This is a genomic window from Agrobacterium sp. SORGH_AS_0745, assembly GCF_030818995.1.
GTDB lineage: Bacteria > Pseudomonadota > Alphaproteobacteria > Rhizobiales > Rhizobiaceae > Agrobacterium > Agrobacterium tumefaciens.
In genome coordinates this window covers 665,001-780,343 of record NZ_JAUTBI010000001.1, presented here as the reverse complement: position 1 = coordinate 780,343, position 115,343 = coordinate 665,001, and the positions used below count along the sequence as shown (strand labels likewise).

General features: G+C 58.9%; 98 protein-coding genes, 1 tRNA gene and 4 pseudogenes (1 of these 103 only partly in view). 56 read left to right on the top strand and 47 right to left on the bottom strand.

Going from position 1 to position 115,343, the window contains the following annotated elements; translation table 11 throughout:
• The 11 genes from QE432_RS03460 to QE432_RS03410 form a co-directional block, all read right to left on the bottom strand.
• On the bottom strand, positions 1-350 hold the start of the coding sequence (locus QE432_RS03460) for a DUF2332 domain-containing protein (RefSeq protein ID WP_111802032.1). The gene continues 691 nt to the left of window position 1, outside the view; only the first 350 of its 1,041 coding nucleotides appear in the window; the start codon lies at positions 348-350; the stop codon falls past the left edge of the window.
• Between the two features lie 28 nt (positions 351-378).
• Positions 379-1,101, bottom strand: coding sequence for a transporter substrate-binding domain-containing protein (locus QE432_RS03455; protein ID WP_081308790.1), 723 nt, complete (start codon positions 1,099-1,101; stop codon positions 379-381).
• A gap of 36 nt (positions 1,102-1,137) precedes the next feature.
• Positions 1,138-1,626, bottom strand: coding sequence for a MaoC family dehydratase (locus QE432_RS03450; protein ID WP_004431798.1), 489 nt, complete (start codon positions 1,624-1,626; stop codon positions 1,138-1,140).
• A 54-nt stretch (positions 1,627-1,680) separates the two neighbouring features.
• On the bottom strand, positions 1,681-3,636 hold the full coding sequence (gene glgX / locus QE432_RS03445) for a glycogen debranching protein GlgX (protein WP_065658715.1): 1,956 nt from the start codon (positions 3,634-3,636) through the stop codon (positions 1,681-1,683).
• Positions 3,637-3,769: 133 nt separating this feature from the next.
• Entirely contained in the window at positions 3,770-5,398 is a 1,629-nt protein-coding gene (locus tag QE432_RS03440) for an alpha-D-glucose phosphate-specific phosphoglucomutase (RefSeq protein ID WP_004431805.1), read from the bottom strand.
• Between the two features lie 4 nt (positions 5,399-5,402).
• Entirely contained in the window at positions 5,403-6,845 is a 1,443-nt protein-coding gene (gene glgA / locus QE432_RS03435) for a glycogen synthase GlgA (protein ID WP_065663242.1), read from the bottom strand.
• Between the two features lie 5 nt (positions 6,846-6,850).
• Positions 6,851-8,113 carry a glucose-1-phosphate adenylyltransferase gene (gene glgC, locus QE432_RS03430; RefSeq protein WP_004431809.1) on the bottom strand — a complete coding sequence of 421 codons (1,263 nt, stop codon included), beginning with the start codon at positions 8,111-8,113 and terminating at the stop codon, positions 6,851-6,853.
• Between the two features lie 22 nt (positions 8,114-8,135).
• Positions 8,136-10,343, bottom strand: a complete 2,208-nt coding sequence (gene glgB, locus QE432_RS03425; RefSeq protein WP_019566535.1) for a 1,4-alpha-glucan branching protein GlgB — start codon at positions 10,341-10,343, stop codon at positions 8,136-8,138.
• Positions 10,343-12,805 carry a glycogen/starch/alpha-glucan phosphorylase gene (locus QE432_RS03420; RefSeq protein WP_004431815.1) on the bottom strand — a complete coding sequence of 821 codons (2,463 nt, stop codon included), beginning with the start codon at positions 12,803-12,805 and terminating at the stop codon, positions 10,343-10,345. The genes glgB and QE432_RS03420 overlap by 1 nt, the downstream gene beginning before the upstream one ends.
• A 442-nt stretch (positions 12,806-13,247) precedes the next feature.
• Positions 13,248-14,018, bottom strand: a complete 771-nt coding sequence (locus tag QE432_RS03415) for a class II glutamine amidotransferase (protein WP_111802031.1) — start codon at positions 14,016-14,018, stop codon at positions 13,248-13,250.
• Positions 14,019-14,732: an aspartate/glutamate racemase family protein gene (locus QE432_RS03410; protein ID WP_065663244.1), complete on the bottom strand. Its 714-nt coding sequence runs from the start codon at positions 14,730-14,732 to the stop codon at positions 14,019-14,021.
• Positions 14,733-14,900: 168 nt separating this feature from the next.
• On the opposite strand from QE432_RS03410, the gene QE432_RS03405 reads away from it, so the two are divergent.
• Entirely contained in the window at positions 14,901-15,362 is a 462-nt protein-coding gene (locus tag QE432_RS03405) for an Lrp/AsnC family transcriptional regulator (RefSeq protein ID WP_003498392.1), read from the top strand.
• A gap of 20 nt (positions 15,363-15,382) precedes the next feature.
• Here QE432_RS03405 and QE432_RS03400 read toward each other — a convergent pair whose 3' ends face one another.
• The 3 genes from QE432_RS03400 to QE432_RS03390 all read right to left on the bottom strand — a co-directional run bounded on the left by QE432_RS03400 (position 15,383) and on the right by QE432_RS03390 (position 18,231).
• Complete coding sequence (locus QE432_RS03400) at positions 15,383-16,366, bottom strand: aldose 1-epimerase (protein ID WP_013762077.1); 984 nt, start codon at positions 16,364-16,366, stop codon at positions 15,383-15,385.
• 172 nt (positions 16,367-16,538) lie between these two features.
• Entirely contained in the window at positions 16,539-17,432 is an 894-nt protein-coding gene (locus QE432_RS03395) for an NAD(P)-dependent oxidoreductase (RefSeq protein WP_013762078.1), read from the bottom strand.
• 43 nt (positions 17,433-17,475) lie between these two features.
• On the bottom strand, positions 17,476-18,231 hold the full coding sequence (locus QE432_RS03390; RefSeq protein WP_025595224.1) for an SDR family oxidoreductase: 756 nt from the start codon (positions 18,229-18,231) through the stop codon (positions 17,476-17,478).
• Positions 18,232-18,451: 220 nt separating this feature from the next.
• Between QE432_RS03390 and QE432_RS03385 the strand changes: the two genes are divergently transcribed.
• The 7 genes from QE432_RS03385 to cydX all read left to right on the top strand — a co-directional run bounded on the left by QE432_RS03385 (position 18,452) and on the right by cydX (position 26,800).
• Positions 18,452-19,483: an L-idonate 5-dehydrogenase gene (locus QE432_RS03385; RefSeq protein ID WP_004431840.1), complete on the top strand. Its 1,032-nt coding sequence runs from the start codon at positions 18,452-18,454 to the stop codon at positions 19,481-19,483.
• A 290-nt stretch (positions 19,484-19,773) separates the two neighbouring features.
• A complete protein-coding gene (locus QE432_RS03380; RefSeq protein ID WP_111802072.1) occupies positions 19,774-20,349 on the top strand; it encodes a GbsR/MarR family transcriptional regulator in 576 nt (191 codons plus the stop codon).
• Positions 20,350-20,366: 17 nt separating this feature from the next.
• The gene (gene cydD, locus QE432_RS03375; protein WP_306623933.1) at positions 20,367-22,151 is read left to right on the top strand and encodes a thiol reductant ABC exporter subunit CydD; all 1,785 of its coding nucleotides are present in this window, start codon (positions 20,367-20,369) and stop codon (positions 22,149-22,151) included.
• Positions 22,148-23,839 (top strand): thiol reductant ABC exporter subunit CydC, encoded by a 1,692-nt coding sequence (gene cydC / locus QE432_RS03370; protein ID WP_111802029.1) that lies wholly within the window; start codon positions 22,148-22,150, stop codon positions 23,837-23,839. The genes cydD and cydC overlap by 4 nt, the downstream gene beginning before the upstream one ends.
• A gap of 69 nt (positions 23,840-23,908) precedes the next feature.
• Complete coding sequence (locus tag QE432_RS03365; RefSeq protein WP_013762083.1) at positions 23,909-25,486, top strand: cytochrome ubiquinol oxidase subunit I; 1,578 nt, start codon at positions 23,909-23,911, stop codon at positions 25,484-25,486.
• A 6-nt stretch (positions 25,487-25,492) separates the two neighbouring features.
• Entirely contained in the window at positions 25,493-26,650 is a 1,158-nt protein-coding gene (cydB, locus tag QE432_RS03360) for a cytochrome d ubiquinol oxidase subunit II (protein WP_111802028.1), read from the top strand.
• 27 nt (positions 26,651-26,677) lie between these two features.
• Entirely contained in the window at positions 26,678-26,800 is a 123-nt protein-coding gene (gene cydX / locus QE432_RS03355) for a cytochrome bd-I oxidase subunit CydX (protein WP_003498405.1), read from the top strand.
• Between the two features lie 89 nt (positions 26,801-26,889).
• Here the strand turns inward: cydX and QE432_RS03350 are convergent, their stop codons facing one another.
• The 7 genes from QE432_RS03350 to QE432_RS03320 form a co-directional block, all read right to left on the bottom strand.
• Positions 26,890-27,078, bottom strand: a complete 189-nt coding sequence (locus QE432_RS03350) for a hypothetical protein (RefSeq protein ID WP_038494645.1) — start codon at positions 27,076-27,078, stop codon at positions 26,890-26,892.
• Positions 27,079-27,100: 22 nt separating this feature from the next.
• The gene (locus QE432_RS03345) at positions 27,101-27,520 is read right to left on the bottom strand and encodes a DUF3597 domain-containing protein (RefSeq protein ID WP_004431862.1); all 420 of its coding nucleotides are present in this window, start codon (positions 27,518-27,520) and stop codon (positions 27,101-27,103) included.
• Positions 27,521-27,532: 12 nt separating this feature from the next.
• Positions 27,533-27,784, bottom strand: a complete 252-nt coding sequence (locus QE432_RS03340) for a GlsB/YeaQ/YmgE family stress response membrane protein (RefSeq protein WP_004431872.1) — start codon at positions 27,782-27,784, stop codon at positions 27,533-27,535.
• Between the two features lie 135 nt (positions 27,785-27,919).
• A complete protein-coding gene (gene nadC, locus QE432_RS03335) occupies positions 27,920-28,777 on the bottom strand; it encodes a carboxylating nicotinate-nucleotide diphosphorylase (RefSeq protein ID WP_111802027.1) in 858 nt (285 codons plus the stop codon).
• Between the two features lies 1 nt (position 28,778).
• Complete coding sequence (locus tag QE432_RS03330; RefSeq protein ID WP_111802026.1) at positions 28,779-30,344, bottom strand: L-aspartate oxidase; 1,566 nt, start codon at positions 30,342-30,344, stop codon at positions 28,779-28,781.
• Positions 30,341-31,312 (bottom strand): quinolinate synthase NadA, encoded by a 972-nt coding sequence (gene nadA, locus QE432_RS03325; protein WP_013762087.1) that lies wholly within the window; start codon positions 31,310-31,312, stop codon positions 30,341-30,343. Before nadA ends, QE432_RS03330 begins: the two co-directional genes overlap by 4 nt.
• Before the next feature lie 69 nt (positions 31,313-31,381).
• Positions 31,382-32,284 carry an NUDIX hydrolase gene (locus QE432_RS03320; protein ID WP_306623359.1) on the bottom strand — a complete coding sequence of 301 codons (903 nt, stop codon included), beginning with the start codon at positions 32,282-32,284 and terminating at the stop codon, positions 31,382-31,384.
• Between the two features lie 208 nt (positions 32,285-32,492).
• Here QE432_RS03320 and QE432_RS03315 point away from each other — a divergent pair, with 208 nt between their 5' ends.
• The gene (locus tag QE432_RS03315) at positions 32,493-32,867 is read left to right on the top strand and encodes a PAS domain-containing protein (RefSeq protein ID WP_004431894.1); all 375 of its coding nucleotides are present in this window, start codon (positions 32,493-32,495) and stop codon (positions 32,865-32,867) included.
• Positions 32,868-32,938: 71 nt separating this feature from the next.
• Positions 32,939-33,439 carry a hypothetical protein gene (locus QE432_RS03310; RefSeq protein ID WP_025595216.1) on the top strand — a complete coding sequence of 167 codons (501 nt, stop codon included), beginning with the start codon at positions 32,939-32,941 and terminating at the stop codon, positions 33,437-33,439.
• A 71-nt stretch (positions 33,440-33,510) separates the two neighbouring features.
• On the opposite strand, the gene QE432_RS03305 is transcribed toward QE432_RS03310, so the two are convergent.
• Positions 33,511-33,586 (bottom strand) — tRNA-Ala (locus tag QE432_RS03305).
• Between the two features lie 152 nt (positions 33,587-33,738).
• Complete coding sequence (locus tag QE432_RS03300; protein WP_004431900.1) at positions 33,739-34,128, bottom strand: TIGR02300 family protein; 390 nt, start codon at positions 34,126-34,128, stop codon at positions 33,739-33,741.
• Between the two features lie 198 nt (positions 34,129-34,326).
• Here QE432_RS03300 and cmk point away from each other — a divergent pair, with 198 nt between their 5' ends.
• A complete protein-coding gene (gene cmk / locus QE432_RS03295) occupies positions 34,327-35,007 on the top strand; it encodes a (d)CMP kinase (RefSeq protein ID WP_004431904.1) in 681 nt (226 codons plus the stop codon).
• Positions 35,008-35,156: 149 nt separating this feature from the next.
• Positions 35,157-36,857 carry a 30S ribosomal protein S1 gene (rpsA, locus tag QE432_RS03290; protein WP_004431908.1) on the top strand — a complete coding sequence of 567 codons (1,701 nt, stop codon included), beginning with the start codon at positions 35,157-35,159 and terminating at the stop codon, positions 36,855-36,857.
• Positions 36,858-36,957: 100 nt separating this feature from the next.
• Here the strand turns inward: rpsA and QE432_RS03285 are convergent, their stop codons facing one another.
• The 4 genes and pseudogenes from QE432_RS03285 to QE432_RS03270 form a co-directional block, all read right to left on the bottom strand.
• Positions 36,958-38,514 carry a hypothetical protein gene (locus QE432_RS03285; protein WP_035199937.1) on the bottom strand — a complete coding sequence of 519 codons (1,557 nt, stop codon included), beginning with the start codon at positions 38,512-38,514 and terminating at the stop codon, positions 36,958-36,960.
• 259 nt (positions 38,515-38,773) lie between these two features.
• Positions 38,774-39,082 carry a hypothetical protein gene (locus tag QE432_RS03280; RefSeq protein WP_004431913.1) on the bottom strand — a complete coding sequence of 103 codons (309 nt, stop codon included), beginning with the start codon at positions 39,080-39,082 and terminating at the stop codon, positions 38,774-38,776.
• A 50-nt stretch (positions 39,083-39,132) separates the two neighbouring features.
• Positions 39,133-40,366, bottom strand: a pseudogene (locus QE432_RS03275) (hypothetical protein).
• A gap of 82 nt (positions 40,367-40,448) precedes the next feature.
• Positions 40,449-41,075, bottom strand: a complete 627-nt coding sequence (locus QE432_RS03270; RefSeq protein WP_004431923.1) for a ribonuclease D — start codon at positions 41,073-41,075, stop codon at positions 40,449-40,451.
• A gap of 182 nt (positions 41,076-41,257) precedes the next feature.
• On the opposite strand from QE432_RS03270, the gene QE432_RS03265 reads away from it, so the two are divergent.
• The 8 genes and pseudogenes from QE432_RS03265 (at position 41,258) to QE432_RS03230 (ending at position 49,754) form a co-directional block, all read left to right on the top strand.
• On the top strand, positions 41,258-41,872 hold the full coding sequence (locus QE432_RS03265) for a nucleoside 2-deoxyribosyltransferase (protein ID WP_025595211.1): 615 nt from the start codon (positions 41,258-41,260) through the stop codon (positions 41,870-41,872).
• A complete protein-coding gene (locus tag QE432_RS03260) occupies positions 41,869-42,618 on the top strand; it encodes an SDR family oxidoreductase (RefSeq protein ID WP_004431929.1) in 750 nt (249 codons plus the stop codon). The genes QE432_RS03265 and QE432_RS03260 overlap by 4 nt, the downstream gene beginning before the upstream one ends.
• A 555-nt stretch (positions 42,619-43,173) precedes the next feature.
• Positions 43,174-44,361, top strand: coding sequence for a M24 family metallopeptidase (locus QE432_RS03255; protein ID WP_038494675.1), 1,188 nt, complete (start codon positions 43,174-43,176; stop codon positions 44,359-44,361).
• Between the two features lie 120 nt (positions 44,362-44,481).
• The gene (locus QE432_RS03250) at positions 44,482-46,086 is read left to right on the top strand and encodes an ABC transporter substrate-binding protein (RefSeq protein WP_004431933.1); all 1,605 of its coding nucleotides are present in this window, start codon (positions 44,482-44,484) and stop codon (positions 46,084-46,086) included.
• Positions 46,087-46,149: 63 nt separating this feature from the next.
• Positions 46,150-47,158: pseudogene (locus QE432_RS03245) on the top strand (ABC transporter permease subunit).
• Complete coding sequence (locus tag QE432_RS03240) at positions 47,155-48,069, top strand: ABC transporter permease subunit (RefSeq protein WP_004431940.1); 915 nt, start codon at positions 47,155-47,157, stop codon at positions 48,067-48,069. The pseudogene QE432_RS03245 and the gene QE432_RS03240 overlap by 4 nt, the downstream one beginning before the upstream one ends.
• Positions 48,070-48,072: 3 nt before the next feature.
• Positions 48,073-48,912: an ABC transporter ATP-binding protein gene (locus QE432_RS03235; RefSeq protein WP_004431942.1), complete on the top strand. Its 840-nt coding sequence runs from the start codon at positions 48,073-48,075 to the stop codon at positions 48,910-48,912.
• The gene (locus QE432_RS03230) at positions 48,909-49,754 is read left to right on the top strand and encodes an ATP-binding cassette domain-containing protein (protein WP_004431943.1); all 846 of its coding nucleotides are present in this window, start codon (positions 48,909-48,911) and stop codon (positions 49,752-49,754) included. The genes QE432_RS03235 and QE432_RS03230 overlap by 4 nt, the downstream gene beginning before the upstream one ends.
• Positions 49,755-49,842: 88 nt before the next feature.
• Here the strand turns inward: QE432_RS03230 and QE432_RS03225 are convergent, their stop codons facing one another.
• Positions 49,843-50,517 carry a GntR family transcriptional regulator gene (locus tag QE432_RS03225; RefSeq protein ID WP_004431944.1) on the bottom strand — a complete coding sequence of 225 codons (675 nt, stop codon included), beginning with the start codon at positions 50,515-50,517 and terminating at the stop codon, positions 49,843-49,845.
• A gap of 283 nt (positions 50,518-50,800) precedes the next feature.
• Here QE432_RS03225 and QE432_RS03220 point away from each other — a divergent pair, with 283 nt between their 5' ends.
• A complete protein-coding gene (locus QE432_RS03220) occupies positions 50,801-51,919 on the top strand; it encodes a mandelate racemase/muconate lactonizing enzyme family protein (RefSeq protein WP_004431946.1) in 1,119 nt (372 codons plus the stop codon).
• Positions 51,920-52,064: 145 nt separating this feature from the next.
• On the opposite strand, the gene QE432_RS03215 is transcribed toward QE432_RS03220, so the two are convergent.
• Together QE432_RS03215 and QE432_RS03210 are read right to left on the bottom strand one after the other, a co-directional pair.
• Positions 52,065-53,087 carry an LLM class flavin-dependent oxidoreductase gene (locus QE432_RS03215; protein ID WP_004431948.1) on the bottom strand — a complete coding sequence of 341 codons (1,023 nt, stop codon included), beginning with the start codon at positions 53,085-53,087 and terminating at the stop codon, positions 52,065-52,067.
• Positions 53,088-53,221: 134 nt separating this feature from the next.
• Positions 53,222-54,152, bottom strand: a pseudogene (locus QE432_RS03210) (LysR family transcriptional regulator).
• A gap of 220 nt (positions 54,153-54,372) precedes the next feature.
• Between QE432_RS03210 and QE432_RS03205 the strand changes: the two are divergent.
• The 13 genes from QE432_RS03205 (at position 54,373) to QE432_RS03145 (ending at position 68,636) form a co-directional block, all read left to right on the top strand.
• On the top strand, positions 54,373-55,581 hold the full coding sequence (locus QE432_RS03205; RefSeq protein WP_004431951.1) for an ABC transporter substrate-binding protein: 1,209 nt from the start codon (positions 54,373-54,375) through the stop codon (positions 55,579-55,581).
• A 14-nt stretch (positions 55,582-55,595) separates the two neighbouring features.
• A complete protein-coding gene (locus tag QE432_RS03200) occupies positions 55,596-56,381 on the top strand; it encodes an ABC transporter ATP-binding protein (protein WP_025595206.1) in 786 nt (261 codons plus the stop codon).
• A 1-nt stretch (position 56,382) separates the two neighbouring features.
• Positions 56,383-57,084, top strand: coding sequence for an ABC transporter ATP-binding protein (locus QE432_RS03195; RefSeq protein ID WP_004431956.1), 702 nt, complete (start codon positions 56,383-56,385; stop codon positions 57,082-57,084).
• A 2-nt stretch (positions 57,085-57,086) separates the two neighbouring features.
• On the top strand, positions 57,087-57,974 hold the full coding sequence (locus tag QE432_RS03190; RefSeq protein WP_004431959.1) for a branched-chain amino acid ABC transporter permease: 888 nt from the start codon (positions 57,087-57,089) through the stop codon (positions 57,972-57,974).
• A gap of 1 nt (position 57,975) precedes the next feature.
• Positions 57,976-58,983 (top strand): branched-chain amino acid ABC transporter permease, encoded by a 1,008-nt coding sequence (locus QE432_RS03185; protein WP_004431962.1) that lies wholly within the window; start codon positions 57,976-57,978, stop codon positions 58,981-58,983.
• 73 nt (positions 58,984-59,056) lie between these two features.
• On the top strand, positions 59,057-60,652 hold the full coding sequence (locus QE432_RS03180; protein WP_004431964.1) for a GMC family oxidoreductase: 1,596 nt from the start codon (positions 59,057-59,059) through the stop codon (positions 60,650-60,652).
• A gap of 13 nt (positions 60,653-60,665) precedes the next feature.
• Complete coding sequence (mmsB, locus tag QE432_RS03175) at positions 60,666-61,550, top strand: 3-hydroxyisobutyrate dehydrogenase (protein WP_025595203.1); 885 nt, start codon at positions 60,666-60,668, stop codon at positions 61,548-61,550.
• Positions 61,547-63,502: an acetoacetate--CoA ligase gene (locus QE432_RS03170; RefSeq protein ID WP_306623353.1), complete on the top strand. Its 1,956-nt coding sequence runs from the start codon at positions 61,547-61,549 to the stop codon at positions 63,500-63,502. Before mmsB ends, QE432_RS03170 begins: the two co-directional genes overlap by 4 nt.
• A gap of 4 nt (positions 63,503-63,506) precedes the next feature.
• Complete coding sequence (locus QE432_RS03165) at positions 63,507-64,292, top strand: 3-hydroxybutyrate dehydrogenase (protein WP_306623931.1); 786 nt, start codon at positions 63,507-63,509, stop codon at positions 64,290-64,292.
• A gap of 117 nt (positions 64,293-64,409) precedes the next feature.
• Complete coding sequence (locus QE432_RS03160; protein ID WP_050923926.1) at positions 64,410-65,453, top strand: helix-turn-helix domain-containing protein; 1,044 nt, start codon at positions 64,410-64,412, stop codon at positions 65,451-65,453.
• A gap of 155 nt (positions 65,454-65,608) precedes the next feature.
• Positions 65,609-65,893 (top strand): hypothetical protein, encoded by a 285-nt coding sequence (locus QE432_RS03155; protein ID WP_004431978.1) that lies wholly within the window; start codon positions 65,609-65,611, stop codon positions 65,891-65,893.
• Positions 65,894-65,964: 71 nt separating this feature from the next.
• On the top strand, positions 65,965-66,195 hold the full coding sequence (locus QE432_RS03150) for a hypothetical protein (protein WP_004431981.1): 231 nt from the start codon (positions 65,965-65,967) through the stop codon (positions 66,193-66,195).
• A gap of 104 nt (positions 66,196-66,299) precedes the next feature.
• Positions 66,300-68,636 carry a glucose/quinate/shikimate family membrane-bound PQQ-dependent dehydrogenase gene (locus tag QE432_RS03145; protein ID WP_019566511.1) on the top strand — a complete coding sequence of 779 codons (2,337 nt, stop codon included), beginning with the start codon at positions 66,300-66,302 and terminating at the stop codon, positions 68,634-68,636.
• Positions 68,637-68,716: 80 nt separating this feature from the next.
• On the opposite strand, the gene QE432_RS03140 is transcribed toward QE432_RS03145, so the two are convergent.
• The 4 genes from QE432_RS03140 to QE432_RS03125 all read right to left on the bottom strand — a co-directional run bounded on the left by QE432_RS03140 (position 68,717) and on the right by QE432_RS03125 (position 71,545).
• Positions 68,717-69,217 carry a YciE/YciF ferroxidase family protein gene (locus QE432_RS03140; RefSeq protein ID WP_004431986.1) on the bottom strand — a complete coding sequence of 167 codons (501 nt, stop codon included), beginning with the start codon at positions 69,215-69,217 and terminating at the stop codon, positions 68,717-68,719.
• Positions 69,218-69,366: 149 nt separating this feature from the next.
• Positions 69,367-70,593, bottom strand: coding sequence for an NAD(P)/FAD-dependent oxidoreductase (locus QE432_RS03135; RefSeq protein WP_306623351.1), 1,227 nt, complete (start codon positions 70,591-70,593; stop codon positions 69,367-69,369).
• Between the two features lie 146 nt (positions 70,594-70,739).
• Complete coding sequence (locus QE432_RS03130; RefSeq protein WP_004431989.1) at positions 70,740-71,300, bottom strand: type 1 glutamine amidotransferase domain-containing protein; 561 nt, start codon at positions 71,298-71,300, stop codon at positions 70,740-70,742.
• Positions 71,301-71,317: 17 nt separating this feature from the next.
• Positions 71,318-71,545 (bottom strand): hypothetical protein, encoded by a 228-nt coding sequence (locus QE432_RS03125; RefSeq protein ID WP_004431991.1) that lies wholly within the window; start codon positions 71,543-71,545, stop codon positions 71,318-71,320.
• A gap of 44 nt (positions 71,546-71,589) precedes the next feature.
• Between QE432_RS03125 and QE432_RS03120 the strand changes: the two genes are divergently transcribed.
• The 4 genes from QE432_RS03120 to QE432_RS03105 are packed head-to-tail and all read left to right on the top strand — an operon-like array spanning position 71,590 to position 75,602.
• Positions 71,590-71,853: a hypothetical protein gene (locus QE432_RS03120; RefSeq protein WP_075807788.1), complete on the top strand. Its 264-nt coding sequence runs from the start codon at positions 71,590-71,592 to the stop codon at positions 71,851-71,853.
• On the top strand, positions 71,834-72,664 hold the full coding sequence (locus tag QE432_RS03115) for an N-formylglutamate amidohydrolase (protein WP_004432005.1): 831 nt from the start codon (positions 71,834-71,836) through the stop codon (positions 72,662-72,664). Before QE432_RS03120 ends, QE432_RS03115 begins: the two co-directional genes overlap by 20 nt.
• Positions 72,661-74,538, top strand: a complete 1,878-nt coding sequence (locus QE432_RS03110; RefSeq protein ID WP_306623349.1) for a flavohemoglobin expression-modulating QEGLA motif protein — start codon at positions 72,661-72,663, stop codon at positions 74,536-74,538. Before QE432_RS03115 ends, QE432_RS03110 begins: the two co-directional genes overlap by 4 nt.
• Before the next feature lie 17 nt (positions 74,539-74,555).
• Positions 74,556-75,602, top strand: coding sequence for a glutathione synthase (locus QE432_RS03105; RefSeq protein ID WP_004432010.1), 1,047 nt, complete (start codon positions 74,556-74,558; stop codon positions 75,600-75,602).
• A gap of 1 nt (position 75,603) precedes the next feature.
• On the opposite strand, the gene QE432_RS03100 is transcribed toward QE432_RS03105, so the two are convergent.
• Together QE432_RS03100 and QE432_RS03095 are read right to left on the bottom strand one after the other, a co-directional pair.
• Positions 75,604-76,626, bottom strand: coding sequence for an NAD-dependent epimerase (locus QE432_RS03100; RefSeq protein WP_004432021.1), 1,023 nt, complete (start codon positions 76,624-76,626; stop codon positions 75,604-75,606).
• Positions 76,627-76,712: 86 nt separating this feature from the next.
• A complete protein-coding gene (locus QE432_RS03095) occupies positions 76,713-78,044 on the bottom strand; it encodes a UDP-glucose dehydrogenase family protein (protein ID WP_035252640.1) in 1,332 nt (443 codons plus the stop codon).
• 376 nt (positions 78,045-78,420) lie between these two features.
• Here QE432_RS03095 and QE432_RS03090 point away from each other — a divergent pair, with 376 nt between their 5' ends.
• Positions 78,421-79,308, top strand: a complete 888-nt coding sequence (locus QE432_RS03090) for a DMT family transporter (protein WP_004432025.1) — start codon at positions 78,421-78,423, stop codon at positions 79,306-79,308.
• A 105-nt stretch (positions 79,309-79,413) separates the two neighbouring features.
• A pseudogene (locus tag QE432_RS03085) lies at positions 79,414-80,395 on the top strand (glutathione S-transferase family protein).
• Between the two features lie 4 nt (positions 80,396-80,399).
• Here QE432_RS03085 and QE432_RS03080 read toward each other — a convergent pair.
• The gene (locus QE432_RS03080) at positions 80,400-81,302 is read right to left on the bottom strand and encodes a LysR family transcriptional regulator (RefSeq protein WP_004432029.1); all 903 of its coding nucleotides are present in this window, start codon (positions 81,300-81,302) and stop codon (positions 80,400-80,402) included.
• A gap of 215 nt (positions 81,303-81,517) precedes the next feature.
• On the opposite strand from QE432_RS03080, the gene amaB reads away from it, so the two are divergent.
• From amaB to QE432_RS03060, 4 genes are all read left to right on the top strand, one after another.
• Positions 81,518-83,047, top strand: a complete 1,530-nt coding sequence (gene amaB / locus QE432_RS03075) for an L-piperidine-6-carboxylate dehydrogenase (RefSeq protein ID WP_013762124.1) — start codon at positions 81,518-81,520, stop codon at positions 83,045-83,047.
• Between the two features lie 258 nt (positions 83,048-83,305).
• Positions 83,306-84,259: an aliphatic sulfonate ABC transporter substrate-binding protein gene (locus QE432_RS03070; RefSeq protein WP_004432036.1), complete on the top strand. Its 954-nt coding sequence runs from the start codon at positions 83,306-83,308 to the stop codon at positions 84,257-84,259.
• Between the two features lie 23 nt (positions 84,260-84,282).
• The gene (locus QE432_RS03065) at positions 84,283-85,062 is read left to right on the top strand and encodes an ABC transporter permease subunit (RefSeq protein ID WP_004432039.1); all 780 of its coding nucleotides are present in this window, start codon (positions 84,283-84,285) and stop codon (positions 85,060-85,062) included.
• Between the two features lie 8 nt (positions 85,063-85,070).
• Positions 85,071-85,898: an ABC transporter ATP-binding protein gene (locus tag QE432_RS03060; protein ID WP_004432043.1), complete on the top strand. Its 828-nt coding sequence runs from the start codon at positions 85,071-85,073 to the stop codon at positions 85,896-85,898.
• Positions 85,899-85,941: 43 nt separating this feature from the next.
• On the opposite strand, the gene putA is transcribed toward QE432_RS03060, so the two are convergent.
• Positions 85,942-89,628 (bottom strand): trifunctional transcriptional regulator/proline dehydrogenase/L-glutamate gamma-semialdehyde dehydrogenase, encoded by a 3,687-nt coding sequence (gene putA, locus QE432_RS03055; protein WP_004432057.1) that lies wholly within the window; start codon positions 89,626-89,628, stop codon positions 85,942-85,944.
• A 175-nt stretch (positions 89,629-89,803) separates the two neighbouring features.
• Between putA and QE432_RS03050 the strand changes: the two genes are divergently transcribed.
• Complete coding sequence (locus QE432_RS03050) at positions 89,804-90,274, top strand: Lrp/AsnC ligand binding domain-containing protein (protein WP_004432060.1); 471 nt, start codon at positions 89,804-89,806, stop codon at positions 90,272-90,274.
• A gap of 66 nt (positions 90,275-90,340) precedes the next feature.
• Here the strand turns inward: QE432_RS03050 and QE432_RS03045 are convergent, their stop codons facing one another.
• On the bottom strand, positions 90,341-90,907 hold the full coding sequence (locus QE432_RS03045) for an RNA polymerase sigma factor (protein ID WP_004432061.1): 567 nt from the start codon (positions 90,905-90,907) through the stop codon (positions 90,341-90,343).
• Positions 90,907-91,113: a NepR family anti-sigma factor gene (locus tag QE432_RS03040; protein ID WP_004432062.1), complete on the bottom strand. Its 207-nt coding sequence runs from the start codon at positions 91,111-91,113 to the stop codon at positions 90,907-90,909. Before QE432_RS03040 ends, QE432_RS03045 begins: the two co-directional genes overlap by 1 nt.
• A gap of 137 nt (positions 91,114-91,250) precedes the next feature.
• Here QE432_RS03040 and QE432_RS03035 point away from each other — a divergent pair, with 137 nt between their 5' ends.
• Positions 91,251-92,045, top strand: a complete 795-nt coding sequence (locus QE432_RS03035; RefSeq protein ID WP_004432063.1) for a response regulator — start codon at positions 91,251-91,253, stop codon at positions 92,043-92,045.
• Between the two features lie 95 nt (positions 92,046-92,140).
• Positions 92,141-93,130, top strand: coding sequence for a sensor histidine kinase (locus tag QE432_RS03030; protein ID WP_035252645.1), 990 nt, complete (start codon positions 92,141-92,143; stop codon positions 93,128-93,130).
• 299 nt (positions 93,131-93,429) lie between these two features.
• Here the strand turns inward: QE432_RS03030 and QE432_RS03025 are convergent, their stop codons facing one another.
• Positions 93,430-95,154, bottom strand: coding sequence for a sensor histidine kinase (locus QE432_RS03025; protein ID WP_004432069.1), 1,725 nt, complete (start codon positions 95,152-95,154; stop codon positions 93,430-93,432).
• Positions 95,155-95,392: 238 nt separating this feature from the next.
• Here QE432_RS03025 and QE432_RS03020 point away from each other — a divergent pair, with 238 nt between their 5' ends.
• A complete protein-coding gene (locus QE432_RS03020) occupies positions 95,393-95,968 on the top strand; it encodes a PRC-barrel domain-containing protein (RefSeq protein ID WP_004432071.1) in 576 nt (191 codons plus the stop codon).
• A gap of 100 nt (positions 95,969-96,068) precedes the next feature.
• On the opposite strand, the gene galE is transcribed toward QE432_RS03020, so the two are convergent.
• From galE to QE432_RS03000, 4 genes are all read right to left on the bottom strand, one after another.
• Positions 96,069-97,052 (bottom strand): UDP-glucose 4-epimerase GalE, encoded by a 984-nt coding sequence (gene galE, locus QE432_RS03015; protein ID WP_004432073.1) that lies wholly within the window; start codon positions 97,050-97,052, stop codon positions 96,069-96,071.
• A 198-nt stretch (positions 97,053-97,250) separates the two neighbouring features.
• A complete protein-coding gene (locus QE432_RS03010) occupies positions 97,251-97,688 on the bottom strand; it encodes a hypothetical protein (RefSeq protein ID WP_004432075.1) in 438 nt (145 codons plus the stop codon).
• A 9-nt stretch (positions 97,689-97,697) separates the two neighbouring features.
• Positions 97,698-98,042, bottom strand: a complete 345-nt coding sequence (locus tag QE432_RS03005; protein ID WP_004432077.1) for a DUF883 family protein — start codon at positions 98,040-98,042, stop codon at positions 97,698-97,700.
• A 67-nt stretch (positions 98,043-98,109) separates the two neighbouring features.
• Positions 98,110-98,343: a hypothetical protein gene (locus QE432_RS03000; protein ID WP_004432079.1), complete on the bottom strand. Its 234-nt coding sequence runs from the start codon at positions 98,341-98,343 to the stop codon at positions 98,110-98,112.
• On the opposite strand from QE432_RS03000, the gene nspC reads away from it, so the two are divergent.
• Both nspC and QE432_RS02990 read left to right on the top strand, forming a co-directional pair.
• The gene (gene nspC, locus QE432_RS02995; protein WP_004432082.1) at positions 98,342-99,439 is read left to right on the top strand and encodes a carboxynorspermidine decarboxylase; all 1,098 of its coding nucleotides are present in this window, start codon (positions 98,342-98,344) and stop codon (positions 99,437-99,439) included. The genes QE432_RS03000 and nspC overlap by 2 nt on opposite strands.
• Before the next feature lie 59 nt (positions 99,440-99,498).
• Positions 99,499-100,737, top strand: coding sequence for a saccharopine dehydrogenase family protein (locus tag QE432_RS02990; protein WP_004432085.1), 1,239 nt, complete (start codon positions 99,499-99,501; stop codon positions 100,735-100,737).
• Between the two features lie 121 nt (positions 100,738-100,858).
• Here the strand turns inward: QE432_RS02990 and QE432_RS02985 are convergent, their stop codons facing one another.
• Positions 100,859-102,706, bottom strand: coding sequence for a DEAD/DEAH box helicase (locus QE432_RS02985; protein ID WP_004432087.1), 1,848 nt, complete (start codon positions 102,704-102,706; stop codon positions 100,859-100,861).
• Between the two features lie 390 nt (positions 102,707-103,096).
• Here QE432_RS02985 and QE432_RS02980 point away from each other — a divergent pair, with 390 nt between their 5' ends.
• The 6 genes from QE432_RS02980 (at position 103,097) to clpB (ending at position 112,993) form a co-directional block, all read left to right on the top strand.
• A complete protein-coding gene (locus QE432_RS02980; RefSeq protein ID WP_004432098.1) occupies positions 103,097-104,374 on the top strand; it encodes an aspartate kinase in 1,278 nt (425 codons plus the stop codon).
• A 176-nt stretch (positions 104,375-104,550) separates the two neighbouring features.
• Positions 104,551-106,818: a phosphoenolpyruvate--protein phosphotransferase gene (gene ptsP, locus QE432_RS02975; RefSeq protein WP_004432101.1), complete on the top strand. Its 2,268-nt coding sequence runs from the start codon at positions 104,551-104,553 to the stop codon at positions 106,816-106,818.
• Positions 106,819-106,846: 28 nt separating this feature from the next.
• Positions 106,847-107,929 carry a peptide chain release factor 1 gene (gene prfA, locus QE432_RS02970; RefSeq protein WP_013762139.1) on the top strand — a complete coding sequence of 361 codons (1,083 nt, stop codon included), beginning with the start codon at positions 106,847-106,849 and terminating at the stop codon, positions 107,927-107,929.
• The gene (gene prmC, locus QE432_RS02965; protein ID WP_111802419.1) at positions 107,926-108,795 is read left to right on the top strand and encodes a peptide chain release factor N(5)-glutamine methyltransferase; all 870 of its coding nucleotides are present in this window, start codon (positions 107,926-107,928) and stop codon (positions 108,793-108,795) included. The genes prfA and prmC overlap by 4 nt, the downstream gene beginning before the upstream one ends.
• 395 nt (positions 108,796-109,190) lie before the next feature.
• Positions 109,191-109,997 carry a DUF4167 domain-containing protein gene (locus tag QE432_RS02960; RefSeq protein ID WP_004432110.1) on the top strand — a complete coding sequence of 269 codons (807 nt, stop codon included), beginning with the start codon at positions 109,191-109,193 and terminating at the stop codon, positions 109,995-109,997.
• A gap of 371 nt (positions 109,998-110,368) precedes the next feature.
• Positions 110,369-112,993 carry an ATP-dependent chaperone ClpB gene (clpB, locus tag QE432_RS02955; protein WP_065702986.1) on the top strand — a complete coding sequence of 875 codons (2,625 nt, stop codon included), beginning with the start codon at positions 110,369-110,371 and terminating at the stop codon, positions 112,991-112,993.
• A 68-nt stretch (positions 112,994-113,061) separates the two neighbouring features.
• Here clpB and QE432_RS02950 read toward each other — a convergent pair whose 3' ends face one another.
• Entirely contained in the window at positions 113,062-115,008 is a 1,947-nt protein-coding gene (locus QE432_RS02950; protein ID WP_013762143.1) for a M23 family metallopeptidase, read from the bottom strand.
• Positions 115,009-115,343: the final 335 nt, after the last annotated feature.

Below are 115,343 nucleotides of genomic sequence, written 5' to 3'. Positions count from 1 at the left end.
TTGGTCTGCGGCGGCGATTTCAGTCTTTCGAGGATGAAGCCCGAATGGAAGCGCAAGGCACTTGCGCAAGCCTGCCAGAGCGCATTCTCGTCTTCGGGTGCTATATCGACAAGAGGAGCGATCTTGTCCTCGATGACAAGCGCATGCAGGGCACCGGCAAGCCGCAGTGGGACGGAATCGCCGGACGGGCCGACATTGCCAGGCCAGGACAAAATCATCTCGCCAACGTCCGTCTGGCGATCCAGCCGCGCCGCCACCGCGCGGCAAAGCCGTGCGGTAAAGGGCGAACCGAGGCTGTCGCAGGCTCTTGCCTGTGCGAGAAACGCGTCTCTTACGGCTTCATCATGCATTGGGCCGTCTCCTTTGCGCAGTCCGGCGTTACTTTGCCAGACTGGCCTCGCCGTTGACGAGGGCTTGATCATCAAAACCAAAATTGCGCATCAGCACACGGTGCTCGTCTGATCCGATATAACAAAGAAGCGCCGCATCGACCGCGCTCTGGAGTTCCCGGTCGGATTGGCGGAAAGCAAATGCGCCTGAGGCTGCTGGTCTCTCTTTCGGTAAAACAGAGACAACTTCCAAATCGAGCTCTGGATTTTGCTGCATAAAACCGAGATGGGCCATGGCCACGCTGGCATAGGCGTCGGCACGCCCATCCAATACGGCCTGAGCGGCCTCGTCGTAGGTCTCGCAAATGAGAATGCGGTCATCGGGCACGCCCGCTTCCATAATTGCGCGATGTTGGATCTGATCACGGATCGCGACCAGCGTACATTCCGGATTTTTTGCTGCCGATGCGTATCCGTCCAGATCTCTGAGGTTGCCCTTCCTCACCAACAGTCCATCAGGCAACGCCCAGATGGGATGGCTGAACGTCACGATCTTTCTGCGTTCAGCGGTATCGAAGAGGCCAGTAGTCATATCCCAAAGGTTTTCGTTCAGCCCAGGCAACAATTGCGAGAATTCGGTTTCGATGAATTCAATGTCATGAATACCGATCATGGCTAGAATGACTCGCGCCAACTCCACATCGCACCCGGTCACATCGCCGCATTCGTTCCTGTAGTTGAACGGAGGTTCTATCAAATATGCGAATCTCACAGACACTCCGATCTCAAATTGGGATTTACTTCGCCATCAGGCGTCTTGCGGCCTGTCCTCGGGGTTGAACTGGGTGATGGTTGTCCAGCGGGCAGTGAGCGCCGGTTTTTTCTCGTTTTCTATCTCCACCGTCACATCATAGGTCGTCACCAGCATGGCGGCGCCGCGAAACCGCGCCTCGGCCAAAGTGAAACGGCCACGCACCCGTGCTCCGCTTTTGACCGGCGTGACGAAGCGGACGGCGTCAAAGCCGTAGTTGATGCCCATGGTCGTTTCGCGAATGCGGGGCAGGGCATCGTAATTCAGAGCCGAAAGCAGCGAGAGCGTCAGGAACCCATGCGCGATAGTGCCGCCAAAGGGGCTTTCCGCCTTGGCGCGTTCCGGGTCGGTGTGGATGAACTGTTCGTCCAGCGTCGCTTTTGCGAAGGCGTCGATCATTGTCTGGTCGACGGTGATCCAGTCGGAAACGCCCAGCTCCGTGCCGACGAAATTTTTCATTTCCGCCAGCGCTATTTCCTTTGCCATGTTACCTCTTCTCGATTGCCTTTCGGAACTTATAAAGGTGCCGGGGCCAAGCGATCAACCGCGCAGATAAAACACTACCGAGCGGGCAGGGAGGAAGGCCGGATTGCCGAAATCCGTGCCGATCGCTTGCCAGTCGTCGCCCGGCAGGGTGAAGGGCACGATCTCATGGCTGCGGTTGATGAGCACGGCAAGCTCCGCGTCGTTTTCGGTCTCGTGGTCCGGCGTGGCAAGCACCATGGCGAAAGCCGGCATGTCCGGCCTTTCCCATTCCGCGACCGTCATCGGTTCTCCGCCGGGGGCAAGCCATGTCACATCGCCGTTGCCGGAGAAAAACTCGGTTTGCGAAAACACGCCGAAGCGTTTGCGAAGTGCTGCAAGAAATGCCGTGTGGTCAGTCAGCTCCTGGGAGAGCGACGACCAGTCGACCCACGTTATCTCGTTGTCCTGGCAATAGGCATTGTTATTGCCATGTTGGCTGCGGCCACCCTCATCGCCGGCGGTCAGCATCAACGTGCCGCGACTGACGAAGAGCGTGGAAAGCAGCGCTTTTACATCCGCGTGGCGCGCGGCCACGACGGCAGGATCGTCCGTCAATCCCTCCAAACCATTGTTCCAGGAATGATTTTCATTATGCCCGTCGCGATTGTTCTCGCCGTTTTTCTCATTGTGCTTGTGTTCGTGGCTGACGAGATCAAACAGGGTAAAACCGTCATGGGCGGCAAGGAAATTGACGCTGCGGCTTTTCGAACGTCCACGGCGGGAAAAGATCGGCGAAGAGCCGGAAAGCGCATTGGCCAGCGCCCCGGTCGTTCCCGCATCGCCGCGCCAGAACCGGCGCATGTCGTCGCGGGCGCGGTCGTTCCATTCCAGAAAGCTCTCCGGAAAATTGCCGAGCTGATAGCCGCCGGGGCCGATATCCCATGGTTCGGCGATCAGCACGCGGTCGTATAGTACCGGGTCAGAGTGCATGGCGGCAAGCGTTTCGCTGGCCATGTCGAAGCCACTAGCCGTTCGTCCCAATATGGGCGCGAGATCGAAACGGAAGCCATCGATACCGGCATTGAGAACGAAATGCCTCAGGGAATCGATAATGAGCTGGCGCACATAGGGATGATCGCAGGCCACAGTGTTGCCGGTGCCGGTGTCATTGACCAGCACGCCTGGCTTTCCTTCCGGGTGACGGAAAGCGGTGAGATTGTCCAGTCCGCGCAAAGACAGGATGGAGCCTTCGCTGTCGCTTTCACCCGTATGGTTGAAAACCAGATCGAGAATGACGCCGATGCCTTGCGCGTGCAGGGCTGCAACCGTGTCGCGCAGCTCCCGCACTCCGCCGGGGCAGAGGCGCGGATCGAGCGCCATGAAGCCGACGGGATTGTATCCCCATGCATTGGAAAGGCCAAGCGGCGGCAGGTGGCGCTCGTCGATCCAGGCGGTGATCGGCATCAGCTCCACCGCATCGACACCGATTTTTTTCAAATGCGCAATAATGGCAGGATGAGCCAGCGCTGCCACCGTGCCTCTCAGCTCTTCCGGCACGGCAGGATGCAATTTGGTGAAGGATTTAACCGCGAGTTCGTAAATCAGCCCGCCTTCGGCAAAGCGTGGCGGCTGGCGCCTGACCTGCTCATATTGCGACAGGATCGCCTTCGGCATGATCGCGCCCGTGTCTTCGCCATAGGCCAAAAGCGCGGCATCATGCCGGAATGGCCGGTCTATCTCCGTGGCATAGGGGTCGAGCAGCAGTTTTGCGGGGTCGAACCACAGGCCATGTTCGGGGGCATAAATGCCGTCGGCGCGGTAGCCATATCGCGCACCGGGGCCGGTCTCGGCAACTGTCAGCCGGTGAATGTCATTCTCATCGCGCCTCATTGGCAAACGCGCCGTCTCTTTTTCGCCCGTCGCATCAAAAAGGCAAAGGTCGATTTGTGAGGCGTGCCGGGAATAGACCGCAAATTCCGTTCCGTTTTCCGTCTGGGTTACGCCTTTGGGGAAAACGGCTGGTTTCTGCATGGTCTCTCTCTCCGGAAGATGATGATATCGAGTCTGGCGGGGAGGTTAGTCAGTAACCTCAGGCGGCCTCATGGCCGCCTGCCAAGTTTTTCGCTATGCCCGTTGCCGGAAACGGTGCGTGCAATGCAAAACCTTACGTGATGACGGTCGGTTCGTTGCGGCCGGTATGGGCCTTGATGCCGGCGATCGTATCGGCAACGGAAATAAGGTCGGCAAGCGCCGCCTGCGTTTCGATGCCGTGACGGGCCGCATCCGGCTCATAGCGCTCGACGTAAAGTCTGAGCGTTGCGCCCGCAGTGCCCGTGCCGGAAAGGCGCAGCACGATGCGCGAACCACCTTCGAACAGGATGCGGATACCCTGGTTCTTGCTGACGGACTGGTCGACCGGGTCGAGATAGGCGAAATCATCAGCAGCTGCGACCTTAAGATTGCCGTAGCTGGTGCCAGGAAGTGTTGCGAGTTTTTCGCGCAGGATGGCCACCAGAGTGTTTGCGGCGTCCGAATCCACTTCCTCATAATCGTGGCGGGAATAATAGTTGCGCCCATATTCGGCCCAGTGCTTGGTAACGATGTCCTTCACGCTTTCCTTGCGGGCGGCGACAATGTTCAGCCAGTAGAGCACGGCCCACAGGCCATCCTTTTCGCGCACGTGGTTGGAGCCGGTGCCGAAGCTTTCCTCACCGCAGATTGTAACCTTGCCGGCATCCATGAGATTGCCGAAAAATTTCCAGCCGGTTGGCGTCTCGTACATGCCAAGCCCAAGTTTTTCTGCGACGCGGTCGGCTGCGGCACTTGTCGGCATGGAACGGGCGATGCCGGAAATGCCGGCGGCATAACCGGGCGCGAGCCGCGCATTGGCGGCGATGATCGCCAGGCTGTCGGACGGGGTGACAAACATGCCCTTGCCGACCACCATGTTGCGGTCGCCGTCGCCATCCGACGCCGCGCCGAAATCGGGACCTTCCGGGCTCATGACATCGTCATAAAGCTCCTTGGCGTGCACCAGGTTGGGGTCGGGATGGTGGCCGCCGAAATCGGGCAGCGGCGTTGCGTTGCGGACCGAGCCCTTCGGCGCGCCGAGACGCTTTTCGATGATTTCCACCGCATAGGGGCCGGTGACGGCACTCATGGAATCGACGACAACCTTGAAGCCGCCGGCAATCAGGGCGCGAATGGCGGCAAAATCGAACAGTTCTTCCATCAAAGCGGCATAATCGGCGACCGGATCGATGACGTCGACCGTCAGTTCATCCACCTTGAAGCTGCCCACCTTGTCGAGATCGACGTCTGCAGCGTCGGAAATCTTGTAGCTGTCGATGACCTTCGAGCGGGCATAGATCGCGTCGGTGATCTTTTCAGGCGCAGGGCCGCCATTGCCGATATTGTATTTGATGCCGAAATCTTCGGTCGGGCCACCAGGATTATGGCTGGCGGAAAGCACGATGCCGCCGAAGGCTTTGTATTTGCGGATGATATTGGAGGCGGCGGGGGTTGAGAGAATGCCGCCCTGACCGACCAGCACCTTGCCGAAACCGGCGGCGGCCGCCATCTTGATCGCCTTCTGGATGACTTCGCGGTTGTAATAACGGCCATCGCCGCCAATCACCAGCGTCTGGCCCTGAAAGCCCTCAAGCGAGTCGAAGATCGACTGGATGAAGTTTTCGGCATAATTTTCCTGGGCGAAGACGGGCACCTTCTTGCGCAGGCCGGATGTGCCCGGCTTCTGATCCTGAAAGGGTGTCGTCTGAACGGTCTTGATCATTGTTTCAATGGCCTCTCGAAATAAGCTGGCTGTAAAGCGCGGCATAGAGCGCAGCGCTTTTTTCCCAGGAAACATCGGATTTCATTCCGAGTTTCTGCATTTGTGTCCAAAGTTTCGGGTCGTGATAATAACGCACGGTCCGGCGGATCGCCTGTTTCAGACCGTCGAGCGTGACGGGTGAGAATTGTACACCGGTCGCCGATTTATTGGCGATGGCGGCATGGTTGGCGTCGATCACCGTATCGGCAAGGCCGCCGGTTCGGGCAACCACGGGAACGCAGCCATAACGCAGCGCGTAAAGCTGGGTAAGGCCGCAGGGCTCGAAGCGCGAGGGGATGATGATCGCATCGCAACCCGCCTGCATCAGATGCGACAGCGGCTCATTATAACCGATGGCGACACCGACGCGGCCATGGTGGCGGGATGCCGCCGCCAGTAGCGCGCCTTCCAATGCCACATCGCCGGCGCCCAGCACGACCAGACGGCCGCCGAGGGAAACGATCTCGTCCACGGCTTCCGCCATGAGATCAATGCCCTTCTGCCAGGTCAGCCGGGAGATGACGCAGAAAAGCGGGCTGTCATCCTGGTCGATGCGGAAATGTTCTGCGACGGCCTTCTTGTTCAGCGCGCGGTTCTTGAGATTGGTGACGGAATAGTTGTCGTGGATCAGATGGTCGGTGGCCGGGTTCCAGACATCGGCGTCAATGCCGTTGACGATACCGTGCAGCACATGGGCGCGGCTGCCGATCACCCCTTGCAGCCCCATGCCGAATTCCGCGGTCAGGATTTCTTCCGCATAGGATGGGCTGACCGTGCTGAGCGCGGTTGCCGTCTGCAAGCCGCCCTTGAGGAAGCTGACATCGTTATAATATTCGATGCCTTCCATGCCGAAGGCGTGGGCGGGCAATTCGAGCTTGCTGAAGATATTGGCCCCGAACTGACCCTGAAAAGCAATGTTATGGATGGTGAGAAGGCTCGGAATCTCTGGCGTTTCGGCATAACGCATATAGACCGGGGTCATTGCTGCCTGCCAGTCATGGGCGTGCACCATATCCGGCCGCCAGCCGGGAAGCACACCGGCGCCGATTCGTGCCGCTGCCAGCGAGAGCGCCGCAAAGCGCTTCCAGTTATCAGGATAATCCTTGCCGGTCTGGCCGAGATAGGGGCCGCCGGAACGCTCGTAATAGGCGGGCGCGTCAAGGATCAGAAGGTCTAGCCCCTCATGTTGGACTTCGAGCAGATCAGCCTTTTCGCCAAGCAGATCGGTGAACTCAAAACATTTGACGGGGTCCGTCACGGCGGCTTTCACCGCCGGATATCCGGGTATCAATGTGCGCGTTCTCACACCATAGGCTTCGAGCGCGATGGGGAGGGCACCGGTAACGTCGGCGAGCCCTCCGGTCTTGATCAGGGGATAAATTTCGGATGAAACCGAAAGGACATTCATGGGCTCTACAGGTCCAGCTTGTCGATCATCGATTGGGTGATAAGGCAAATGCCGTTTTCCGTGCGCCGGAAACGTTTGGCATCCAGTTCAGGGTCTTCTCCTACAATCAGTCCTTCCGGAATGACCACTCCATGGTCGATGACGACGTTGCTGAGCTGGGCGTGGCGCCCGATCTTTACACTCGGCAGTACTACGGCATTCTCAAGGCGGGAGTATGAATTGGCGCGCACGCCTGTGAACAGAAGGCTACGGTTGAGGGCGGCGCCGGAAATGATGCAATCGCCTGACACGACCGACGACACGGCAGAACCGCGGCGGTCCTCATCGTCATGCACGAATTTCGCCGGCGGAGTGATTTCCGCATAGGTCCAGATCGGCCAGGACTTGTCATAGATATCGAGGTCAGGCACCACATCCGTCAGGTCGATATTGGCCTGCCAATAGGCATCGATGGTTCCGACATCGCGCCAGTACGGTCCGTGCTCGAAATCCGAACGCACGCAGGAGTCCGCAAAACGGTGCGCGACGGCTTTGCCGTGCTGGACAATGTAGGGAATGATGTCCTTGCCGAAGTCGCGGCTGGAGGTGGGGTCGGCGGCATCGCGACGCAGCGCTTCCATCAGGAATTTCGTGTGGAAGACGTAGATCCCCATCGAGGCAAGCGCGAAATTCTCGTTGCCGGGAATGCCGGGCGGATCGGCCGGCTTTTCGATGAAGTCGATGATCTCGTCTTTTTCGTTCACATGCATCACGCCGAAGCCCGACGCTTCCTTGCGTGGCACTTCAAGGCAACCGATCGTTACATCCGCGCCGGAATCGACATGCTGTTGCAGCATGTATTCGTAGTCCATCTTGTAAATATGGTCGCCGGCCAGAATGACCATATATTCGGGCGCATAGGGCTCGATAATGTCGATGTTCTGGTAAACGGCGTCGGCGGTGCCTTCGTACCATTGCGTTTCGGACACGCGCTGCGAGGCCGGCAGAATGTCGAAGCTTTCGTTACGCTCTGGACGGAAGAAGTCCCAGCCGCGTTGCAGGTGGCGGATGAGGGAGTGAGCCTTGTATTGCGTGGCTACGCCAATGCGGCGAATGCCGGAATTCAGCGCGTTCGAAAGTGCAAAATCGATAATGCGGGCCTTACCGCCAAAATAAACCGCTGGTTTTGCCCGGCGGTCTGTCAATTCCTTCAAACGGCTTCCTCTACCGCCCGCGAGAACATAGGCCATTGCATCACGCGCCAGGGGCTGAACTCTTTTTTCCGACATGGTTGTCCTCCCGTTCTGTCTGTCAGTTTTCCGGTTCGAGCATGATCGTTGCCAAGGGCGGCAGGACGAGCATCGCCCCGATTTCCCCACCGGCATTGACCGCCTGAACGCGTCCGCCATTTCCCTTGCCGCTGCCGCCATAAATTTCGGCATCGGTGTTGAGAATCTCCCGCCACCGCCCCGCAACAGGAAGCGGCACATAATAGTTTTCCCGGTAGACCGGGGTCAGATTGCAGATAACCGCAACCGGTTTTTCGCCGGGCGCCGAGCGCAGCCAGGCGAAGACCGAGTTTTCGTGATCATCGACCACCAGCCACTGGAAACCTTCGGGTTCGCAGTCACGGGCGTGCAGAGCGGCTTTCGAACGGTAGGTGAGGTTGAGATCGCGCACGAGGCGGCGCATACCCTCATGCATCGGATATTGGCGAAGGTTCCAGTCGAGCGATCCCTTTTCGCTCCATTCGCTCCACTGGGCGAACTCCTGCCCCATGAACAGCAGCTTCTTGCCGGGATAACCCCACATGAAGCCGTAATAGGACCGGAGATTGGCAAATTTCTGCCAGTCGTCGCCCGACATCTTGGCGATCAACGATCCCTTGCCGTGCACTACTTCGTCATGGGAAAGCGGCAGCACGAAATTTTCGGTGAAGGCATAAAGCAGCCCGAATGTCAGTTCCTGATGGTGGAACTTGCGGTGCACCGGCTCACGCGAGAAATAGCTCAGCGTGTCGTGCATGAAACCCATATTCCATTTGAAGCCGAAACCGAGGCCGCCCTCGTGAACCGGCTGCGACACTTTCGGCCAGGAGGTGGATTCTTCAGCAATGGTCATGACGCCCGGATGGGTGCCGTAGACGAGCGAGTTCATCTTCTGCAGGAAGCGGACGGATTCCAGGTTCTCGCGCCCGCCATATTCGTTGGGGATCCACTCGCCTTCCTTGCGGGAATAATCGAGATAGAGCATCGAGGCGACGGCATCGACGCGCAATCCATCGAGATGGAATTTTTCGGCCCAATAAAGAGCGTTGTTGACGAGGTAGGACAATACCTCGATACGCCCGAAATTGTAGATGGCCGTGTTCCAGTCGGGATGAAAACCCTGACGCGGGTCGGCATGTTCGTAAAGCGCTGTCCCGTCAAACAGGCCCAGGCCGTGCTCGTCGGTTGGAAAATGCGCAGGAACCCAGTCGAGGATCACGCCGATGCCGACCTTGTGGGCGCCGTTGACGAAGCGGGCGAAACCTTCCGGATCGCCGAAACGGGCGGTCGGGGCATAAAGCCCGGTCGTCTGGTAACCCCAGGACGGATCGTAGGGATGTTCGGTGATCGGCAGAAACTCGATATGGGTGAAGCCCATATCCGTGCAATAGGGAATGAGCTGGGTGGCCATTTCATCCCAGCTGAGGAAGGTGCCGTCCTCGCGACGCCGCCAGGAACCGGCGTGCACCTCGTAAATGCTGATCGGCTGCCGGCGCTGGTCCACTTGCGCCCAATGTTCCCGGTGGGCCTGATCTTCCCATTTCTGCGCCAGTTCTGGTGCGGTGACGGAGGCGTTCTTCGGCCGCAGTTCACCACGCCGTGCATAGGGGTCGGCCTTCAGCGGCAGAAGCTCGCCGTTTGCGCCGAGAATCTCGAATTTATAGGCGCAGCCGGCATAGACGTCAGGTGCGAAAATTTCCCAGATGCCGGTATCCTTGCGGAAGCGCATCACATGCCGTCGACCATCCCAATTGTTGAAATCGCCGACGACGGAGACGCGCCGCGCATTGGGAGCCCAGACGGCGAAGTGGAAACCTTCGACCCCTTCAAGCTTGAGCGGATGAGCGCCCATCTTGTCGAACAGTCGCAGATGCGATCCCTCGCGGACGAAATAATCGTCCATCGGTCCAAGAACCGGACCAAAGCTGTAGGGGTCGGTCACTGCCCATTCCGCATCGTCGCGACAGGCGCGATAACGCACCGGCTGACGCGAGGTGAGATCGACCGGGCCTTCGAAGAAACCCTCCGGATCGAGCTGCTTCAGTTCGCCGACGAAAGATCCGTCCAGTGTGAGGACAGATACTTCTTCAGCCCCCGGAATGAAACACCGTGCAGAAAAACCTCCCGGCGTTTCGTGAACGCCGAGAAGTGCAAAGGGGTTGGAATGCAAACCGCTCTTGATCGCCTCGATTTCAGCCTTCGTGATTTCGCCAGTCTTTTTCTCTTCGGCCGAATTGAGCGGTTTTTTCATCAGGCTCTCCAGATATCGGCGGCGTACTGCCGGATCGTCCTGTCGGACGAGAACCAGCCCATACGCGCCGTGTTACGGACTGTTTTCGCATACCAGCTTTCCGGATCGCTCCAGATCGCATCCACCTTGCGCTGCGCTTCGGCGTAGGCGTCGAAGTCGGCCGCGACCATGAACCAGTCGCTGTTGTAAATGCCGTCGATCAGCCCGGCGAAGCGGGAGCGGTCGTCGGGTGAGAATACGCCAGAGGCGATAGATGACAGCGCCTGCGACAGTTCCACCGACTGTTCAATAATCGCGCGGGGGTTGTGGCCCTCGGCGCGCGCCTTCGACACCTCTTCCGCCGTCATGCCGAAGATGACGATGTTATCCTCGCCGACATGTTCGAGCATTTCGACGTTCGCACCATCCAGCGTACCGATGGTGAGCGCGCCGTTCAGCGCAAACTTCATGTTGCCGGTGCCCGAGGCTTCCATGCCAGCCGTCGAGATCTGTTCGGACAGATCGGCGGCCGGAACCATGATTTCCGCAAGCGAGACGTTGTAGTTCGGAATAAACACCACTTTCAGAAGCCCGCGCACGGCCGGATCGTTGTTGATGACCCGGGCAATATCGTTGGCAAGTTTTATGATCAGCTTCGCGTTGTGATAACTCGGCGCTGCCTTGCCTGCGAAGAACTTAACGCGCGGTACCCAATCCAGTTCCGGGTGAGAACGGATCTGGTCGTAAAGCGCCACCGTTTCGATAAGGTTCAGAAGCTGGCGCTTATATTCATGGATGCGCTTGATCTGGATGTCGAACATGGCCGAGGGATCGACACGGATGCCCATGCGTTGCGCCACCGTATTGGCAAGCCGCACCTTGTTCAGACGCTTCACTTCGGCAAATTTTTCGCGGAAACCGGCATCGTCGGCGAAGCGGTCGAGCGCTGTCAGCTTTTCCGCATCGTCGAGGAAATCGTCGCCGATCGCTTCCCGGATCAATCCGGTCAGGCCGGGGTTGCACTGCATCAGCCAGCGGCGCGGGGTGATGCCGTTGGTCTTGTTGTTGATGCGCTCGGGATAAAGGCTGTGCAGGTCGGCAAAGACCGTTTCCTTCATCAGTTCGGTATGAAGTGCCGAGACACCGTTGATGGAATGCGAGCCGATGAAGGCGAGATTGCCCATGCGCACGCGCCGCTCACCGTTTTCGTCGATCAGCGAGATGGACCGGATCTGCTGATCCGGCATCTTCTTTTCCTTGCGGGCGTAGACCAGCGTATTGGCATTGATCGCATAGACGATCTGCATGTGCCTCGGCAAAAGCCGCTCGAGCAGCGGGACGGGCCAGCTTTCCAGCGCTTCGGGCAAAAGCGTGTGGTTGGTGTAGGAGAAGGTGCCCTGCGTGATCTTCCAGGCTTCGTCGAATTCAAGGCCGTGGACATCGCATAGCAGGCGCATCATTTCGCAGATGGAAATGGCCGGATGCGTGTCGTTGAGCTGGATCGAAACCTTGTCGGGCAGCGAGGTGAAATCCGGATATTGCTGCAGGTGACGGCGCAGAATGTCCTGCAGGGAGGCGGAGGAGAAGAAGAACTCCTGCCGCAAACGCAATTCCTGGCCGGCCGGGGTCGCATCGGCAGGGTAGAGAACGCGCGTCAGGCTTTCGGCCTTGTTGCTTTCCCGCAGCGCGCCAATGTGGTCGCCGGCATTGAAGGCGGCAAGCAGAATGGGATCGATAGGCTGCGCCGACCATAGGCGCAAGGTGTTGACGCGGGTGCCGCGCCAGCCGACGACAGGCGTGTCGTAAGCCATGGCAATGACGCGTTCGGCAGGTTTCCAGACGAAGCGCTGCGGCTCCTCATATCCACCGATGGTTTCCACCGATCCGCCAAAGCCGATTTCATACGAGCTTTCGCGGCGTTCGAATTCCCAGGGATTGCCGTGCGCCAGCCAGGTCTCCGGCAATTCCACCTGCCATCCGTCCGCCATCTGCTGGCGGAAAAGGCCGTGCACATAACGGATGCCGTAGCCATAGGCGGGAATATCGACGGTTGCCATCGATTCCATGAAACAGGCAGCGAGACGGCCAAGGCCGCCATTGCCAAGTGCCGCATCCGGTTCAAGTCCCGCAATGACATCGAGATCGACGCCGAGCGAAGAAAGCGCGTCCCTGATTTCGTGCATCAGCCCGATATTGGAGATCGCATCGCGCATCAGGCGACCGATCAGAAACTCGAGCGACAGGTAATAAACGCGCTTGGAATTGTTGGCATAGGCCTTGCGGGTGGAGGCCATCCACTTGTCGATGATGCGGTCACGGACGACGAGAATGGTCGCGGTCAGCCAGTCATGCGGCTTGGCAACTTTTACGTCCTTGCCGATACGGTAGGTGAGGCGCTCGATGATTTCCGCTGCCATGATTTCCGGGTTGGAACTGCGCGGGGCGGGACGGGGAAGATCGGCGGCGTTTAGATTATTGATCATTGGTCGGTCAGCACCTTGGTGGGAGGAGAGGGTCTGATGAGGTCGATCCGGTTTGCCTTTACTGATGCCAGTTTATGCATCGATATGGAGGCGTGGCAACAGCATTTTTTGTGGAAATTTGAACAGCTTAGGGTAATGAAAAATAACACTTTTTCTTCAGCGTCCCGAGGATCGCCAAAGGCATTGCCTGCCCATTGTCCGTCATTCATGAACGGGTTTGCATGGTCGTTGCGATGCAGGGCATCGTTCAAGAAAGGGAGAGGGGCTGCAACACTTCTGAAATGGTTCACCGGTCCTGAAATCTGTTTCGGTCTATCGGATCACACACTAGCCTTCGCGGCGGAGATAATTCAATGAAAATAAACACGACGCTGCCGCAGCCGCGCCCACCGGTGGCGGCCAAACTGAAAAAAATGGCCTCGGTCGTCATGAAATGCGACGTTTACGGCAGGGAAAAAGGTTCAGTGGTCATACCGCCGGCGCGGATCGTCACCCGGGTATTTGGCGGCACCGCACACCACGGGGTGCAATCGAAGGAAAAGGGTTCCGAGCTTAGCGCGATGCCCTCTTCAAGCCCGCGCCAGTAAAGCGTTGGCGGCTTGTCGTCGCTTGACCAGCGGAAGGCGTGCAGGCAATCGCCATCCATCAGCACGGCGCTGAACCGCAACGCGGAAGAAACACCCGCCGCGATCATCTTTTCCAGGCAGAGGCGCAGCGCGGTGGAAATGGCCCGAACTGGGTCCGCATCAAGGTCGTGGCCGGCGGCAATCAGGAAGATGGCTTCGCTGTCGCCGGTGCCGCGCCGGGCGGAATAAATATCATCGGGTATGAGGGAATCAATGTCGCGCCTGATCTGCTCGTAGCCGCCGATCTGGCCGTTATGCATGAAGAGATATTGACCATGCGCAAAGGGGTGGCAATTGGCACGGGATACTTCGCCTGATGTGGCGGAGCGGACGTGGGCCATGAACATGCCCGAGCGAAGCTGGTGGCAAAGGGCGGCCAGATTGGCGTCGGACCAGGCGGGTCTGGTGTCGCGAAAAACGCCGGGCGTTCCGCGCTCGCCATACCAGCCAAGACCGCAACCGTCGCCATTGACGACGGTTTTAGCTTCCCTTGCGGCCATGGACTGGCTGACCAGCGACGCTTCCGGCTCGATCAGAAGACTGTCGAGCCAGACCGGTTTACCGGAATAGGCAAAAAGGCGGCACATTCATGCAGCTCTGTTCAGGGCCTTGTTTCCGAGCGCGAAGCCGACAGCGGCCTGGGCGTGAATGGCGGTCGAATCGTAGCCCGGCAAAGGCAGGGCATCGGGATCGATCAGCAGGGAAATTTCGGTGCAGCCGAGAATGACGGAATCGACGCCGAGCGCACGCGCTTTCTCGATGACCGACATGTAGCGCTCGCGCGAGCACGACTTGATCTCGCCCTGGCACAATTCGCCAAAAATGATGTCGTGGATGGCGGCCCTGTCATCCGCATCGGGCACGACCACATCGACGCCGTGGCGGCGCATGCGGTCGGTGTAGAAGCCATGTTCCATCGTGTAGCGCGTGGCGAGCAGAAGCGGCTTGCGGCGTCCATCCGCCTTCAATGCGGTGGCAGTTTCATCAATGATGTCGATGAGAGTGACGCCCGACATTTTTTCAACGGTTTCCGCAACGAGGTGCATGGTGTTGGTGCAGATCAGCACACAATCGGCACCCGCATTGGCAAGACGCGCACCCGCAGCGCCCAAAAGCGCGCCGGCCTCATCCCAGCGGTCAGCCTTCTGAAGGGCGACAACCTCGGAAAAATCGAGCGAATGCATGACGATATCGGCCGATACGAGCCCACCGCGGCTGTCACGAACGGCCTCGTTGATCATGCGATAATAGGTTGCGGTGGATTCCCAGCTCATGCCGCCGATCAGACCGATCCGTTTCATAGGCGTTCCCTTATAAAAGTTTGATTGATGACAAGAATGCCATTGCCGCGATGAAAACGGCATGCGTTTTTTCAGGGATTTAGAAGGCAGATTGCAAATTCTGGGCGTGCATTATGCTCAGTTCGCAAATTTCTTGCGTCACTACGTTAACCGGTGCATTCTGAAACAATGATTGACGACCGTGACCGCCGAATCCTTGCGATTCTCCAGGAGAATGCAGAAACACCTCTCGCCGATATCGCGGATGAGGTGTCGTTATCGCTTTCCGCCTGTTCCCGCCGTATCACGCGTCTGCGTGCGGAAGGATATGTGACCGGCACGATGGCGCTGCTCGACCGGCGGAAAATCAACCTGCCGACCACGGTTTTCCTGCTCGTGAGAACCGGCCTGCATGCGGAGGACTGGCTGGACCGGTTCCATGCCGCCGTCAGCACCATACCGGAGATCGTCGAGGTGCACCGGCTGACCGGCAATTTCGATTATATTCTGAAACTCGTGCTTCCAAATGTCGAATATTACGACACCATCTACAAACAGATCCTCCGGCGGGTCGAGCTTTACGACATGTCCGCCTATATCTCCATGGAGACGGTGAAGCTGTCGTCTTCACTCCCGACGACGCATATCTGATCGCAATATTTGGTCTTTTTTCAGCGCTCGGCTTCAAAACGGAAACCAAAGCGGAAACTTCGGGTCTCGCCCGGTTGAAGGGTGATGTCCGCTTCAAGTTGCGGCTGGTTGAAAGCGTTTGTCGGTGTTTCCACAGGTTCGAGCGCGATGGATTTTCGCCTGTCGCGGGCAAGCGTATCGCCGGTAAAGACATGCATGTGGCCGCGCTCCTGCCAAACGGTCAGGCTCGAACCATCGTTCCGGTTTTCGATCCTAGTCTCGTAAAGCCCGTTTGCGGATGGGATCAGATCGGTAAAGCAGACATCCAGCACATGGCCTGCGAGCGGCGCGGCAGAAAGAAACGCTGCATCGTCCCGTTTGAGAATGCCCGTCTCACTGTCGGTGAGTGGTATCAAATTCTCGTCCGTTTCGATCGCTGTTCGCGACGGTAGGGTGAGAAGGAGATCGTCGATGGAGGATATGCCGGGCAGACGGAAATAGGGATGCCAGCCGGCCGCAAAGGGCAAAGGCCGGTCGTCGCCATTGATGCCGCGTATATCGATGGTAACCGCATGGCCGGCAAACCGGTATTCCACCTCGATGGCGAGATGGTAGGGATAGCCCTTGAATTCGGCCGGCAATATCTCGGCACGAAAGACGATAATGTGCGCGTCGTTTTCCTCGAAAGATCGGTCGAGGGCGAAGGGCAGGGCACGGGCAAATCCGTGGAAGACGAGGTCCTCGTGGGCAAGCACCGGCTCGATACGGTGCATCTCCCCGCCAAATTTAAATTGGCCCTGAGGAATGCGATTGGTGAAGGGGGCGAGAATGCCGTTTCTCACGCCGTTCTGCGACTGCAATTCCTGAAGCGACGAATAGCCGTCGACAAGGTTTTTTGCATTGCCATCGGCAAGTCGTGGCCGCCAGCTCAGAAGGGTCGCGCCCTCATAAGCGATCTCGGCGCTGAAGCCGTTTCCGGAAACGGTCAGGCTGGCAATCCCCGTGCCTGTTGCGGAAGTGGTCATCGGGAAATTGTCCTTCATGCAAGCGTCTGCGGCCGTCGGGCCGATTGCGCCGCCGATTCGCCCGATCATCTTCGCTGCGGAGACATTTCGCAATGGCCATGACGGTGGCACACCTTAATGACCTCGCGTCAGCTCGGCCTCTAAGGTTTTATTGCCCTGGCCATGGCGCAAATCATTCCGTGAAGGTGCGTTTCGCGCCGGTGAAAAATTCCATTAGGGCGGCCTGATCCTCGCCGCCAAGTCCCGCCGCTGTCAGCATGCGGTGCACCTCGGCGCAAACCGCCGTCAGCGGCATGGCCGTGTTGGTGCGTCGAGCCAGATCCTGCGCGCCGTTCAGGTCCTTGACCATATTGTCGATGCGGCCAGTGCGGCGGTAATCCTTCGCCACGTAACGTGGCATATATTCCTGAAGGATTGCGCTGTCGGCGCGGCCGCCTTTCAGCGCCTGCGGAATTTTGGCGGCATCGACGCCGGCATCCAGCGCAAGCTGCGTTGCTTCCGCTACGGCAAGGAAGTTCAGCCCGCAAAGAACCTGATTGATGAGCTTCGTCGTCTGGCCTGCGCCGCTTGGACCCATATGGGTGTAGTTGCTGGCCACGTGCCGCAGCACGCGATGGGCATCGGCCACATCCTTTTCGGTGCCGCCGGCCATCAGGGTCAGTTGCCCGACGAGTGCCTTCGGCGCGCCGCCGGAAAGCGGGCTGTCCACCCAGCGCAGCCCCTTTTCAGCCGCATCCGCCGCCAGTTCTTTTGTCGCTTCCGGATCGATGGAGGACATGTCGATGATCAGCGTGCCGGGCCTGGCCCCCGCCGCCACGCCATCTTTGCCGAAAACGGCGGCGCGGACGATTTTCGGCGAATTGAGGCTGAGGATCACGACATCGGAGAGCGAAGCCGCTTGCGCCGCCGTCTCGGCGCTATGCGCACCAAGGCTGGTCAAAGCCGCCACCTTTTCCGCGTCCAGATCGAAAACCGTCAGGTGATTGCCGGTCTCGATCAGCCGCGTACCGATCGCGCCGCCCATCGCGCCAGCGCCAATGAGGGCGATTTTGTTCTTCTCGGTCATGGTGCTCACGGTCTCCTCCCAAAGCGTCGTGGTTACGGCTTCTTCAAAGCGAGGCGGTAATGCCGCCGTCGACGTAAAGAATATGTCCGTTCACGAAAGACGAGGCATCGGACGACAGGAAAATGCAGGCGCCGACAAGCTCTTCGACCTTGCCCCAGCGGCCGGCGGGCGTGCGTTTTTCAAGCCATGCTGAAAACGTCTCGTCTGCCACCAGGGCCGCGTTGAGCGGCGTGTCGAAATAGCCCGGCGCAATGGCGTTGCACTGCAGGCCATATTTCGCCCAGTCCGTCGCCATGCCCTTCGTCAGATTGCCGACGGCGCCCTTGGTGGCGGTGTACGGCGCGATACCGGGGCGGGCAAGAGCGGTCTGGACGCTGGCGATGTTGATGATCTTGCCACGTCCACGGCTGATCATATGACGCGCGACGGCTTGCCCTGCGTGGAACACCGAGGCGATGTTTGTCTGCAACAGGCGCTCGAAGGCGTCCGCCGGAAAATCCTCCAGCGGTGTGCGGTGCTGCATGCCGGCATTGTTGACCAGAATATCGATGGGGCCGACTTCCGCCTCGAAACCGTCGATGGCCTTGCGCACCGCATCATGATCGGTGGCATCGAAGGCGAGCGTCTTGGCACCCTTGATTCCTGCGGCGGCTGCTTTCAGCTTTGCCTCGTCGCGGCCGTTCAGCACCACTTCGGCTCCCGCCTCCACCAGGCCCTGCGCCAGCGCAAAACCGATGCCCTGCGACGAGCCGGTGATCAGGGCGCGGCGGCCGGAAAGATCGAACAAATTAAGGCCCACTGTTTCCTCCAGTCTCTCGACATTGCTTTCATGCCGGTTTATGTTATCGATAACATTCATCCCTTTCAGACGTGGATGTCAAGGCTTAAACGCCTGTTTCCGGTACGCAACATGCGCGCGGGGAGGCTGCAGGGCGGCGGAGACGCGGCCGGCGGCAATGATTGGGATAGGGATTATTTTGTTGCGCCGTTTAAGGCGCGATATCGAACGGGAGATATTTATGAGAGCGATTGTCGCCCACGGGGCAAAGGATGTGCGCATCGAGGAGCGGCCGGAGGAGGCGCCGGGGGCAGGAGAAGTGCGTCTTCGTCTGGCTCGGGGCGGGATTTGCGGCAGCGATCTTCACTATTACAATCACGGCGGTTTCGGCGCGGTACGGCTTCGCGAACCAATGGTGCTGGGACATGAGGTCTCCGCCATTGTTGAGGAGCTGGGCGAGGGCGTCGAGGGGCTGAAGGTTGGCGGTCTGGTCGCGGTTTCGCCGTCCCGTCCGTGCAGGACCTGCCGCTTTTGCCAGGAAGGCCTGCACAATCAGTGCCTCAACATGCGCTTTTATGGCAGCGCCATGCCGTTTCCGCATATTCAGGGCGCTTTCCGCGAGGTTCTCATCGCGGATGCCCTGCAATGCGTTCCGGCCGACGGTTTGAGTGCCGGTGAGGCAGCTATGGCGGAACCGCTGGCGGTAACGCTGCATGCCACCCGCCGCGCCGGCGATTTGCTCGGAAAACGCGTGCTCGTCACCGGCTGCGGCCCCATCGGCATTCTCTCCATCCTGTCTGCCCGCCGTGCCGGTGCCGCTGAAATCGTCGCGACCGATCTTTCGGACTTCACGCTTGCCAAGGCGCGGGAAGCGGGCGCGGACCGCGTCATAAACAGCAAGGATGAGCCTGATGCGCTGGCGGCGTACGGCGCGAACAAGGGAACCTTCGACGTTCTCTATGAATGCTCCGGTGCCGCCGTTGCACTGGCGGGCGGGATTACGGCGTTGCGTCCGCGCGGCATCATCGTCCAGCTTGGCCTTGGTGGCGATATGAGCCTGCCGATGATGGCGATTACTGCCAAGGAACTCGATCTGCGCGGCTCTTTCCGGTTCCACGAGGAATTCGCGACGGGCGTCGAACTGATGCGCAAAGGCCTGATCGACGTCAAGCCGTTCATCACCCAGACGGTGGACCTCGATGACGCCATCTCGGCCTTCGAATTTGCCTCCGACCGCAGCCGCGCCATGAAGGTGCAGATCGCTTTTTCGTAAGCGCCTGTTGCGCACGCCGGTTTGTCGACGTCTTGATCGGCGGTGGATTAATCCCCGCCGATTTTTCACGCGCGCGCTTCCATCTACAACATGACGTCTTTGATGTTATCGATATCATTTCGTGCGTCGCGGGCCGGGAAAGTGTGCCAAAGGGCGCAGCCCTGATCCCCGGCAGACGCGGCCTCTTCTGATTTGCACATATTGACGCAGGTCAAAAAGGTGATTTGCCGCTTGCCATTTTTTGCTTTATCGAAATTTCAGAAATTACTGAAAATACAGGAAGCAAAGAAATGCCCACCAATCTTTCTCCGCTCGTTCAGTCCTTCGTGCTGCATTTCGGCGAGATGGGCAGCCGCTGGGGCATCAACCGCACGGTCGGCCAAGTCTATGCATTGCTTTACATTTCACCGCAGCCGCTCTGCGCCGACGACATTGTCGAGGCGCTTGGCATTTCCCGTTCCAATGTGTCGATGAGCCTGAAGGAGCTTCAGGCGTGGAACCTTGCAATTCTCAAGCATTTCCCCGGCGACCGGCGCGATTTTTTCACGACGCCGGAGGATGTGTGGCAAATTCTGCGCACCCTTGCCGAAGAGCGCAAGAAGCGCGAGATCGACCCGACACTCAGCGTGCTTCGTGAAATCCTGATGGAGAAGCCGGAAAACGAAGAGGAGCGGCATGCGCAGAAGCGCATCGATGAGATGAAAACGCTGATCGAGCAGCTCACCGGCTGGTATGACGATGTGAAGAAGCTGGAGACGGAGCGGTTGGCTTCGCTTCTGGCACTCGGCTCGAAGGTCACGAAGCTTCTGGAGGCCAAGGACAAGATCGTCTCTCTTGCCAGACCCCGTACCAAGAAGGACAGGTGAGGAGATCGTCCGTGAGCATGTCCGCAGAAATCCGGCAATCCGCCAATGGCGATGATGCAGACTGTCCAGTTCCAGCGGCGGTCTCTCCCGACAAGGCACGGCGGCGCTTCTTCGGTAAATCCGCCAATGACAAGGGTGTCGGTACGGCGGAACTCGCGAAGGCACCCGCGGTAGGAAGATCGGTCGCCCTGCTGCATGTCCTGCCGGCTCTGCTCTGGTTGCCCCAGGCGGGTTTGCTTGCATTTTCGGTCGGAAACATTGCCGACGGTGCGCCGATGACGGCAATCCTGCCGGCGGCCGTGGCTGTTCTCGTTCTCGGTCTCATCAAGGCATGGCTGGAAAAAGTTGCCGCGAGACTGTCGTTTCGCGCCGCGCGTGCCGCCCTTTCGCGGCGGCGGCTGCAAGCGCTTCATGCCGTTGCGGAGGTGTCGCCGCTTGATCTGGCGCGCACGGCCTCCGGCGAGGCGGCAAGCGTCATCGCGGAGGCAGCCGAAGCGCTGGTACCTTATCTCTCCAGGTTCCAGCCTGCGCGGATGAAAGCTACCATTGTCCCCTTGGTTTTCGTGCTGGCAATCCTGCCATTTACCTGGATTGCGGCGCTTGTTCTGCTGCTTTCCATGCCCACTATCCCGCTTTTCATGGCGCTGATCGGCTGGCAGGCGAAGGCTGCCAGTGAAAAGCAGCTGGCCGAGACCGGCAACATGAATGCTTTCCTGCTCGATCGCCTGCGCGGCCTGGAAACGATCCGCGCACTGGAAGCCGTTGATCTGACCGCTGGACGCCTGCGGACGGACGCAGAGAACCTCAAGAAGCGGACGATGGCTGTCCTGCGGATCGCCTTTCTGTCCTCGGCGGTGCTGGAGCTTTTCGCTGCCCTCGGCGTTGCCATGACAGCCGTTTATATCGGTTTCCATCTGCTCGGTTTTCTCGATTTCGGCGCGTGGGGCGAGAAGCTGACACTTGCCGAGGGGCTGTTCATCCTGCTTCTGGCGCCTGCCTTTTTCGAACCGCTGCGGGAGTTGTCCGCCGTCTGGCACGACCGCGCAGCCGGCGAGGCGGCGCTGGGCGCGCTCGACACATTGACGCGGGCTGGCAAAGCCATCGTGGGTGAGGGTAAGGAGGTCGCAATGGCCCCTTTTCCAACGCCCGGTCTGGTGGAGTTGGCTAATCTCTCCTTCGCCTATCCGAATGCTCCGCCTGTCATTCGGAATCTAAATCTTACGGTCCAGTCAGGCGAGACAGTTGCGATTCTTGGGCCTTCCGGCTGTGGTAAATCCACTGTACTCTCCTTGATTGCCGGCTTGGCCGAGGCTGACGGCGGTACAATAGGGATCGGGGGCGTAACGCTTGGTCATGCGACGGCCGATGGACTGCGCAAGACAATCGGCTGGGTCAGCCAGAAGCCGTTCTTTTTTGCCGGTTCCCTGAAGGCGAATATTCGCTTTGGCCGCGCCGGTGTCAGCGAAGGCATGGTCGATGAGACGCTGCGCTACACCGGGCTGGATGCATTGTCGAAAGCACGCCGGCATCTGCCTATAGGAGACGGCGGCTACGGTATTTCGGGCGGGGAGGCGGTGCGCCTCGCCATTGCGCGTGCTTTCGCCGATCCGGCGACGCAGCTTGTGCTGGTCGATGAACCGACAGCGCATCTTGACCGGGAGACGGCTGCGCTTGTCACCGAAAACCTGCTGCAACTCGCAAAAGGCAGGACATTGATCGTCGCAACCCATGATCCTGTGCTCGCCGCGCGCATGGACAGGGTCGTGAATATGACGACGATCCATTCGAGGGGGCAGTCATGATCGCGCGTTTTGCCATATTGAAACCTGTCATTTCCCTGTTCTGGTCGGCACGTCGCGGCATGCTGCTCGTTGGCGCGGTTCTGGCAGCAACCACGGTGCTGGCGGGTATAGGCCTTCTCGGCGTTTCCGGCTGGTTCATTACTGCGACCGCGATTGCCGGTCTGGTCCCTGCGACGGCCTATGCTTTCGACGTCTTTGCGCCATCGGCGGCCATCCGTCTGCTGGCGTTGTCACGCACCGCTGCCCGTTATGGCGAACGCATGACCACCCATGAGGCGACGCTGTCCGTGCTTGCAGCGCTTCGCGAAAAGCTGTTTCGTGGCTTTGCCGCACCGCAGGCGGCGAAACATCTGGAGGCGAGGCCCGCCCGCCTGCTGAACCGGCTGACTGCGGATATCGACGCGCTGGATTCGCTTTATCTGCGCGTGCTGGTACCCGCCGCCGTCGCAATCCTCGCCGCAATCGCAACAGGCATCGGTCTTGCCCTCCTCAATCCGCTTGCGGGCGTTCTGGCGGCCCTCTTCCTCATTGCGGCGGGTCTTGGCATTTCAGTGCGCTCGGCGTTGACGGCGGAAAAATTTGCGCGTCGCCGGGCAATCGGGCTTGAAGCGCTTCGTGCCCGCACGGCGGACTTGGTCAACGGGCAGGTGGAATTGCTCACGACTGCCCGTCTCTCCGCGCAGGTTGCGGCGATCGAACGGGCCGACAATTATCTGCTCGCTTGCGATGACCGCTTGAACCGGATCGAAACCAATGCCGGTTTTTCATTCGGCATCTCAGCGGCGGTTCTTTTGAGTGCGGCTCTCCTCGGCATGGCCTGGCTTGCGGAGCAGGACGTTGTGACCGCGCCGACTGCCGCCCTCGGCCTGCTTGTCTGTTTCGCCGCGCTGGAGCCCTTCACGGCGCTGCGCCGTGGTGCAATGGAACTCGGGCGCACGCTTTTTTCGGCAAGACGCATTGCGCCGCGTCTTTCCGCTGAAGCAGCCGCCAACTGTCCACGCGTGCCTGCCATGGGCCTGGTGGCTGAGCTTGATGGTGTGCGGCTGGAGCGGGATGGGAACGAAAATCCTGTCCTGACGAATATCAACCTTGCAATCGCCGCCGGAGAGACGATTGCGATTATCGGCCCGAGCGGTGCGGGCAAGACCAGCCTCATCCAGTTTCTGGCTGGTGAAGTGCAACCGGCGGCGGGCAGGGTCAGCGCTTTGCCTTGCTCGCTCATGACGCAGAGAAGTCAGCTTTTCCGAGACAGCATCGCTGATAATCTGAGGCTGGCAAAACCTGCCGCGACCGAGCGTGAACTGTGGGATGCACTGCAATCGGCAGGCCTTGGCGAGCATGTCAAAACCCTCGCCGCAGGGCTGGATACGAGACTTGGCGAGGCGGGGCAGGGTCTCTCCGGCGGTCAGTCACGACGGCTCGCCCTTGCCCGTTTCCTTCTACGCGACAAACCACTCTGGCTTCTAGACGAGGTGACGGAAGGGCTGGACGGCGAAACCGCCCGTGACGTGCTCGGCCGGTTGTTTGCAAGGGCGGAAGGCAAGACTGTCGTGATGATAACCCACAATCGCCGTGAGGCGGAATTTGCCGATCGCATCATCGTGCTGAGAGAGGGGCGCCAACTTGATCAATGTCAAAGCGGCACCCCGGAATACGACGTAATGCTGCAAACATTGCGTCCGGACTGAGTGATTTTTTCAGGGCCGGCGCCGTTTCGTAACAGAAGGCCGGCCTTTCCTGAAAGGTGGGGTAAAAACATGGAACTCGACATCGTGGCGCTATCGCGCCTGCAATTCGCTGTTACCGCTTTATATCACTTTCTATTCGTTCCCCTGACGATCGGACTGTCCGTGGTGATCGCCATCATGGAAACGGTCTATGTCATGACCGGCCGCACCATCTGGCGGCAGATGACGAAATTCTGGGGTACATTGTTCGGCATCAACTTCGTGCTTGGTGTTTCCACCGGCATCGTCATGGAATTCCAGTTCGGCATGAACTGGAGTTATTACAGCCACTATGTCGGCGATATCTTCGGTGCGCCGCTAGCGATCGAAGGGATGATGGCTTTCTTTCTGGAAGCCACCTTTGTCGGTCTGTTCTTTTTCGGCTGGGACAAGCTGTCCAAGCTCGGCCATCTCATCGCAACATGGTGCGTGGCGATCGGCTCGAACTTCTCGGCGTTGTGGATATTGATCGCCAATGGCTGGATGCAGAACCCGACGGGATCGGCCTTCAACCCCCAGACCATGCGCATGGAGGTGACGGATTTCTTCGCGGTGCTGATGAACCCGGTCGCCCAGGCGAAGTTCGTGCACACGGTTTCTGCGGGTTATGTCACTGCCTCCATCTTCGTGCTCGGCGTTTCCGCCTGGTACGTGCTGAAAGGCCGCCATGTCGATCTCGCCAAGCGGTCTATGACGGTTGCAGCTTCTTTCGGCCTGGCTGCTGCACTGTCGGTCGTCGTGCTGGGTGATGAAAGCGGTTATCTTTCGACCGAGCACCAGAAGATGAAGCTCGCCTCGATCGAAGCCATGTGGGAAACGGAACCGGCACCCGCCCCCTTTACCGCCATCGGGTTTCCTGATCAGGAAGCCCGGGAGACGCATTTCGCCGTGAAAATTCCGTGGGTGATGGGCCTTATCGGCACGCGCTCGCTGGACACGGAAATCCCCGGTATCAACGATCTGGTGGAACTCGCAAAGACCCGCATCCGCGATGGCATCAAGGCCTATGATGCGCTGATGCAGATACGTGCCACCGGCAAGGGCGCGGAACTGCCCGAAGAGGTGCGTGGCACCTTTGCGGAACTCGGCCACGAGCTTGGTTACGCCCTGTTGCTGAAGCGTTATGTCGACGATCCGCGCCAGGCGACGGAGGAGCAGATTGCCAAGGCCGCCGCCGATACCATCCCGCATGTGCCGACGCTGTTCTGGGCGTTCCGCATCATGGTCGGTCTTGGCATGTTCTTCATCCTGTTGACGGCGACCTTCTTTTATCTCTCGGCACGGCGCCGGCTGGATCACTATCCGTTCTTGCTGAAGGTGGCCGTCTTCGCCATTCCGCTGCCGTGGATTGCTGCGGAAATGGGCTGGGTGGTCGCGGAATTCGGCCGTCAGCCATGGATCATCGAAGGCGTGCTGCCGACGGCCGCCGCCGTCTCCAGCCTCAGCGCTTCAACGGTTCTGATTACGCTTCTCTGCTTCATCGCCATCTATACGGTGCTGTTCATCGTCGAAATGGGGCTGATGCTGAAGGCGATCCGCAAAGGGCCGGATCCGGATCACGAGCCGGAAGCGCCGCTCGTTCCTGAAAAACTCGTCGCTGCGGAGTAAACGATCATGATATTGCATCAACTCATCGACTACGAAGTCCTCCGCGTCATCTGGTGGCTGCTGCTTGGCGTGGTGCTGATCGGTTTTGCCGTGACCGGCGGTTTCGATCTTGGCACGGGCGCGCTGCTGCCTTTCGTTGCGAAAACGGATCTCGAGCGGCGTGTCGTCATCAATTCCATCGGCCCGGTATGGGAAGGCAATCAGGTCTGGCTCATCCTTGGCGGCGGCGCCATCTTCGCCGCGTGGCCGCCGCTTTATGCGGTGTCTTTTTCAGGTTTTTACCTGGCGATGTTCGCCACCCTGTTTGCACTGATCCTGCGGCCGGTGGGGTTCAAATACCGCTCCAAGCGCGAGAGTACGACATGGCGCAGTACCTGGGATTGGGCGCTGTTTGTCGGTGGCTTTGTTCCCGCCCTGATTTTCGGTGTGGCGATCGGCAATGTGCTGCAGGGCGTACCCTTCCGCTTCAACGATGACCTCAGGATTTTTTACGACGGCACGACTTTGTTCGAGCTTCTCAACCCTTACGCAATCCTTTGCGGCCTCGTTTCCGTTTGCATGCTGGTGATGCATGGTGCGGCCTGGCTGGTGCTGAAGACCGAAGGGCCGGTCGCTGCGCGTGCCCGCAGTTTCGGCAGTGTTGCAGCACTTGCCACCACAGGTCTCTTTGCGCTTGGTGGCGTATTGTTGTGGCTCGGTATCGACGGGTATCGCTTCACCTCGGAAGTTGTGACCGACGGTCCGTCCAATCCGTTGTCAAAGACGGTCGAGGTCGCAAGCGGCGTCTGGTTTGCGAATTACGCGGCCCATCCATGGATGATGCTGGCACCGGCGCTCGGTCTTGCCTTCCCGCTCGTCGCCTTCCTGTTGTTAAGGGGCGGGCGTGAGGTGCTGGCGCTGCTTTCCAGTTCGCTTGCGATATTCGGCATCATCTCGACGGTCGGTCTGACGATGTTTCCCTTCATCCTGCCCTCTTCGATCGATCCGAAATCGAGCCTGACGGTCTGGGACGCATCGTCGAGCCATATGACGCTATTCATCATGCTGGTCGTCGCCCTCATCTTCATCCCTATCATCGTCGCTTACACCTCATGGGTCTATCGCGTGCTGTGGGGCAAGGTGGATGAAAAGGCGATCCGTGAAGACAGCGGCCACGCTTATTAATATCGAACAAATACAAGGAGATCGAACATGTGGTATTTCGCCTGGCTGCTCGGCCTGCCTCTCGCCGCCATTTTCGCCGTCATGAACGCCATGTGGTATGAGCTGATGGAAGAAAACGCCAGAAAGGCCGAGGCCAAGCCGGAAAAATAACGCTTCGGGGCACGGGGCAAAAAAAAGGGCGGCGTCCAATCTGGATGCCGCCCTTCTTGTAGAAATCGCCGCGATTGACACGCGCGGTTTCAGTGGATCGCGATGCCGCGCTTGTCCGCTTCTTCCTTGATGATGTCTTCGACCAGCGCTCTCTTGAGATTTGGGTTTCCCAGAAGATAGTCGTCGGCAATCTCGAAAATCGATTTCGGATTCTCGGTCCTGTGCAGGGTGTCGAGGTCCTGGCCGATCTGCTCTCGCAAGTCTGAATAGTCGTCCATCGCGGTTCTCCCGGTCACTGGTTCAATGCAGAAGTTCTGCCGGAACCTTGCCGCCGTTTTCAGACAGCTTCTTGATGACAGCCTTGTGCAGCCAGATGTTCATTGTGGCTGAGTCCGAGGTATCACCGGTATAGCCGAGTTCGCTTGCCAGTTCCTTGCGAGCGGTTAGGCTGCTGTCCAGATCGAGCGCTTTCAGAAGATCGACGATCGAATGTTTCCAGTCGAGTTTCTGCCCGTTCTGCTTGACCGCCGCGTCCAGAATGGATGCGACATCGACGCTGCCGGTGGATGCCGGAGCAGCGGCTGTCGGTGCGGGTGCTGCTGGCTGAGCCGGAGCGGCCGGACTTGCGCCTGTCGTAGGCGCGCCAGCTGGCGCCGAAGTCTGCGGTGCAGCCTCTGCCTTGCCAAAAATCGCGTTCTTGATCTTGTCGAAAAAGCTCATTGTGTCCTCCCTCTATCGGCGAAATGCGCGCCCGATGGCAATGAGAATGCATGCGCCGATGAAACCGGCGATAAGGTATCCAATCCAGCCTCCGAGCGAAATGCCCACAAGCCCAAGCAGGAAATTGGCGACGATGGCGCCAACGATGCCGAGAATTATGTTCATGAAAAGACCCATGTTGCTTTTCATGAACTGTTCGGCAAGCCAACCGGCTACGCCGCCGATGATGATTGCTGCAATCCAGCCGATTTGTGCGTCTTCCATAACAGGCCTTTCCTTTGTGAGAGAGGTCCGCAGGCATATGGACAGGCTTTTGCGCGCACTGATCCCCCCGCCTCTTGACCCCAGGCAGGGAATTAACGGCCAATCGAGGATTTTGTTCCGGTCTCCTTGCTTTCGTCAGCTTTGGCTTTGAAAGTCCAGCCCGATATCCAGAACCGGCGCGCTGTGGGTCAGCCAGCCGACGGAGATGAGATCGATGCCGGTTGCTGCAATGGCTGCTGCGGTTTGAGGCGTGATGCGTCCGGAGGCCTCGGTGATGGCGCGTCCGGCGACGATCTGCACCGCGTCGCGCAGCTGTTCCGGCGGCATGTTGTCGAGTAGAACCGCATCGACCCCTTCCTCCATCGCTTCGCGCAATTGCAAGAGCGTATCCACCTCGACCTCGATCTTGACCAGATGTCCGACACCCGCCTTGGCGCTGCGGATAGCGTCACGCACGCCGCCGGCTACGGCGATGTGGTTGTCCTTGATGAGTACAGCATCATAAAGGGCAAAACGGTGGTTCATGCCGCCACCGGCGCGCACGGCATATTTTTCCAGCGCCCTGAGGCCCGGCGTCGTTTTGCGGGTGCAGGCAACCGAGGCTCTGGTGCCGGAGATGGCGGCAGCAATTGTGGCGGTGACGGACGCGATGCCTGAGAGATGGCCGAGAAAATTAAGGGCGGTGCGCTCCGCCGTCAAAAGACCGCGCGAGGGACCCTCGATCGTCGCGATAATATCGCCCGGAGCGACCGCCGCGCCATCCTGCACCTGCCGCCTCATCACGATTGTCGGGTCCACCAACTGGAAAGCCAGTTCTGCGGCATCAAGACCTGCGATGACACCCGGTTCACGCGCCGCCATGACGACGACTGAGCGATGATCAGCGGGGATGACTGCGGCGGACGTGATGTCGCCCGCCAGACCCAGGTCTTCCAGCAGGGCGTTGCGGACAAGCGGCTCCACGATAATGCGTGGCAGAGGGGTGAGGGTCATGTCAGGCGCTCCGCGCAATGCTGGAAGAAAAAAGATTGGACGATAAGAGGTCATGGGCAATGGCGATGACATCGGACAGGCAAAGCCTGCGCCTTGTGGCGGTCGCGTCCTTTTCCGGGAAGTCGTTACGGAAATGGGCCCCGCGCGATTCTCTTCGCAAGGCGGCGAAGACGGCGATTGCGAGCCCGACGATGGCGGGATCGGATGCCGGGCCGCTCTGTTCGGCCAGTGGGAGAAGTTCGCTGATCGCGCTGATCAACCCCGCTTCATGTCTGGCGATGCCGAGATGGCGGGAGACGATGGGCCGGACGACTGACGGGTCTGCTGCCGAAAGAACAGGCGTTGCGAATGGCGTGACAGCTGTCACCCGTTTTGACGCCGGTCGGGCGGCAATATCTTTTGCCGCACGCATGCCCATGGCAGCCGCCTCCAGCAGGGAGTTGCTGGCCAGCCGGTTAGCCCCGTGAAGACCGGTGCAGGCGGTTTCGCCCGCAACCCATAGGCCCGGCACGGAACTACGGCCATTACCATCCGTGGCGACGCCGCCCATGTGGTAGTGAACGGCGGGACGGACGGGCACGAGTTCGCGGGCGGGGTCTATACCAGCCTCGCGGCATAGCAGGTCGATTGACGGGAAACGCGCCGAAAAACCGCTGCCGATCGCCTTGCGGGCATCGAGAAAGACTTTGCCGCCGCGCAGGATTTCCCGGTCGATGGCGCGGGCGACAATATCGCGGGAGGCAAGTTCTGCACCCGGAACGGTCGCCATGAAACGTTCGCCGCTTTCATTGAGAAGAACGGCACCTTCGCCCCGCACTGCCTCGCTGACCAGAGCCAGCGGCCGCCGGGGAGAGGAAAGCGCCGTTGGGTGGAACTGGACGAATTCCATATCAGTGAGGATGGCTCCGGCGCGCGCGGCGAGCATGATCCCCTGTCCGAAATTGCCGGTGGGATTGGTGGTGGCCTCATACAGCCCGCCGAGGCCACCGGTCGCAAGAATGACGTTTGTGGCCGGCAGAACAAAGCTGCCCTTTTGCCCGGCGCAGATGAGACCGGCTATGGCCCCGCCTTCTGTCAGCAGCCGGCGCACCTCCGCACCTTCCAGGACTGCGATGGACGGCGTGTTGAGAACGGCGGCTGCAAGAGCCCTCACAATGGCCGCACCCGAGCCGTCACCTTCGGCATGCAGGATGCGCCGGCGGCCATGGGCGGCTTCCAGCCCGAAAACGAGCCTGCCTTGTGCATCGCGATCGAAACGAACTCCGGCTCGTTCCAGGGCATCGATGACTGCGGGGGCGGTGGAGACGATATCTGCTGCCATAGCCGCGTCACAGAGGCCGTCGCCTGCGGCGAGCGTATCGGCAAGATGCAGTGCAGTGCTGTCGTCAGCGCCAAGGCTTGCAGCAATGCCGCCCTGCGCCCAGGCGCTGGACGTTTCGCCACCGAGCGCGCCGCGGGTCAGAAGCAGGACCGGTTGCGGTGCGAGCGTCAATGCTGCCATCAGGCCGGCAATACCGCTGCCGACGATGACCGTCCTGCCCGCATATTGCGACAGAGCGTCACTCATACCGCCAGCATCCTCTCCACCGCGCGGCGGGCGGCGACCGCAACAGCCGGATCGATTGTCACCTCGTGGCGGTTTTCTTCAAGCGCTGTGCGGATATTGCCGAGCGTGATGCGCTTCATGTGCGGGCAGAGGTTGCAGGGGCGGATGAATTCGACATCGGGATGATGCACGGCGACATTGTCGCTCATCGAGCATTCCGTCAAAAGCACCACGCGGGCCGGTCTTTCCCGGCCGACATAATCCGACATGACAGCGGTCGAGCCGGAAAAATCTGCGGCCTCAACGACATCGGGCGGACATTCGGGATGCGCGAGAACGGTGATGCCGGGATGGCTTTCGCGCAATTCCCTGATGTCGTCGGCGGTGAAAAGCTCATGCACCTCGCAATGGCCGCGCCATGCGATGAGTTCGACATTGGTCTCCCGCGCTACATTCTTCGCCAGATATTCGTCCGGCAGCATCAGCACGCGCGGCACGCCGAGCGATTCCACCACCTGGCGGGCATTGCCGGAGGTGCAGCATATGTCGGAAGCCGCCTTCACCGCCGCCGAGGTATTCACGTAGGTGACGACAGGAACGCCGGGATAGGCCTTGCGCAGAAGTGCGATGTCTTCGGGCGTGATAGAATCGGCGAGCGAGCAGCCGGCGGCCATATCCGGAATAAGCACGGTTTTTCCCGGATTGAGCAGCTTTGCTGTCTCAGCCATGAAATGCACGCCGGCGAGAACGATCACATCCGCTTCTACTTCCATTGCCTTGCGCGCAAGGGCGAGGCTATCGCCAACGATATCGGCAACGCCGTGGAAGATTTCCGGCGTCTGGTAATTATGGGCGAGGATGACGGCGTTGCGCCTGCGCTTCAGATCGAGGATCGCCTCCACATCATCCTGAAAACCCATCCATTCCGCCTTGGGAATGACGCGGCTGACCCGGTCGTAAAGGCTTGCGGCAGATATCTGTTCGTTCACGGCACTCTCCCATTTATACTCTATTTGAGTATATCTACGGCAAAGAGATATTCTCATTGTGAGCATATGTCAATTGCGGGAGAGCGGCAGTTTGGTTCCGGAAAGGGCGCGTTCATCCATAACGGTCTGGCGGAATCGGAAGAGCTTTGCAGGGCGTCCGCCGGTTTCGGTCGCCATGTCGCCAGTTTCTTCCACCAGCTGCTGCTGTTCTATCAGCCGGCGGAAGTTCTGCTTGTGCAGCGTCAGACCGGCGAGCGCCTCCACCGCGCGCTGCAATTGCAGCAGGGTGAAAGCGTCGGCCATCAGTTCGAAAACTACAGGCCGGTATTTGATCTTAGCCCGGAGGCGCGCGATGCCGGTGGCAAGAATGCGGCGGTGATCGGCAAACATCGGTCTGCCGAAATTGATCCGAGGCTCACTCTGGGCTTCTTCGACCAGTCCGGCCTCATAGAGCAATTCGTAGCGCTGAAGTGTCAGTTCCTCGTTCCAGCCGCCGCCATCAAGGCCGAAGGTGAAGTCGGCGCGTAAATGGCGCTGGCCTTTGCAGGCAGGGTCGGAATCCGCCCAGCAGCGCAGCTTCTCGATGATTGTGTCCAGAACCGCCGGCCGGCCCTGCCGATGGTCTTCCCAAGGAAAATACTCGTACCAGCCATGCCAGATAGGGCGGCCATTGCCGGGCGGCTCCTGTTCGCGAACCAGCCCGAGATAACCGATCGATATGGTTCTTCCGCCAAGAATGTCATTGTTGCGGTCCCGGTCGGCGAAGGTGTAGAGTTGTTCGAGATAGCCGACGGGATGATGTGTCTGTTCGTGTATCCACTCTCTCAACCCGCTCTGAAGCGTCCTGTGTCCGAATTCAAACGGCCCTGATGGAAGTGCCGCGCCCGCCCGCACGGTCATTACCCGCGGCTCGTCCGTGGTGATGGCGGTGACGACGGCGATGAGTTCGGCGTGGGCAAGCCCTATGGTCACGGCGGCTCCTCTGGTAGATGGCGTCGGTATCGACCTTCTTTGGCACAGGAATGCCTGTTCGCCAACAAGCGGGCGGGGAAACGCGGATGCCGCCGCGCATGTAAAACTTTACGTAGCGATCAGACAAAAGAATAAGTGCTTGTGGTTAGTCGCGTATCGTCCTTTATGTTAAGACCCGCGTCAAAAGCATCCATAATGTAGAAGGCCGATGTTAGAGGATATATATCTCGAAGAAACACTTGTGGGTTATTACACCTGGAACGTGGGACAGAATCTGGTTTATCTGGATGCTGTGGCGGCTCGCCTGCGCGAATTTTCCGAAGAGAAAGCCGCCCGCGGCATTCCCGTGGAGGATTTCATAGATCAGATCGAAAGCGGCTCGCGCGCGCGCGTGGCCAAGGCGGTTTACAACTCGCTGACGAACGGCGTGTTCTATGATCAGCAATACCGCATCGAACTCAAATCCGGCGATTTTCGCTGGCTGCGGACAACGGGCAGGGTTATCCTTGATGGTGACCGCATTCCAATCATGGCGATGGGCACGGTGCGAGACATCACCTCGCGCAAGATTTTATTGATGTAATATTTATCGCGTTCGGTCTGTCTTGAAAAACGCCGATCTATTTCTTGTCGATTGTTTTGATGTGCGGTGACATGGTTCGGCAGGTTTTCATTTTGCTGTTTCAGATCGTGCTGGTCACGGGGCTTGGTATAGCCGGCATCCGCATCGCCTCGCTCATGAATGGCGAGGCGGCATATCCAGCGACTGGCCTCTCCGCAAACACGGAAACGCTGTGGACGACCTCTCCGGTCAGGGTCGATCCCCGCCATCAGAATTATGAGCGTATTCCGACCCCGCCCGATCCATACCCCCTGAAAATATATGCGGATCAGCGCCTGCGCGTTGCGTCCAACAATCGCTTCACCTTCAAAGGACAGGAGTTCCGCCTCGCCGGCGTGGAAGACATCGACCGCAACCGGGTTTGCGCCGGACCTGACGGCCGCCGTTATGCCTGCGGCCTGAACGCCTTCAAGGCGCTGGAGAACCGCCTGCGCGGCAAATATCTGGAATGCCGGGTGCTGGAAGAAGGCGGCGGCGTTCCGTCGGTGGAATGTCGGATCAACGGGCAGGATGTGCGGGCGCTCTTGCAATAGTCAACGCGAAGAACAGACAATGCCGCACGAACGCCCGTGCTGGACGATAGAAATTTGTATTTTAGAAGGTTTGGTGGAGCTAAGCGGGATCGAACCGCTGACCTCTTGCATGCCATGCAAGCGCTCTCCCAGCTGAGCTATAGCCCCATAAGGGTTCCGGCATTTCGTCCGGTTCCGGGAACCGAAGCGGCTGTTGTTCCGTTCGGTGGCGGCTTACTACTTCGGCTAATCGAAGAGTGCAAGCACAAAAAACAGCCCGGCTTCATTTTTTTGTCGCCGGGCTGGTTTATCCAATAAGATCAAGCTTCTTCGTCGTCGCCCGGTACGCCGATGATGCCGGACATGTCGTCGTCATCGTCGTCTTCGTCGGCTTCAAGGAAGGTGTCGTCGTCGTCGCCGATTTCCACGTCGTCGTCATCGTCGCCCAGGTCCGGGATATCGTCGCCGCTGTTGTCGCCGTCGGCGTCTTCCAGCGATACGAGTTCGACTTCCGTGTTTTCGGCATCGACTTCCGCGACTTCTTCTTCTTCAGCCTGCTCGAGCTTTGCCTGAGCGGTGCTTTCTTCAAAGAAAGAGAGCGGCCAGGACTTGCCGCTATAGGGAGAAACGACCGGGTCGCGGTTCAGATCGTAGAACTTCTTGCCGGTATCGGGGTCTGTGCGCTTGGTACCAAGGTCCGCTTTTGCCACTGTCTAAGCCTCAAATTGTCGAATGAGTTTCGGTGTGTACGCCGTAAAACCGGCATAGACGGTAAAATTTCTAGCCGGTCCCCTTAATCGTTGCGGTCTTTCGTGTCAAAGACAAACTTTGGAGGCCGCCCTCCCATGATGCGACTTGTATGTCAGGCTGCTCATAAAGATTGGAGGCCGACGCACTCTACTGTATTAATGATGGACGCACAGGCAGAAAGCTTCATGACCTTTACGATTGCCATAGATGGGCCAGCTGCGGCGGGCAAAGGGACCTTGTCACGCAAGATTGCGGAGACCTATGGTTTCCATCATCTCGACACCGGGCTGACCTACAGAGCCACGGCCAAGGCACTTCTTGACGCCGGCCTGTCGCTCGATGACGAGAAAGTCGCTGAAAAGGTGGCGCTGCAACTCGACCTTGCCGGCCTCGACCGCGCGGTGCTTTCAAGGCACGATATCGGCGAGGCGGCGTCCAGGATTGCGGTGATGACGCCGGTGAGGCGCGCGCTCGTGACAGCGCAGCAGCGGTTTGCGGCAAAGGAACCGGGCACGGTTCTGGATGGCCGCGACATCGGCACGGTGGTGTGCCCTGATGCGCCGGTGAAACTCTACGTCACCGCTTCGCCGGACGTGCGGGCGCGCAGGCGTTATGATGAAATTGTCGCCAACGGCAGCGTTGCAGACTACGACGCCATTTTCGCCGAGGTGAAGAAACGCGACGAGCGCGACATGGGCCGAGCCGACAGCCCGTTGAAACCGGCTGAAGACGCGCACTTGCTAGATACGTCGGAAATGAGTATAGAGGCGGCGTTTCAGGCCGCGCGGATGATTATCGACGCCGCCCTGAAGAAACAGGTTTTTCGCGGAACCGCTTGAATCGGTCCGCGTTTAGTCCGGAATTGCCTGAAGACATGTCCTTGCGCCGGGAAGCCTTTTGAAAAGGCGGGCATGGGTTCGGGTATCAACAACGCTAGCCCACCGGCGCTTTTGTATTCGCTCTCGCGCGGATGCAATCAGGAGATTTCATGTCAGTATCTACCCCCACGCGCGAAGATTTCGCAGCGCTTCTCGAAGAATCCTTTGCCTCTAACGATCTTGCCGAAGGCTATGTTGCCAAGGGTATCGTGACGGCAATCGAGAAGGACGTTGCCATCGTCGACGTTGGCCTCAAGGTTGAAGGCCGCGTACCGTTGAAGGAATTCGGCGCGAAGTCCAAGGACGGCACGCTGAAGGTCGGCGACGAAGTCGAAGTTTACGTCGAGCGCATCGAAAACGCACTCGGCGAAGCCGTTCTGTCGCGCGAGAAGGCTCGCCGCGAAGAAAGCTGGGTCAAGCTCGAAGCCAAGTTCGAAGCTGGCGAGCGCGTCGAAGGCGTTATCTTCAACCAGGTCAAGGGTGGTTTCACCGTCGATCTGGACGGCGCCGTTGCCTTCCTTCCGCGTTCGCAGGTCGACATCCGTCCGATCCGCGACGTTACCCCGCTGATGCACAACCCGCAGCCCTTCGAAATCCTCAAGATGGACAAGCGTCGCGGCAACATCGTTGTCTCGCGCCGCACGGTTCTCGAAGAGTCCCGCGCCGAGCAGCGTTCTGAAATCGTTCAGAACCTCGAAGAAGGCCAGGTTGTTGACGGCGTCGTCAAGAACATCACCGATTACGGTGCGTTCGTTGACCTCGGCGGCATCGACGGCCTGCTGCACGTTACCGACATGGCATGGCGCCGCGTCAACCATCCTTCGGAAATCCTCAACATTGGCCAGCAGGTCAAGGTTCAGATCATCCGCATCAACCAGGAAACCCACCGTATCTCGCTCGGCATGAAGCAGCTCGAGTCCGATCCGTGGGATGGCATCTCCGCCAAGTACCCGGTTGGCAAGAAGATCTCCGGTACGGTCACGAACATCACCGACTACGGTGCATTCGTAGAGCTGGAGCCGGGCATCGAAGGCCTGATCCACATTTCCGAAATGTCCTGGACCAAGAAGAACGTACATCCCGGCAAGATCCTGTCCACGAGCCAGGAAGTTGACGTTGTCGTTCTCGAAGTCGATCCGTCCAAGCGCCGTATCTCGCTCGGCCTCAAGCAGACGCTGGAAAACCCGTGGCAGGCATTTGCCTTCAGCCATCCGGCCGGCACTGAAGTCGAAGGCGAAGTCAAGAACAAGACCGAATTCGGCCTGTTCATCGGCCTCGAAGGCGATGTCGACGGCATGGTTCACCTGTCGGATCTCGACTGGAACCGTCCGGGCGAACAGGTCATCGAAGAGTTCAACAAGGGTGACGTGGTCAAGGCCGTCGTTCTCGATGTTGACGTCGAGAAGGAACGCATCTCGCTCGGCATCAAGCAGCTCGGCAAGGATGCTGTCGGTGAAGCCGCAACGTCCGGCGACCTGCGCAAGAACGCAGTCGTTTCGTGCGAAGTCATCGCCGTTAACGACGGTGGCGTGGAAGTGAAGCTCGTCAACCACGAGGACATCACCTCCTTCATCCGCCGCAACGACCTCGCACGCGATCGTGACGATCAGCGTCCGGAGCGTTTCGCAGTTGGCCAGGTTTTCGACGCTCGCGTCGTCAACTTCTCGAAGAAGGACCGCAAGGTCATGCTTTCGATCAAGGCTCTGGAAATCGCTGAAGAGAAGGAAGCCGTCGCACAGTTCGGTTCGTCCGACTCTGGCGCTTCGCTCGGCGACATCCTCGGTGCGGCTCTGAAGAACCGCAGCGAATAATCGCTAGAGATCGTTTGATATAAAGAACCCGCCGGAATTTTCCGGCGGGTTTTTTGTTGGCTACAGTGTTCGTGGCACAGGCCAATGGGCGGCGCGGAATTCAGTGCATGCCACTCATCTTGAGGTAATAATTTTCCGCACTGTCGTCGAAAGCCGCTGTCCGCGGATTTTCCCCATCCCCAATCTCGTCATTGGCGGCCACCCGCTCTTCCATCTCGTCTTGACCGTCGGGATTTTCGCCCTCCGCCTCGCCATTCGCTTCATCCTCGGAAAATGGACCACGGCCGCGATGCGGCGTTTCCGATTCGTGGTCCTCTTCCGCCGGTGGGTATGCGACGAGCGGTAACGGCGTGCCGTCTTTTGCCAGAGCTGCAGCGATCAGCGATTGCGAGGCCGTTTGTTCCAGCATCGCCATTCTTGCTTCCGGGTCGAGAGCGGCGCGGGGCATGGGCTGGGCTTCTGGCCGGTTGGTAATCGTCTCCGTTTCCTCCCCGGTCGGGTGGATGGGCGCTGCGAGGGCAGTTTTTTCGGCAGGCTGCTCTTCGAGTGGTTGCGGTACGGCGCCCGGTGGCGTGGCGGAAAGCTGGGCAGCGGTGGTGGCCTTGGCGGGAAGTTTGCCGGCCACTGCAGCAAGGAGCAGGTTTTCCATATCCTTGGCGCCAGCCGTGGACTGTCCGGATGGCGGGTTCAAGGTAGTGCGGATTTCCCTCGGCTCCAGCTTCATCGTGTCCCGATGCTGAAGTGCAGGGCGCATCTCGGCGTTCTCAGCCCGTGGCGGATTTGCCGGGCGGGCATCTGTCGAAGCTTCTTTTGTTGTGCTGCCCGTTTGCGGCTGAGGCGAGCGTACGGTGCTTTCGGCGGCTTTCCCTTCCGGTTTTGCCGAATCGTGCGGAGAGTCGGACATGTCGGCAGGTGGGGCGGGAAGATTGGCCTGCGGGCCTTGCGGCGCTGCCTGCGCCGCAACCATGGCTTTTATTGCGGCGGCGCTTTGGGCAAGCGGGCCGATGAGCATAGGCAACAGCCGGCCGGGCGCGGCGGCGGTTGCCGGTTGTGCTGTTGTTGTGGTGGTCGTTGCCGGGTTTGGGCGGCCGTCAGCACTCTGGCTCGGGCCGTTCTGCTGTCTCGCTTGCACTGGCTGCGCGGTCACCGGATTGGCCGAATTGTTCTGCTGATAAGAGGACACCACCGCCTTCGCCGCAAGATCCGTTCCCTTGTAGCGGGAAAGTTCGATCAGCAGCGCAAGCCTTGCGGCATCCGGCCCGGTTGGCTGTTTCAGGATTTCTGCGAGCATCGAAAGGCTCAACCCCTGCAGGACTTTGCTGACCTGTTGTTCCAGCGCCAGGCGCTGCGGTGCGGGCAGGGCGCGCAGCGCATCCGTCAGACGCATCACATAGGTTTGAATGGCTTCGCCGTCGCGCCTTGGGAGGTTCATCAGCTTGCCAAGCGCCTCCGCCAGAACGGCGGTGCTGCGGGAAAGCTGATATTCGCTGGCGAGAGAGGTGACTGCGGCTTTGGCGAAAAGACTGCTGCCATTGTCGGGAGCAAGATTGCTTGCCTGCGGCTGCACGGCCTCCTTCGGCTCCCCGCGCTGCGTCTGCGAGGCTGCGGCTCCATAGGCGGCATCGGCTGCCGGAATTTTCGGTACAGGCGGTAACATGCTGCGCTCCGTTCCTATCGATTACCGCCGCTGGCTGCGAAAGGGCCAGTCCCTGGCTCTCTGATCCGCATTTGGCCTATGTTGAAAGATTGCCGCGCCGGTGATGTACAGGTGTCATCTCGCCCGCTCATGCGGGAGCGCCGTGTGCGTCGCTGGCAGGAATGCCAGCTCTTCGCGATGCACACAGAATCATCAACCCTGAGTCTGGGCCGTAGATATTAAGAATTCGCTAACCATAAAAATCGTGTCGATATGGCAATCAGGGAGAGACGCTGATGAACATGCGGTAAAGCCCGTTATCGTCGGAATTGACCGATGAAATATGGTCCGGTTCGCTATCCGCTGCCTCAAAGGCTTCCGGTGGCATCGCGTCGAGCCAGCTTGCCTTGGGAAAACCTCTCTCGGGGCGATTTTCCACGGGGGCGATGAGGTTGTCTTCCTCGCTTGCGGCAACGAAATTGTCGTCATTCGGCGCCAGCGGCGGAGCGGCGATGGAGAGCAGCGCTTGCGCCGCATTTGGTTCGGCATCGAGGCCGGCGCTGCCGGATATGCCGGAAATTTGAGACATGTTTGAACTCACATCATGTTTCGCTCAAGTGACTATCGGTAGCGGCGAGATCATGCCGCCTTCTTCTTCAGCAGTGCATAAATTCCATTGTCGTCTATCGAGATCGGCAAAATGGCGCTGCGGGCGTTATCGACGACTGCCTGAACATCAAGCAGTTTTTCGGCGTCGTCTTTCTGATCGGCTTCCGTCTTGGTTGCGGCGTCTGTCTCTGCGGGTTCGTTGTCATTTTCAGCCTGGGCCGTTTCGCTTGATGGCGTTGCCGCGAGCACGGAGATAAGGGCGATTTCCGATGAAATATCGACCGGGCCTTGCCCGTCAGTGCCTTGCGCTTTTTCTTCGGCGGCAGCGTCTATGTGTTCCTTCACGACGTCCTGAAGTTTTTGCACATCCTCCAGCTTGCCCTGTGCGTCTCGGGTCTGGATATCCTCTTCCCGCTCCGCCGCAACTTCGGCATCGTTGATTTCGCCCATGCGGTTTTTGCCGCGTTCGGCCTGCAATTCTTCCTTGGTTTTCGGATCGGCAACGTCTTCCAGGCGCTGGATGACCTTCATGGTTTCCCGTGTCATGAATTGGGTGCCCTGCGCCTGATCGTTCAGCGCATTCTTCACGGCGCGTGCCGCATCGCCAAATGGGTTTGCGATTGCGGCGATCATCTGCTGCGCGGAAATACCAAGTTCCTTGAGGCCAGTCGATTCTTCGAGATCATTGACATTTTTGGGTGCGGTGGCGCGCACTGCCAATGATTGCTTTCGACATCTGCACGCCGAAATCTTCTTCCTTGCCGCTCAGGCCGGCATTTTGGGCAATGCGTGCGGCAAGTGCTGCCATGGGCGCGGTCTTGGCAGTTACGCCGTTATTCAGGACTTCCACGACCTGCGCTTCCGAAACGCCGAAGGATTTCAGCGAAATCGTCGTGGCTTTTCCTGCCGCATCGGTTTTTTCAAAGCCGTCGGTCAGGGTCAGCGCGTCCTGAAGCCTTTGTGCGAAAGCGGCGTTCGATTCATTGTTTTCCTGGGTGATGCCAAGCGCAGACGAGAAACGGGAGACAAGCGAGGCGAAGGCATCGCCATCAGGCTTCATGGCGCCGAACAGATAGGCGCTTATCTTTTCATTGGCAACGCGATGGCTTTGGTCCGGCTGCGGCTGGGTCTTTATCGTCTCGTCTTTTTTGGTACCGTTCGCTTTTTCCTGCTCTTCGCGATGGCGTTCCTCAATGGTTTCCACCATCGACCGCATGAGGTCGCTGACTGCAATGCTTGCCGTCTGCTGCAACGGTGTAATCATCTGGAAGTCCCCGGCCACCCAAAGTTGCGGCCGAGAATAGGCAGTTTCGGTAAATCAGTCCTTAAACGAAGCGTGAAACCGCTCAGCTATGGGCGAAGATATCCGTTTCGTCCCAGCCCAGAAGATCGAGCTTGGCACGGGTCGGCAGAAACGCGAAACAGGCATCGGCATGATCGAGGCGACCATCACGCACGAGGCGGTGTGTCAGCTTGTCGCGCAGCGCATGCAAATGCAGCACATCGGATGCAGCATATTCGAGCTGTGCGGGTGACAGTTTTTCTGCTGCCCAGTCGGACGATTGCTGCGCCTTGGAGATGTCGACCTCAAGCATTTCCTTCAGATTGTCCTTCAGCCCGTGCCGGTCGGTATAGGTGCGGGTCAGGCGGGAGGCGATCTTGGTGCAGAAAACCGGCGTCGTCGTCACACCGAACGTGTGGAACAGAACGGCGATATCGAAACGGCCATAGTGAAAAATCTTCTGCCGGGCAGGGTCTGCAAGCATATGGGTGAGGTTTGGAGCCTCCTTCTGGCCGGCGGCGATGCGGATGACATCCGCCGTACCGTCTCCAGGAGAAAGCTGAACGACACAGAGACGGTCGCGGCGTGGCACCAGCCCCAGTGTTTCCGTATCGATTGCGATGGCGCCAAGGTAGCGTGCGGCATCTGCGGCGGAAATATCGCCTTCGTGATAACGGATGGTTGCTGCCATTGTCTTGCTCCGGGAATGTCCAGTTCGTTGCTCCGGCTATAACGGAAAGACAGGTTTGACGATACCGTTTTGTAGGTCGCTCCGACGCGCCTTGGCGCATGTCCCCTTGGTACTTGCGTTTGCGAAAGTCTCCGGGTTAGGTTTGCGGAAATCCTGTTTCTCCAAATTGTATGAAATTTCCTATGACAAAGAAAATCTATCTCGCCGGGCCGGAGGTCTTCCTCCCGAATGCCCGTGAAATGCTCGACCTCAAGGCCTCGCTTGCACGCGAGGCCGGGTTTACGCCGCTTTCGCCGGGCGATTTGGAAATTCCGCCCGCGGACACGAAAATCGGCCACGGCTGCAACATCAATGCCATAGACGAGCGGATGATGCTGGAAGCGGATGCGGTCATCGCCAATCTCACGCCGTTTCGCGGCATCGCCGCCGATACGGGAACGAGCTACGAACTGGGGTTCATGTGCGCGCTGGGCAAGCCGGTTTTCGCCTACACCAATGTCGCGGCCAATCACTTCACCCGCATCAAGGCGCAATATAACGGTGTTGCCGCAATCGATGAAACAGGGCGCTATCGCGGCCCGGACGGTTTGTCGATCGAGAATTTCGACATGGTCGACAATCTCATGCTGCACGGCGGAATTTTGCGGCGTGGCGGCGTCGTCATCGTTGGCAACGCGACGGCAGAGGCCCTTTATACGGATCTCGAGGCGTATAAGCGCTGTCTGGCGGCCGCCGCTGAAAAATTACTGACACAGACTGATCCCGACAGAACGAATTTACTGGAGACATCATCATGAGCGGTACCATCCTCATCACCGGCGCCACGTCCGGCTTCGGACAGGCCACGGCGCGGCGCTTCGTCAAGGAAGGCTGGAAGGTCATTGGCACAGGTCGGCGGGCGGAACGGCTGGAGGCCCTGGCGCAAGAACTCGGCTCCGCCTTTCACGGCGCTGCCTTCGATGTTACCGACGAAGATGCCACTAAAAAGGCACTTGCGGCTTTGCCGGAAGGTTTCCGGGACATCGATATTCTCGTCAACAATGCGGGGCTTGCGCTCGGCACCGCACCTGCACCGCAGGTGCCGCTGAAAGACTGGCAGACCATGGTGAACACCAACATCACCGGTCTTTTGAACATCACCCACCATCTTTTGCCCACGTTGATCGACCGCAAGGGCATTGTCATCAACCTTTCCTCGGTAGCTGCGCACTGGCCCTATGCGGGCGGCAATGTCTATGCCGGAACGAAAGCCTTCCTGCGGCAATTCTCGCTAGGTCTGCGCTCCGACCTGCATGGCAAGGGCGTGCGCGTCACCTCGATCGAACCGGGCATGTGCGAAACGGAATTCACGCTTGTTCGCACCGGCGGCAATCAGGATGCCTCGGACAATCTTTACAAGGGCGTCAATCCGATCACGGCCGAGGATATCGCCAATACGATCCATTGGGTCGCCTCGCAGCCCAAACATATCAACATCAACAGCCTCGAACTCATGCCGGTCAACCAGTCCTTTGCCGGTTTTCAAGTGCATCGGGAAAGTTGATTTCCAACGTCTTCTGCGGGAGTGCTAAAAAACAAAGCAGGAATTTTCGAGCTATGCAAAAATGCAATGCTGCATTGCGAGGCTTGCTCTGTTAAAAATCGCGGATACCGCTATATTCAAAACATCGAAGCGACGCACTCCTCCTCCCAGTGTCGCTCGATGCGGATCGGTGGTACTCCTCCTCCCAATCACCGATCAAGTTTGAAGCCTGCCGCACCTCCTCCCGCGGCAGGCTTTTTCCTTTTCTGGGCTTCTTTTTCCAATGCATCTTGCGGTGAGGTTTCTGCGCGCCGTCTGCGCCCGGATGACCGATACCCCGCTTTTCCCCTTAAGTTTTCGGGGGATTTCTGATTTTCCCGTCAAGGCGATGATTGTCGAAATCGGGCGCGTGTCGATCACGATTTCGTTATGTCTAGATGAATATGCACAGTTTTGTGGCGGTGCATCGTCCTGGCCCATTGCTTAGGCCCCGGCCTGTGTTTAAGCATTGGCAAAAGAACGCTTGGGAGTTGCCGACACGCTTGTGTCTGTGCGCCTGAAAGCGGCGGGGAGAGAATGGCAGACTTTCAAGAGGCGCTGAAGCGGTTTCAGCCGATCGCGGTTTCATCGATCGCTGAAGACGAGCTCGGGTTGCGGTTGCGCGGCCTGCAAGCGCAGCTAATCCAGCAAAATATCAAGGCGGTCTGGCTCGATGCATCATCGTCGCTGACCTATTATACTGGCCTGTCGCTTGGTCTTTCGGAGCGCATTCACGGCGCCCTGGTGCCGGCAGAAGGCAAGCCGGTCTATGTCAGTCCGGCATTTGAGGAGCCGAAACTACGGACGATGATCCGTATCGAGGGCGAAGTTGCCGTCTGGGAAGAGGATGAAAGTCCTTTTGACCTGATGGCAAAGCGCATCGAAGCGCTCGGCTGTCCCGGCCACCTTGTCGCGATCGATCCTGCCACTCCTTTCGTTTTCGCATCGGCCCTGATGCAGCGTCTGGAAGGCCGCATCATTTCCGCCCAGCCGATGATTGTCGCACAGCGGCAGGTCAAATCCGCAGCCGAGATTGCCATCATCCAGGCGGCGATGGATGCGAGCTACGGCGTGCAGAAGGCCGTGTTCGAGGGGCTGCGTCCCGGCATATCCACCACGGAAGTGGCTGACTTCGTTAACGCCGCACATGTTGCGCTTGGCATGAAGCCGCTTTTCGTGGCGGTTCAGTTCGGCGAGGCGACGGCTTATCCGCATGGCGTGCCCTATGCGCAGACGCTTGTTGACGGCGACATGGTGCTGGTCGATCTCGGCGGCATCCTTCATGGCTATCGTTCGGATATCACCCGCACCTATGTGTTCGGCCAGCCGACGGAACGGCAGCGTTTTCTCTGGAACGCCGAGCGGGACGCGCAGGCTGCTGCCTTTGACGCGGCCCGGGTCGGTGCTGCCTGCTCGGACGTGGACAAGGCCGCGCGCGACAGCCTGAAGGCGGCCGGTTTTGGGCCGGATTATCAGGTTCCGGGTCTACCGCATCGCACCGGCCATGGGCTTGGGCTGGATATTCACGAAGAACCCTATATCGTTGCAGGAAATGCCACGGCACTTCAGCCGGGAATGTGCTTTTCCATCGAGCCGATGCTGTGCGTTTATGGGGAATGCGGCGTCCGTCTCGAGGATATAGCTTATATGACGGAGGCGGGACCACGCTGGTTCTGCCCGCCGGAAAAGAACCTCGACCGGCTGTTCCAGCCGGTCGCCGGGTAATTGGTCGGGAGGCACAGGACCGAACGGCGACACGGGGCTCCGCGTCGTCGCTGACCAGGACAGGTAGGCCCCTTAAAACGGGGTCGCATAAACTCAGAAAAAGAGGGAAAGGACCACCAGATGAAAACGCTGACCCGCAGTTTGCTTATAGCCTCTGCGCTTGCGATGGCTTCCGCCGTGCCCGCCATGGCGAAGACCTTCGTTTATTGCTCCGAGGCATCTCCGGAAGGCTTCGATCCTTCGCCTTACACCGCCGGCGGCACCTTCGATGCCTCCGCGCATCCGGTCTACAACCGTCTGACCGAGTTCAAGAAGGGCACGACCGAAGTTGAGCCAGGCCTTGCCGAAAAGTGGGAAGTTTCGAGCGATGGCCTCGAATACACGTTCCACCTGCGCAAGGGCGTAAAGTGGCACTCCAACGAGAAGTTCACGCCAAGCCGCGATTTCAACGCCGATGATGTGATCTTCAGCTACAACCGCCAGGGTGACACAAAGAACCCGTGGAACCAGTATATCGCAGGCATCACCTACGAATATTACAACTCCATGGAAATGCCGTCGCTGATCAAGGAAATCGTCAAGGTTGACGATTACACCGTGAAGTTCGTGCTGACCCGTCCTGAAGCTCCGTTCCTTGCCAATATCGCGATGCCTTTCGCTTCGATCGTTTCGAAGGAATATGCTGATACGCTTGATAAGGCCGGCACCAAGGAAGACTTCAACAACCTGCCGATCGGCACCGGCCCGTTCAAGTTCGTCGCCTATCAGAAGGACGCGGTCATCCGCTACCAGAAGAACGCCGACTACTGGGGCGAAGCTCCGAAGATCGACGATCTGATCTTCGCGATCACGCCGGACGCTGCCGTTCGTCTGCAGAAGCTGAAGGCTGGCGAATGCCACCTTATGCCTTATCCGGCCCCGGCCGACCTCGCCACCATTCGTGCCGATTCCAACCTCAAGCTCGATGAACAGCCGGGCCTGAACGTTGCCTACTTCGCCTACAACACCACTGTTGCACCTTTCGACAAGCCGGAAGTCCGCAAGGCGCTGAACATGGCGATGAACAAGCAGGCCATCATCGACGCCGTATTCCAGGGTGCCGGCACGGTTGCCAAGAACCCGATCCCGCCGACGATGTGGTCCTACAACGACAGCATCAAGGACGATCCTTACGATCCGGAAGCTGCCAAGAAGGCTCTCGAAGCCGCTGGCGTCAAGGATCTGACGATGAAGATCTGGGCGATGCCGGTTCAGCGTCCATACATGCCGAATGCCCGCCGCACCGCCGAGCTGATCCAGTCGGATTTCGCGAAGGTTGGCGTCAAGGCCGAGATCGTCTCCTTCGAATGGGGTGAATACCTCAAGAAGTCGACTGAAGTGAACCGCGACGGTGCCGTCATCCTCGGCTGGACCGGCGACAACGGTGACCCTGATAACTTCATGGGCGTTCTGCTTTCCTGCGCTGCAACCGGCGAAGGCGGTGCAAACCGTGCTCAGTGGTGCAATAAGGAGTTCTCCGAACTGCTTTCCAAGGCAAAGCAGACCACTGACGTTGCCGAGCGCACAAAGCTTTATGAGCAGGCGCAGGTGATCTTCAAGGAACAGGCTCCGTGGGCGACGCTTGCGCACTCCACGCAGTTCGTTCCGATGTCCGCCAAGGTTTCCGGCTTCACCATGAGCCCGCTTGGCGACTTCACCTTCGAATCCGTCGATATCGCTGAGTAATCCCAAACAACAGGACGCGCGGAAGAACTCAGGTTCTTTCGCGCGTCTTTTCAGGAAAAAACCATGATCCGGTTCATTTTCGGCAAACTTCTCTATCTCGTTCCGACATTTCTCGGGATTACCATCGTTGCCTTTGCCTTCGTTCGCGTCCTGCCGGGCGATCCCGTGCTGTTGATGGCGGGTGAGCGCGGCATTTCGCCCGAGCGGCATGCACAACTTGCCGAACAGCTCGGCTTCAGCCAGCCTATCTGGCAGCAATATCTCCATTTTCTGGGGCGGCTGCTTCAGGGTGATCTCGGCAATTCGCTGGTCACCAAGAAACCCGTTCTGACCGAGTTCCTGGCGCTCTTTCCCGCGACAGTCGAGCTTGGCCTCGTCGCCATCATCCTCGCCACACTGATCGGTGTGCCGGTCGGCGTCATCGCCGCCATCCGCCGTGGCTCGTGGTTCGACCAGATCTCCATGACGACGGCGCTGGTTGGCTTCTCCATGCCTATCTTCTGGTGGGGCCTGCTGCTCATCATCATGTTCTCCGGCATCCTGCAATGGACACCGGTGTCGGGCCGTATCTCGTTGATGTATTTCTTCCCTTCCGTCACCGGTTTCATGCTGATCGACAGCCTGATTTCAGGGCAGAAGGGTGCTTTCGCTTCGGCTCTGTCACATCTCATCCTGCCTTCGGTGGTGCTTGCCACCATCCCGCTTGCAGTTATTGCCCGCCAGACACGGTCGGCAAATGCTCGAAGTCCTCGGTGAGGATTATGTGCGGACAGCGCGTGCAAAGGGCATGTCGCCGTCCCGTGTCGTCGGCGTTCACGCATTGCGCAACGCCATGATCCCGGTCATCACCACCATCGGCCTGCAGATCGGTGTGCTGATGGCGGGTGCAATCCTGACCGAAACCATCTTCTCCTGGCCGGGCATCGGCAAGTGGATGATCGATTCCATCTCGCGCCGCGACTATCCGGTCGTGCAGAGCGGCCTGCTTCTGATCGCGGGTCTGGTGATGATCGTCAACCTGCTTGTCGATCTCACCTATGGCCTCATCAATCCAAGGATCCGTCACAAATGAGCGATGTGACCACAGCTCCCGGCGTCAGGCTTTCCGACGCCGCCATCCGCCGCCGGATGATCGCCGATTTCTGGTTCTACTTCCGCCAGAACCGTGGCGCCGTCGTCGGCCTTGCCGTCTTCCTTCTTCTGGTTCTGATCGCGGTTTTCGCAGCCGTGATTGCCCCGCATGACCCGACCCAGCAATATAGAGACGCGTTGCTCGTCCCGCCGGTCTGGCAGGATGGAGGCCGTACCGCATTCCTGCTCGGCACCGACGCTGTCGGCCGCGACATGCTGTCCCGACTGATCTATGGCGCGCAATATTCGCTGTTCATCGGCGTCGTCGTTGTTTCCATCGCCCTTGTCGGCGGCATTGTCATCGGTCTCGTCGCCGGCTTCTTCGGCGGCTGGGTGGACACTGTCATCATGCGCGTGATGGACGTCATCCTGGCGTTTCCATCGCTGCTTCTGGCACTGGTGCTGGTTGCGATCCTGGGTCCGGGGTTGACCAACGCCATGATCGCGATTGCCATCGTCTATCAGCCGCATTTCGCGCGTCTGACGCGTGCAGCTGTCATGAGCGAGCTTCGGCGTGAATATGTCACCGCCGCCCGTGTGGCGGGTGCCGGCAATTTCCGGCTGATGTTCAAGACGATTTTGCCGAACTGCCTTGCACCTTTGATCGTGCAGGCGACGCTCTCCTTCTCATCTGCCGTTCTCGATGCGGCGGCTCTCGGCTTCCTCGGCATGGGCGCGCAGCCGCCCGCATCCGAATGGGGCACGATGCTGGCCGAAGCCCGCGAGTTCATCCTGCGCGCCTGGTGGGTCGTTACCCTTCCCGGCCTGACGATTCTCGTATCGGTGCTCGCCATCAACCTGATGGGTGACGGGCTGCGCGATGCGCTCGATCCCAAACTGAAGCGGAGCTAAGCGATGAGCCTGCTGAAAATCAAGAACCTCACCGTCAAGTTCGCCACCGCCACCGGCGCGTTCACGGCCGTCAACGGCATCGACGTCTCCGTGGACAAGCATGAGGTGCTGGCCATCGTCGGCGAGTCCGGTTCCGGCAAGTCGGTATCCATGCTCGCCGTCATGGGGCTTTTGCCCGATACGGCGACGATCACCGCCGACGAGATGATCTTCGATGGTATAAACCTGCTGGCCATGTCGCCGCAGGAGCGCCGCAAGCTGATCGGCCGTGAGATCACCATGATCTTCCAGGAGCCAGTTGCGTCGCTCAACCCGTCCTTTACGGTCGGTTTCCAGATCGAGGAGGTGCTGCGCCTCAATCTCGGCATGGGCCGGTCTGCGGCGCGTGCACGCGCACTGGAGCTGTTCCGGTCCGTCGGTATTCCCGATCCGGAAACCAAGCTCAATGCCTATCCGCACCAGATGTCCGGCGGTCAATGCCAGCGTGTGATGATCGCCATCGCCATCGCTTCCAAACCGCGTCTCTTGATCGCCGACGAGCCGACCACCGCGCTCGACGTGACGATCCAGAAACAGATCCTCGATCTGTTGATGGATCTGCAGGAAGAATACGGCATGGCGCTGATCCTCATCACCCATGACATGGGTGTCGTGGCCGAAACAGCAGACCGCGTGGTCGTGCAATATAAGGGCCGCAAGATGGAGGAAGCGGATGTGCTGAGCCTGTTTGAGGCCCCGCAACATCCCTATACCAAGGCATTGCTTTCCGCGCTGCCGGAACATGCGACCGGCGACCGCCTGCCCACGGTTTCCGACTTCTTCGGCAAGGAGGGCGTTCAATGAGCATCGTTGTCGAAGGCAAGGGCATTACCCGCCATTATCACGTTCCGGGCGGCCTGTTCGGCGGAGCAAAGACCGTGCAGGCGCTGAAAGGCATCGATTTTGCCGTCGAGCGCGGCAAGACGCTCGCCATCGTCGGCGAGTCCGGTTCCGGCAAATCGACGCTTGCGCGCATCATCGCGCTGATCGACCCGGCATCCGGTGGCGAGCTGAAGATCGACGGCCAGCCGGTCGATATCGCAAAGCGCCGTCCCGGCACGGACATGCGCTCCAAGGTGCAGATGGTGTTCCAGAACCCCTATGGTAGCCTCAATCCGCGCCAGAAGGTTGGCGACGTGTTGATGGAGCCGCTTGTCATCAACACCAAAATGCCGGCGTCCGAGCGTCGTGAGCGGGCTGAAGCCATGCTCGTGAAGGTTGGACTGGGTCCCGAACACTTCAACCGATATCCGCACATGTTTTCTGGCGGCCAACGGCAGCGCATCGCGATTGCGCGGGCGCTGATGCTCAACCCCGCACTTCTGGTGCTGGACGAGCCTGTCTCGGCACTCGATCTTTCAGTGCAGGCGCAGGTGCTAAACCTGCTGAGAGATCTCCAGGAAGAGTTCGAGCTGACCTACGTCTTCGTCAGCCACGACCTTTCCGTCGTTCGCTATATCGCCGATGACGTCATGGTTATCTCGAAGGGTGTAGCCGTGGAGCAGGGCACGCGCGAGGAACTATTTGCCGATCCGAAGCACGCCTATACACGCCAGCTTTTTGCCGCCACTCCGGTAACGGATGTAGACGCCATCCGCGCCCGCGTGGAGCGCCGCAAGGCGGCACGGCAGGCTGCGACTGCTTGAGATCGACGATTGACCGATGAATAAGTGGAACAGGCCGGATTTCCGGCCTGTTGTTTTTTCAGGACTTCAAAAGATTGCGGGGGTACGCTCAGGCGCCGGCCTCTCTCAGCAGACGCACCTGCCGCAGCGTATTCTGCCGGCTACGCTCCAGATGGCGCCATAGGGCGTCGATAATCTGGGCCTTGCTGCGGGCGGCTATGGCGTCGGCAATGTTCTGGTGTTCCTCGACAGAGCGGGCGTAGTCGCCAAGGATCGATACGAAAACCGTGTGGGTCTGGTCGAGAATGCGCCCATGCGTGCCGGAAATGACCGGAATGCGCGCGGCCGAAACAAGGGCCGTGTGGAAGCTGCGATCGTGAAACAGCGCTTTGGAGAGATCGTCCAGCGTCGCGCTCGTGGCAAATTCACGGTGTTTCGCAAGGCTTTCCAGAAGCTGCGCATGCAAGGCTTCGTCCAGCTGCCCGGCATCGAAGGCCACTTCCACAGCGCCTTTTTCCAGCAGCATTCTGGCGGCGTAGAGTTCTTCCACATCCTCCACGGTAAAATCGCGCACCACCATGCCGCGCCTTGAGGAATTGACCACCAGCCCGTCTGCCTCGAGTTTCAGGCATGCTTCCTTGACCGGCGTGGGGCTGATGCCGAGATCGGCGGCAAGTTCGTTGGGCAACAGCCGTTCGCCGCCGCGCAATCTGCCGCTGACGATGCGCGCCCGCAGTTCCTGATGCGCTTGGTCGGCGAGCGTGACTTTGATCAGTGTGTTCATGGCAACACCATCACCTAACCGCGAGTGACAGGCAATGACAGAATATAAAAAATAAAAAATTTTTTATTTTACAATGGTCGATTTTGCTTTAGCTGTATCCGTCATCGGAAGCTGGCTGCTGGAGGAGGGTGGCCGGGCAATCCCCTGAGGCTTCATCTCCTGCGGTCATTGATCGCGGGGCCGTGGCGACATTCCACTGGTTGATCGGTAGAGCTTCGATCAGAACGGAACTTCCGTTTATTCCTCCCCAAAGGCTGCTCAAGCGTCGAGGAATTGACCGATCATGAAAATAACCGCTGTCGAACCTTTCATCCTGCATCTGCCGCTGACATCGGAATCCATTTCCGATTCCACCCACAGCATCACCCATTGGGGCGTCGTCGGCGCAAAAATTACGACGAGTGACGGCCTTGAGGGATACGGCTTCACCGGCACCCATGCGCATCTGCCGTCCGACCGGTTGATCACATCCTGCATCAGCGATTGCTATGCGCCTCTGCTGATCGGCGAGGATGCATCCGAACATTCGCGGCTGTGGACAAAACTTGCCCGTTATCCGTCCCTGCAATGGGTCGGCCGCGCGGGCATCACCCATCTGGCGCTGGCTGCGGTCGATGTGGCGCTCTGGGATCTGAAGGCGAAGAAGGCGGGCGTTCCACTCTGGCAATACCTCGGCGGCGCGCACACCACAGGGGTCGAAGCTTACAATACCGATATAGGCTGGCTTTCCTTCAATCTCGAAAATCTGCTGGCGGGCAGCGCCAGGGCAGTTGAAGAGGAAGGTTTTACCCGCCTGAAAATCAAGGTCGGGCACGATGATCCGAATATTGATATCGGACGCCTCGCGGCGGTGCGCAAGCGTCTCGGCTCCGCGATACGCATCGCTATCGATGGCAACGGCAAGTGGGATCTGCCGACATGCCAGCGCTTCTGCGCGGCGGCAAAGGATCTGGATATCTATTGGTTCGAAGAACCGCTCTGGTACGACGATGTGACCAGCCACGCGCGGCTGGCACGCAACACATCCATTCCCATCGCTCTCGGAGAGCAGCTTTATACGGTGGATGCGTTCCGGTCATTCATCGACGCGGGCGCTGTTGCCTATGTCCAGCCGGATGTAACCCGGCTTGGCGGCATCACCGAATATATCCAGGTCGCTGACCTCGCGCTCGCCAATCGCCTGCCTGTCGTTCCGCATGCCGGTGAGATGAGTCAGGTGCATGTGCATCTGAGTTACTGGCATCCGGCATCGACCATCCTCGAATATATTCCGTGGATCAAGGACCATTTCGAAGAGCCGATCCATGTTCGCGATGGTGTTTACAAGCGCCCGGAGCATCCCGGCGCCAGCACCACGCCTTTGGCCGAAAGCATCGCCCGCTACGGCAAAGCGGTGAAATGAAACAGAGGCGTTCAGCCCGGATTGCATCCGGCCACGGGGCTTCGGCGTCGTCAAAGGAATCGTGCGCTATCGAAGACTTGATCGCACCGTCACCCAGAATCTAATCCGGGGTGACGGTGTGGGCTTGATGCAGGTTTTGCCAGACTTAGCGCCAGCCGAGTGCAGGAGCCACCTGTTTGAGGATCGTCTCGATAACATGGGCGTTGTAGTCGACGCCCAGCTGGTTCGGCACGGTCAGCAACAGTGTGTCGGCCTCGGCGATAGCTTCGTCGGCTTTTAGCTGCTCGATCAATGCTTCCGGTTCGGCGGCGTAGCTGCGCCCGAAGATCGCGCGCGTCTTGTCGTCGATGTAACCGATCTTGTCGTCACCCTCGCTGCCGTAACCGAAATAGGATCGGTCGCGATCGCTGACGAGAGCGAAGATGCTGCGGCTGACAGACACGCGAGGCTCGCGGGCGTGTCCAGCCTCTTTCCATGCGGCGCGGTAAGCACGGATCTGTTCGGCCTGCTGCACATGGAAGGGTTCGCCGGTCTCATCCGTTTTCAGGGTGGAGCTTTGAAGGTTCATGCCAAGCTTTGCCGCCCAAACCGCCGTCGCATTGGAGCTGGAACCCCACCAGATGCGCTCGCGCAACCCTTCGGAGTGCGGCTCCAGCCGCAGCAGGCCGGGCGGGTTGGGAAACATCGGCCGAGGGTTCGGCTCGGCGAAACCTTCGCCCTTCAGAAGCTCGAGGAAGACTTCGGTGTGCTGGCGCGCCATGTCCTCCTCGGTCTGGCCCTCGGCAGGGCGGTAGCCGAAATAGCGCCAGCCGTCGATCACCTGTTCGGGAGAACCGCGACTGATGCCGAGTTGCAGGCGTCCGCCGGCGATGAGATCGGCTGAACTCGCATCCTCCACCATGTAAAAGGGGTTCTCATAACGCATGTCGATGACGCCGGTGCCGATCTCGATACTTTTCGTTCTTGCGCCAACGGCGGCAAGCAGCGGAAAAGGTGATCCCAACTGGCGGGCGAAGTGGTGGACACGGAAATAAGCGCCGTCGGCGCCGAGTTCTTCCGCAGCAACGGCCAGGTCTATCGATTGCAGCAGGGTGTCTGCAGCAGAGCGGGTCTGCGACTGGGGCGAGGGCGTCCAGTGTCCGAAGGATAGAAATCCGATCTTTTTCATGATGACCTTCCAAATGTTTAGGATGCAGCTGACTTGAGCCGGCATCGTTGTTGTCAGTCATATAGGCTGCAGTGCGGATTCTCCAATCCGCCACGCGTAGACACGGTGTCGCCGAAATGTGAACGACGGTTGTTTCAGGCGATCGTCTTGCGGTCGAGGATGAAGAGATTTTGGTGGGCGCGCGCCGTCGTGAGAATGAAATCCATCAGCGAGCGCACGCGCGGCACATTGGCAAGGTCCTGATGGCTTGTCAGCCAGTAACCCCGCCGCAGTTCCACTTCACCTGCCAGCACCATCTGCAGGTCCGGAAAGCGTGCGGCGATGAAGTTGGGCAATATGCAAAGGCCACGTCCGCTCAGCGTTGCAGTCAACTGCGCAAAAATGCTTGATGACTGGAAGTTGGGTCGGAGGCCGGGCATCACGTCGCGCATGTAATCGAGGCCCGGCGAGAAGATCAGATCCTGCACGTAACCGATAAAGAAATGATCGGGCAAATCTTCGCGCCGCGTGATTTTCGGGTGGCTGGCAAGATAGGAACGCGATGCGTAGATATGCAGCGTGTAATCGACGATCTGTTCGTTGATGTAGGGGCCTGCTTTCGGCGGATCGAGTGTGACCGCCACATCCGCTTCTTTCTTCGACAATGCCATGATCTGCTGGATCGTAACCATCTCCACCATGATGTGCGGATGGGTGACGGCGAAGTCTTTCAGCCTTTCCACGAAGAAAAAGTTGGGAAAAACCTTCAGGCGCACTGAGCCTGACCACGCCGCGCAGCAGGCTGCCGCTTTCGGAAATATCCGATTGCAATCTTTCCGCTTCCGCCTCGATGCGCTCGACGGTATCGACCAGGCGCCGCCCGACCGTCGTCAGTTCGTAACCACGTGGATTTCGCTCGAACAGCTTGGTTTTAAGCGAGAATTCCAGCCGGTCGATGTGGCGGGAGACGGTGGCGTGGCTGGTGCGCAGGCTACGCGCTGCCGATGAAAGTTGTCCGGTGCGGGCCACCGCCAGAAAATATTGCAGGTCGTCCCAGGTAAAAGGCGTGGCCAATTCGGTCTCCATTGCGAGGTCTGTTCAAAAATGAACAGTTCCTGTTCGCAATTTGATGATGCCCCGCTCTTGTGTCAACGGCCGAATTCGAGAAGTCTACATAGGGAGGCGCTGCTTTGAGGAGGGTGGCGCGACCGTTGTGATGCAACACCGTGGGACGATCGCCATGCGCCTTCGTTCACCGTTGCACAGACCTATCTGAGGCTCGCAATCATCTCTGGGAGGAGAAGTCATGCGCAAGAGTATCGTTTTATCCACGGCCATGGCACTGGCGGCAGGCACCGCCGCTTACGCTGCCGAGATTTCGGACGCCAAGGTCAAGATCGGCATCTTGAACGACCAGTCGGGCGTCTACGCCAATTTTGGCGGCAAATACTCTTATGAGGCCGCGAAGATGGCGGTCGAGGATTTTGGCGGCAAGGTGCTGGGCGCGCCGGTGGAAGTGGTAACGGCTGACCACCAGAACAAGGCGGATGTCGCCTCCAACATCGCCCGGCAGTGGTACGACACCGAACAGGTCGATTCGATCATGGAACTGACCTCTTCCTCGGTCGGCCTTGCCGTGCAGGCTCTCTCGAAGGACAAAAAGAAGATCACCATCAACACGGGCGCTGCGACCACGGAACTGACGGGCAAGCAGTGCAGCCCCTATGGTTTCCACTGGGCCTACGACACCTATTCGCTGGCAGTCGGCACCGGCGGTGCGCTGGTGAAACAGGGCGGCGACAGCTGGTTCTTTCTGACTGCGGATTACGCCTTCGGTTATTCGCTGGAAGAAAACACGTCCAACTTCGTCAAGGCCAATGGCGGCAAGGTGCTGGGTTCCGTGCGCCATCCGCTGGCCTCTACGGATTATTCCTCCTTCCTGTTGCAGGCGCAGTCATCAGGCGCGAAGGTCATCGGCCTTGCCAATGCCGGTCTCGACACCTCCAACGCCATCAAGCAGGCCGCTGAATTCGGTATCGTTGCGGGCGGGCAGCGGCTGGCGGCCCTTCTCTTTACGCTTGCCGAAGTGCACGGCCTCGGTCTCGAAGCGGCTCAGGGCCTGACGCTGACGGAAGGGTTCTATTGGGACCGCGACGATGAATCGCGCAAATTCGGCGAACGGTTCAAGGAACGCACCGGCGCCATGCCGAACATGGTCCACGCTGGTACCTATTCCGCCGTGCTGCATTACCTGAAGGCCATCGATAAGGCCGGCACCGACGATGCTGACGCCGTGGCAAAGGCCATGAAGGAAATGCCTGTCAACGACGTCTTCTCGAAGGATGGCCATGTGGCCGCCAATGGCCGCATGATCCACGACATGTATCTGATGGAAGTGAAGAAGCCGGATGAGAGCAAGCAGCCGTGGGACTACTACAAGGTGCTTGCCACGATCCCCGGCAAGGAAGCCTTCATGGACCCCGCAAAAAGCGGTTGCCCGCTGGTAACGCAGTAAAAAGGGGGAACTTCATGATGATCGCTCCCGCCCCTGCCGGTCAGGCGGAACCCCGCGTCGTGCTTTCGGCGCGCGGTCTCTCCAAGACCTTCGGCGCATTCGCGGCCGTGAAAAACGTCGATCTCGACGTCCATCATGCCCGCGTGCATGCACTTATTGGTCCGAACGGCGCCGGCAAAACCACGGTCTTCAACCTGTTGACCAAGTTTCTCCAGCCGACAGGCGGGGCGATCACCTTCATGGGAACGGATATAACAAAGACGCCGCCGGACAAGGTGGCGCGGCTCGGTCTCGTCAGGTCTTTCCAGATATCGGCGGTGTTTCCGCATCTGACGGTTCTTGAGAACGTTCGGGTGGCGTTGCAGCGGCCGAATAACCTTTCAACGCAATTCTGGCTGCCGCTCTCTTCACTCGACAGGCTCAATGCACGTGCCGAGGAGTTGATCGCAACGGTTGGCCTGACACGGGAAAAAAATGCACTTGCGGCCGATCTTTCCTACGGTCGCAAGCGCGTTCTTGAAATCGCCACGACGCTTGCGCTCGACCCGAAGGTATTGCTTCTCGATGAGCCGATGGCGGGCATGGGGGGCGAGGATGTCGCGCATGTCGCCGATCTCATCCGCGAAGTGGCCAAAACGCGCGCGGTGCTGATGGTCGAACACAATCTGAAGGTCGTGGCGGATATCTGCCATCAGGTCACGGTGCTGCAGCGGGGCGAAATTCTGGCGGAAGGCGATTACGCCACCGTATCCGCCGATCCGCGCGTGCGTACGGCCTATATGGGCACGGAGGAGGCGTGATATGGCGGCAATGCTCGAAGTCTCCAACCTGAAATCCTGGTACGGCGAAAGCCAGGCGCTGCACGGTGTCGATCTGACCGTCGGCGAAGGCGAAACCATCACCATTCTCGGGCGCAATGGGGTTGGCAAGACCACGACGCTGCGCACCATCATGGGCATCATCCGCAACCGCAAGGGCGTGATCAAGCTCGGCGGCAAGGATCTGATGCCGGTGCCGTTGCATCGCACGGCGAAATACGGCCTCGGTTTCGTGCCGGAAGAGCGCGGCATCTTCGCGACACTGAGCGTCGAGGAAAATCTGAAACTGCCGCCCGTCGTCGCATCCGGCGGCATGACGCTCGATGAAATCTACGAGCTGTTTCCCAATCTTTACGAACGCCGGGCGAGCCCCGGCACCAAGCTTTCCGGCGGCGAACAGCAGATGCTGGCCATGGCGCGCATCCTGCGCACAGGGGTCAAGGTTCTCCTGCTCGATGAGCCGACCGAAGGGCTTGCGCCTGTAATCGTGCAGCGCATCGGTGAGGTGCTGAAGACCTTGAAAAGTCGTGGCATGACAGTGGTTCTGGTCGAGCAGAATTTCCGCTTCGCCAGCCGCATCGCAGATCGTTTCTACCTGATGGATCATGGCCAGATGGTCAGCAATTTTCCGGTGGGCGAGCTTTCCGGCCGCATGGGCGAACTCAATAAAGTGCTGGGGGTTTAACGATGACCATGCTCTTCGGCGTTCCGCTTCAGGCCCTGCTCGGGCAATTGCTGATCGGCCTCATCAACGGGTCGTTTTATGCGCTCCTGTCGCTCGGCCTTGCCGTCATTTTCGGCCTCCTGCGCGTCATCAATTTCGCCCATGGCGCCCAATATATGCTTGGCGCTTTCGTCGCCTTTCTCGGCCTGCAATATTTCGGCATCAGCTTCTGGTGGGCACTGGTGGTGACGCCGCTTGTCGTTGCACTTTTCGGCGCGATCATCGAGCGCCTGCTACTGTCGCGGCTTTACGATCTCGATCCGCTGTATGGGCTGCTCTTCACCTTCGGCCTGGCGCTGGTGGTGGAAGGCACGTTCCGCTGGCTGTATGGTGCGGCGGGTCAACCTTATTCGGTTCCGCGCGAGCTTGCCGGCGGCACCAATCTCGGCTTCATGTTCCTGCCGAACTACCGCGCTTTCGTTGTCGTCATCTCGCTTGTCGCCTGCATCGCCACCTGGGCGTTGATCGAAAAAACGCGGCTCGGCTCCTATCTGCGGGCGGCGACGGAAAATCCGACACTGGTGCAGGCCTTCGGTATCAACGTGCCTGTGCTCCTGACGCTGACCTACGCGCTGGGTGCGGGCCTTGCCGGCTTCACCGGCGTGCTGGCCGCGCCGATCTATCAGGTCTCACCGCTGATGGGCACCAACCTCATCATCGTCGTCTTCGCCGTCGTCGTGGTCGGCGGCATGGGGTCGATCATGGGCGCCATCGTCACCGGCTACATGCTGGGTATCGCTGAAGGCCTGACCAAGGTGTTCTACCCGGAAGCGTCCAACATCGTCATCTTCGTCATCATGGCCTTTGTGCTGCTCATCCGCCCCGCCGGACTTTTCGGAAAGGACGCCTGATATGTCCAAAGCCACTCACAACCCGACAGCCGGCGCGATGCCGCAGGCCGAGGTTTCCGCAACCGCTGGAACCATCAAGACCGTGATGATACTGGCAGGATTGGCCGTGCTGATCGCTGCACCGATGTTCGTTTATCCGATCTTTCTGATGAAGCTGCTTTGCTTCGCGCTGTTTGCCTGCGCCTTCAATCTGCTGATCGGTTACACCGGGCTGCTTTCCTTCGGCCATGCGGCATTTTTCGGCGGCGCTGCCTATTTCACCGCCTATTCGGTGAAGGAATGGGGCGTCACGCCCGAGATCGGCCTCCTCATCGGCATGGCGGGTGCCGCCCTTCTTGGCCTCGTCATCGGCTTTTTCGCCATTCGCCGGCAGGGCATCTATTTCGCCATGATCACGCTTGCCTTGTCGCAGATGTTTTATTTTTTCTGCCTTCAAGCACCCTTCACCCATGGTGAGGACGGATTGCAGGGCGTACCGCGTGGACACCTCTTCGGCCTTCTCGATCTCAACGCGCCGCTGAACATTTACTACACGGTGCTGGCCGCCTTCGTGCTGGCACTTCTCGTCATCTGGCGTTTCGTCAACTCGCCCTTCGGCATGATCCTGAAATCCATCCGCGAAAACGAGCAGCGCGCCATTTCTCTTGGATACAGCGTGCAGCGTTACAAGCTTGGTGCTTTCGTCATGTCGGCGGCGCTTGCCGGTCTTGCGGGCGGCCTGAAGGCGCTGGTGTTCCAGTTCGCAACCTTGACCGATGTGGCCTGGCAGATGTCGGGCGAGGTTATCCTGATGACCCTGCTCGGCGGCATTGGCACCATGATCGGCCCGATCTTCGGTGCGGGGCTTGTCGTCGCGCTGCAGAACTATCTCGCGACATCCGATTTCCCGGTCACCATCATCACCGGCCTCGTTTTCATGGCCTGCGTTCTGGTGTTCCGGCGCGGTCTGATCGGTGAATTTTACGCTTCGCGGCTCGGGCGAAAACTGGGTTTTCAGCACCGGGGATAAGAATTTTTTGAAACAGGGGGAAGGCTCCTCCGCGTCCGGGGCGACGCGGCAAGGGCGCCCCATGGAGAATAGCATGGCGGAATTTGACTATATCGTCATCGGAGCGGGAAGTGCGGGATGCGTTCTCGCCAACCGCCTCTCGAAAGACCCGAACAATCGCGTCCTGCTGCTGGAAGCGGGTGGCAACGATAATTATCATTGGATCCATATTCCGGTCGGTTATCTCTATTGCATCAACAATCCGCGCACCGACTGGTGTTTCAAGACGGCGGAAGAACCTGGGCTTAACGGAAGGTCGTTGATCTATCCTCGCGGCAAGGTTCTCGGCGGCTGCTCCTCCATCAACGGCATGATCTATATGCGCGGTCAGGCCCGCGACTACGATGTCTGGCGTCAACTCGGCTGCGAGGGTTGGGGATGGGATGATATCCTGCCCTATTTCCTGAAGTCGGAGGATTTTTATCGCGGCAAGGGCGACATGCATTCCACCGGCGGCGAATGGCGGGTGGAGAAGGCGCGCGTGCGCTGGGATGTGCTTGATGCCTTTCAGCAGGCGGCGGGTGAGGCCGGCATTCCTGCGACCGAAGATTTCAACCGGGGCGACAATGAAGGCGCCGGTTATTTCGATGTGAACCAGCGGTCGGGCTGGCGCTGGAACACGGCCAAGGCCTTTTTGAAACCGGCGCTTGGCCGCCGGAATTTGACAGTCATGACCAAGGCCCATGTCAAGCGTCTCATCGTCGAAGAGGGCCTGGTCACAGGCGTCGAGTTTCACCACGACGGCGTCTTGAAAAAGATGCGTGCACGGCGCGAAACGGTGCTTTCGGCAGGTGCAGTCGGTTCACCACACATTCTGGAGCTTTCCGGCGTTGGCCGCGGCGACGTGTTGCAGGCCGCCGGTATCGACACAGTGACGGAAGTTCAAGGTGTGGGCGAGAACCTGCAGGATCATCTGCAATTGCGCATGGTCTATAAGGTTTCAGGCGTCCTGACGCTGAATGAGAGGGCCTCCACGCTGTTCGGAAAGGCAAGGATCGGCCTCGAATATGCTTTGACCCGCTCCGGGCCGATGTCGATGGCGCCGAGCCAGCTTGGTGTCTTCACCCGTTCCTCTCCGGAAAAGGAGACGGCGGATCTGGAATATCATGTCCAGCCGGTGTCACTCGACAAGTTTGGTGATCCGGTTCACACTTTTCCGGCCATTACGGCAAGTGTCTGCAATCTGCGGCCCGAAAGCCGAGGCTCAGTGCATGTGAAAGGACCGGATTTCGCCATGCAGCCGGAAATCCGACCGAATTATCTGTCGACGGAAGGCGACCGCCGGGTAGCCATCGATTCCATGCGGCTGACGCGCCGCATCGTCAACCAGCCCGCCTTTTCGCGGTTCAAACCGCAGGAATACCGGCCCGGCCCCACTTTTGAGAATGACGACGATCTGGCCCGCGCTGCGGGCGATATCGGCACGACCATATTCCACCCCGTCGGCACCCTGCGCATGGGCTCCGATGCCGAAAGTGTTGTCGATACGCGGCTGAAATTCCGCAAGCTTGCAGGGCTGCGTGTGGCGGACGCCTCCATCATGCCGAGGATCACGTCCGGAAATACCAATTCGCCAACGATCATGATTGCCGAAAAGGCTGCCGACATGATCCTTGCGGATAATCGCTAAGAGGAGCGTTCCCATGAAGACCGTCGCTTTTATCGGACTTGGCCATATGGGCCTGCCGATGGCCGCCAATCTCGTCAAGGCCGGTTATGCCGTCAGGGGTTTCGACCTTTCCGAGGCATGCCGCGCGGCGGCGAGGGAGGCCGGAATTCCCGTCGCTTTTGATTCTGCAGAAGCCATTGATGCGGCAGAAGTGATCGTAACCATGCTGCCGAAGGGGGAACATGTTGTTTCGGTATATGGCGATCTGGTGCAGAAAATAGCTGCCGGAACGCTTCTCATCGATTGCTCGACGGTGGATATGGACAGCGCCCTGAAGGCACACGAGCTTGCCGCTTCCGCCGGTTGCCCCTCCGTCGACGCGCCTGTATCTGGCGGTACGGGCGGTGCCAGTGCCGGCACCTTGACCTTCATGTGTGGCGGAGAGGCTGAGGCTTTCTCGGCGGCCAAGCCGGTGCTGGAAGCCATGGGCAAGAAGATCGTCCATTGCGGCAAGGGCGGCAACGGCCAGGCGGCCAAGATCTGTAACAACATGATCCTCGGCATTTCCATGATTGCGGTTTCCGAGGCCTTCGTGCTGGGCGAAAAACTCGGCCTTTCGCATCAGGCGCTGTTCGATGTCGCCTCCACCTCATCGGGTCAATGCTGGTCGCTCACCACCTATTGCCCGGTGCCGGGACCAGTGCGGACATCACCGGCGAACAATGATTATCAACCGGGTTTCGCTGCGGCGCTGATGCTGAAGGATTTGCTACTCTCGCAGGCGGCCGCGAGTGGAGCCGGCGTTGCCACTCCACTCGGCGCCGCAGCATCGACGCTTTATGAGAACTTCGTGGGTGAGGGCGGTGGCGCGCGTGATTTTTCCGCAATCGTCGAAATGCTACGCGGAGGCGAGGCATGATGGACGCCACGCCGTCGGATATTCTGTGGGTACCGCCAATGGAAAGGCTGGAGCACTCGGCGCTTTTTGCCTTTGCCACAAGGACCTCATCGCTGCATGGGCTTTCGGCTGATGATTATTCCGGCCTGCTGCGCTGGTCCATTGAGGCACCGGATGCCTTTTACAATGCCCTGTGGGACGAGCTGGGGATCATCGGCACGCGCGGCGAAAGGGCCTTCAAGCCTGGCGCGACCATGCGGGAAGCCGAGTTTTATCCCGGCGCGAGGCTCAATTATGCCGAAAACCTGCTGCGCGATGCCGATAAACGGTTGGCGATCATCGCCCATCGAGATGATGGCACGCGGCGTGAAATCAGCCGCAGGCAGCTTTATGCGGATGTCTCCCTCATGGTGCAGGCGCTTGTCCACGCAGGCGTGAAGGAAGGCGATCGTATCGGCGCTATCGTCACCCACGATATCGAGGCGATCGTCGGTTATCTGGCAACGAGCGCCATCGGAGCCATCTGGTCGTCCTGTTCACCGGATTTCGGCCCGGCGGGAGCGTCCGACCGGCTCTCGCAGATCGATCCGAAAATCCTCATCGCCGTGCCGGAATACGGTTATGCCGGCAAGCGGATCGATGTCGGACCGACCATCCGCGCGGTGGTGGAAAGCGCTGCACCTCAAAAGATAGTGCTGATTGGTGACGTTGTTCCCGCCAGCCTTTCCGATCTCGGCTGCGTGACGTTGAATGATTTCGTTTCGCCCTTTGAGCCGGGTGAAATCGCGTTCAACCGGCTGCCGGTCAAGGCGCCGCTGGCGATCCTTTATTCCTCCGGCACCACCGGCAAGCCGAAATGCATCACCCATTCCGGCGGTGGCCTGCTTCTTCAGCATATGAAGGAGCAGAAGCTGCAATGCGATATCAGGCAAGGCGAACGTTTCTTCTATTTCACCACCTGCGGCTGGATGATGTGGAACTGGCAGGTGTCCGGCCTGGCGCTTGGCGCCACCCTCGTCACCTATGATGGCAATCCGGGTTATCCGTCGCCCGCGCGGCTGATCGATCTCATTGACGCCGAACGGATCGCGACCTTCGGAACATCGGCCAAATTTATCGACGCATGCCTGAAGGCAGGGTTGAAACCGCGCGAAACCCATGACCTTTCATCCCTTCGGACAATCCTTTCCACCGGCTCGCCGCTCATCCCGCAATCCTTCGATTATATCTATCGCGACTGGAAGGCCGATCTGCATCTCGCCTCCATTTCCGGCGGCACGGATATATGCGCCTGTTTCCTTGGCGGCAATCCGCTGCAACCTGTTCACCGTGGGGAGCTGCAGGGCGCGATGCTCGGTATGGATGTCGATACCCTGGACGACGAAGGCCATCCCGTTCGCGGCGTGGCTGGTGAGCTCGTCTGCCGCAATGCCCATCTTTCCATACCGGTCAAATTCTGGGGCGATGAGGACGGTTCTCGTTATCAGGCTGCCTATTTCGATCGCTTCCCGGGCATCTGGGCGCATGGCGATTTTGCCGAAATGCGTGCCACCGGCGGATATGTCATCCACGGGCGCTCGGATACGACGCTCAATCCCGGTGGGGTTCGCATCGGTACGGCGGAAATCTACCGTCAGGTGGAAGCAGTGCCGGAGGTCGAGGAAGCGATTGCCGTGGGTCAGGACATTGACGGTGACCAGCGGGTTATCCTCTTCGTGCGCCTTAAAGAGGGTGCAGCGCTGACGGAGGACCTCGAAAAGACCATCCGTACCCGCATCCGCTCGGGTGCTACGCCACGGCATGTTCCGGCAAGGATCATTGCCGTCACGGCCATTCCCCGTACGCGCTCGGGCAAGATTTCCGAAATCGCAGTTCGCGACACCATTCATGGCAGGCCGGTGAAAAACACCGACGCGCTCGCCAATCCCGAAGCGCTCGAGCTTTTCCGCAACCTGCCGCAACTGAAGGATTAGGATGATGGAGGATCAACCGAAAACCGTTCTGGTCACCGGCTCCACCAGCGGCATTGGCCTTGCCATCGCCAAACGTTTTGCCGAGGCGGGATTTCTCGTCGCCGTCCACGGCATAGAAACCGTGGAGGCGGCGACGCAGGCACTGGAGGCGGTTGCGAAGGTGGCGCGGCACCGGCCGGTCTATTTTTCTGCCAACCTCGCCAATTATGACGAGAGTGCACATCTGCCGGAAACCGTCATTGCCGAATTCGGTCACATTGACGTGCTCGTCAACAATGCCGGTATTCAGAAGGTCGCGCCGATCGACGAATTCGATTTCGCCGATTTCTCCCATATTGTCGCGATCTCCCTCGACAGCGCTTTTCATACGATCCGTGCAGCCCTGCCGGGCATGAAGGAAAGGGGTTGGGGGCGCATCGTCAATATTGCTTCCGCGCACGGGTTGCGCGCCTCACCCTTCAAGGGTCCCTATGTGGCGACGAAACATGCCGTGGTGGGCCTGACGAAAAGCGTGGCGCTGGAAGTGGCCGAACTTGGCATTACCTGCAACGCCATCTGCCCCGGTTACGTCTGGACGCCACTCGTCGCGTCGCAGGTTGCCGATCAGGCGCGCCTGCATGGCATGGGCGAGGATGAGGTGGTGAAGAAGGTGATGCTTGCGCCGCAGCCGACGCGACGTTTCGTGCAGCCGGAGGAAGTGGCGGAGATGGCGCTTTACCTCACCGGCGATATGGCGCGCTCCATCACCGGCACCACCATTTCCATCGATGGCGGCTGGACCGCTAAATAATTTTCGCGCATCCGGCTCAAGCGAACCATCTGCCGTCCTTCCGGTATTGTGAGGCGATTTCAATACTGTATAGTTTTGCGTGCGGCGGGGTCAGCGCCGTTTTCACGGAACAGCGGTATTATGAACACAGGGTTTTCGGAAGCTCCGTTAGCGCGCTCGCGTTTCGATACACGCCATGTGCCGAAGCGCGACGCCATGGCGCTGTGGCGGGATTCGATCAACGTGCTTTTTGATGCCCGCCTGCGCAGATCGCAGGATGACGGTTTTTTTGCTAGTGTCGATGCCGCCTTCATCGGCAATGTCGCGCTTGGCCGCACCCAGTCCTCGGCGCAGGATTTCGACCGCTCGCGCCACAAGATTGCCCGGGACGGGATGGACGGCTTTCTCCTGCAATTTTACGCCAGCGGCCAAAGCATGTCGCGGCGCGGAGCGGGCGAGACTGCCGGCCCGGGCGATCTCTACATCATTGACATGGCGCAGCCGCTGGCCACAGCCACAACCGATCACGATCATCTGAGCCTTGTCGTGCCGCGCCGGCTGCTGGAAGGCAGGCTCATCGGTTCCGGCAATAATCACGAGCGCGTGCTGCCGGCCGGTTTGCCGCTGGTATCTCTGCTGCGGGAAACGATGACCAGCGTTTACCGCCACTTTGACGTCATGAACGCCAATGACGGCGCGGCCACGGTCTCGCCATTGCTGGAGCTTGCCGCGGCTGCCATCAATAATCATGTCCGGGAAGACAATGCGCAGGGTGTTCAGCGGGCGCTGCGAGCATCCATCAGGCGCTATATCGACAATCATCTGCTCGATCCGGCCTTGTCGGTGGAAAAGGTCATGGGCGAGTTCGGCGTATCGCGACGCACCGTCTACCGGCTTTTCGAACCGCTGGGCGGGTTTTCGGCCTGTATCACCCATAGGCGCCTCGAACGGGCAATGGATTTCCTGCGGGCGCCGCAGTCGGCCCATATGACGATAGCTGAGGTGGCGGCGTCCTATGGCTTCACCAACCCGGAAAATTTCAGCCGCGTTTTCAAGAAGACCTTCGGCCTGTCGCCGCGTCAGATGCGGCATTTCGCATCCGAAAACCGCGATACCATACCGGATATTATCAAACCGGATAGCGCAGAGTGGACACGCTGGATCGTGCAGCTCGGTCGCTGACGCGATTGTTTCGAAGCCGATCTGACACTGTATGACGGAATGTTGGCACAATCCGACCATTCGTTCCGCTTGTACCTCCGCAGGGATGCGCTTGCGCGGCGGGCGTGCCACAGTAGGGACGTCGTTTTTAATAGATATTTCGCCTGACAATCATGATGATACGAATTCTCAATTTTCTGGAGATGCTGCCCGTATGGCGGGTGCGTCGCCGCGACACGACGAGATACCTCGAAGCCGCCGGCGACCAATGCGACTTTGAAACGGCGGGACCACCGCTGTGGCTGTCGATTTCTGAAAACCCGCCGGAAATCCAGTGCGAAACCGAAGACGTCAATCGCCGGCCACCATTCTCGTGGCTGGGGATTGGGCAAAGTTTCAGTGCGGTCGATGAGTTCGACGGTGCCGGTTGCGATAGACTTGCGGTCGCAGAGTACGGCTAAGCTGATTTTGCTGTCTGGAACAAACTGTGTCCCTGTGAATTAAATCACCAGGGTTACAGGGAGTGAGAGACATGGCCAGAGAAAATACCAGCTATCTTGGCGGTCGGCATGATCCGAAAAATGAAACCGCAACGCGGGCGCGGCAAGGGGTAAAAGGACGTCCGGTTCTTGTCATCCTGGTTGTCAGTCTGCTTCTCGCGCTGGTGGTCTGGACGGTCGTCGAATATGCGGTTTTCGAACCCGACGAGAACCGGCCGCAAAACGCTCAGACGGAGACTGCGCCGGCGCCACAAAACCCATAACCATCATGCCGTGAAATTTTTCACGGTGAATGTTGAGTTTGTATGGAACCAGATTGCCCCCAATTCCATTTCACGCAAAGTGACAGGAATCGGGGGTTTCATTCATGGCAGTCACCGTTACTGCGGTTATTCTATCGCTGATCGGCCTTGCGCTGTTCGGTTTTGGCTCTCAGCTCGTCATGTTGGGCGGGAGCTTCTATTACGTCCTTTCCGGTATGGCCTTCCTGTTGACAGCCATTCTGCTGTTCAAGCGTAACCGGGCAGCTCTCCACGTCTATGCCGTCTTCATTGTCGCGACACTCGCCTGGGCCCTCTGGGAAGTGGGTTTCGACTGGTGGCAACTTGGGCCGCGGGGTGGCTTCGTCATTCTTATCGGCCTGTGGTTGTTGGTGCCCTGGGTCAGGAAGCCTCTCGGTTTTTCAAGCCCGACAGGGCTGAATTACGGCCCGAACGCCTGGCCACTCGCGCTCTCCGTTCTCGCCTCCATTGTGGTGGCGGGATATTCGATGGCGCAGGATCCGCATGACCAGGCAGGGTCCTTGTCTGAGGAGAAGGTGGCGTCAGCTCCGATCTATGGCGGCGACGTGCCGGATGGCGATTGGCATCAATACGGCCGCACGCCTTATGGCCAGCGCTATTCGCCGCTGACGCAGGTCAATGTCGATAATGTTTCGCAGCTGAAGGAAGCGTGGCGGTACCAGACCGGCGACGTGAAGCTACCGGATGATGTGGGTGAAACCACCTATCAGGTAACGCCGCTCAAGATCGGCAATACGCTTTATATCTGCACGCCGCACAATTGGGCGATCGCCATTGATGCCGCCACCGGCAAGGAAAAATGGAAATACGACCCCAATGTCGGTCTTAACCCGGACCGCCAGCACCAGACGTGCCGCGGTGTTTCCTATTATGCCGAACCCAATGCCGCACAGGGCACCGCCTGCGCCCAGCGCGTTTACCTGCCGACCTCGGATGCGCGGCTGATTGCGCTTGATGCAGCGACCGGTCAGATTTGCACATCCTTTGCGGATCAGGGCGTGCTGCATCTGGAACAGGGCATGAAATACAATCCTGCCGGTTATTATTATTCGACCTCGCCGCCCGTGATCGCGGCGGGCAAGATCATCATCGGCGGTGCGGTGAACGATAACTACTCCACGCAGGAACAGTCCGGCGTCATCCGTGCGTTCGATGTGAACAGCGGCGCACTCATCTGGAACTGGGATTCCGGCAATCCGGAAAAGACCGAGCCGATTGCCGCAGGCGAAACCTACACTACCAACTCGCCGAACAGCTGGTCCGTGTTGAGCTACGACGAGGGGCTTGGCCTCGTTTACGTACCCCTCGGCAATCAGGTGCCGGACCAGCTTGGTATGGGTCGCAGCGAGAATGTGGAGAAATATTCCTCCTCCATCGTGGCGCTCGATATCAATACCGGCAAGGATCGCTGGGTGCGCCAGACGGTTCATCACGACCTCTGGGATATGGATGTGCCGGCCCAGCCGGTGCTGCTCGACATCACCAAGAACGGTCAAAGCGTTCCTGCACTCGTCGGCCCTACAAAGCAGGGCGATATCTACGTTCTGGACCGGCGCACGGGTGAGCCGCTTCTGCCGATTACGGAAGAACCGGCACCGGGCGGTACAATCCCTGAGGACTTCAGCTCCCCGACTCAGCCAACGACGGCGCTGTCGTTCAAGCCGGAGCCGCTGAAGGAAAAGGACATGTGGGGCGTCTCCATGTTCGATCAGCTCGCCTGCCGCATCCGCTTCCATCAGCTGAACTATCAGGGCCGCTATACGCCGCCCTCGCTGAACGGCTCCATCATCTATCCCGGCAATTTTGGCACGTTCAACTGGGGCAGCGTCGCGGTCGATCCCGAACGTCAGGTCATGTTCGGCATGCCGACATACCTTGCCTTTACCTCGCAGCTCGTGCCGCGCGCCGACATCCCGCCGAAGGGCCAGGACGAGAAGGGCAGTGAGCAGGGGCTGAACCGCAATGACGGTGCGCCCTATGGCGTCTTCATGGGACCGTTCCTCGGTCCGCTGAAAATCCCCTGCCAGGCACCGCCGTGGGGTTATGTCGCTGGTGCCGACCTGCGCACCGGCGATATCGCCTACAAGCACAAGAACGGCACGGTCCATGACATGACGCCGCTGCCGTTGCCCTTCAAGGTGGGCGTACCGGGCATTGGCGGGCCGATGATTACCAAGGGTGGCGTGGCCTTCCTCGGTGCTGCCGTCGACAACTATCTGCGCGCCTACAACCTCACCACCGGCAAACAGCTCTGGGAAGCACGTCTGCCGGCTGGCGGGCAGGCAACGCCCATGACCTATGCGCTGGATGGCGGCAAGCAATATGTTGTGATGGTTGCGGGTGGTCACGGCTCGGTTGGAACCAAGCCGGGCGACTATGTGATCGCCTATACCCTGCCGTAAAACGAGGCGGATTCAATCAAACAAAAAAAACCGGAATGGGTGACCATTCCGGTTTTTGCTTGTGCAGTTGGAAAAGGCGATCAGGCCGCCTTTTTCTGTGCTGCGGCATTGATCGATGTCTTGGCAAGCGCGCTCAGCGCATCGTCCGTCTTGGACTCTTCCTTCAGCGTCGCATCCAGCAGGGTAACGGCATTGGCATGACCAAGCTTTTCGGCCCATGCCTTCAGGGTGCCATAACGGGCGATTTCGTAATGTTCGACCGCCTGGGCTGAGGAAATGAGACCGGCATCGAGAGCTGCGGTGCCCTTGAAATCGTCCATAATCTCTTCGCCCTCGGCAATGATGCCCTGGATGGCCTCGCAGGTCTTACCCTGCGCCCGCTTGCCGATGATCTCGAACACTTCCTGCAGGCGTTCGATCTGGCCCTGCGTTTCTTCTTTGTGCTTTTCGAAGGCCTGTTTCAGCTTCGGGTCTGTCGCTGCCCGCGCCATTTTCGGCAGAGCTTTCAGGATCTGCCTTTCGGCGTAATAGATATCCTTCAGCGTATCGTAAAACAGGTCGTCGAGTTTTTTCTCGGCCATTGGTTCTTCTCCCATGGTGTGAAAGTGCGTGATGTACGCCATTGCGCACGGGAGACAAACCTTTCGGAGCCCCTATGGTTCCGGCTCTGTTGCGCGCAACGTTTTATATTCCAGCAGACGCTCCGCCGCATATAGGATGACAAGCGGCATCAGTCGAAACGGAAGAGATCGGCGTCGGGGTCCTTGCCACCATTAACGGCAGCGGCGACTATCTCGGCGGCGATCTGGCTGAAGGTGATGCCGTTGCCGCCAAAGCCCATGACGGCATAAACGTTCTTCATGCCGGGAACCGCGCCGATCAGCGGCAGGCCCGTGGTGGTCGTGCCGAAGCCGGCCGCCCAGCGATATTCGGGTTCGCCGATGTCGACGCCAAGAAGCTTTTCGATCTTGCGTTTGATTGCATCCGCCTTGGAGGCAAGCTTGCTCTCAGACAGGTAGGATGTGGAGTTCTCTTCATCCTCACCACCGGCAATAAGGCGCCCGTCCCGGTCGGTGCGCAGGTAGAGATAGGGATCTGAAGCCTCCCAGAGGATGTGGCTATTCAGCCAGTCCGGCAGATCGATACCCTTCGCACTCGCCAGCGCCCAGGTGGAGATGATCTGGTGTTTCGGGCTTTCGAGCGATTTCAGGAATTCGTATCCGGTGCAGAAAACGATATTGCGCGCGGAAATGATTTCGCCCTGTGCTGTGGCGACGACCACCTCGTCACCGAGATTTCGAAGATCGGTGATTTCAAGTTGTGAAACGATCTCAGCGCCGGCGCCCGCTGTGTGGCGCAACAGGCCTGCCGTCAGCTGCGCCGGATTGGCGGAAGCGGAGATATCGCTGAGGATCGCCCCTGTCCGCTCAATCGCATAGTCGTTTTTAAGTTCTGCGGTGTCGAGAAAGCGGGCCTCGATCCCGGCCTCTTCGCGCGCTGCCGCTTCGGCCTTCAATGCACGCAAACCCATCTCGTCTCCGGCAAGATAAAGCGCCTGTTTGCGCGCCATGCTGCAGGAAATGCCAAGCGAAGAAACGATTTCCTCCAGCCGCAGCACGGCGCGCGCGGAGCGCTGCCACGCCCGATCAGCAGCATCCTTGCCGATCATCTTTCTGAGCTCGATCAGGGGTGTGTCGATCTCGTGCTGTATCATCGCAGTGCTGGCGACACTGCTGCCCATCACCGGATCACGCCGGTCGACGATCAGCATGGATTGCCTCGGTCTCTGCAACGCATGGGCGGCAAGCGCGCCGCTGATGCCGGCGCCGACGACGATCGTATCGTAATGGTCGGAACTCGGGGTGTTTCTGGTGCGGAGGCCTATGCGTGGCGTGTCGGCCCAAAGGGGTTTCGATTCCCTGAGGTCGCGTTCCTTCGTCAGTTCCGATGTGGGCATGGAGTTTTCCTGAAAGGTGCAGGGCATTTACGGTGGAAACGCCTGGCGGGTTACGTCTGGAAAATGCGAACAAACAAAGACAGAGAGCGCATCCGGCCATTTTGGATAGGCCGGATGCGCTCTGGTTTTTTTCCGCTTTACGGCCCTTAGGCAGCGCGCCGCTCGTGGTTGCCTTCTTCGACCTCCTCGATGATTTTGGCGACGAAGGCGTCCAGATCATCGGGGCTGCGAGACGTGATGATGCCCTTATCGGTCACAACCTTTTCGTCCTTCCAGTTGGCGCCGGCATTTTTCAGGTCGGTTTTGATCGACCAATAGGAGGTCGCGTCACGACCGCGCAGGGCATCTGCTTCAACCAGAAGCCAAGGGGCATGGCAGATGGCAGCCACGACCTTGCCGGATTTGACGAAATCTCGCACCACGCGCATTGCATCCTCGTCATGACGCAATACGTCCGGATTGATCTGGCCGCCGGGCAGGACGAGTGCATTGAAATCATTGGCGCTGACGTTCTTCGCGGACATATCGACGGCGATGCTGTCGCCCCAGTTCTTTTCGTCCCAGCTCTTGATCTCACCATCCTTGATCGAGGCGATCTTGACGTCCGCGCCCTTGGCCTTCAGCTGATCATATGGCACGCGCAGTTCCGAACGCTCATAGCCGTCCGTTGCGAGAATGACGATTTTTGCAGTGTTGATGGCAGTCATGTCTGTTTCCTTCCTGTTTATCTGTTTTCGTCTTTGTCCGAATTCACGGAGGGCAGAAAAAACTCCACATCCTCACGGCGCTCCGGATCGAGCTTTTCGATATTCGTTTGCCAGAAGGTCTCGGCTTCTGCCGGTTCGTCTTCCCATTGGCGCACGAAGGTCTTGTTGTCGTCGATCATGACCTGACGGGTGCCGCCGAGCCGCAGATATTCTTCTGCAAGTTTACGCGTTTCGGTCTTTTCCATGTCGCGGTTCCTTGTGCGTGGAAAGCGGGGACGGAGGGCGCCGGATGGGTAAGAAGCTCGGCTGCCATTTCGTTGGCCACCGGGAGAAAACGGAAAAATCCCGATGTTCTTCAGCGCCATCGTGTCCGTTTGACACGGCGGCCCTCCTGCCAGAACAACGTGAGCTTTCCGGTATGGTTCCGCATTTTTTCAGGCGGATTCTTGCCAAGGACAAATGTATCGCGCGCAATTTTTATCGGAACAAACCGGCAAGTCGTGCTGTTTTAGCCCAGATGCAGGGGAGGCAGCATGACAGCCAGACACAGTGACGGCGAGTGCCGCGGCAACGACGAAAACAAGGGTTTCTGGTCGATCGACTTCGGCAATTCACCGATCATCGGCACGGCCATTCATGATGGTCATCTCATTCGCCCGGACATAGCCTCGCTGATGGCTCTTTCCGCCGACCAGCGGCTGAGAGAGGAAGACCCTTTTACCGGCGAGATGATCGCGGGAATGACAAACCGCATTGTCGTTCACCATTCGCGTTTCGAAATCGATCTCAACCGGTTCGCCGATCAGGCAGTTTATCTGAAGCCGGAACAATCCTGGGGGCTGGAGGTCTGGAAACAGGAGCCGCCGGAAGAGGCCACCCGGCAATCGCTCGATTTTCATGCCGACTATTACGCAATGCTCGAAGCAGTTCTTTCAACCGTCGAGCGGCGGCATGGTGCTTTTGTCGTGCTGGACATACACAGCTACAATCATCGCCGGCAGGGCGCTACAGCGCCGCAAACGCCCCAGGCGGAAGCGCCTGATATCAATATCGGCACATTTTCCATGGATCGCAGCCGCTGGAGTGACGTCGTCAGTGCGGTGGGCCATCATTTTGCGACAGCCACCATCGGCGGACGCCGCCTTGATGTACGCGAGAACGTCGCCTTTCAGGGCAAGGGTGAGCAGACCCGGTTTATTCACGAGCGTTTTGCGCAGAACGGCTGCGCCATCGCAGTGGAGTTCAAGAAATTCTTCATGGACGAGTGGACCGGTAAGCCGGATAAGCGCGTCGTTTCCGATATTCGCGACGCTATCACCGCACTTCAGCCGGTTCTCGAAGAATGCCTGAGGGCGCGGCGATGAACGTCTCCTCGGCGCGTGGTGAACCGTTACAGGTTATCGAGCTGGTAGACGATGTCGTCGCCTGCCTTGAGGCCGGCAAAGCCGTCCGTCGTGATGTCGGAAAGAACGGCCGGCTGCATATCGACCGGCCGCTGCCGTTTCTTTGCCTGCATCTGACTGGTGGCACGAAGGACCTTGCGGCCCGCGATATCGCCTCTGCGCATGCATCTTATCTGATCGCATCGAGCATTCAGGAGGCTGCACCCCTGATTGCAGCCGTCGGCACGGCCATGCGCGAACGTTTCGGCGCCTTCATGGTTCTCGATATCGGCGAACTGGAACACGACATTCTGCTCGCTGACGATTCACCTTTCCTGCCGCATTATGAGGTTTCCGTCTCGGCAACATCTGAGCCGGAAACGCAAAGTGCACGCCGTGTTTTCATTAAGGCGGTTTGTGATGCCGAAGTGCGTTTCCGCACGCCCCGCATAACCCGGCCCGAACCGGATGCCGATCCGATCCTCAGATTTCAAAATGCCGGGCTTGATTTTCCCTGCATCAGCGTGCGTTTCGCGCCGATCTACCGACAGCCTGAATCCGGCGCCGATTATCCCGGCCTGCGCGAGACGATGATTGCGGATATTTTCGATGCCGGCCTTCAGGCCTTCTCGTCATTCGCTGCCGGTAAAGATGCACTCAAGGTTACCAGCCATCGCGCGCTCGGCCGCAAGGCCTTCGTTGATGCCGTCAGACGTGCCGATCGTTCAATAGACGACATCGTCTCGTCCTTTGATTTTCTTCTGTCCGTGACGCCGATCAATGCCCGCCGGGCCTTCGAGGAATTTCGCGATGGCAGCTTCCAATATGCGCCGCGCCTGCTTTACCGGCCGCTCGGCGTTGACGTCGAGGAGCAGAAACGCAAGCTCTATTCCGTCGTTTTCGATCATCTGGAAGACCCGGTGCTTTATCATCTCTACCGGGAGAAACAGCAGGAGATCGATCTGCAACTGACCATGCTCGCCAATCTGCATCGCCGTACTTTCACCGATTTCTCCCGCGCCCTTTACGGTGCCGTCGAACCCGCGCTTCTGACGCTGGCGCTCAAGGTGCTTGCCGATTGCCCACGCAAGGATGAGAGCGGCGAAATCGCCATGGTCGATTGTTATGCGGTCGCCAAAAAATCGCGCGAGATGATCGAGACCTATCTGGCGGAGGAGCCGGAATTCAAGGCGCGTGTCGAGATCAGGGATGACCTGCCGTCTGGCCTGATGGTGACGGGCGAGAAGCTCCTGATTTCTCGCCACACCGTCATGGAACAGCGCCGGGTCGAGGCGCTGCTGTCGCATGAGATCGGCGTGCATCTCCTCACCTATTTCAACGGTTCGTTTCAGGGCCTCCGGCTCTTCCGCACCGGCCTTTCCGGTTACGAGGGCGTGCAGGAAGGGCTGGCAGTGCTGGCGGAACATCTGGCCGGCGGCATGACGCGCGAGCGCCTGCGGCTGATCGCCGGCCGTGTCGTCGGCTGCGCCGCCATGCTGGACGGCGCGACTTTTGTTGAGACGTTCCGGACTATGACCCGCGATCATGGTTTCGACGAGGCTGGCGCCTTCAACATGGTTTTGCGCATCTATCGTGGCGGCGGTCTTTCCAAGGACGCGATCTATCTGCGTGGGCTTGCGGAGGTGCTGGAGCATCTGCGCAAGGGTGGCGCGCTCGATCCGTTCTGGATGGGCAAGATTGCCGCTGCCCATTTCCCGGTGATGCAGGAGCTTGCCTTGCGCGGCCTCTTGCGTCCGCCGGGCGTACGTCCCGCTTTTCTGCTGCCGGCCAAGGCCAATGAGCGGCTGGAAAAGATACGGGCCGGATTATCCATCGCCGAACTGGCGACATTGTAATATTACAGGAGGGGCTTATGCGTATCGCATTTTTCGTCAATTCCATCGAAACTGAGGGGCCTACTTTCGCAACCGGCCTGCTGGCCATGGCGGCGCTCAATCGCGGTCACGAGGTGGTGTATCTGACGCCTGGCGATTTTACCTTGCGCTCGGATGATAGCCTGACCGTACACGCCACCGTTCTACCGAAGGCCAAATACAAGAAAGCCGATGCTTTTCACGCGGCACTTCAGGACAAAGCACTGGAACGGCGTACCATGGATGTAGAGGAAATCGACGCGCTGATGCTGCGCAACGATCCCTCGCTGGATCAGACGACGCGGCCATGGGCGGTGCATGCCGGCATTCTGTTCGGGCGGCTGGCAGAACAGCGCGGCGTTGTGGTTTTGAACGACCCGGAAGGATTGGCGCTGGCGCAGAACAAGCTCTATTTCCAGAGCTTTCCGGAAATCGTACGCCCGACCACGATCATCTCGCGCAATGTCGATGAAATACGCGCATTTGCGGATACCCACCCTAAGGGTGTCATCGTCAAGCCGCTGCAGGGTTCAGGCGGCAAGAACGTCTTCAAGATCGGCTCCAGCAAGGAGGCCAATCTCAACCAGATTTTCGAGGCGGTCAGTCTCGAAGGTTACTTGATTGCACAGGCCTATCTGCCGGCCGCCAAGGATGGCGATATTCGGTTCTTCATGATGAATGGCAAGCCTCTGATGCGCGACGGACAATATGCGGCTTTGCGCCGCGTTCCGGCAAAAGGCGATCTGCGCTCCAACATTCACGCCAAGGGCACTGCCGAGGCCGTGAAGGTGACGGACGAGATTGTGGCGCTTGCCGAAATGATGCGGCCGAAGCTGGTGGAAGACGGTATGTTCCTGGTCGGGCTTGATATTGTCGGCGACAAGATACTGGAGGTAAACGTGTTTTCGCCCGGCGGTCTCTCCAACATTCGCGACCTCACCGATGTCGATTTCAGCGATACGATCATCGAAGCCGTGGAAACCAAGATCGCCATGCAGAGCGCCTCCGGCGGTATGCTTTCAAATCGTCTTCTAGCGACGCTTTGATTTATTCGCGCAGCTCTGTCGACTGCATGTCACGATACCAGGCGACGAGGGCCTTGATGCCCTCCTCGACCGGGGTTTGCGGCACATAGCCCGTCAAGGCCCTCAGAAGATCGGGTGAAGCGAAGGTGCGGGGGACGTCGCCCTGCTGCATCGGCAACATGTTGCGGATTGCCGGCCTGCCGACCGTCTTTTCGACCGTTTCGACAAAGTGCATCAGCTCTACCGGCTGGCCGCCGCCAATATTGACGATGCGGAAGGGTGCGTGGTGCGACAGCGTGTCGGTGACGCCTTCCTCAGTTACCCGGTTTTCCTCGGACGGAATGACCTGGCTCAGCCGGACGATACCTTCAACGAGGTCATCGATATAGGTGAAGTCGCGGCTCATATTGCCTTGGCCGTAAATATCGATCGGCTCGCCGTTCGAGATGGCGTCGACGAATTTGATTGGCGCCATGTCCGGCCGTCCCCACGGTCCGTAAACCGTGAAGAAACGGAAGGCTGTGGTGGGCAATTTGTGAAGATGGGCGTAGCTGTGCGCCATCAATTCCATCGATTTTTTGGTGGCCGCATAAAGCGTCATCGGCTCGTCGGCCTTGTCGCTTTCCGCAAAGGGAATTTTTTCATTGGCGCCGTAGATGGAGGAAGTTGAAGCCAGCATCAGGTGTTTGACACGCAGGTTCTTGGCAAGCTCCAGCATGTTCCACGATCCGATGAGATTGGAATCGATATAGGCGCGTGGATTTTCGAGGCTGTAGCGAACACCCGCCTGCGCGGCGAGGTGAATTATGATTTCCGGTTCGGCAGCCTCTGCCGCGCGCTTCAGCGCATCCGTGTCTTCCAGCATGCCGATTTCCGCCCTGAAACCGTTGGAGCGGGAAAGGATCGCATGGCGTTTTTCTTTCAGGCTGACATCGTAATATTTCGTCATGCCGTCGAAACCGGTTACGAAATGGCCGGCATCGAGCAGCCGTTTGGCAACGTAAAAACCGATGAAGCCCGCGGTGCCGGTAACCAGATAACGCATGATGACTATATCCCAAATCCGTTGGTGCGTTTGCGGCCGAACCGAAGCGCAAAAACCGTTTTAATGAAACTTCGAAGGCGAAACCGCTATTGGCCCTTGTCGGAACTGCTGTCGTGTGGGCGGCCAATGCCGGCATAAACGAAGCCGTGCCCGGTGACCTCGTCCGTGCGGTAGATATTGCGTAGATCCACCAGAACGGGGTTTTTCATGATGGCCTTCAGGCGCGGCAGATCGAGTGCGCGGAACTGGTTCCATTCCGTCACGATCACGACGGCATCGGCGCCTTCGGCAGCCTCGTAGGGGCCGCTTGCATAGTCGATATCCTCGATGACATGGCGGGCATTCACCATTCCCTCCGGATCGTAGCCGACCACCTTGGCGCCGCCGTCCTGGAGGGTCTGGATGATGGCAATCGCCGGGCTGTCGCGCATATCGTCGGTATTGGGCTTGAAGGTCAGGCCAAGGACCGCGATCTTCTTGCCGCGCACGTCGCCGCCCACCGCGTTGATGACCTTGCGGCCCATGGCGCGCTTGCGGTTGTCGTTGATGGCAATGGTGGTCTCGATCAGCCGCACAGGGGCGTCATAGTCCTGTGCGGTCTTGGCAAGCGCCAGCGTATCCTTGGGGAAACAGGAGCCGCCATAACCCGGACCGGCATGCAGGAACTTCGCGCCGATGCGGCCATCGAGGCCGATGCCGCGCGAAATATCCTGAACATTGGCGCCGACCTTTTCGCACAGATCCGCCATTTCGTTGATGAAGGTGATCTTCATCGCCAGAAAGGCGTTGGCGGCATATTTGATCAGTTCCGAAGTGCGCCTGGTGGTGAAGAGCAAAGGCGACTGGTTGAGATAGAGCGGACGGTAAACCTCCGTCATCACCGGGCGGGCGCGCTCGTCGGAAAGACCGACGACGATGCGGTCCGGTCGCTTGAAATCCTCGATGGCCGCGCCTTCCCGCAGAAATTCCGGGTTGGAAACCACGGCAAAATCGGCCGAAGGGTTTTCTTCGCGGATGATGCGTTCCACCTCGTCCCCCGTGCCGACGGGAACGGTGGACTTGGTGACGATGACGGTGAAGCCGTCAAGCGAATGGGCGATTTCTTTCGCCGCCGCATAGACATAACCGAGATCGGCGTGGCCGTCGCCGCGCCGCGAGGGCGTGCCGACCGCGATGAAGACGACGTCGGCATTGGCAACCGCGGAGGAGAGGTCGGTGGTGAAGCTCAATCGGCCCGCCTTGGCGTTGTTGGCAACGATGACCTCCAGACCCGGTTCGAAGATCGGGATATGGCCGCTTTTCAGCGCTTCGATCTTCTCCGGCATCTTGTCCACGCAGATCACGTCATGGCCGAAATCGGCAAAACACGCACCGGAAACAAGGCCGACATAACCGGCACCGATCATCACTATCCGCATTCTTCTTCCTTTCGGTTCGTGAGGCGATGTTCGCGCAGCAAGCTTCAGGCGAAATCAGCGGGTGCAATCACACCACATTGTTTAGCCGCCTTCACGCTTGCCGCCAAGCGCCACGATCAACACGGGCTAACCTCTTTCCGTGACGGTGATATGATGGCGTCGACGGGACAAATTTGCCGCACCTTGCGGCCATCTGCATCGATGCGGTCGGATCGGGTGTTTTTGCGGCTTTTGCGGCTTGCACTCATAGGTAGCCGGGTCTAGCCATAGGGTGAGGATCAAATCTGCCAGACTGTCTGTCCCTTAAGGGGCGTCCGGGTTGCTTTAAGCGGCCGGGGTGCGCTTTGCGTTGCGGTCGCTGTTCGGGGAAGTTCAAATGCAAAAGGGTTTTCTGCTCGGTCTGTTCGCTTATGCGACCTTTTCCCTGGGCGATGCCACGATCAAGTCGCTTGGATCACAGATCAGCGTTTTCGAGATCGGCTTTTTCAGCATCCTGTTTTCCGGCATCTTCATCTTCTTCAGCAAGCCGCGTGAGGAAAGGTGGCGTGAATTCTGGCGCATGAGCCGTCCGTTTGCGGTGCACGGGCGGGCGATTTCCGGCCTGTTCGCCGGTATTCTCGGTATCTATGCCTTCACCACCATTCCGCTGGCCGAAGCCTATGCGCTGATCTTTCTCTCACCGTTGTTTGTGACAGTGCTGTCGGCTGTCGTATTGAAGGAAGATATAGGGCCATGGCGCTGGGCGGCCGTTCTGGCCGGCATCGTCGGTGTTCTGCTCGTCGTGCGGCCCGGCTTCAAGGCGCTGGAACTCGGGCACGTCGCAGCCATCGGTGTCGCATTCCTGGCGGCGATGACCATCGTGCTGCTCCGCTCGCTTGCGGGCAAGGAGAAGCGCACCTCGATAATGGGCGTGCTTTTGGTCTACGGCCTCACCTTCAACGGCATTGCCTCGATTCCCGAGTTCGTCATGCCCAATCTGCACCAGTTCGCCGCCTTTGCCTTCATCGGCCTCTGCACGGCGACGGGACAGATAACGCTGCTCGTCGCAACACGTATCGCGCCGGCCAGCCAGATTGCACCCTCGCATTATTCTCAGATCCTCTGGGCCGTGGCGATCGGCATGACTTTCTTCCACGAATATCCGGATGCGATCGCGGTGCTTGGGCTGGGTGTCATCGCCGCATCGGGACTTCTGACGATGATCCGCGAAAGGGTCAGGCTCGGCACAGTTCGCTGGAATCCGTTTTTCCGCAATCGGCTTTGAAGTCATCCATCGATCGGAAACAGTGCGTCAACCGAAGCGCGGCTTGTGGGGTGGGTGCAGACGGCCCCATAAGCTTTTCATCGATAGATGAATGGAGAGCCCAAAATGCTCGTGGATGGAAAGTGGACCGCCGAATGGCACCCGGTGCAGGCGACCGACAAGAAGGGTGGTTTCGTTCGCCAGACATCCGGCTTCCGCAACTGGGTAACGTCTGATGGTTCAGCAGGCCCGACGGGAGAGGGCGGTTTCAAGGCCGAGGCTGGGCGCTATCATCTCTATGTCGCGCTGATTTGTCCATGGGCCTCACGCACGCTGATCGGCCGCAAGCTCAAGAAGCTCGAGGATGTCATTTCGGTCTCAATTGTGGAGCCGGCGCTCTCCGACGAGGGTTGGAAATTCGGCGATTATCCAGGTTCGGATCGCGACGGGCTGAACGGCTTCGCTTATATGCACGAAGCCTATACCAGCGCCGATCCGCATTATACCGGCCGTGCCACCGTTCCGGTTCTTTGGGACAAGAAGACGAAAACCATCGTCAACAACGAATCCGCCGACATTCTCCGCATGCTGAATTCCGGTTTCGGCGATCTGGCCGATAACGGCATCGATCTTTATCCGGAAGATCTGCGGGACGCGATTGATGCGCTCAACGACCATATCTATCCCCGCCTCAACAACGGTGTCTACAGAACCGGTTTTGCCACCACCCAGCTTGCCTATGAGGAAGCCTTTGCCGACGTCTTCGCGACACTTCAGGAACTTGAAACTCGCCTGGCATCAGGCGGTCCCTTCCTCTTCGGCGATCGCCTGACGGAAACGGATGTCAGGCTTTTCGTGACGCTGGTGCGTTTCGATGCCGCCTATTACGCCCTCTTCAAGTGCAACCTTCGCCGCATTGCCGACTATCGGGCCCTGCAGGCCTATATGATGCGGGTGCTAAACATTCCGGGCGTGCGTGACACGGTCAATATCGACCACATCAAGCGCGGTTATTATTCGATCAAGGCGCTCAATTCCGACCCGGATCGTGCCGGTCGGCCCCGATCTGCCGGGGCTTGACGAGGTTTCCATCGGCGGCACTGTGTGAATATCTAGGCCGGCTTGCCGACCTGATCGAGAAGCCATGCCTGGAAGGCGCGGGCAAGGACATTGTCCTGCCGCCCTTCCGGCAGGGCAACATAATAGCTCTTGTCGGTTTGCAGTGGAATGTCGAAGACGATTTCGAGACGGCCGGAGACGAGTTCCGCCTCGATCAGATATTTCGGCAGAAGGGCAAAGCCAATGCCGCTTATGGCTGCTTCAATGATCATCGAAAACTGGTCGAAACGGCTGCCTCTATAGGCATTCTCCGCCGTTACCCCATTCATCTCCAGCCACTCAGTCCATAGTTTCGGCCGTGTGGTCACGTGCAGCAACGGTTGTCGGTTAAAATCCTCCGGCTCTCTCATTCCCGCGCGCTGAAGCAGAGCGGGGCTGGCGACCGGCACGATCACTTCGTTGCATAAAAAGGTGCAGGTGCCGTGCGCCCAGACCGGCTGGCCGTAATGGATGGCGAGGTCGAAACCTTCCTCATCGAAATCGAAAGGGTGCGAGCGCGAGCCGATGGTGATGGTCATTTCCGGGTTGGCGTCGATGAAGCGGTGCAGACGCGGCATCAGCCAGCGGCTGCCGAAGGTTGGCAGGGTGGCGACGGAAAGTGATGCATGAGATGTTCCGGCCGAGACCGCGCGCACCATCAGCTGTTCGGATTGCTGCAACAGGCGCCGCACGTCTGGCAGGAATTTGCGACCCGCTTCCGACAGGACGACGCGCCGGCGGATGCGTTCGAAAAGCTGCATTCCGGTCTGCGCCTCGAGTTCGCCGATCTGCCGGCTGACCGCACTTTGCGTGAGGTTGAGTTCTTCCGCCGCACGGGTAAAATTCCCATGCCTTGCGGCACACTCGAATGCTTGCAGGGTTACGATATCAGGGACCAGTCTTCTGCGCGGATCCATACCATTCTCGCATCAACCTACCCGCTTTCCTCATTGGAAAAGGGTCATTATGGCCATATATGATTACGGGAAAGAATGGAATGGTGTTTTGCCGGCTTCGACGGAGGCGCCGTTTCACAAAATGATAAATTCGGGGAAAGAACAGCGACGGGAGTTGAAAGCGCCGTATCAAAAACGGCCTTTCCTCCCCTTTGAGCCAAAAAGGATAATTTGACATGGATGCGACCACGAAGCTTGACGTGAAACAGGAAGCCGCGGCCCTGCTCGACAGAATGGGCGTCGCCCGCGATCTTTATACCGGCGGCGATATGGCGTCGTTCAGCCCGGTAACGGGTGAACAGATCGCAAGCCTCAAGACCATTTCGGTCGAGGGTGTCGCAGCCGTGGTCGACAAGGCCGATGCCGCCTTCAAGATTTGGCGCAACGTGCCTGCTCCGCGCCGTGGCGAACTGATCCGGCTTCTGGGCGAAGAACTGCGCTCCTTCAAGGCAGATCTCGGTCGGCTCGTCTCGCTGGAAGCGGGCAAGGTCCCGTCCGAAGGTCTCGGCGAAGTGCAGGAGATGATCGATATCTGCGATTTCGCGGTCGGCTTGTCCCGCCAGCTTTACGGCCTCACCATCGCCACCGAACGCCCCGGCCACCGTATGATGGAAACCTGGCATCCGCTCGGCGTTGTCGGCGTTATCTCCGCTTTCAATTTTCCGGTCGCGGTCTGGTCGTGGAACGCGGCACTCGCGCTAGTCTGCGGCAATTCGGTGGTCTGGAAGCCATCTGAAAAGACCCCGCTGACGGCACTTGCGGTTCAGGGCATCTTCGAACGTGCCGTAGCCCGTTTTGGCGATGCGCCGGAAGGGCTGTCGCAGCTTCTGATCGGCGACCGCGCCGTTGGTGAAGCATTGGTGGACAACCCCAAGGTTCCCCTGGTTTCTGCAACCGGTTCCACCCGCATGGGCCGCGATGTCGGCCCGCGTCTGGCGAAGCGCTTCGCCCGCGCCATTCTGGAACTGGGCGGCAACAATGCCGGCATCGTCTGCCCGTCTGCCGATCTCGACATGGCGCTGCGCGCCATTGCCTTCGGCGCCATGGGCACGGCCGGCCAGCGCTGCACCACGCTTCGCCGTCTCTTCGTGCATGACAGTGTTTACGACCAGCTCGTGCCGCGTCTGAAAAAGGCCTACGCCTCCGTATCCGTCGGCAATCCGCTCGAAACATCGGCGCTTGTCGGACCGCTGGTGGACAAGGCGGCTTTCGACGGCATGCAGAAGGCGCTCGAAGCGGCCAAGGCGCATGACGGCGTGGTGAATGGCGGCGGGCGAGTGGATACGGGTGCGCCGGATGCCTATTATGTAAAGCCGGCACTTGTCGAAATGCCTGAACAGGCGGGGCCGGTGTTGGAAGAGACCTTCGCGCCGATCCTTTATGTGATGAAGTACAGCGATCTCGATCAGGCGATTGACGCGCATAACGCCGTTGCCGCTGGTCTGTCGTCGTCGATCTTCACCCGCGACATTCAGGAATCGGAACGTTTCCTGTCTTCGGAAGGCTCGGATTGCGGCATCGCCAACGTCAATATCGGAACCTCGGGCGCGGAAATCGGCGGCGCATTCGGTGGTGAAAAGGAAACCGGCGGTGGCCGCGAATCCGGTTCGGATGCATGGAAGGCCTATATGCGCCGCGCCACCAACACCATCAACTACTCCAAGGCGCTGCCTTTGGCGCAGGGCGTTTCCTTCGATATCGAGTAAATCGCTTCGCAAGTTTGCGCGTTCGATAGCGATATTGATCCATCATGCCGGTGCGGCCAGTCCGCACCGGCATTCGTCTGTTAAGCAGGCTTGGTAATGCTTCCTGCGACGATTTGCGGGAAAGAGGCGTCTCTGCGGAATTTTATTCCCGCAATATCGCTCATATTGAATTATCCTCTCTCTATCGTTTTCATCGAAAACCCTAGCATTGCTCCATATCGCAAACCGGCCCCAGGGGGTCGGCGACAAGGAGCTAAGATGCCAGCCATTACCCGTCGTGCCCTCTCCGCCAGTTTTCTTGTTGCCGCTGCATTATCCGTGCTGCCCTTGCAGGCGCAGGCGGCGGAAGAGCTGAAGATCGGTTATCAGAAAACCGGCCTGCCGGTGATCGCGAGGCAACAGGGCGTTATCGAAAAGGCGCTTGAGGCCAAGGGCGTCAAGGTTTCGTGGGTCGAATTCACCGCAGGCCCGCCGCTGGTGGAGGCCTTGAATGTTGGCTCCATCAATGTCGGCTGGACGGGCGATGCGCCGCCAATCTTCGGTCAGGCGGCCGGTTCGGCCATCGTTTACGTTGCGGCTCTTCCCTCAAACGGTAAGGGTGAGGCGATCTTCACCAAGCCCGAGAGCGGTATAAAGTCGGTTGCCGATCTGAAGGGCAAGAAGGTCGGCGTCGGCAAGGGCACAAGCGCCCACAATCTGCTGGTGGCGGCAATTGAGAAGAACGGCCTGAAATTTAGCGATATCGACGTGGTCTATCTCAGCCCGGCTGACGCGGCGGCAGCCTTTGCCAGCGACAAGATCGACGCCTGGGCCGTCTGGGATCCGTTCTATGCAATTGCCGAGACGCGCTATAAGCCCGTCACTCTGGCCCGCACCAGCGAGGTTCTCAATGTGAGTACCTATTTCCTCGCCAACCGCGACTATGCCAAATCCCATGCCGACACCATCAATATAACGCTTGATGCCCTGGGCGAGGCGGCCAAATGGTCCGCCGCCAACCGCGACAAGGTTGCGGCAGCCCTGCATGAGGTGACAGGTGTACCGCTGGAAGCGCAGACGCTGGCTGCGAACCGTTCGGAATTCGGTATTTCGAAAATCGATGACAAGATCATTGCCAGCCAGCAGGAAACTGCCGACCGCTTTTATCGCCTGGGCCTGATCCCTAAGCAGATCAGCATCAAGGATGCCGTCTGGTCAGGCGCCACCAACTGATCCCGGATACGGAGGGCTTCGCGATGAGCATCAGAAGGCGTATCGAGGCTGGAAGCATCACGGGCTGGTTGCTTCCTGCCATCATTCTTGCCGGCTGGGAGCTTGCTGCCCGCGTCGGTCTCATTTCGGCAAACGTCCTGCCGGCTCCCTCTGCCGTCGCGGAAGCCTTCTGGCGGCTTTTGCTTTCAGGGGAACTCATCGCCAATATCGGTGTCAGCTCCGCTCGCGCTCTGGCCGGTTTCGCCGTTGGCGGCGCGATTGGTTTCATCTTCGGGCTGGCCAACGGACTGTCGCGGTTTTCCCGCAGCTTTACCGACACGACGCTGCAGATGATCCGCAACATCCCGCATCTGGCGCTCATTCCGCTCGTCATCCTCTGGTTCGGCATCGACGAGGAGGCAAAGCTTTTCCTAGTGGCACTCGGAGTGTTTTTCCCCATCTACATCAACACGCTGCTCGGCATTCAGGGGGTCGATCCGCAACTGGTGGAGATGGGGCGTACCTATGGCATGTCGCCCTTCACCCTGTTCCGGCGAGTGATCCTGCCCGGCGCGCTGCCGTCCATTTTCACCGGCCTGCGTTATGCGCTCGGCATCATGTGGCTGACGCTTATCGTGGCGGAAACAATTTCCTCCTCTTCCGGCCTCGGCTACATGGCCATGCAGGCGCGCGAGTTCCTGCTGATCGATGTCGTCGTGCTGTCGATCCTTATTTACGCGCTTCTTGGCAAGCTGGCGGACAGTTTCGCCCGCTTCCTCGAAAGCATCTTCCTGCAGTGGCATCCAGCCTTCAAGAAAGTCTGAGGTAACCCATGTCGACCAGCAATGTTACGACGTTGAGACGCCCCGATGCCCCATCATCCTCCCCTTCCGGGGCAGAGACCAAGGTTGAACAGCGCGGCAAGCAGAACGACAGCAAGGTCGCTTTCAGCTTCCGCAATGTGACAAAGACCTTTGGCGATAAACCGGTTCTGCGCGGCATCGATCTCGATGTGCGGGAAGGCGAGTTTCTGGCTATTATCGGCAAGAGTGGATGCGGCAAGAGCACGCTTCTGCGTATCTTGGCCGGTCTTGATGCGCCCACAAGCGGCACCGTTTCGAAAGACGCATCGAGCCGCACTCGCATGATGTTTCAGGAGCCGCGCCTTCTGCCATGGGAGCGCATCGCAAACAATGTATCCGTGGGCCTGACCGGCATCGCCAAAGGTGAGGCGGCGAACGAGCAGGCGCTTGCCATTCTCGAAGAGGTTGGGCTAAAGGACCGGGCGGGCGAGTGGCCCTATGTCCTGTCTGGAGGCCAGAAGCAGCGCGTGGCGCTGGCACGCGCGCTGGTGGCGCATCCGCAAATTCTGGCGCTGGATGAACCCCTCGGGGCGCTAGATGCGCTCACCCGCATCGAAATGCAGCTTCTGCTGGAGCGCATCTGGCGCAAGCAGAAATTCACCGCCGTTCTCGTTACGCACGATGTTTCGGAAGCCGTCGCACTTGCAGACCGCATCGTCGTGATTGATGAGGGGCGCATCGCCCTTGATCTCGATGTGAAACTGCCGCGTCCGCGCCGACACGGCACCCCGGAATTCGCGCGGCTTGAAGAGCAGGTTCTGAACCAGCTTTTCGGTCGTGGTGAAATCGGTGGGTGATGTGATGGACCGGCAGGGTCGAGACCCTGCCGGAACCAGATAATCAGCCGATGCTCATCAGGCTGGCATTGCCGCCGGCAGCCGTTGTGTTGACGCTGACGGAGACTTCTTCCACCAGCCAGTCGAGATTGTAGGGCTGGGTTTCACGGTCAAGCGCTTCCGTCGTGGCGGCCTGAACCAGAACCAGAGGACCGGGCAGGGCGGCGATTTTCTTGTTGATCGCAACGACACGTTCCGCATCGCCCTCGATCAGCGCGCCGGCGAACGGTGCGGATTTTTCCCAGCTGTCAGCCCATGTGATGCGCGAGGTGACGGTTGCCGGCAATCCGTAGATCGACTTTTCCAGCCCCGACGCATTATCGATAACGACCGAGTTGCCGGTGGCAAGCGCTGCCGCAAGCTGGCGATAGAGCCCTTGCTCCGTGGCCGGAATAAGCAGCACCTTGCCGCGCGGATGCAGCGCATAGACGTTGCGTTCGCCGACTGGGCCTGCCAGTTCGGTTTCGAAACCGAGGCCGGATAGGGCTGCGGCCTGTCTTGCGGCTTCGGCTGCAACGCTCTGGCCGTTTTCATCCAGCCAGCGGGCGAGATCGACAGCCGCCTGGTCCTGCTGGCTGGCAACGCGGTCGATCTTCGGCGCGGTTTGTGTGACGCGGCCGAGATAGAGCGGACCGCCCGCCTTGGGGCCGGTGCCGGAGAGGCCTCGCCCGCCAAAGGGCTGGACGCCGACCACGGCGCCGATGATGTTGCGGTTCACATAGAGATTACCGGCCGCGACGCGCGACAGGACATGCTGGATGGTATCGTCAAGACGCGTATGCAGGCCGAAGGTCAGGCCATAGCCGGTGGCGTTGATCTCGTCGATCAGCCGGTCGAGATTGTCGCGCTTGAACCGGATGACGTGCAGCACCGGCCCGAAGACCTCTTTCTTAAGATCGGCGAGCGATTTCATCTCGATGATTGTCGGTGGCACGAAGGTGCCCTTGCCGGTTTCGCCGGCAAGCGAAATCTGCTCGATCCGGTGGCCGAGTGCGCGCATGCTGTCAACGTGTTTTTCGATGATGCCTTTAGCTTCAGCGGTGATCACGGGGCCGACATCGACGGAAAGGCTATCGGTGCGCCCGATGCGCAATTCGTGCAGCGCGCCCTTCAGCATCGTCAGGGTGCGGTCGGCCACATCTTCCTGCAGGCAGAGAATGCGAAGCGCCGAGCAACGCTGGCCGGCACTGTCGAAGGCAGAGGCGATGACGTCGGCGACGACCTGCTCGGCAAGCGCTGAGGAATCGACGATCATGGCGTTCTGGCCGCCGGTCTCGGCAATCAGGGGAACGGGCTGGCCGTTTGCGAGAACCCGGCCTGCGAGTTGACCCTGGATGAGCCGCGCCACTTCAGTGGATCCGGTGAACATCACACCCGCCGTGAGCGCTGAGCCGACTAGTGCCGCACCGGTCTTGCCGTCACCTGGCAGAAGCTGCACGGCGTCCTGCGGAACGCCTGCCTCATGCAGCAGGCGTACCCCCTGCGCGGCGATCAACGGGGTTTCTTCGGCGGGCTTTGCCAGTACCGGATTACCGGCAACCAGTGCTGCCGTTACCTGGCCGATGAAGATGGCAAGCGGGAAGTTCCACGGGCTGATGCAGACGACCGGGCCGAGCGGTGTCTCGTTGGCCTTGAAGGTCTTCCGGGCTTCCGCTGCGTAATAACGCAGGAAGTCAATCGCTTCGCGCACCTCGGCAATGGCGTTCGGCATGGATTTTCCGGCCTCGCGCATGATGAGGCCAAGCAGGGCCGGCATTTCGGCCTGCATCCGGTCGGCAGCGCGCTCCAGGCAGGCGGCGCGCTCCTCGACCGGCGTGGAAGACCAGTTGGAGGCTGCGGCCCGTTGCATTGCCGCTTCGACATCGGCCTCTGTCGGTTCGGTTACATAACCGACGACATCATTGTGGTCGCCGGGATTGAGGACCGGGCGTGTCTTTCCGCCTGCATGCGGTGCTGCGGCTTTCCATTCCGTCGTCGCACCTGCCTTAAGGACGTTGTCCAGCGCGGCAAGTGCCGTTTCATTCGAAAGATCGAGGCCGGCGGAATTTGCCCGTTCGGGGCCGAAGAGACCAGCGGGTGCAGCAATGCGGTCGTGCCGTGCGCCGGGAACGGGGTAAGCCTTGACCACGGTGACCGGATCTTCCAGCAGGGAAGCCACCGGCACGGCGGGATCTGCTATGCGGTTGACGAAGGAGGAGTTCGCGCCGTTTTCCAGCAGACGGCGGACGAGATAGGCAAGCAGCGTCTCGTGGGTGCCAACAGGCGCATAAAAGCGGCAGGGACGATCGAGCTTTTTCTTGCCGACGACTTCGCTGTAAAGCGGTTCGCCCATGCCGTGCAGGCACTGGAACTCGTAATCACCGAGTTTGAAGTCCGGACCAGCGAGATGGTAGATGGTAGCCATGGACTGGGCGTTGTGGGTCGCAAATTGCGGGAACACGACGTCACGCGCGGCAAGCAGCTTGCGGGCGCAGGCGATATAGGAGACATCCGTGTGCACTTTGCGGGTGAAGACCGGGAAGTCTTCCAGCCCGTCCACCTGTGCGCGCTTGATCTCCGCATCCCAGTAGGCGCCCTTGACAAGACGCACCATGATGCGGCGACCGGCACGTTGGGCGAGATCGATGATGTAGTCGAGAACAAAGGGGCAGCGGCGGCCATAGGCCTGCACAACGAAGCCTAGGCCGTTCCAACCGGCAAGATCCTTGTCGAGCGCCAGTTCCTCCAGAAGATCGAGCGACAGTTCCAGCCGGTCGGCTTCCTCGGCGTCAATGTTGAGGCCGATATCGTATTTCTTGCTGAGCAGCATCAGGGATTTCACACGCGGCAGAAGCTCCGCCATTACCCGCTCTGCCTGCACACGGGCATAACGCGGATGCAGGGCCGAAAGCTTGATGGAAATTCCGGGGCCACCATAGATGCCACGCCCGGCGGAGGCCTTGCCAATGGCGTGGATCGCGTTTTCGTAGTCCTTGTAATAACGCTCCGCATCCTTGGCGGTGGTCGCCGCTTCGCCGAGCATGTCGTAGGAATATTGGAAACCCTGTTCCTCCAGCGGTTTCGAGCGCTTGATCGCTTCCCCAATCGTTTCGCCGGTCACGAATTGCTCGCCCATCATGCGCATCGCCATATCGACGCCGCGGCGAATGACGGGTTCGCCAGCCCTGGCGATCAGCTTGGTCAGCGCCGCCGAAAGGCCGCTGTCATTGACCGTCGAGGTCAGCTTGCCGGTGATGACAAGACCCCAGGTTGCGGCGTTGACGAACAGCGAGCGCCCGCCGCCGATGTGGGACTTCCAGTCGCCGCGGGCGATCTTGTCGCGGATCAGCGCGTCGCGGGTGGCGGTGTCGGGAATGCGCAGCAGTGCTTCGGCAAGGCACATCAGGGCCACGCCCTCATGGCTGGAGAGCGAATATTCCTGCACCAGCCCCTCGACGCCGGTGCCTTTCGTCTTGGCGCGCAACGCCTCGATCAGCTTGGTTGCCGTGGTGCGAATGGCTGCGGCCTGCTCGGGCGTGACGGTCGCAGCATCGATCAGAGGCGCCAGGCACTCTTCCTCTGGGCGGCGGTAAGCGGCGGTAATTGCTTTGCGCAACGGGCTCTGCTCGCGCACGGGCGGTGCAAAATTCTGGAAAATACCGTTCACCGTCTGCTGCGGGTTTACATCGGCTTTGCTTGCACCATCGGCCATTCTGAAAATCCTGAAAAAGCTGTTGAAGACAGACTGTCAGCGGCAGCGTGTCCTCCGCTCGCCGCTTGTCATTCTGCTGTGTACAATATCATTGCCGTAAAAATTGCTATGGTCCTATTTTGAGGATAGAACAGGCCATATGAACTTTTATTATTCAAAATTGGCGTGAAATCACATGGCTAATAGTCATAAAACAGACGATCTGGACCACTTCGATCTCAAGATTCTCGAGGCCCTCAGCGAAGACGGGCGCATGTCGGTGCTGCAACTGTCGAAAAGGGTCGGCCTCTCCAAGACGCCGTGCCAGACGCGGCTCAAGCGGTTGGTGGATGAAGGTTATATTCTGGGCTTCCGTGCGGTGCTCAATCCGCAGAAACTGGGCGTCGACCATATCGCCTTCGCCGAGGTCAAGCTTTCCGACACACGCGAAAAGGCGCTTGAGGAATTCAACACGGCGGTGCGCAAGATCAAGGAGGTGGAGGAATGCCACATGATCGCCGGCGCCTTCGATTATCTACTGAAGGTGCGCACCAGCGATATCCGCAAATACCGAAGGGTGCTCGGCGAAAAAATCTCCAGCCTTCCATCGGTTTCCAACACTTCGACATTCGTCGTGATGCAGTCGGTCAAGGAGACCGGTATCTGACGACGCGGCGAAGAAAAACGGGCAGGCATGAGCCTACCCGTCTAATGCTTTGCGAATTCTGCCAGCTCAGCGCGCGGTGGCTGCGGCGGTAACGGCGCTCATCTGCGCGTCAGGACCAAACTCGTTTTCGTTTTCGATGCCGAGAAGTTCCTGCAGGCGCAATCGCGCGCGGCTGACACGGCTCTTGATCGTGCCAACCGGGCACCCGCAAATCTCGGCTGCTTCTTCGTAAGCAAAGCCCGAGGCGCCGATCAACAAGATCGCTTCGCGCTGATCGTCGGGCAACTTTGCAAGTGCCGTACGAAAATCCTGAAGATCGACCGAACCATGCTGTTCTGGCGGCACCGACAGGCGCGAGGTGTAAACCCCGTCGGTATCCTGTACTTCGCGGCCGGACTTGCGAATCTGGCTGTAGAATTCGTTACGCAGGATCGTCACCAGCCATGCGCGCATGTTGGTGCCAGGCTGGAAACTCTCCTGTTTCGCCCAGGCCTTCATGATCGTATCCTGCACGAGGTCGTCAGCGCGATCCCTCGAACGGATGAGTGAGATCGCGAATGCGCGCAGGTTTGGCAGTGCCGCCAGCATTTCCCGTTTGAAATTGTATTCTGTCTGCTCCGGCTCTTTCGCCATCATTCCCCCGAAGCCTTGTCTTTGGCTCTGTTTTCGGCTTCATCGAGTTTCTCGAGAAGATCGAGGAATTTGTCAGGGATGCCTTCTTCCTGAACAGCATCGTAGAGTTCCCTGAGCTTGCGGGAAATCACCGCACGTCCAGAGTGCGGGACCTGAGGGTTGGCCGGATTGTCCGGAGAATCTTGGTCCGATTGAAATATGTTCATAACGTCCGGTATTCCTTTTGTGTCGTGGCAAGAATGCGCGATGAAAAAAATAGTTCCGGCGATCCGGAACTTTTTTTATGATGCGCACGTTGCTATCGTGGGTTTGCGTTGCAGACCGCATGAAAGGGGAGAATTCCATGTCAGTTTCTACACGCATCGCACCGCACCTGCCATATCTGCGCAGGTTCGCGCGTGCCGTTTGCGGCTCTCAATCCACTGGCGATGCCTATGTTGCAGCAACACTTGAAGCTCTGATCGCCGATATCAGCATCTTCCCGCCGACAAGCAACGATCGGGTTTCGCTTTATCAATTGTTCGTATCGATTTTTAGTTCCGTCACGATCAATATAAAGGCCGATGAAAACCTGTCAGGTTGGGAAAAGCGCGCTTCCGCCAACCTCTCTGCGGTACCAGCGCTCGCCCGCCAGGCTTTCCTTCTGACCACGGTCGAAGAGTTCACAGCTTCGGAAGCAGCAGAGGTTCTGAGGGTAACTGAAGCCCAGATCGGCCAGCTGATCGATGAGGCGGCCTCTGAAATCGCCCGCCAGGTTGCCACCGATATCATGATTATCGAGGACGAACCTCTGATCGCCATGGATATCGAGCAGATGGTCACCGATCTCGGCCATCGCGTTACGGGTATTGCCCGCACGCATGCGGAGGCGATCGATCTCTTCAACCGCACGCAGCCGAAGATGATCCTTGCCGACATCCAGCTTGCAGACGGCAGCTCCGGGCTCGATGCCATGAAGGAGATCCTTCAGATGACGTCTCTGCCGGTGATCTTCATTACAGCCTTCCCTGAGCGTCTTTTGACGGGTGAGCGGCCCGAGCCGACATTCCTCGTTACGAAGCCGTTCAACCCGGACATGGTGAAAGCGCTTATCAGCCAGGCCCTGTTTTTCAACGAAAGCTCTCGCGTCGCGGCGTGAAATTTGCCGAAACCGTAGACTGTCCGGGAACAACTACGGTACCCGGACGTTCGCGGTTACGGTCGTGAGGTGATCTCACGGCTTTTTGCAGGGAGATGAATTTGCATCGGCTGGCATGGCATAACGCGGAGAGGAACGAGAGCGAGCTACACGATTCGCTCGTCCTCGCTTTGCTCGATTCGGGCGAGACAGTCATGTTACAAGACTGGAACCGGGAGTATATATTCGTGGCCAATCTGCCGGATGTGTGGCGTCTGCCGACCGATAGCCATCCCACGGATGAAAATGTGTTTGGCACCGATCTTTCAGAGCGGCTTGCCGAACTCAAAAAAGATATGAATGTGGTGGGCAGTCGGGGCATGCTGGAAGTTAATGCCGGCAATGACCGGGTTTTCCAGTTCCAGATCCATTCCACCTTCAACCAGGCGAAGCAGGCGGTGATGAAAACCACTATTCGCGAGGTGACGGCGGAACGGCGGCGCGAGCAGCTTTTGCGCTCGCTGCTGCGCGAGGTCAGCCACCGTTCCAAGAACCTCCTGGCGATCATCCAGAGCCTTGCGGGCCAGACGGCCCGTTTCAGCCTCACCAAGGATGATTTTCTGCGCAAGTTTCGGGGCCGGTTACACGCTCTTGCCCAAAGTCAGGATCTCATCACGGATTCCGACTGGAGAGGTGCTCGCATATTCGAGCTTCTCCGCCAGCAATTCGATCTCTATGTGCCGGAATATCCTAATCTCATTCACATGGAAGGTGAAAACCTGCTGCTCAATCCGAATGGCGCGCTTTATATCGGTCTGGCTTTCCATGAGCTGGTCGTCAATACGGTCAGCCATAGCGGCAATCTCGCCTATCATCCGCCAATCTCGCTGCAATGCCGACAGGAAGGCGATTTTTGTATCGTTGAGTGGATCGAGCCGATCATGCCATCGAAAGAGCCGGCGCAGGCGAGGCGCGGCAGTTTCGGCAGCGTCGTGCTGGAAAAGGTCGTTCCATCCGCATTGGGCGGGAGTGCCGAATATCACCTCACGCCGGAGCGGATCGTCTACCGGCTTAAATTTCCTTCCGGGGACGTCACCGACATTTGAAATTTCGAAATAATGGCCCTCGGTTGGAGACCTGCCTCATAGGCAGCACTTCGGCCGTTTTTGCGAGAACGCAAAAAAAAGCACGGCCCATGAAAGAGCCGTGCTTTTTTATTATGACAGGTTTTCAGGGGTGAAACCTGTTTATTGTCAGCCAAGCGTCAGGCGGGGACGGGGGAATTGCTTGGCCTGCAGTAAAAATGCATCTGCCCTAATTCGGTTCCACTAAAACGTATTTTTTTTGTGGAGGGCGAAATTAGCTGCTTTTCGTCTGCTGGTACGGGGATCCAGCACGCCATTTTTCAAAGCGGGCCTGCCTGATCGGGTCGCTTGGGTATAAAATAGCGCATCGGCGCTTCAAGCGACCATTCGAACCCGGTTTCGCGATACTCCGTCACCACCTGTCCGCCGAATGCGCCTTCCGCATGCCTTTTGATGACCGTGGTACCAAAGCCCTTGCGGCTTGGTTCCGTCGCCGGTGGCCCGCCCGTTTCGGTCCAGACGATATAAATCATCTGACGTCCATCTTTTTCGAGCGGCTTCCAGCTCACCGTGATTTTTCCGAGCGCAACCGACAGGGCGCCGTATTTGATGGAGTTCGTCGTCAGCTCATGCACCACGAGCCCGAAATTTTGCGCCGCTTCCGGAGAAAGCATGAAATCGTCCCCAGACAGCTCGAAGCGTTCCGAAACGGTGCCGAAAACGTCGAGGTGGGTCTCGATCAGCTTACGGATCGGCAAGCCTTGCCATTGAACCTCCGCCAATGCCCGGATCGACATTCCGAGACCGCGCAGGCGGTGGTCCACCTCTTTCTGGAATTCCGGGATGCTTTTGTTTTCCCGCCCCAATTGCCGGATCATCGCCTGAACCAGCGTAAGAATATTCTTGGAGCGGTGAACCAGTTCGTGCAGCAGAAGTTGCAGCCGTTCTTCCGACTGGCTTCTGTCGAAGGAAGCATTGGAGAGCGCGACGGCGACCTGGTTGGCTTCCTTGATCTTGGTATCGACGGGCGCCACGATCTCGCCTTCACCGATGCGTTCAGCCATGAGCGTGAGATCGCGAATGGAACTGCGCAACTGCCGGCCGACCAGATAGGCGCCGCCGATGGCGATGAGCACGAGCATCGTGCTGCCGATCATCATTTGCCGCCACGTGTCGACCAATGCTGCCTGACTTGCGGCAAGTGGCCCCCACATCACAGTTCGCCATTGCCAGCCCGGCAATTGGGCATAGGCATAGAGGTTGCCCTTGTCGTCGAAGAAATTGCCGCTGAAGGCCTGCATTTCTGAAAGAATGGCGGGGCTGGCAAATGGCTTGCCCACTTCCACCCCATTCTGCGCACTGGAAACGACAACACGATTGTTACCGTCGATAATGGCGACCGCCCAGTTGCGCGGCAGGTTTTCCGTGGGAATGAGCCGGCTCAGGTCACTTGTATTCTGCGTCAGGATCAGGGCATCTCCGGCGGAACCCAGATTGGGGTCGAGCGGCAAGGTAACGTTGAACACCCATTCCTTGCTCGTCGCGCCGAAAAACATGTCCGAAACGGTGATCCGACGGGATTCGATTGCCTTGGCCAGATTGGCCTCGGCCGGCACCTTGCTGAGAGGCTGGCCAAATGACACCCGGGTATTGAGATACTGTTCGCCTTCCATGGTAGCCAGAATGGCGTACAGGCCCTCCCGTTTCAGGCTTTCGGCAACACGTCCCTGAAAAGCGGCAAGATTGCCATTCTCGAGTTCCGGGAATTGCGACAGCAGATTGAGGGAGGTGGCGATTTCCTGCAGGCGCCGATCGATGTTGCGGCTGACGACCCTGACATCCTCGATCGTCTCCCGTTGCAGGTCGTCGCGCTTTTCGCTTTCAAGGCGCAGCATCAAGTAGCCGCCGAAAAGGATAAGCGGCAGGGTGATGACGGTTGCCATCACCACCAGATAGGTGCCGATGGAGGCCGTCGGAAAAAAATTCGCACTGCGTCGACGTAAAGCCGAGAACGTGTTTTTCAGTTTTTTGCCGGGTTGAGGCATGCAAAAACTCCGGCAGTTACGGCATTGTTACGTCACGGATAATACCGCGCCATCTTCCTTTAGCAATGCCTGATTTTTTCGTTCGGGAGCCGCAAAATGTCGCAATCGCGTCTATGCGACTGAAAAAATCGGAACCATTTCAATGGTCAGCCCGTTTGCAAAGCGAACCGGTCATGGAGTGGAAAGCGAAACTCGTCACCGCCCGGCCAGTCGAAAACGATGAAAGGAAGGTACGAAAATGGCAAAGAAACTTACGATACTCGTCACCGCCGCCCTGATGGGCACGACGGCTTTCGCGCCGCTTGCCATCGCTCAGGGTACAACCCAGCCAGCACCGGCAAATCCGAGTGCTCAGACCGAACCGGCAACGCCTCCCGCCACCCCGATGGCGCCGGCGGCTCCTCTGGCCAATGATAGCGCGGCCGCGACGACGGGCGGTGCTTACATCACCCAGCAGGGCGAAACGCAGATCAGTGCCAATGATTACATCGGCAAGTCGGTTTATACCGCAGCCGACGAGAGCATCGGTAACGTCACCAACCTCATCATGGAAAAAGACGGCGGTCTCGTCGCAGCCGTGATTGGTGTCGGCGGTTTCCTCGGTATAGGTGCCAAGGATGTCGCGGTGCCTATGGACAAGGTAACGATGACCCGCAACACGCAGGACGGCACCATTCGCCTGACGACGACCGAAACGGCGGAAACGCTGAAGGCTGCTCCGGAATTCAAGACGCTGGAACAGCAGGCCAGCGAAAAGAGCGCGGCAACGCCTGCAGCTCCGGACAGCACCACCACGTCCGCCACCAAGCCCTGATCCCCTTACCTGGGAGGCAGGAGCGGGATCGACCTCAACAGGCGTCCCGCGAGAGACACCGGCCATTGGCCGGTGTCTTTTTGTTTTAAATTGCGTTCGCTCAGTCCCCGGCGTTGCGCGAGGAATGCCAAGCCCAGGCGGATTTGATGATATCAGACAGGGAATAACGCGGCTCCCAGCCCAACACCGCCTTTGCCTTGTCGTTATTGGCGACAAGGGTGGTGGAATCGCCATCGCGGCGGTCGGTATATTCCACCGGGAAGGGGCGGCCGGATACGTCCGAAATCGCAGCCAGCAACTCCTTCACAGTCGTGCCGGTGCCGGTGCCAAGGTTGAGTTCAACCGTTTCACCGCCCGCCAGCAGATAGTCCACTGCCCGCACATGGGCGTCGGCAAGATCGAGAATATGGATGTAGTCACGCACGCAGGTGCCGTCGCGGGTGTCATAATCCGTGCCGAACACCTTGAAGCCTTGACGCCGACCGAGTGCCGCCTCGATGGCGAGCGGGATTGCGTGGGTTTCCGGCTTGTGCCATTCGCCGATGCGGCCTTCGAAATCTGCACCTGCGGCGTTGAAATAGCGCAGCATCACCGAGCGCAGCCCCTTATAGGTGCTGTAATCCTTCAGCGCCTGCTCGACTACCCATTTGGTGCGGCCGTAGGGGTTGATCGGCGCCTGACGGTGCGTCTCGTCAATCGGCACCTGTTCCGGCAAACCGTAGGTGGCGCAGGTGGAGGAGAAAACAAATGCCGTGACCCCGGCATCGATGGCGGCAGACAGCAGGTTGAGCGAACCGATGACGTTGTTGTCGTAGAAGGCCACGGGTTGCTTTACCGATTCGCCGACTTCAATCAGCGCCGCAAAGTGGAGTACGGCCTCCGGCTGGTGCTTGGCGAAAACCTCGTCCAGCCGCGCGCGGTCGCGAATATCGCCCTGCTCGAAGGGTCCCCAGCGGACGAATTCCTCATGTCCATTGGACAGATTGTCGAAAACGACCGGTTCATATCCCCGCTCAGACAGGAGAAGGCAGGTATGCGAACCGATATAGCCGGCACCGCCGACGACAAGGACTTTCTTCTTCATCAATCGCCTTTCAGAAAAAAAACGGGACGTGCGGGAGACTGTATTTCACTTTGTTCAAATAAGGGCGGCGTGGCACTGAGCACCATCAACCAGTCTATCCATCGCGGGTAACATAAAAAAAACTGCGCATCCATGGTCCGGATGCGCAGCAGCGAATGAGAGTTTGACGAAGAGCCTTAAACGCGCCTGAAGGCGTGCCTATTTCTTTTTCCTGGTGTTGGCTCTGGTTGCCAGAAAGCCGGCAGCCATGGCAACGGCGAGCGTCGCGTAGGGGCGCGCCTGGATCGCCAGCGTCAGGAGCGATTGCAGCGCCAGAGGTGCTGCGGTCAAGGGAGCCGCCGTCAAGGATGCGACGGGTCGTCTTGCGGCATAGGCTCTCGGACGTTTGACGATCGCAAGCGCCACCAACATGATGACACCAAGCAGAAACGCCGTACCGGCTACGACAAGCGCGGCCGGCCCTGCGCCGACATGCCGGGCCAGATAGATGGACCCCGCCACGACAGCAGCTACGAAGGCGATCAGGAAGAATATCCCGGTCAGCACCCAAAGGATTATCGTGGCGCGCAGGCGCCGTGTCACGACGCGTCCTTCACGCTGGGTGTCTCCCAGATAGACCAGCAATGCCTCAAGCATGATGCAGCCTTATCGACGTGTGAGGAGGGCGAGCACGAAACCGACACCAACGGCGATGCCGAGGGACTGCAGCGGGTTCTTCTGGACCTGATCCGTCAGATTGTCGTTCAGCGAGGAAATTTCGTTGCGAACGCTGTCGGCCATCTCGCCGGAAGCGGTCAGTGCGTCGTCGGCCACGCGGGCGGCCTGCGCCTTCAGTTCATGCGAGGCTCCAACGCCCAGCGCCTTAACGCTCTTGGCAAGATTTGCCAGATCTTCGCGAAGTTGGGCAAGCTGTGCTGCCACATCGGCTGCATCGCCGTTTTCGAGGGATTGCTGGATCTTGTCGTTGACGCTGCTACGCACGCTTGCCATGGGTGAAGTCCTTCCTGGAACATCGTTGATGGAAATGGCGTCAGGTCAAAAAGACTGCCGCCGCGGATCAATGCCGACGCTTACGAACTTTCGTTGCGGCAGCCGTAAACCCGATTGTCCGCCATTCAAACGCGCCGATGCCCGCTTGGTTCCGCGGCTTGGCGAGTTTTCTCCCGCGGATTTTGCGGCGGGGGCAATTTTCCGGGAATTCGGTGCCGGACATTTGTTTTCCTGTAACAAGCATCATATAAGGCCCATCATCCAGACGGACCTTGACTTCAATCAATATGTGAAAAGCCATGCTTCAGACGCCCTATTACCTCATCGACAAGACAAAACTTCTTCGCAACATGGAGAAGATTGCCTATGTGCGGGAAAAATCCGGCGCCAAGGCGCTTCTGGCGCTGAAGTGCTTTGCAACATGGTCGGTTTTCGATTTCATGTCGCAATATATGGACGGCACCACCTCGTCGTCACTTTATGAAGTGCGTCTGGGCCGCGAGAAATTCAGTGGCGAAACCCACGCCTATTCCGTCGCTTATGCCGACTACGAAATCGACGAGGTGATTTCGAACGCGGACAAGATCATCTTCAATTCCATCAGCCAGCTTGAGCGCTTTGCAGAAAAGGCCTCCGGTATCACCCGGGGTCTGCGCCTCAATCCGCAGGTCAGCTCTTCGAGCTTCGATCTTGCCGATCCCGCACGTCCCTTCAGCCGTCTCGGCGAATGGGATGTCGCCAAGGTCGACAAGGTCATGGACCGGATCTCCGGCTTCATGATCCACAACAATTGCGAAAACGGCGATTTTTCGTTGTTCGACCGCATGTTGACGCAGATTGAAGAGAAATTCGGATCGCTCCTGTCGCGTGCGGAATGGGTCAGCCTCGGCGGCGGCATCCATTTTACCGGCGACAACTATCCGCTCGACCAGTTCTGTGATCGCCTGGCGGCCTTTTCGGAAAAATACGGCGTTCAGGTCTATCTTGAGCCCGGCGAAGCGTCGATCACCAAGAGCACGACGCTTGAAGTGACGGTTCTCGACACGCTGTTCAATGGCAAGAACCTCGCCGTCGTCGACAGCTCCATCGAAGCGCATATGCTCGACCTCCTGATCTATCGCGAAACCGCCAAGGTTTTGCCGAACGAGGGCGAACATCCCTACATGGTCTGCGGCAAATCCTGCCTTGCGGGCGATATTTTCGGCGACTTCCGGTTCGACAAGGAGCTGAAGGTCGGTGATCGTATCTCCTTTGAGGATGCGGCCGGCTACACCATGGTCAAGAAGAACTGGTTCAATGGCGTGAAGATGCCGGCGATTGCCATCAAGGAACTCGACGGCAGCGTGCGTGCCGTTCGCGAATTCGACTTTGCCGATTTCGAGCAAAGCCTGTCTTAAACCCTGTTTTAACATGAAACGAAGCTGATCCCTGCGGGGAAAAGGAGGCATCACCTGAAATGAAGAAGAACGTTCTGATCATCGGCGCCGGTGGCGTAGCACAGGTCGTGGCGCATAAATGCGCCCAGAACAGCGATGTATTGGGAGACATTCATATTGCGTCACGGACTTTGGAAAAGTGCCGCAAGATTGTCGAGTCCGTACGCGAAAAGAAGAGCCTCAAGACAGATGTGAAACTTGAGGCCCATGCGCTTGACGCGATGGATATCGAGGCGACGAAAGCCTTGATTACGAAAACCGGCGTAGAGATCGTCATCAACGTCGGTTCGGCTTTCGTCAACATGTCCGTTCTTCGTGCCTGCATGGACACGGGTGTTGCTTATATGGATACGGCGATCCACGAGGATCCCACCAAGATTTGCGAGGCGCCGCCGTGGTACGGAAACTACGAGTGGAAGCGCGCTGCCGAATGCAAGGAAAAGGGCGTAACGGCACTGCTCGGCGTCGGTTTCGATCCCGGCGTGGTCAATGCCTATGCCCGCCTTGCCAAGGATGAATATTTCGACAAGGTCACCTCGGTCGATATCGTCGATATCAATGCCGGCAGCCATGGCCGCTGGTTCTCCACCAACTTCGATCCGGAAATCAACTTCCGCGAATTCACCGGTGTCGTCTATTCCTGGCAGAATGGCCAGTGGCAGACGAACCAGATGTTCGAGGTCGGCCAGGAATTCGATCTGCCGGTTGTCGGCAAGCAGAAGGCCTATATGACCGGCCATGACGAAGTGCATTCGCTATCCAAAAACATGGATGGCGCCGATGTGCGCTTCTGGATGGGCTTCGGCGATCACTACATCAACGTTTTCACCGTGCTGAAGAACCTCGGTCTTCTCTCCGAAAAGCCGGTCAAGACTGCCGAAGGTCTGGAAGTCGTGCCGTTGAAGGTGGTCAAGGCCGTATTGCCGGATCCGTCTTCGCTTGCACCCGACTATGTCGGCAAGACCTGCATCGGCGATGTCGTCAAGGGCATCAAGGATGGCAAGGAACGCGAAGTCTTCATCTACAACGTGGCCGACCACAAGGAAGCCTACGAGGAAGTTGGATCGCAGGGCATTTCCTACACCGCCGGCGTTCCTCCGGTCGCTGCCGCCATGCTGATTGCCACCGGCGAGTGGGATGTGAAGCAGATGGCCAATGTGGAAGAACTGCCACCGCAGCCTTTCCTGAACCTTCTGAACAAGATCGGCCTTCCAAGCCGTATCAAGGACGAAAACGGCGACCGCGTCCTGACGTTCTGATCCATCAAGACAATAAAAAGCCCCGCAAAAGCGGGGCTTTTTTTGTGATGAAGTTTGCCGGTTACTTGGCATCATCCTCGGCCTTAAGCCGAGGATTTACCGCACGGTAATGACCCGCGCATCAGCCCTTTGCCGGCTTCGGTCCGCGCTTTTCGAAAGGCCGGTCCTTCTTGCCTTCGAATTTGGGCTTGTCGCCGAAAGTCTTTTTCTTTTTCCAGGGCTTGTCGTCGCCCTTGCGGTCGTCGGCTGCGCCGCCAGCATTATTGGGTTTGTTGAACTTCCGCTGGGCCGTGGCCGGGCGGGTGTCCTCGCGAACACTGCCAGTCATTTCCGGCTTGCCTTCCAGCGCCTTCAGACGAATGCCCTTTTCGAGCATCATGTCCTTGCCGATGGCGGAGGTGAAACGATCGACGGCATCGGCCGCCAGTTCCACAAAGGTCTCCGTCTGCTGCATGCGAATGGCGCCGATATCCTGACGGGTGATCTTTCCGAAGCGGCAGAGCATGGGGATGAGCCAGCGGGGTTCGGCGCTCTGCTTGCGGCCCACCGAAAGCGAAAACCAAGCGCTGTCGGAAAAGTCGGAACGTTCGCGGCGCGGCGCGTCGTTTTCAGGGGTTTCGAAGCTGTCGCGGCGCGGTTTGCGAGTATTGTCCAGCGCGACTTCGGTGATGTCTTCCGGGGCGGAACGTCCGGCGTGGTAAAGGCGCACGAAGGCGGCTGCTACTTTTTCCGCGCCATGCTGCTCGAGCAGCTGCTTGACGAAATCACGCTCGTCATCGGCCACGGCCTCGGTGAGAGCCGGGTCGGCCAGGAGACGGGCGCCGTCGCGTTCAACGATCTCTTCGACCGAAGGCGGGCGAACCCATGCTGCGCTGACCTTGGCACCTTCCAGAAGGCGTTCGGCCTTGCGGCGCTGGTTGACAGGCACCACGATGGCGCTGACGCCCTTTTGCCCGGCGCGGCCGGTACGGCCGGAACGGTGGAGAAGCGTTTCCGAATTGGTCGGCAGGTCGGCGTGGATAACCAGTTCGAGACCAGGCAGGTCGATGCCGCGTGCAGCAACGTCAGTCGCCACGCAAACCCGGGCGCGACCGTCACGCATTGCCTGAAGCGCATGCGTGCGTTCGTTCTGGGTCAGTTCGCCTGAAAGCGCCACGACGGAAAAGCCGCGATTGTTCAGACGGGCCGTCAGATGGTTTACGGCCGCACGTGTGGAGCAGAAAACGATGGCGTTGCGGGCTTCGTAAAAGCGCAGCGCATTGATGATGGCGTTTTCGCGGTCGGAGCCAGTCACCAGCAAGGCGCGGTATTCGATGTCCACATGCTGCTTCTGTTCTGAAGCGGTGGCGATGCGAACGGCGTTCTTCTGGTAGCTTTCGGCAAGCTTGGCGATGCTGCGCGGAACGGTGGCCGAGAACATCAGCGTGCGGCGGTTATCCGGCGATTCTTCCAGAATGAATTCCAGATCTTCGCGGAAGCCGAGATCGAGCATCTCGTCGGCCTCGTCCAGTACCACGGCGCGTAGCGACGACAGATCGAGCGCGCCGCGCTTGATGTGGTCGCAGAGGCGGCCGGGGGTGCCGACGATAATATGCGCGCCTCGCTCCAGTGCGCGTCGTTCGCTGCGGATATCCATGCCGCCAACACAGGACGCGATCGATACGCCAGCGAATTCATAAAGCCATTCCAGCTCGCGCTTGACCTGCATGGCCAGTTCGCGGGTTGGCGCAATGGCGAGTGCCAGCGGCGCGGAAGCCTGGCCGAAACGGGTGTTTTCCGACAGTAGCGTGGTCGCGAGCGCAATGCCGAAGGCAACTGTCTTGCCGGAGCCGGTCTGCGCGGAAACCAGCGCGTCCTTGTCGGCGAGTTCCGGCGAAAGCATGGCCTTCTGCACGGGGGTCAAATCTTTGTAGCCGCGTTTTTCCAACGCCTGCGCGATCGCCGGGGCGATACCCTGGGTGTCTGTCATCTACCGTCTTTCGGATATGAAGCTGCCTGCATCCGCCCGAAACCAATAGGTCCTAAAGTCTCCGGGGCAGCCGATGCAGGCCATTACGGCCATCTGGCCGGTTGCATTGCCGCGCTCCATACTGCGAATAGGCCCGTTTGTACAGTGCACTGCGGTACGCTCTTTCACAACGCCGCATGCGGTCGCCCATTCCATCCCGACATCTTCTTTCGCCGGGGCTATAAAAAAAGGCGTACCGCATGGTTCATAAACGGCATTGCGTGCCCCCCGCCTTTTCGCTAAGAGACCCGCAACTTTAGGCTCTTTATCAAAAAAAGAGCCGACTGGGTTTGTTCTTGTCCGCACCTGAAAAACGGCTGGCGGAAAAAAGGGATGGTACTGGTCAAGGCTATGGCTCGCATTGTCATGAAATTCGGCGGCACGTCCGTCGCGAACCTCGAACGCATTCACAATGTCGCACGGCATGTGAAACGCGAAGTGGATGCCGGCCATGAAGTGGCCGTGGTCGTTTCCGCCATGTCCGGTAAAACCAACGAGTTGGTGGACTGGGTGCAGAATGCTGCAAAGGTAGCTGGCGCCAACGCCGCCTCCTTTTACGATGCGCGCGAATATGACGCGGTCGTTGCATCCGGCGAGCAGGTGACATCGGGTCTTCTGGCGATCACGCTGCAATCCATGGGCATCAATGCGCGCTCATGGCAGGGCTGGCAGATTCCGATCCGCACAGACAATGCACATGGTGCCGCCCGCATTCTCGAGATTGACGGTTCGGATATCGTTCACCGCATGGGCGAGGGCCAGGTTGCCGTTGTTGCCGGTTTCCAGGGCATCGGCCCGGATAACCGCATTGCGACACTCGGTCGCGGCGGTTCGGACACATCAGCCGTTGCCATCGCCGCCGCCGTCAAGGCGGACCGTTGCGATATCTATACCGATGTCGATGGCGTCTATACCACCGATCCGCGCATCGAGCCCAAGGCTCGCCGCATGAAGAAGATCGCTTTCGAGGAAATGCTCGAAATGGCGTCTCTCGGTGCGAAGGTTCTGCAGGTTCGCTCCGTCGAGCTTGCCATGGTACACAAGGTGCGCACCTTCGTTCGCTCCAGTTTCGAGGATCCCGATGCGCCGGGCATGGGCGACCTCATCAACCCGCCCGGTACTTTGATTTGTGACGAGGAAGAAATCGTGGAACAGGAAGTCGTAACCGGCATCGCCTATGCCAAGGATGAAGCACAGATCTCGCTGCGCCGCGTGGCCGACCGTCCGGGCGTCTCCGCCGCGATCTTCGGGCCACTGGCCGAAGCGCATATCAATGTCGACATGATCGTGCAGAACATCTCCGAAGATGGGTCGCGCACCGACATGACCTTCACCGTTCCTTCTGGCGACGTTGCCAAGGCTCTGCGCGTTCTGGACGAGAACAAGGCCCAGATCGGCTTCGACGTTGCGCAGAACGAGACCGGCCTTGCCAAGGTTTCGGTCATCGGTATCGGCATGCGCAGCCATGCCGGCGTTGCTGCCAGCGCCTTCAAGGCGCTTGCCGAGAAGAACATCAACATCAAGGCCATCACCACCTCCGAGATCAAGATTTCGATCCTGATCGACGGTGCCTATGCCGAACTGGCCGTTCGCACTTTGCATTCTGCTTACGGTCTCGATAAGAACTAAGTTCGAGACATCGGTTCCCGATGCTCCGATTCTTCGGGGTTGCGTTTTTCCGATGTGGCGTTTCATGAAAGCGTGTCCCTTGCGGGACGCGCTTCTCGCGCTATAAATTTTTTAAATGACGTTTTGATTCTCGAATATTATGACATTCGGATCGGAAGCGTCGGGGAGCAAACGCGATGAGAGACCTTTCTGCAGGTCCGCGCGTCCTGCTAAAGCGGCTGCGCGAAATGATGGCGGAGCACCTTGAGCCGCAGGACCGTCTGGACCAGATCGTCCGTCAGATAGCCAGCAACATGGTGGCGGAGGTTTGCTCGGTCTACGTGCTGCGTTCCGACAGCGTGCTGGAGCTTTACGCTACCGAAGGTCTCAACAAGGATGCCGTGCATCTTGCCCAGCTGAAAATGGGGCAGGGTCTTGTCGGTACCATTGCCGCTTCCGCCCAACCTCTCAATCTTTCCGATGCGCAGGCGCATCCGGCTTTCCGCTATCTTCCTGAAACCGGTGAGGAAATTTATCATTCCTTCCTCGGCGTGCCGATTTTGCGCTCCGGTCGCACTCTTGGCGTTCTTGTGGTCCAGAACAAGGTCAGCCGAACATACCGGGAGGATGAAGTTGAAGCGCTCGAGACAACCGCGATGCTCATCGCTGAAATAGTGGCGAGCGGTGAATTGAAAAAGATCACCCGCCCCGGTGTGGAGCTGGACCTGACGCGTGCCGTTTCCATTGATGGCGATGCTTATGGCGAAGGCATCGGTCTTGGTCATGTCGTGCTGCATGACCCCCGAATCGTTGTCACCAATCTGCTGAATGAGGATGCCGATACCGAAATCCTGCGTCTTGCCGACGCGATCGGTTCGCTGCGCCTGTCGATCGACGACATGTTGCAGCGCCGCGACGTCCCGACCGAAGGCGAGCATCGCGAGGTTCTTGAGACCTACCGCATGTTCGCCCACGATCAGGGCTGGGTGCGGCGCATGGAAGAAGCTATCCGCAACGGCCTGACGGCGGAAGCTGCGGTCGAGAAAGTGCAGAGCGACACAAAGGCGCGCATGATGCGCCTGACTGATCCCTATCTTCGCGAGCGCATGCATGATTTCGACGATCTCGCCAACCGGCTGCTGCGCCAGCTGATCGGTTTCGGCGGTCGAAGCCCCGAGCATGATTTTCCACTGGACGCCATCGTTCTGGCGCGCGCCATGGGTGCCGCCGAATTGCTGGATTACCCGCGTGAGAAATTGCGCGGCCTGGTGCTCGAAGACGGTGCGGTGACGAGCCACGTCGTCATCGTGGCGCGCGCCATGGGCATTCCGATCATCGGGCAGGCGACGGGCATCGTCGCCCTCGCTGAAAATAACGATCCCATCATCATCGACGGCGATGACGGCCAGGTGCATTTGCGCCCGATGTCGGATTTGCAGCGCGCCTATGAGGAAAAGGTGCGCCTGCGTGCCAAGCGCCAGGAGCAGTTCCGCGCGCTTCGCAATGTCGAGCCGATCACCAAGGATGGCCAGAAGGTCAACCTCAAGATGAATGCGGGCCTTCTCGTAGATCTGCCGCAGCTCGAGGAATCCGGCGCCGATGGCATCGGCCTGTTCCGCACCGAGCTGCAGTTCATGATCGCCTCCAACATGCCCAAGGGCGAGGAGCAGGAAGCGTTCTATAGGTCCGTCTTGCGGCAGGCCAAGGGCAAGAGCGTTACCTTCCGCACGCTGGATATTGGCGGCGACAAGGTCGTTTCCTATATGCGCGGCCAGGAAGAGGAAAACCCGGCGCTCGGCTGGCGGGCGATCCGCCTGTCGCTCGACCGCCCGGGTCTGATGCGCACGCAGATGCGCGCGCTTCTGCGTGCTGCCTCAGGTGCTGAACTACGCATGATGTTGCCGATGGTGACGGAGGTTTCCGAAATCCGCGCGGCGCGCGATCTGCTTCAGAAGGAAGTGCAGCATCTTTCGAAATTCAGCCATGCGCTTCCGAAAAAGCTGCAATTTGGTGCGATGCTGGAAGTACCTTCGCTGATGTGGCAGCTCGATGAGCTGATGCAGGAAGTGGATTTCGTCTCCGTCGGTTCGAACGACCTGTTCCAGTTTTCGATGGCGGTCGATCGCGGCAATGCAAGGGTTTCGGATCGTTTCGACAATCTTGGCAAGCCGTTCCTGCGCATTCTGCGCGATATCGTGCGCGCTGGCGAAAAGCACCACACCTCGGTCACGCTTTGCGGCGAAATGGCAAGCAAGCCACTTTCGGCCATGGCTTTGATCGGCCTTGGTTTCCGTTCGGTTTCCATGTCGCCGACGGCGATTGGTCCCGTCAAGGCCATGCTTCTCGGGCTTGATGCCGCGAGCCTTGCCGATGAGCTGAACGCTGCGCTCGACGATCATAATTCGCTGGAAAGCGCGCGCGAGGTGTTGTTACGCTTTGCCGCGACGCATTCCATTCCCATTTAAAAGACCTGTTTCATAATCGGAGTGACTGGTGGCGAAGCTTCCCGTCGAAAAAATGCGCGAGTTGGAAAGGCGTTTCGGAGAGATCGAAGCGCGGATGTCGGCTGGTCCGGCAGCGGATGTCTATGTGAAGCTGGCTTCGGAATATTCCGAACTTGAGCCGGTGGTGAAAAAAGTCCGCGAATACGAAAAGGCGGTCTCCGAGGCCGCCGATCTGCAGGCGCTGCTTGCCGACAAGACGACCGACAAGGACATGCGCGATCTGGCGGAAATGGAGCTGCCGGAGGTCGAGGCCCGAATCGGCGAGCTTGAGAAGGAAATGCAGGTCCTGCTGCTTCCCAAGGATGCGGCGGACGAAAAAAGCGCCATCCTCGAAATCCGCGCCGGCACGGGCGGATCCGAAGCGGCACTTTTCGCCGGCGATCTGTTTCGCATGTATGAGCGCTTCGCTTCAGCCAAGGGCTGGAAAGTTGAAGTTCTTTCCGCAAGCGAAGGCGAGGCGGGCGGTTACAAGGAAATCATCGCCACGATCAGCGGGCGTGGGGTGTTTTCCAAGCTTAAATTCGAATCCGGCGTGCACCGCGTGCAGCGCGTGCCGGAAACAGAAGCGAGCGGCCGCATCCACACCTCGGCAGCCACTGTTGCCGTGCTGCCGGAGGCGGAGGATATCGATGTCGAAATTCGCCCGGAAGACATTCGTATCGACACGATGCGCGCTTCGGGCGCAGGCGGCCAGCACGTCAATACCACTGACTCCGCCGTTCGCATCACCCATCTTCCGACGGGTTTGATCGTTACCAGTTCTGAAAAGTCGCAGCACCAGAACCGCGCCAAGGCCATGCAGGTTCTGCGTTCGCGTCTTTACGACATCGAGCGCCAGAAGGTGGAAAGCGAGCGTTCAGCCGACCGCAAGAGCCAGGTCGGTTCCGGCGACCGTTCCGAGCGTATCCGCACTTACAATTTTCCGCAGGGGCGGGTCACCGATCACCGCATCAACCTGACCCTCTACAAGCTCGACCGGATGATCGAAGGCGAGATCGACGAGCTTGTCGACGCGCTGATTGCTGATTATCAGGCCGGCCAGCTTGCCCAGCTTGGCGAACAACAGCTTTGAGTGGCGGCGCTGACGGGACCGTTTCGACCGAGCTTGCCGCAGCCCGCAAACGGCTGCAGGCGGCGGGCATCGCCGATCCGCTGCTTGATGCGCGCCTGCTGGTCGCCGACGTTACCGGTTTTTCACTGACCGATTTCGTGATGAAACCGGACCATCCCGTCACCCGGGAAGAAAGCGCCCGCATTGCCGCCATGGTCGAAAGGCGCGCAGGCGGAGAGCCAGTTCATCGTATTCTCGGCCACCGCGAATTTCACGGGCTCGATCTTCTTTTATCGACGGAGACGCTCGAACCCCGCCCGGATACGGAAGTTCTCGTCGATACGCTGTTGCCTGCGTTGAAAAAAATTGTTGCCGACAAGGGCAGTGCGCGCATTCTGGATCTGGGTACGGGCACGGGTGCGATCTGTCTGGCGCTTCTCAAGGAATGTCCGGAAGCAACTGGCGTCGGCAGCGATATCTCCGCCGATGCGCTGGAAACCGCAGCGAAAAACGCTGCCCGAAATGGTCTCGCCTCGCGTTTTGAAACCGTGCGTAGCGACTGGTTCAAAAAAATCTCTGGCAGGTTTGACATAATTGTGTCGAATCCGCCTTATATAAGAAGTGACATCGTCACAACGCTAGACCGAGAGGTTCGCCATCACGATCCGATGGCGGCGCTGGACGGAGGTCAGGACGGCCTTGCACCGTACCGCCTCATCGCTGCCGACGCAGGCCGCTTTCTTGTGGAAAACGGGATTGTCGGTGTGGAGATCGGTTTCGATCAAAGGCTTGATGTTTCCGCTTTATTTGCTTCCCACGGCTTCTCTCTTCTCGACGCCGTGAAGGATTATGGCGGCAACGACAGAGTTTTGACCTTCCGGAGATAGTTGTTCGCGATACGTCTGCGGATTATTTGCAAGGATATTTTGCACAGCAAAAGAAAAGGCTTGGATTTCCGCATGAAGCGGGATAGTTTGCCGCCACATGCCGGGTGGCTGAGGACGAATTTAGATTCGTCAGGGTATGGGTCAGTCCCGAAGCGGGTTCTTTTGAGAACCCTGAAGGCTGGGCGTTTCCGGCATGTGAATCAGTAAACTTTGTTCGCAGGTGGCTCGTTGCAGCATTTTGCGCGACCGGTCGTCATACGCGGGGTCTTGTCTGGGGTTATCTCCAGCAGGGCGCGTAATGGAGCAATTTCAGGAAAAGTTTCCAGCGGTTTTCCGCCCGGAATTGCATGAAAATAACCAGATTGTCAGCAAAACAGAATTCAGGTGAGCAATTGATGAGGCCAGGACAGCAAAACAAGCGCGGCCGGGGGCGTGGAAGCAACAACAACAATAACAATGGTGGCGGTAACAACAACAACTTCAACCGCAAGGGCGGTAACCCGCTCACCAGGACTTATGACAGCTCCGGTCCCGATGTTAAAATTCGTGGCACAGCCCAGCACATAGCGGAAAAATACGCCACCCTTGCGCGGGACGCGCAGAGTGCTGGCGACCGTGTGATCGCTGAAAACTATCTGCAGCACGCTGAACACTACAATCGTATCATCGCCACCGCTCAGGCCCAGATGCAGGAGCGTTTCCAGCGCGACGACCGTGGCGAATACAATGCTTCGGATGCCGACGATATGGATATGAACGACGGTGACGATGGTGCACCGCAGCAGCAGTTCGAACAGCCGGAACGGGTTCAGCAGCCGGAGCGCCAGGAACGGCAGGAGCGCACCGAGCGTTCCGAGCCGCGTCAGGAACGTCGTGAGCGCCCGGACCGCCGTGAACGGCAGGAGCGCCAGCCGCGCCAGCCGCAGGCTTCGGACGAACGGCAGCAGCCGGTATACGACGCCAGCCAGGCGCCTCAGCCCGTCATCGAAGGCACGCCTATGGAAGTGGCCGTCGAGGAACAGCAGCAACAGACGGAAGCGCCAGCGACTGAACGCGCACCAAAGGCACGCCGCGCCACTGGCCCACGCCCGCGTCGCCCGCGCCGCGCCGCAACCGCGGAAGGTGCTGAGGGTGCCGAAGGCGGAGATACGCCAGCCGGTGATGAGGCAACACCTGCCACGCTCGAAAACGCTGCTGAATAAGCAGGGTTTTCAAAATACCACGCGATTGAAAAAACTCCGGCTTGCCGGAGTTTTTTTGTTTTTGGGGTCGGGTGTAAAAGCTTGGGCGCTTTTCGAAGGGGGCAATCGCGGCAAACAGTCGTGACGTTTATCAAGTCCGGCTAAAATTTCCCCGGCAGTCGTTTTCCTCCCCTTTAAACCGATGAAAATGCCTCCCATATTCGTGCGGTAAGGACGGATGCCGCATGCAGCGGTAACCGCCCATCAAGAGGCGGCAATCGTGAAATCTGTAAAACGCGACTGCCGTAGCGGGGCTTGCCTTTGAGGGAGCCTCAACCCAAACACCCGGATCCGTGCCGAAAGCGGGCGGGCCGGTATATGGAGGTTCGACTATGAATATTGAAAAATACTCCGAGCGCGTTCGCGGTTTTCTGCAATCGGCGCAGACGTTTGCGCTTGCGGAAAATCACCAGCAGTTTTCTGCCGAACATGTGCTGAAAGTTCTGCTTGATGACGAGCAGGGCATGGCGGCATCGCTGATCGAGCGGGCTGGCGGCGACTCCAAGGAAGTGCGTCTGGCCAACGATGCGGCACTGGCGAAATTGCCCAAGGTTTCCGGCGGCAATGGCGGCCTTTCCCTCACGGCTCCACTTGCGAAAGTGTTCTCGACTGCGGAAGAACTCGCGAAGAAGGCTGGTGACAGTTTCGTCACCGTCGAGCGTCTTTTGCAGGCGCTGGCGATCGAAAACTCTGCTTCCACCTCGGCGTCCCTGAAAAAGGGCGGCGTGACGGCGCAGGCGCTCAATCAGGTCATCAATGAAATCCGCAAGGGCCGCACGGCTGACAGCGCCAATGCCGAACAGGGCTTCGACGCGCTGAAGAAGTTCGCGCGCGACCTGACGGAGGAAGCCCGCGAAGGCAGGCTCGACCCGGTGATTGGCCGTGATGACGAAATCCGCCGGACAATTCAGGTGCTTTCACGCCGCACCAAGAACAATCCCGTGCTGATCGGTGAACCCGGCGTCGGTAAAACGGCGATTGCCGAAGGTCTTGCGCTGCGCATCGTCAATGGCGATGTGCCCGAAAGCCTTAAAGACAAGAAGCTTATGGCGCTGGATATGGGTGCGCTGATCGCTGGCGCGAAGTATCGCGGCGAGTTCGAGGAGCGTCTGAAGGCGGTACTGAACGAAGTGCAGGCGGAAAATGGCGGCATTATCCTGTTCATCGACGAGATGCACACGCTGGTCGGTGCCGGCAAGGCCGATGGCGCCATGGATGCGTCCAATCTGCTGAAGCCCGCTCTTGCCCGAGGTGAACTGCACTGCGTTGGCGCCACCACGCTGGATGAATATCGCAAGCACGTGGAAAAGGATCCTGCCCTTGCCCGTCGTTTCCAGCCGGTTCTCGTAGATGAGCCGACCGTTGAGGACACGATCTCGATCCTTCGCGGCCTGAAGGAAAAATACGAACAGCACCACAAGGTCCGCATTTCGGATTCGGCCCTGGTTGCAGCTGCAACGCTTTCCAACCGTTACATTACCGACCGGTTCCTGCCCGACAAGGCAATCGACCTGATGGACGAAGCCGCTTCGCGCCTTCGCATGCAGGTGGATTCCAAGCCGGAAGAACTGGACGAACTGGATCGCCGGATCATTCAGCTCAAGATCGAACGCGAAGCCTTGAAGCAGGAGACGGATCAGTCATCCGTCGACCGCCTGAAGAAGCTCGAGGACGAACTGGCCGACACCGAAGAAAAGGCCGATGCCCTGACGGCCCGCTGGCAGGCGGAAAAGCAGAAGCTGGGCCATGCCGCAGACCTCAAGAAGCGGCTGGACGATGCCCGCAACGAACTGGCAAGTGCCCAGCGTAACGGCCAGTTCCAGCGCGCCGGTGAATTGACCTATGGCATCATTCCTGGCCTCGAAAAGGAACTGGCTGCAGCGGAAGCGCGTGACAGCACCGGTGCTGGCTCGATGGTTCAGGAAGTGGTGACGGCGGACAACATCGCCCACATCGTTTCCCGCTGGACCGGCATTCCTGTCGACAAGATGCTGGAAGGCCAGCGCGAGAAGCTGCTGCGCATGGAAGACGATCTTGCCAAGTCCGTGGTCGGGCAGGGCGAGGCCGTTCAGGCCGTTTCCAAGGCGGTTCGCCGTTCGCGCGCCGGTCTTCAGGATCCGAACCGGCCGATCGGCTCGTTCATCTTCCTCGGCCCGACGGGCGTGGGCAAGACCGAGCTGACCAAGTCGCTCGCCCGGTTCCTGTTCGACGACGAGACCGCGATGGTTCGCCTCGACATGTCGGAATTCATGGAGAAACACTCCGTTGCCCGGCTTATCGGTGCGCCTCCCGGCTATGTCGGTTACGAAGAGGGCGGTGCGTTAACGGAAGCGGTTCGCCGCCGGCCCTATCAGGTCGTGCTGTTTGACGAGATCGAGAAAGCGCATCCGGACGTGTTCAACGTCCTGTTGCAGGTGCTGGATGATGGCCGCCTGACGGATGGTCAGGGCCGCACCGTCGATTTCAAGAACACCATCATCATCATGACTTCGAACCTCGGTTCGGAATTCATGACGCAGATGGGCGACAATGACGATGTGGATTCGGTTCGCGACCTGGTGATGGAACGGGTCCGGTCGCATTTCCGGCCGGAATTCCTCAACCGTATCGACGATATCATTCTCTTCCATCGCCTGCGGCGCGACGAGATGGGTGCGATCGTGGAGATCCAGCTCAAGCGCCTCGTCTCGCTTCTGGGTGATCGCAAGATCACGCTCGAACTGGATGAGGATGCCCGCAACTGGCTTGCCAATAAGGGTTACGATCCGGCCTATGGCGCACGTCCGCTGAAGCGGGTGATCCAGAAGACGGTTCAGGACAGGCTTGCCGAAATGATCCTCGGCGGCGAGATCCCGGACGGGTCGCGGGTCAAGGTGACCTCTGGCACCGACCGGCTGCTTTTCAAGGTCAAGCCCCCAAAGGGTGAGGCCGAGACTGAAACCGCTGATGCGGCATAAAACGAAAGGGCTCCGGTAACGGAGCCCTTTTTCGTATAGCGGTCCCTCTGGTCACGAGGCCCGGCGGACTAACGGCTCGCCACCTGATTGGGTTTTTCTTCGATGTTGAGTAGATTGTCGATCCGCTTTCTCTCGTCGGAGAACCGCGCGAGCGCTACGCCGGAAAGCGATTTGCCGCCAGGCAGACGCACTTTCATCGCGTCCACTTTCGTGCCGTTAACGATCAGCTCGTAATGCAGATGCGCGCCGGTCGAAAGGCCGGTCGAACCGACATAACCGATTACCTGGCCCTGCCGGACCTTTGAACCCTCGGTGACACCCTTGGCGATGGCGCTCTGGTGGTTATAGGAGGAGACGTAGCCATTGGCGTGGCGGATCAGGGTCTGGTTGCCGTAACCGGAGGCCCAGCCGGCCTTTTCGACAGTGCCGTTGCCTGTCGCGATTATCGGCGTGCCGCGGGCTGCCGCCCAGTCGGTGCCGGTATGCATGCGGCTGAATTTCAAAACCGGATGGCGGCGCATGCCGAAACCTGATGTCATACGACCGTTCGGAACCGGGTTGCGCAACAGGAACTGCCGGATGCTCTTACCGTTCTCGTCGAAATAGTCGATGCTGTTATCGTCCGGGTTCTGGAACCGGTAAAACCGCGTCTCGTTATCGCCGAACTTGGCGTTGACGTAGAGCAGTTCGGACTTGTCCGTCGCCTTGCCATCCGCATCTTCCACGGAGAAGAAGGCCTCCAGCGTATCTGCCGGTTTCAACTGCGCCTGAAAATCGACGCTGCTGGCCAAAAGCTTGATGAGCTGGGAGACCATGCCCTGATTCATGCCATAGGCCAGAGCCGCCCGGTAAACGCCATCGTAGACGCTGGGCAGATCGCGGCCGGCGGCCGGTGCCGGGGTGCTGTCAAAGGCCGTCGCCACCGCGTCGAGCTTCGGCGGTTCGCTGGCCTTGATGAAATTCTTGCGATCGTCTACGGCCATGGTGACCATGTGGCGACCCTTGCGGTAAAGGCTTACGCGTACGATGTCGCTTTTGTCGTCTTCCTGAATAATGCCGACGCGGAGCACATCGCCGCTTTCGACATTGTTCGACTGGAGTTGCGGTGACAACAGGCCAGCGATTTCGGAGGATTGCGCCTTCGAATAACCCGCGCCGAATAAAGCGGCTTCGATGGTTTCGGTCTGGCGGGCAGGGATAACGTCGTCGGCATATTCCTTGACCGGAACCGAGGGCGATTGAGGGGTCGAAACCGACATATTCTGTTCGACGACACGGGCGGCAAGACCGGCGGTGATATCGACATCACCCTCATCATTATCGAAACGACGGGGGTCGATGTAATAGAGCGCTGCAAGCTGCTCGTTACCATCTGTCAGGATCGAGCCGTTCGAGCGCACTGCCTCCTCCACCTCGTCGAAGCTCAGGGAGCCGGCGAAGGGATACTTGGAGTGCTGGATAGGAAAGGCGACCGTTTTCAGGCTGACTTCGGATTCGACCTCGGAGCCGTAGATTGTGCCCGTGCGGCTCGGCGCCGGCGCCGGGGCGTCCTTGTCGTCACCGCTTGCGAAAATGTTCAGGGGATCGAAGGCGGGATAATCGTCCTGTTTGGCGTAGTTGGACGCCAGCGGAATTTTGACGTGGGAGAAGGGAACCTTGCGGACCACTTCCTTGTCGCCCTCGTTGATAACGGTGGAGACTTCCATGATCGACCGGTCCGAGGGCCGGGCCGCAATATTGGGCGCAACGAGGCGTGTGCCGCGGCGTGCCGCTTCCGCGGTATTGTTGCCCATATCCGCCTTGGCGAAGGCCTCGGCCGGAATAGCAAGCTGCTGGCGGCCATCGAGAGCTGCAAACAGCGCAACACCCATCAATATGGAAGAGGTAATGCCGGTAAGGAACGTGCCGGAAAGCCATCTGAGCGAAATCTCACGGCGATCGGGTGCACGGCGCCCTTCCGCCAGAATTGGCGGTTCCGTGCCTAGCGACCGGATCACGTTGCGATCCGCAGTCATACTAGCTGTGCCCCGTGGGTCATGCGCTCTCCAGAAACTTCAGGCGAAGGTGTGCAACTTTCAAAGCCGTGAGTCAAATTGATCGGCACCCTCAATAGATCTGCCGGCAACAGGCTCGCGCGCGTGCCCGCATTAACGTTTTGTTGGCAAAGCAATTAGCGAGGAGTCGGGCCAAAACAAGGCGCAGCACCATTCATATGGGTTCAGGCTGCATTCCCTTGCTGAAAATCGGTCCGTTGGTGGAGGCCAATGGGAGGCATAATCTCGAAAAATCAAAACTCTCCTTTAAAATCAATGCTTTGAATGTTTTTTTTTTAGAATTTGTATTTTGGTGT

Bases quoted from the DNA above. Each gene is read 5' to 3' on its own strand.
- cmk (WP_004431904.1), top strand. From the start codon at position 34,327: ATGATGGACGCACAGGCAGAAAGCTTCATGACCTTTACGATTGCCATA.
- amaB (WP_013762124.1), top strand. From the start codon at position 81,518: ATGGATGCGACCACGAAGCTTGACGTGAAACAGGAAGCCGCGGCCCTG.
- QE432_RS03450 (WP_004431798.1), bottom strand. From the start codon at position 1,626: ATGGCAAAGGAAATAGCGCTGGCGGAAATGAAAAATTTCGTCGGCACG.
- QE432_RS03250 (WP_004431933.1), top strand. From the start codon at position 44,482: ATGAAAACGCTGACCCGCAGTTTGCTTATAGCCTCTGCGCTTGCGATG.
- QE432_RS03040 (WP_004432062.1), bottom strand. From the start codon at position 91,113: ATGAACATATTTCAATCGGACCAAGATTCTCCGGACAATCCGGCCAAC.
- clpB (WP_065702986.1), top strand. From the start codon at position 110,369: ATGAATATTGAAAAATACTCCGAGCGCGTTCGCGGTTTTCTGCAATCG.
- QE432_RS03405 (WP_003498392.1), top strand. From the start codon at position 14,901: ATGATTGACGACCGTGACCGCCGAATCCTTGCGATTCTCCAGGAGAAT.
- QE432_RS03035 (WP_004432063.1), top strand. From the start codon at position 91,251: ATGTCAGTTTCTACACGCATCGCACCGCACCTGCCATATCTGCGCAGG.
- QE432_RS03005 (WP_004432077.1), bottom strand. From the start codon at position 98,042: ATGGCAAGCGTGCGTAGCAGCGTCAACGACAAGATCCAGCAATCCCTC.
- ptsP (WP_004432101.1), top strand. From the start codon at position 104,551: ATGAGAGACCTTTCTGCAGGTCCGCGCGTCCTGCTAAAGCGGCTGCGC.
- QE432_RS02980 (WP_004432098.1), top strand. From the start codon at position 103,097: ATGGCTCGCATTGTCATGAAATTCGGCGGCACGTCCGTCGCGAACCTC.
- QE432_RS03345 (WP_004431862.1), bottom strand. From the start codon at position 27,520: ATGAGCTTTTTCGACAAGATCAAGAACGCGATTTTTGGCAAGGCAGAG.
- QE432_RS03395 (WP_013762078.1), bottom strand. From the start codon at position 17,432: ATGACCGAGAAGAACAAAATCGCCCTCATTGGCGCTGGCGCGATGGGC.
- QE432_RS03280 (WP_004431913.1), bottom strand. From the start codon at position 39,082: ATGTCTCAAATTTCCGGCATATCCGGCAGCGCCGGCCTCGATGCCGAA.
- QE432_RS03215 (WP_004431948.1), bottom strand. From the start codon at position 53,087: ATGAAAAAGATCGGATTTCTATCCTTCGGACACTGGACGCCCTCGCCC.
- galE (WP_004432073.1), bottom strand. From the start codon at position 97,052: ATGAAGAAGAAAGTCCTTGTCGTCGGCGGTGCCGGCTATATCGGTTCG.
- QE432_RS03120 (WP_075807788.1), top strand. From the start codon at position 71,590: ATGGGTAAGAAGCTCGGCTGCCATTTCGTTGGCCACCGGGAGAAAACG.
- QE432_RS03030 (WP_035252645.1), top strand. From the start codon at position 92,141: ATGAATTTGCATCGGCTGGCATGGCATAACGCGGAGAGGAACGAGAGC.
- QE432_RS03340 (WP_004431872.1), bottom strand. From the start codon at position 27,784: ATGGAAGACGCACAAATCGGCTGGATTGCAGCAATCATCATCGGCGGC.
- glgC (WP_004431809.1), bottom strand. From the start codon at position 8,113: ATGTCGGAAAAAAGAGTTCAGCCCCTGGCGCGTGATGCAATGGCCTAT.
- nadC (WP_111802027.1), bottom strand. From the start codon at position 28,777: ATGACCCTCACCCCTCTGCCACGCATTATCGTGGAGCCGCTTGTCCGC.
- QE432_RS03410 (WP_065663244.1), bottom strand. From the start codon at position 14,732: ATGAAACGGATCGGTCTGATCGGCGGCATGAGCTGGGAATCCACCGCA.
- QE432_RS03230 (WP_004431943.1), top strand. From the start codon at position 48,909: ATGAGCATCGTTGTCGAAGGCAAGGGCATTACCCGCCATTATCACGTT.
- mmsB (WP_025595203.1), top strand. From the start codon at position 60,666: ATGAAGACCGTCGCTTTTATCGGACTTGGCCATATGGGCCTGCCGATG.
- QE432_RS03240 (WP_004431940.1), top strand. From the start codon at position 47,155: ATGAGCGATGTGACCACAGCTCCCGGCGTCAGGCTTTCCGACGCCGCC.
- QE432_RS03440 (WP_004431805.1), bottom strand. From the start codon at position 5,398: ATGATCAAGACCGTTCAGACGACACCCTTTCAGGATCAGAAGCCGGGC.
- QE432_RS03135 (WP_306623351.1), bottom strand. From the start codon at position 70,593: ATGCCCACATCGGAACTGACGAAGGAACGCGACCTCAGGGAATCGAAA.
- QE432_RS03235 (WP_004431942.1), top strand. From the start codon at position 48,073: ATGAGCCTGCTGAAAATCAAGAACCTCACCGTCAAGTTCGCCACCGCC.
- QE432_RS03100 (WP_004432021.1), bottom strand. From the start codon at position 76,626: ATGCGTTATCTGGTTACCGGCACCGCGGGCTTCATCGGTTTTTACGTT.
- QE432_RS03365 (WP_013762083.1), top strand. From the start codon at position 23,909: ATGGAACTCGACATCGTGGCGCTATCGCGCCTGCAATTCGCTGTTACC.
- QE432_RS03045 (WP_004432061.1), bottom strand. From the start codon at position 90,907: ATGGCGAAAGAGCCGGAGCAGACAGAATACAATTTCAAACGGGAAATG.
- QE432_RS03205 (WP_004431951.1), top strand. From the start codon at position 54,373: ATGCGCAAGAGTATCGTTTTATCCACGGCCATGGCACTGGCGGCAGGC.
- QE432_RS03110 (WP_306623349.1), top strand. From the start codon at position 72,661: ATGAACGTCTCCTCGGCGCGTGGTGAACCGTTACAGGTTATCGAGCTG.
- QE432_RS03285 (WP_035199937.1), bottom strand. From the start codon at position 38,514: ATGTTACCGCCTGTACCGAAAATTCCGGCAGCCGATGCCGCCTATGGA.
- QE432_RS02990 (WP_004432085.1), top strand. From the start codon at position 99,499: ATGAAGAAGAACGTTCTGATCATCGGCGCCGGTGGCGTAGCACAGGTC.
- QE432_RS03165 (WP_306623931.1), top strand. From the start codon at position 63,507: ATGGAGGATCAACCGAAAACCGTTCTGGTCACCGGCTCCACCAGCGGC.
- QE432_RS03025 (WP_004432069.1), bottom strand. From the start codon at position 95,154: ATGCCTCAACCCGGCAAAAAACTGAAAAACACGTTCTCGGCTTTACGT.
- QE432_RS03000 (WP_004432079.1), bottom strand. From the start codon at position 98,343: ATGGCTTTTCACATATTGATTGAAGTCAAGGTCCGTCTGGATGATGGG.
- QE432_RS03070 (WP_004432036.1), top strand. From the start codon at position 83,306: ATGCCAGCCATTACCCGTCGTGCCCTCTCCGCCAGTTTTCTTGTTGCC.
- nspC (WP_004432082.1), top strand. From the start codon at position 98,342: ATGCTTCAGACGCCCTATTACCTCATCGACAAGACAAAACTTCTTCGC.
- QE432_RS03065 (WP_004432039.1), top strand. From the start codon at position 84,283: ATGAGCATCAGAAGGCGTATCGAGGCTGGAAGCATCACGGGCTGGTTG.
- QE432_RS03270 (WP_004431923.1), bottom strand. From the start codon at position 41,075: ATGGCAGCAACCATCCGTTATCACGAAGGCGATATTTCCGCCGCAGAT.
- QE432_RS02950 (WP_013762143.1), bottom strand. From the start codon at position 115,008: ATGACTGCGGATCGCAACGTGATCCGGTCGCTAGGCACGGAACCGCCA.
- QE432_RS03255 (WP_038494675.1), top strand. From the start codon at position 43,174: ATGGCAGACTTTCAAGAGGCGCTGAAGCGGTTTCAGCCGATCGCGGTT.
- QE432_RS03095 (WP_035252640.1), bottom strand. From the start codon at position 78,044: ATGCGGATAGTGATGATCGGTGCCGGTTATGTCGGCCTTGTTTCCGGT.
- QE432_RS03310 (WP_025595216.1), top strand. From the start codon at position 32,939: ATGGTTCGGCAGGTTTTCATTTTGCTGTTTCAGATCGTGCTGGTCACG.
- QE432_RS03115 (WP_004432005.1), top strand. From the start codon at position 71,834: ATGACAGCCAGACACAGTGACGGCGAGTGCCGCGGCAACGACGAAAAC.
- QE432_RS03010 (WP_004432075.1), bottom strand. From the start codon at position 97,688: ATGCTTGAGGCATTGCTGGTCTATCTGGGAGACACCCAGCGTGAAGGA.
- QE432_RS03265 (WP_025595211.1), top strand. From the start codon at position 41,258: ATGACAAAGAAAATCTATCTCGCCGGGCCGGAGGTCTTCCTCCCGAAT.
- glgX (WP_065658715.1), bottom strand. From the start codon at position 3,636: ATGCAGAAACCAGCCGTTTTCCCCAAAGGCGTAACCCAGACGGAAAAC.
- putA (WP_004432057.1), bottom strand. From the start codon at position 89,628: ATGGCCGATGGTGCAAGCAAAGCCGATGTAAACCCGCAGCAGACGGTG.
- QE432_RS03400 (WP_013762077.1), bottom strand. From the start codon at position 16,366: ATGACCACTTCCGCAACAGGCACGGGGATTGCCAGCCTGACCGTTTCC.
- QE432_RS03180 (WP_004431964.1), top strand. From the start codon at position 59,057: ATGGCGGAATTTGACTATATCGTCATCGGAGCGGGAAGTGCGGGATGC.
- cydD (WP_306623933.1), top strand. From the start codon at position 20,367: ATGTCCGCAGAAATCCGGCAATCCGCCAATGGCGATGATGCAGACTGT.
- QE432_RS03080 (WP_004432029.1), bottom strand. From the start codon at position 81,302: ATGGATCCGCGCAGAAGACTGGTCCCTGATATCGTAACCCTGCAAGCA.
- QE432_RS03350 (WP_038494645.1), bottom strand. From the start codon at position 27,078: ATGGACGACTATTCAGACTTGCGAGAGCAGATCGGCCAGGACCTCGAC.
- QE432_RS03420 (WP_004431815.1), bottom strand. From the start codon at position 12,805: ATGATCAATAATCTAAACGCCGCCGATCTTCCCCGTCCCGCCCCGCGC.
- QE432_RS03195 (WP_004431956.1), top strand. From the start codon at position 56,383: ATGGCGGCAATGCTCGAAGTCTCCAACCTGAAATCCTGGTACGGCGAA.
- QE432_RS03105 (WP_004432010.1), top strand. From the start codon at position 74,556: ATGCGTATCGCATTTTTCGTCAATTCCATCGAAACTGAGGGGCCTACT.
- QE432_RS03130 (WP_004431989.1), bottom strand. From the start codon at position 71,300: ATGACTGCCATCAACACTGCAAAAATCGTCATTCTCGCAACGGACGGC.
- rpsA (WP_004431908.1), top strand. From the start codon at position 35,157: ATGTCAGTATCTACCCCCACGCGCGAAGATTTCGCAGCGCTTCTCGAA.
- QE432_RS03155 (WP_004431978.1), top strand. From the start codon at position 65,609: ATGATACGAATTCTCAATTTTCTGGAGATGCTGCCCGTATGGCGGGTG.
- QE432_RS03260 (WP_004431929.1), top strand. From the start codon at position 41,869: ATGAGCGGTACCATCCTCATCACCGGCGCCACGTCCGGCTTCGGACAG.
- QE432_RS03380 (WP_111802072.1), top strand. From the start codon at position 19,774: ATGCCCACCAATCTTTCTCCGCTCGTTCAGTCCTTCGTGCTGCATTTC.
- QE432_RS03140 (WP_004431986.1), bottom strand. From the start codon at position 69,217: ATGGCCGAGAAAAAACTCGACGACCTGTTTTACGATACGCTGAAGGAT.
- QE432_RS03170 (WP_306623353.1), top strand. From the start codon at position 61,547: ATGATGGACGCCACGCCGTCGGATATTCTGTGGGTACCGCCAATGGAA.
- QE432_RS03185 (WP_004431962.1), top strand. From the start codon at position 57,976: ATGTCCAAAGCCACTCACAACCCGACAGCCGGCGCGATGCCGCAGGCC.
- QE432_RS03225 (WP_004431944.1), bottom strand. From the start codon at position 50,517: ATGAACACACTGATCAAAGTCACGCTCGCCGACCAAGCGCATCAGGAA.
- glgA (WP_065663242.1), bottom strand. From the start codon at position 6,845: ATGAATGTCCTTTCGGTTTCATCCGAAATTTATCCCCTGATCAAGACC.
- QE432_RS03020 (WP_004432071.1), top strand. From the start codon at position 95,393: ATGGCAAAGAAACTTACGATACTCGTCACCGCCGCCCTGATGGGCACG.
- cydX (WP_003498405.1), top strand. From the start codon at position 26,678: ATGTGGTATTTCGCCTGGCTGCTCGGCCTGCCTCTCGCCGCCATTTTC.
- QE432_RS02960 (WP_004432110.1), top strand. From the start codon at position 109,191: ATGAGGCCAGGACAGCAAAACAAGCGCGGCCGGGGGCGTGGAAGCAAC.
- QE432_RS02985 (WP_004432087.1), bottom strand. From the start codon at position 102,706: ATGACAGACACCCAGGGTATCGCCCCGGCGATCGCGCAGGCGTTGGAA.
- glgB (WP_019566535.1), bottom strand. From the start codon at position 10,343: ATGAAAAAACCGCTCAATTCGGCCGAAGAGAAAAAGACTGGCGAAATC.
- QE432_RS03330 (WP_111802026.1), bottom strand. From the start codon at position 30,344: ATGAGTGACGCTCTGTCGCAATATGCGGGCAGGACGGTCATCGTCGGC.
- QE432_RS03220 (WP_004431946.1), top strand. From the start codon at position 50,801: ATGAAAATAACCGCTGTCGAACCTTTCATCCTGCATCTGCCGCTGACA.
- cydC (WP_111802029.1), top strand. From the start codon at position 22,148: ATGATCGCGCGTTTTGCCATATTGAAACCTGTCATTTCCCTGTTCTGG.
- QE432_RS03060 (WP_004432043.1), top strand. From the start codon at position 85,071: ATGTCGACCAGCAATGTTACGACGTTGAGACGCCCCGATGCCCCATCA.
- QE432_RS03145 (WP_019566511.1), top strand. From the start codon at position 66,300: ATGGCAGTCACCGTTACTGCGGTTATTCTATCGCTGATCGGCCTTGCG.
- QE432_RS03125 (WP_004431991.1), bottom strand. From the start codon at position 71,545: ATGGAAAAGACCGAAACGCGTAAACTTGCAGAAGAATATCTGCGGCTC.
- QE432_RS03315 (WP_004431894.1), top strand. From the start codon at position 32,493: ATGTTAGAGGATATATATCTCGAAGAAACACTTGTGGGTTATTACACC.
- cydB (WP_111802028.1), top strand. From the start codon at position 25,493: ATGATATTGCATCAACTCATCGACTACGAAGTCCTCCGCGTCATCTGG.
- QE432_RS03090 (WP_004432025.1), top strand. From the start codon at position 78,421: ATGCAAAAGGGTTTTCTGCTCGGTCTGTTCGCTTATGCGACCTTTTCC.
- QE432_RS03150 (WP_004431981.1), top strand. From the start codon at position 65,965: ATGGCCAGAGAAAATACCAGCTATCTTGGCGGTCGGCATGATCCGAAA.
- QE432_RS03385 (WP_004431840.1), top strand. From the start codon at position 18,452: ATGAGAGCGATTGTCGCCCACGGGGCAAAGGATGTGCGCATCGAGGAG.
- QE432_RS03190 (WP_004431959.1), top strand. From the start codon at position 57,087: ATGACCATGCTCTTCGGCGTTCCGCTTCAGGCCCTGCTCGGGCAATTG.
- QE432_RS03415 (WP_111802031.1), bottom strand. From the start codon at position 14,018: ATGTGCCGCCTTTTTGCCTATTCCGGTAAACCGGTCTGGCTCGACAGT.
- QE432_RS03050 (WP_004432060.1), top strand. From the start codon at position 89,804: ATGGCTAATAGTCATAAAACAGACGATCTGGACCACTTCGATCTCAAG.
- QE432_RS03200 (WP_025595206.1), top strand. From the start codon at position 55,596: ATGATGATCGCTCCCGCCCCTGCCGGTCAGGCGGAACCCCGCGTCGTG.